Raw genomic sequence first — 81,204 nt, 5'->3', positions numbered from 1 at the left:
TTTCTTTATACTTAAAAACGTGCTGTCTGAAGTCGAGAGAATATGTCATGTGTAGTATTATGCCAGATTATAGATTTCTAGCTATAACAGGCGAACCTTTCTTTAATTCACGTATGTCAGAACTGGCAACAAATGTTTGAACTGGCAATGCTTCATATGACTGGATTGAAAAAGCATCAGCTAGAGTATCAGGATTAGCTAGAGCAGGATTAACTAATAACTATAGTTTTTCACAAAAAGATTGGAACAATTTATATCGAATCTTACCTTTCAGAATATGTTAGGTATACAACAATTTCTGCACAACTTGGACGCAGATTTACCAAAGTACTCGGAGGACCGCTATTAATTAATGGCACTATCATATAAAGATTATATTGCAAATGGGCAGGCAAAAGACTTTGCTGTCCCCTTTTCATTTATTCATGATGAAGATATTAAAGTCTTCGTTGATGGGAAAAGACAAGAACGAAAAATAAATAATAAAGTTGTTACTTTAAGTGCAGCCCCAGAAGCAAACTTAATTGTCCGCGTTAAACGGGAAACTCCCTTGCATGAGCGAACAGTTGATTTTTACGATGGCTCTATTTTATCAGAAGAAAATTTAGACCAAGCAAATGAACAGCTTTTCTTCGTGGCTCAGGAAGTTCTCGACTATTCAGAGGGTCTTCTGAAAATGAAAGAATGGTCACTTCAGTGCTTTAAATAGACGGCTACGAGAAGTCTCAGACCCAGTAGAGCCTAACGACGCTGTTAATTTAACTTACATGGAATCACAATATATTCCTGCTGCAAAAGCTGAAGCAGACTGGGCAAAAAGCGAAAGAGAAACGACAGAACAGATCAGAGCAACAACTAATCAACTAAAAGTTGACACAGAGCAAACATTAAGTGAAGCCAGAACTTTTACTACTTCAATTAAAGGTGATACTGAGGTAATAAGAGAGAAAGCTGAACAACATATGGTGAATGCCCATGCGCACAAAGAGAAAGCTATTGCAGAAGCAAATAAGACAGAGGCGGAGGCTAATCGCGCACATGGAGAAGCCGACAGAGCAAAAGGCTATGTTGAGAAATATAAGCCAGAAGTAAAAGGCGCGTGGACATTCGATAATTATGTTGAGTGGCCAACCCTTGGCTATGGGCAAGGGCGTGGCGCTATCTATAACGACGGAACAACCCATAAATGCCTGATGGTCCACGGCAATAATTCAGCAGGAACCGGTGAGTATCGTGTAGGTCTTTGGAACCACGTTACTGTATACGGTGATTTATTTATAAAAGAACACCCCGCTTATCACAGAGGCAATATTATTTCGGTGGCAAAATAATATCGAACCTTGTTATACCCGAAACAAACCAGCTATTAAAACTAATATGGAAGCACTCGCTCAAGATGTAAAGGATTACCCTGATGACTATCAGTGAGAAAGAGCTAAGCGTTTTGGAGTAACATCACCAGCCATTAGTAAAGCATTGAAACGCCTTGGCCTAAGCTATAAAAAAAACACAACAACACCCAAAAGCGAACAAAGCAAAGCGGTTGGGCCTTCCCTGTTACCTTAAAATCATCCAGATAGGCTTTTAATTCCTTATATACAGCTCTTCTATCAGCTAAATCAGAGAGCCCACGTATCTCGTAAAGTGCAACATCAAGCGCAGCTTGGATAACAGCAGACCTAGAGCGGGCAAGTTGCTTTGATTTTGTTTTTAAAGAGACACTAACTTCTCTTTTACAAAAAGCATCCCGTACATCTTCAGCTTCAGGAACAACTTTGCGGAAGTAATATGTATTACCTCTTAATAACAAGTTACCCATATGTCCCCTTATTTTTGTAGCAAAATCTAAATTACTGAAACTCAATGAGGACAAGTGCTTTCTACACATTTTTGTAGCAAAACAGCAAGACTTCAACGAAGTTAATCAACTGCTAAACTTATTAAGGCAGCCTTTTGCTGAACAACCAGATATGGAGCACTACGCCAAGCTCTCTCCAGAATGGGGAAAAAAGCTAACTGTCAGTTGCTCATCTTAAGGCCTGTTGAGGATTCAACTGCTCACCGGGTAGGTGGTTACAATGGCAGATACTCAATACCTATTAAAATCTGATAGCGGCAAGCTCGCCAAAGCTTATGACAGTATGTCGTATACAGTATTCTTTTTTGGCCCTATTCCAATGTTAATCAGGCAAGATTTGCAAGGTTGTATTTATTGGCTGATTAGTATTCTGGCGGCTATTGGTTTTAATACTTTAATGACAATCCTTAGAGGCTACACTCATACTCTGGATAGCTTTGTTATTTTTTGCGTAGTAATCGCCTGGACTGCTCAATACAATGACTGGCATCGGAAACGCTTGCTAAAACAAAACTATCAAGAAGTTGAAAAGCATGATGTCGCCAACCAAATTTTGTTTTTTGAAAGGACTGCTTTGTAACACTCACACTATAAGCAGGGAAGAGTATACTATGGAAAAGCCCTATAGTAGCTGTATCTCGCCCCTCTCTTGTTTAGCATTTTAAACCACCAAGCTCATCAGATAACCACAAGTTTCACGACCAGCGTTCGGTATGCTACAAACATCCTACACGTTTTACTAATTCCAAGGTAATGTGCCAATGAAACCACTTTTAAAAGCCAAACTATGTATTCCTACCATCCTTTTAGCTCAGCTGTTTAATTATAGCTATGCCACAGACGGTGGTCATTGGGGATATAAAGGTGAATATGGGCCCGCAAGCTGGGGCGAGCATCATATTATGTGTAAACAAGGAAAAAACCAGTCACCAGTTGACATTAAAGACAGTATAAATACCAATTTAAATCCTATTCAATTTAACTACAATACATTAGCCTCAACAATTAAAAATAATGGCCACACTATCCAAGTAGATTATCCAGCTGGAAATAGTATCAGTCTGAATGGTAACCATTATGAGCTAAAACAGTTCCATTTTCACTCACCAAGTGAAAATACTATAGATGGTCAACACTTCCCGTTGGAGGCTCATTTTGTTCATGCAGATAGCAAAGGCAATTTAGCCGTTGTAGGTGTTATGTTTAAAGCTGGAGATACAAATAAAAAACTTGCCAAACTTTGGCAAGCCATGCCTAATCAAGCAAATACTAAACAAAATTTAGCTACGCCGTTTAACGCTATGGATTTACTACCTAAATCCCATGACTATTATCGATTTAATGGTTCTCTAACCACACCTCCTTGTTCTGAAGGTGTATTATGGTTAGTACTAAAGCAACCTGCCACGATTTCACAAGAACAAGCTAGTCATCTTGTAAAAACACTAAAATACCCTAATAACCGCCCTGTTCAACCTTTAAATGCAAGACGCATTTTAGAATAACATTTAATAGTGTAGCGATGAATAACATAAAGGTATTCATCGCTACGTTGAAAACTAACTGCTGACTAAAAAATAATTTTTATTTTTACACCCAAATATTGTCATCAGCAGTTAACTGACCACTTAGCCTGAACTTCATCTTGCAACTAAGCTTATGAGGATCATCTCTGACAATTCACTTCAAAGTATAATTTGCAACTAGATAACCTTCTTACTTCACAAGCACACCTCAATATTACCACTTAACAGCCTGAATCAAATGAAATGATTAATAACTTCAAACCAGCCTATTTACTAAATACAAAGCTAACCAACAATAATCAAAACAAATTTAGGAATAAAGTATATTTTCATTATGCTAATATCGATATATTTATATAGAGGAAACAACCCATACTCAAAAAACACGTCAGTTAAACTCATCTCCCTATATATAAGTAAATAGAAACTGCAAAGCCAAGACAAACTTTAGTCGTATTCGCAACTTACTTTCGATACTTCTAAAGCAAACATCCACATATTATGGTATAACTGAAAGGTTTCTTCTGTAATACTATTAGTAAATAGAAGGTGTGCATGAATTCAAAATTTTCTACACAAAGCGCAATTTCGTTTCCAGAATTCGTATCTCTGGTTGCCATGATGTCTGCGTTAGTTGCTCTCGCTATTGATGCAATACTTCCTGCACTGCCAGATATTAGAACTTCGTTAGCTCTTACTAATGATAACGATGCACAACTGGTAATTGCTTTTTTATTTATAGGAATGGCTATTGGACCTATTATCTTTGGCCCTTTATCTGACAGCATAGGCCGAAAGCCTGCCATACTGTTAGGTTTACTCTGCTTTTTAGCAGGTAGTTTAACCTGTTGGCTTTCTCACTCTTTTGAACAAATGTTAGCTGGCCGCATTCTCCAGGGATTGGGAGCCGCTGGTCCACGCACAGTTTCAATGGCCATGGTTAGAGATTTATTTGAAGGTACAGATATGGCCAGAGTTATATCTTTTGTAACCGCCGTTTTTATTTTAGTGCCTGCACTAGCGCCTAGTGTTGGTCAAGCAATTCTACAATTCACTAGCTGGCATGGTATTTTCGTATTTTTCTTAGCTCTCGGGTTAATTGTATTAATCTGGTTTTCTACTCGTCAGAAAGAAACTTTACCTCAAGAAAAAAGAAGCCAGTTTCATATAGAAACCATCATTAAATCAGTTAAAACTGTAGTGGCCACTAAAACAACCCTATACTATACAGTGGCTATTGGCTGCTTATTTGGCGGGTTTCTTGGTTATCTTTTCTCTTCACAACAGATTTTTCAAGACATATACCTGACAGGTGAAAAGTTTCCATTATACTTTGCTCTCTTAGCCCTAGCTTTTGGCACTGCATCCTTTATCAATGCTCAATTGGTTTTAAAATACGGAATGAAAAAATTATCATTGGTTGCAGTTAAACTATTAGTACTTTGTTCTATCATTTTTTTTATTATTTGTATATTAAGCGATGGAGTACCACCCTTTGTTATTTTTATGGTATATGCAACGATTGGGTTTGTATCTATTGCGTTAGCGTTTGGAAACCTTAATGCATTAGCAATGGAACCGATGGGTGGGATAGCTGGCATAGCAGCTGCGATTATTTCAGCAATATCAACACTAATTTCTTTACCACTAGGGCTTATTGTAGGTCAAAGCTTTAATATGACTGTAATACCACTAGCTATAGGATTCACCTTATTTGGCAGCCTAGCTTGGTTTTTCATCGCTTTTTCCAAAAGAGGATCTAAACAAGACTTGTCAGTGCCTGAAACTTCTTAGTAAGCAATACAACTAGCCTGTACAAGATAGTAAGTTGTAGCAAACCAATAACAATACAGGCTAGCACTATACTTTAGCTATAGTTTCAAAGAATATATAAAGACTCAATGCACAATCAATACCTTGGTCTTCGTTGCTGGCGATTATCCGTTCTTGGCTTAGCTTGGTTAACTTTTATTTTGCGGCCAGTTACAGGCTTGTCATTTAGCTCACGAATTGCTGTTTCTGCTTCTGCATTATTTGACATTTCTATAAAACCAAACCCTTTGGACTTACCCGATATTTTATCCTTAATTAAAGTTGCACTAGAAACTTCACCAAACTCTTCAAATAACTTTCTCAAGTCATTTTCAGTAATACTATAAGCCAAATTGCCAACATATATATTCATTTGTCATTTCTCTGTAACATGTATTGCTTGAGCTAGTGCTACTCAATAACCAACACATAAATTATCCAGTAGCCTCTGGTTTAAAAGTAGCCAGAAACTGTAGTGTATATCATTTTTCATTATCTGAACCATATGATTCTCATAATAAAAAGTAATAGCAGCTATTGCGCTTATCTCTGAATAGGTTGTTCTAGCAATCCATTATTCGACTATAAAGTCATGCTATTTTGAGTCTACTGCTGGTTCAATCATTTGCCTATCTTCACTTGCCAGCCCAACTAATACTCGGTTACCACTATTATCAAACCGGTATACTCCATACTTTGCATCTTCAAAATACTTTGCATGCCCTTCCTGGAAAAAAAATGAATGGGGTACAATGCGAACTCGGTTATGATTGCGATGAAAGCGCAACAGCTTCTCTCCAGTAGCTAACGATTGACCTTCATAGAATCGAACAAACTGAGCAACATTGTTGTTATCACCTTTAATTACCATATAGCCACGTTGCTGATGAGCAGCTAGAGCATCAGCCGATATCTTCCTGGCAATAGCATAATCTAAAGCCATATAATCACCTTGAAGCAAAGACCGAGGGTCAACAGGTGCTAACTCCAATAGGAGTATTTCTCCATGGGCAATTATTTGTTCCTTTTGATATATTGCATAATTAAGTATTGATAATACCAAGAGTGAAAAAATGACTAGTAATTTTTTTGGCATTTGTCCCACCCTTGATAAGTTATACAAAAACGGCCAACTAATAATACTAAACCACTCATTACAAGTAATATTGATTTATGCAGCAATGTAATATCAAGATTGTAATAAAAGACAACCAAGCAATAGGGCAATAATAATGCTCCTATGATAGTCAATATATTCTCATATTTAGCATACCCTAATATAAGTAAAATAATAGATAAGATAATACCTGGTACAGACAATAACCCTAGAACAATAGAAACTAGCACAGCTAATACTAATGGTATTTTTTTTAGTTTAGAAAAACCACCTGCAACCCAACCAATGACAGCCACCAAACTGATGCTTAACATATAGCTAGGCAACATTGTGCTAACTACTTCTTGTTGATTTCCATAACCAAACTTAGATGTATCCATTAATATCAATACTGCCCATGCTATAGAAAAGACAAAGGAATAAGATAAAGGAATTAAATATCGCTTTACTTTACCATAACAAAGCAAAAACGCAGCAATCAGAAGCTTGACAAATAAGAAAGCATTAAATACAACCTCTCTTACTCCTGCCAAATCCCTATCCCACAGAATATTTACTATTATCGAGGCTAAGACAGCTAAACCAGATAAAAAGCGATCAATAGAAATCTGATAAATAGGATAAGTCAGCAGTGTGATTACTAATGTTGCGCATGTTACACCCCAAACAGATTTAGTTGCAATGCCAATCCCTGTTACAAACAATATTTTCCCCATCGCCATAGCCACAAATGAAGACTGGATAAAAAAACTCTGTTTAGCATTATGCTCTTCACCTGCCATTTTTAATAAACCAATGGCAAGGGCAGCAAATGCCAGCCCCCATATAATTAGCTCAGGCTCACTTTTAAACTGAATAATTTCAGCTATATATAAAAAAGCAATAAAGCAAAAAGAAACTATCAATGCCCCAACACCGATCAAACAACGTATATATAATGGCAACTCAGGCGCCTGCTGCTGAGCTATTACAAAATGCTTTAGTTTATCAGGACTTCCTATAATTAATGATTGGTCAGCTAGCTTTGCTAACAAGCTTTTGGCAGTATATGCTGTGTTTTGCTTAGTAGTTAAATCAGTCATGAGTACCTCCCTTTTTATGGGATACCGCTCGGAGATAAATCAAAGCTGCAGTAAATACCCCTAGAGACGCTAGCCCCATCAATAGAAAAGTAACTGACTCACCTTCACCTATAAATTCAAAGAGCAATTTAAAAGCAACTGTAGTAGCAATAATACAACAAGTTAGCACTATTATAGCTAATGCCCACATATCAAATAACTTGAAACGATAAACCCAAAAACCTGCAGCCAAAGTGATGCTTCCAAATAAAGCACTAATATAAGTAGATGTGCGAGCAGAATCTGGGTCAACTATGCAATGCTCTATAGGGATAATCAAGAATATGGACAATGCTATTACTAGAACTACTCTAAGCCACTGAACTGATAGCCAGTTATAGTTACGTTGAACAGCATATTCTCTCAAGACTAAGGCAAGTCCATTTATGCCAAGTAGTAAACTGTACAACAGGTCTTCCATTGAACGGGTAGGTAAAGCTGACTGTTCCCACCACAATAAGACAAAAATATTACAAATTATTAACCAGATTACCCATTGTACTGAAAAGTTAGCAATAATCGTCCAACCAAGGGTGAATAAACTCCACCCCATAAATAACTGGTAAGCATCAGCACCTGTCTGATAAACCTGGCCAAATACTGCTAGAAAGACTCCGACTAATACGGTTGCAGCCAATAAAAATATTTTTCCGACAAAACTTTGCAGTGAATAACTATAAGCAGCTATTAGGCAACCTACCAACCCAACTTGAATCGTTGTAAATTTAATTGTTGGTGTCAACCTGGCCCAGTTAAAAGCAAAAAAGTAAATAACGCCCGTAAGTATCAAAGCTGTAGCCAAGATGAGCAGTAGTCTTGATATCCACAACCCCCACTGGTTATGAGGATGTAGCAAGTTCAATGCATAAGCTTTACCTTCGGCAGTTAGATAACCATAAGCATAAAGCTCGTCTACCAAACGACGATTAGCTGGTATAGTTGCTAGGTCAGCCCTAGCGATTAACTTTTCTTTTTCCATCTGCTGCGCCTAGTTATACCCTTCGTGCATCATTTTTAGGTTTTGTTATGACCATCAAGGATGGTGGAAATGCCGTTTAACTGCCATCACTTCTCACTCCAATCACCTATTATTATAAGCTCATGAGGCTTCGTCGTTCGATGGCCTCACCTAAAAAACCTCCGCATTGAGTATATTTTCGAATAGCGTAATGCCTAAAGCATTAGATATTTTTTAAGGGCCATACCAATGTAACTATAACAGGATCAGCAAAGCTATACTTTCTTTACTATCAAAGTATCGAGTTTTAGTACTTGACTAAACATTTATTCAATACTTCTGATAATTTTTAGGACATCTGATATGTTTTGTCAGACAATTCTTGAATTTCCGGACGGTGGGTTGCCATAACTAAAGTTGTTCCCAGTTTTTTTAGTCTCTCAATTATTCGCTGACTTTGCTCTAAGCCAATATGACTAAATGCCTCATCAAAAACGATACAATCCTGTGAACGATATAAAGCCATCGCAAGCATTAACCGCTGAATTTCACCACGACTCAAATCATGCTTAGACAATATATAAGGATGGTTTTCATCCACATAAAAGCCTAGCCTTCTTTCTAATTCTACTAACTTAAGAATACTTAACACTTTATCTTTATTAGCTTTACCATAACTGGTAATAAAACTTGTGACTGAACCAGTAAGAAATTCATCATCAGCAAATACATAACCACATGGAACTCGGCCTGATACAGGAATACCTAAAAATTTCACTTGACCTGTAGTCACTATGCGCTGACCAGTGAGCACTTCCAAGCAGGTTGTTTTGCCACAACCACTATCACCCACTAAACTAAAAATCTCTCCCTGTTTAACCTCAAAGGAAACATCAGAAATAACAGGTTCTGATTGTTCAGAAAAACGATAAGTGACATTATCCATTGTTAATACACTTTGCTTATCACTTATTTTATATGCGCTATTACATATTATTTTTGAAACATTTTTACTAATTGTTGGCTTAGATATTGGCTGCTTAGTTTCAATCACTTCTGCTACACGGTAAGTAATAGCCTCCATTTCCAGATACTCTTTAAACTGTGCAACCATTTGCTCCAAAGCGGTTACTAAGATTCCTGACATTAAGCTCATAAAAGCCAATCCGCCAAAAGTTAGTTCATTAATAATTAATAAGTAAGCTCCTACAAAAATACTAAGCGGTGTAGTGATAAGACCTAATAAACCTGTTAACGTGTTGTACCAAATAAAAAAACGCTGTTGATCAACAGCCGCTGACTGCATTCGAAAGAACCCTGCAAGACAAGATGTAAAAACCTGACCAACCATCCCAGATGCATAGAATCGTTCAAAACTTTGCAAACGTTGTTGAACAACTGAATGATACCTACCTTTCTCTTGTTGTCCTCTTACCTGAAACTCTCGTACTCGATATTTTATTAGCCAAGTAAACCCAAGTGAAAAAATAAATGGAATTAAATTAATCAGACCAATTAATGGACTAATCAAAAATATTGTAAGAGCAGCAGCAATAGCAAATAACAGTGAGTCAAAAGCTTGATTAATCAAAGAAAACCAGAATTGTGTATAGCGTTCAAACTCGGCTGAGCGTTGATATATTTCGCCTGGAAAGTGATTGGCAAAAAAATCAGGCTCTTTACTATACAAGCGCTTAAAGAAAAATTGCTTTATTCTCATCGTGATATTAGTACTTACATCAAGCATTTGGCGACGAAAATATAATGAAACTGTCAAATTAAAAACTAAAAATATCAGCCCTCCTATTCCAATAAAAAAACCCCAGTTAATAAGCTCATACTGGACAACATAGTCATAAAAAACCCTAGTAAGCCCTGCAATAAAAAAATCGCCAAAAAACAAAATAATACCAGGCAAAATAAACAAATAAACCAAGTACCGTAGATTTTTTATATCAATTGGTAAAGTATTCCAGATAGATGGCTTATATTGGATTTTTTCAACCTTTTCTGTAGGTTTTATCTCAAGTACTATACCTGTATAATGATTAGATAGTTCTTCAAGGCTTATTCTACGTCTACCTATAGCAGGATCATTAATCCAGGCATTTTCTTTATTAATTCTTTCTAGTACTACAAAATGCTTAAAGTCCCAATGTAAAATAGCAGGCCCATTATCTGTTGTTAATTTAGCTAGCCCTTTTTTAAAAATATTACACTCAAAACCAAGCTCTTCTGCTGCATCAACTATATTCTTTATACTTGCTCCATCACGTGTTACTCCACACAGTCGTCGCATTGTCAAAGCAGGCAAACAAACATCATAAACTTCTAGAATAATGCTTAAACAGACAGCTCCACATTCTGCAGTATGTGCTTGGATTTTTGTTGGTGTTCTGGTTGATTCAAATTTCATATTAATATCAACGTACAGAGCTTAAGGTAGATGGACTTAAGACAATAGTATGATCAACCAATTCTTGTATATGTTCACGATGAGAAACAATAAAAATTATTTTAAACCGCTTACGGATAAACTCAAATATAGTTTTTTCATAGTCAACTGGCAACCCAGAAGTTGCCTCATCTAAAATTAATATTTCTGCTGACTTCAATAAAGTCTGTGCCAATATTATCCGCTGTTTTTCACCTGTAGAAAAAGTTGAGTTAACACCTGATATTGGTGTATTTAAACCAAGAGGTAATTCCTGTATTTTACGAGCTAATTGAACTTGCTCAAGACACTCCCAAATTGGTTGCGTTTTGCCATCACCAAATAGCACTAAGTTATCTTTTAATGTTCCAGGTATTAACTGAGTATGTTGTGAAACATAGCTAAATATACGTCTTCGCTCTGAAATAGAAAATTGAAATGGATCTGCACCAAATACTTGAATTTCACCTGCTTTAGGTTTTTCCAGCCCAATTAAACAACGAAGCAAAGTACTTTTCCCGCCTCCAGAAGGTCCAGTTACTTGTATCATCGAGCCTTTTTCAAAATGAAAGCAGCCATCTATAGGTGATTTTATTTGACAACCATGAGGTAATACTAGGCTTCTTGCACTTACTTCAGGAATATTACTACAAACAATATTGTCATTTTTTTCATGTTCCTGATCAATTCTCTCATGTAGTGACTTTGACGCACTTAAATCAACTTTTAGCTCAAAAACTGTTGCTATAATATTAGCCACTTTAGGGATAATCTGTGATATAGCACCAGTCAAATGAAATATTAAAAAGGCTATAGCAATAGTAATTGTGCTTGCTTGCTCTTTTGCTAAGCTATGCCATAACGCGAACGTAATAGCAATGATTGCTATCATTTGAATAATTTTCTCAGTAAGGCTTTGAGACTCTGCTGCTAAGAGCCCAATTTTATCAAGATGCCAACCTCTTTCGACTAAACTAATAGCTCTCGCTCTCCATTGCTTAAATATACTGTTCATATTTCCATAAAAAGCTAATCTTTTGATATTTGTGACTATATCAAAAACAAAGTTTGTAAGATCTGCATTGTCCAGATTTATCTCAACTGACTTCTTTCTTGTATAAATTCTGGTTATAGTTAATACGATTGATCCTACTAAAGAGATTCCCAGGATAATATAGATTAGCGTTGAAGGTAAACGCATGAATAATAAAATCATAGTAGGAATTAAACCTATTAAACCTATCAACTGGCCAAATACACCAAATAACTGTTGACATACTCCTACTAAAATACTTCCAAGATTTAATACCCTTTCAATGCTACTTGTCCTAAAATGAGATGGATGTAGGCCCAAAATAATAGAGAGCTTTAATAATTCAAGGCGCTCTTCTAATATATTTCCCATAAATAGATCCGCACGTGCTGAAACAAAAGACAGCAGTAGTGAACAAACTGATATACCAGTAATAAGCCATACAATCTGCTGTAAGCTATCCAGGGCAAGTTGCGGAACAACTCTGGATATAATCAGAAAATTAGTTAAAAATAATGCGAATCCTAACAAAGCTAACAGTAGCTGTATTATTGCAGACTGCCTAATCAAATGCAAAATAGGCTGATACACAAAACGTGTAATATTGATTAATGAAAATGAAGCATCAGATGGATAAAATTCATACAATATATAAAGTTTATCTATATCATGCCACTCTTCATCAGAAAACTCTCGCACTTTTTCTTTGTTAACTACTAATGCTTCAGCTTTATCTTTGCGAATTAAACTAGGCTTAAACTTGACTAGTAGAATTTCATTGCTAGACTTTTTATAAGCAAGACAAATTTGAAAGTTCTTTCTTGCTTTGTCTTGCTCTTTTGCTTCTACAGACAGGATATTTAATTGGACATCAAGAAAATCTTTAAACAAGTCAACATCATCAAACCTAAAATCTTCATCCATTTCAATATGTTGAGTTTGGTATGTAACATCTTTTAAAAAGTCACGGAGGATTACAGAATTCATTCAACAACTCTCTTGACCTAAGGGCACCTCTAAGGTAAACAATCATTAAAATTTCCCTTAAATAGCATTTGCTGTTTTTATTGGATATTTTTCTTTAGAAAACAACTCCAATGCAGGCCAAAACATCCAATCAATTGCAGGACAACTGAATATATTCTGTTGTTGAGATAAATGTAATACAAAATGATTGCTTTGGTAATGGTTTAATAGTGCATGACTTAGCTTAAGTCTATTAGCCAACTTGTCCGCAAATGAAAATGCTCTTACAAGGTAACTATCACTAGTTGCATCCGTTAACATTAAATATCTATCTGTATCTGCCAATTTACTCTTCTTTGGAAACAAAGCTGGACTCATATCACCAAAATAGACAACTATGGTATCATCTGTTATTTCTTCTATGAGATTACGATACCAGTTATCTTCAAATGCAATCAAGACAACTTCTACTTGATGTATTTCTCCAAGATAAGTGCGAATACACTCTAGACGATGTTCAACTTCGGTATGGCGTCTTAGCAATACTGCTTTTTTAATACCCAGCTGTTTTGCTACCATAGATATAAGCATAGGAATAAGGGAAAATATCCATCGATGATGAAATGTCTCTAATAATATAGGCGTTGATTTATCTATTAATTCCTGATCTATTTGAATATAAACATTTTTTTCTATAGAGCTTAAATAAGAGAACTGATGCTGCTTATTCAAGCCTTTCAAAAATATAGGCTCATAAAAATATTCTACAAGGTTTCTTATAGCTTGCATATCTATACAACAATCATTTTCTTGATGGTTTAAAAGGCGTAAAATAGACCAATTAGGCAGTCGTTCAAAATCTACACTATTATTTTGGAAGTATTGTCGCAACTCTGCTATTTGAAAATAATCGCTAGAACTTTTTAAGTACTCATATAAAAATATATCTAATCGTTGTTGGTACTTATCTTCTAATTGGTATATATCCAGCATACTATTTTATTCACAAACTGATTATTTTATTATTAAGCCATTAAACAAATGGTTCAACAAAAATAGGGAATAGTAGTTTAATCGGCGCAATTTCTTTGATAATAATTCTACTTGTAGTTGTTGTCCCTACTTTGAGTGGTTTTTTCGGTGGAATCCCATTCCAAATTGGTAATCCTGTCTTATCTCTATCAAGTTTAACTACTACTGCAACGCCTTTTACTTTATCTGCAACTAACTTTCCAAGCTCTAGATTACCTATCAGCCCTTCAAGCTCAATAGACGTACTATTATACTCACTAACTTGAGTAATTTTACCTTTCAATCTACCTGCCTGTAGTCCTTTGATAAAGTCAGGTCTGATAAAGGCTTTAGCCTCATTCTCAATTTTTTTTGCATCACCTGTAGATACAAAAGCAATATTGACGAGCTCACTTCTCTCCCATCCATCAGAAATTGGAATCAACATAGCATAAACAGGTAAACCTTCACTATCCTCTAGTTCTGCCTGATATATTCTTAATTGATTTATTTCCTTAGCAAGTCTATTTTGTATATCTATAACAAAACGATTTTCTTGCCCTGTTATTTCAACTTTATTTGCCTTAAATAAATTTTTTATTGCCTTTTTTAACTGACTTTCCAGGTAGCTCCTGCTATTTACTTCACTAGTTATTTTTATTAATCTTCGCACCCCATTAAATTCTAGTTTAATAACTCCTTGCTTTAGTTTTTCTGAGTGTACAAAAAGCAACCTACTATGCTGTGGAGTCAATCCAATCAAAGCAACCGGTGTTGCTGACTTTACATAACTGCCAGGACTTTTATTCATTGCTATAATATCACCATCATATGGGGATATAACATGCTCATTAAGCCATAAAGCTTGTTCCGCATTGACAAGTTCTAGTTTATGTTTTACCAGGGATTTTCTGATTTCTTTTACTTCACTCTGATACTTCTCTTTTTGCTTTTCAATTTGATTACGTATATTGATAATTTCATTCTTTTCCTTTTTTATATTGCTTGCTACTTCTAACTGCTCTAGATTTAGCCTCTGTTCTTCAACACCAATGTATTGTTTCTTTACTGATAGTTCATCAAGATTTTTTGAAAGGTTTCTTCGTGCTACACGTCGCTTAGTTACAGCATCTAATGAAGTTAAACCAGACTGTAATAATTTTTCTGAACCAGCTACTATACGCTTATGATCATTAATCAGTGATTTAACTTCCTTTTGCTCTTGCTTTAACGTTAAGTGCTGCTCAGATACATAAGATGCAATAATGTTCTTAAATTTTTTTTCTATCTCGATCATTTCAGCTATTCTAGATTCATGCAAGCTAATTTGATTATTAAGCTTATTTATTTGCCTTTCAAGTTGCTTTTTTAATATCGTTTTTCGATAGTTTTGTGCTTCTGCATAAACTCGATACTCAGAACGCTTTGCAATAAAATCTGCCGTAGCTTCTACATTTTCTAACTCCATTATGACATCGCCTGCTTTTACCTGGCGATTTTTTGTTAAGTAACGTTGCTTGACAAGCCCTGCACCAGAAGTCAAAACATCTCTCACACCACCCTGTGCTACTATAATTCCTTTTGCTTCAATTGAAATAGGTAATCGGGCAAAAAAACCCCAACTCAATGCAAAAAATACTATTAACAAACAAGTGATAGTAAATGGCCAAAAAAAAGGGGAATACCTTAACGGAATTCTCAGCTCTAAGGCATCCTTTTCCTTAGCATGCTGTAGTGATTTTTTTCGGAAAATACGTTTCATAGTCTAATAGCCAATTCGAATCGTTTTTAGGGGAGGCCGTCGAGCGATGAAGCCCTATGAGTTTATATTAATAAATGATTAGGGTGAAGCGCGACGACAACAAACCATAAAAATTATTCGCGAAGGGTATTTTCTATTATTCTGATTGGCATAGTTTCTTCTCCTTTTTGAATCGTTTCTGGCGTAATCACTAATCCCGTATTATTTTTAATTTTATCAATAACAATTTGTTGAGAGTATTTTAAGGATTCTGCACTATGCCTTTCTCCTGACTGTTTTGCTGAAGCCGTTGCCTGACCTGCCAGCCAGTCATCATCTGTCACAAAACCAAGTGACTTTGCTCTGGAAAATAAATATTCAGCTGTATTCCATTTCCAATCAGGGCAAGGTAAAGCATTATCATCTCCTGATCCGTAGTAGACATAGCGATGAGGACAAAACCCTCCACACATTGGCAAAATCGAGCAGTTACTACAGACAGGATTATCAAAAGGTGACCAATTTTCCCATAATTGAGAGTTAACTGTTACATTGGAGTTTGTGTGGTCAAATATTGTACCAATGCGTTTTGAAGGGTCATGTGCTGTCTCCCAACATTTATGTAAATCACCATTTGGGCTAATTACATAACCACCTTCATGCGCAGCCACACACATTCCTAATATCCCAGTAGGTGCAGTGACAACACTTGATAAACCGGCTTCTGTTGCTCGCGCTCTAAGTTTAATCAGTCGCTCATTAAATTCTTGTTTAGAAAGCGACTCATTAAATGCTGTGCCACTTTCTGCGGTAGATGCTTCTATTGGTGCAAAATAAACACTAAACTGACCGTATTGAGAATAGCCTTCTTCTGTTAGATAAGTCAGCAGCTTTTCTGCGCTAACTAAATTCTCCTGGCCAACATTGACTCGTACAGCAATAGCAAATGGTGTTTCTTCCATTACTGCACGAATATTTTGCATAATTTCTTTAAAGCTTCCACGTCCAGATAGTAGTGGCCTTTGTTTATCGTGAACTTCTTCCATACCATCAATGGTCACTTGAGCATAAGTACAACGCCGATCAAATAGCTTTTGTGCTACTTTAGGGGTTAGAAAAAATCCATTAGTTACGATTCCTGAATTATAGTTAATCGAACTTTCATCACATAGCTTGATTATTTTATCAGAGAGTTCAAATATAGTTTCACGCCCCATAAGAGGCTCACCACCATACCATGTAATAGATAAATTACTTAACTCTTGTTTTTTACTTTCTATAAATTGATAAATGGCATCTGGTACTTTTTCATCAATTTTACGCAAGTCTTTATTTAAGCCTTGAAAGCAATAACCACATGCAAAGTTACACGCCATTGTCGGAGCAACTGTTAGCATTAATGTAGATTTATCTTGGCGCTCTTTAAAATAGTTAGTTTTTACAGCTTCGATTTCATCAAACTCTGCATCAACCAAAAAACCAGAGGATGTTAATGTAGACTCTAATTGTCGGTTTAATTTAACTGAATAATCTTTTTCCACTAGCTTGAGCTTTTCGCAATAATGACTCCACTGCTGATGTTCATCAGAATCTAACAACACTAAGTGCCTGTTAACTGAGTTAAATAGGAGTGCTCTACCTTTTGCAATTGGTATTACAATATTATATCGAGATGGTTTAATTTCAATATCAATTAGTTCATTACCAGCAACCTGCTCAGTTTCTACTGGTTTAATACGAAATAAGCGTTCCCTGTTCTGCAAAGCTAGCTGTTTTATGGCTGCCTTCTTTTCCTGTTTCGATAGGTGGCTAAAACGACTCATATAGAAATTAGCTCCCCTTTTTCAGGACCTGTTTTTGTATTTTTTAATTCTTTATAAAATGTTTTTATCTTTCTCAAAGCCCCTCTCCAAAAAGGAGAGGGGCTTTGCCATTAGTTACATGTAGTTATCCTTAGCAAGAAGGTAAAAATGGAATGATGTTGACCGGACAGACATCGCCTGCACAAGGTAAAATACCCAAATCCACTCCACAGGCTTTACCAGCACAAGCCGTATTAGCGATCCCGACCCCTGATGCTTTACCACCACAGGCACTGGCGTTCGCCGCACACCCTGTTACTGCAGAAACATTACCAGCACAAGCACTGGCATTCACTGCACAGCCCGACACGACCGAACCATTACCAGCACAAACGCCTGCATTACCACCACAAGCACCGGCAACACCGACTTTTCCATAGCAGCCTGTGTAGTTTTGGCCACAGGCACCAACAACTGAAGCGTTATTGACACAACCACTGGCATTGGCTGCACAAGCGCTACCGACAGAGGCATTTGCTGCACAAGCACTTGCATTGGCCGCGCAACCTGTACCTGCACCAGCATTCGCGGCACAAGCACTAGCATTACCTACACATCCACTTCCTGCACTGGCATTTGCAGCACAAGCATGGGCACTGCTATTACCACCATAGATGCCATATTGCTCTACTTCATCAGGCGAAAGGAGTACTTCTTCATACTCATCATCCTCTTCTAATACCTGATCAGAAATTTCAAGCAGTAAGCCCCTGCAGTAAGCCAGGAAAATATCTGGTGCAATTTCAAAGCTAAGCACTTGCTCGCCCGTAAATCCTGTTTCAGGTAAACCATCAAATGTGGCAAGTCTTCCATTTATTGCAGTAAGACAGTAATCACCAATGCCTGTTATGCGTATCCCCACATAATCAAACTGGTGCATTTTTTTAATATCAAGGCATTTTGGTAATAGATCATGTATCACGACATTGAATACATCTTTAGTCGTATCAATCTGAAACCTCATTTCAGCTGCTTCTAAAATAACATCCTCAGAAAGATGTATACTAGAAGCAAAAGTTAAAAACGCATCTGAGTTTTTTAACTTGTCGCCACTTAGCTCAACCACCTCCTCAGCTGTTAGACATAGCATTCGATTTGAATCGACTACTAACATTCTAGCTCCTCCTAAATTATGGAACACTATAATTTGGAAAAGATGCTTAAGGGCATCTTTGGTTTATGCATTACCTGAATGCATTTTGTATAACTGGGCGATTTGTATTGGCAAATTTATTATTCATTGGCGGAAAAACAAATTTAAAATCATTTCAATTTACACTTACGGCAGTGTGTTTTTTGCAATTATTATTTACTATATAGATATTAGCCCCTCAATTACTAACAAATGCATAAGCCCAGCCTTAATTAAATACATTTAATATTCAGACATTATCTTCTGCATAAGCATATAAATACAGCATACAAAACTATCCATCATTAATTAGCATTATTTAAATTAGAGTTTGTTATTCTTTAATCGTTAACTTGTTTTTCAAAAATCCTATACGCTTTCACAGGACAAGTAAAGATAAGGGATTATCACAATATGATCTATTATTAAATAAAGCTATTACTTTTATTCTTGTAACAACTATATGAATATACAAATTAAAACACTTGTTTTGCTCTATCAATACTCGTTATATGCACTTTCAATAAAATATTTAAATAACCGACAACTTATACCTCAATACGAAATATTTTAGCTATTAACATAGGATGATGAAGCTTCATGATCCTATGTTAATAGCAGGTGATTGAATTGATGATAACAAAACCTAGAAGTCATTCATGAGCAGGTATATTTAATCTGTTTTTCATGATTCATTATAGTTATTTAAACACCTATATATTTTTTGGTTATAAAATTACTCATACATAAGCATATATACCATATAAAATTATTTAACTTACTGTTTTATATGAATTATATTGAACAAATAGATTTTAATTAATTACTTAATCAACCTAAAAATTTTGTTTCTGCTATCAAAGATGATAAAAATATTGCTCAAAATCAAAACAGCAAAAAACAAATCCAAATAAATTTAGGCTCTATCCAAGTTCAGTTGATAGAAAAAGGGGAGAGATAAAAAACTATTAATAATAATCTTTAAAAGCCATATTCGAATAGCAATTCAACTCAACTTCTCATATACGCTATTACTATTCATAACAGGGAGACTCTTATGTTAAACGACAAAAAATTAAATAAAGAGAATGAGCCAGAGGTAATTTGTCCTAACTGTTCAAGTCCAGTAAATAAAATTGATTTCGAAATTATTGGCTGCCCTGCTTGTCATTTTAAAAGCAATATTAGTAAAGATGCTCCCAGCTGGGAATTAGAACCAATGGAATCATCAGACTCCTTTGTTGAAGGTAAAGATACTTGGTTTAATAAATAGACTAACTAGAATATTATTTAAATAATGATAATTTTCTAAAAAATGACTGCCTATAGAATTAGAGACGAAATGTCATTAAAAAGTAGTCATAAGTATTTTATTAACAGATATAAAAGCTCTGACTATTATGATTTTATTTTCTAGCAAGCCTTGGTGTCTCTGATGGTTTGATTAAATTATTTTTATATCAACCAAAGCACCCGACTCATCATAGGTAAAGTCATATTGAGCCTGAGTAGTTACCAGAGAAGTGATTTTACCTTCCTCATCACGTGCTAACTTAAGTAAAGAAAAACTAATTTTTTCACTAGCAAAGTCAAATGCAATCGCTTTTGTCTTGCCTTCACTCAGCAGTTCAGCAACTCTAAACAACTGTTTTATAGCACCTGTCTGACCATTCTGCCAAGATTCTACAGCATTAGCTAATGTTTGATGAGTAGCAAACAGCCAACTACTGATAGAGCTTGCCAACTCTCCATCTACAACGACAGTTTGACCTAGTTTGGTTTTATTTTGAGCATTAGCAGCCTGTCTTTTCGCTAACTCTTTACCCAATTCTGCTAATAATAGCTGTAAAAAATGTTGCCTAGCAGCAACACTACTCATAGCCGGGCGCTTCACAACCAGGTCACTATTAACCGATGTCAGCTTAGGCAATCCGGCTGTATTGGTATCATATTTGGTAATACTCTCATGGCTACTCACAACATTGTTTTTGGTCAACAGAGAGTGCTGGCTTCGAATATGAATAAAACGAATATTGAGTAGCTGCTTTGGTAACTTCGCAACTAGTTGACTGATTTGCTTTACTTCATGGTCTAGTAGTTGGTTATTATCAAGAAGCAGCAGACCATAGTTTTCTAGTAGCTTTTGTCGCCTACCATCCCAATGGCCCAACAATTCATTAGGTACTTGGCCTTGGTTAGCATCTAGGTAATTAACAGCCAACTGCTGTTTTATATGTGGCCACCAGTGATAGTTATTGTCTCTTATTGGTGCATCAACTAAAGGCACTTGTTGCCATATGTATTGATAAACTCGCCGTAAATTAATAGCAATTGCCTCAGTTTGACTGTATTGATTCAAAAACGCCAATTGATTAAAAAACGACCTTGCCTCTTCAGGGTTCTGCTCAAACCATTCAGCTAACTGTTGGCCCTGCTCATCAAATGGTTTCAACAATTTGTTCGCCAAAACTTCTGCTAAGGCTGGATTAACCTTTTGGCGAATATCTTGGTATTTTTCAGAAAACGCAAAACCTAAATAGCCAAAATAAACCTTCAAGTGGTCAGTAAAAGCCTGGTGTTGAAAAAAATCTTTAAAAAATTTACTGTAATCTTCTCTTGCATAGCTGTTTTGCCGAAAAATTTTGAAAGCACTACTCGCATCGGCCTGACTCCAACCTTTTGAGAGTGTCTCAAGATTCTTTGTTAACGTGTTTTGGTCTGGCTCGGATAAGTCTGCATAACTTGGACCTCCATATAAGACAGTAGCCAAAACAGCCATGATGCTCCAGCGTAAAATGGGTTTCATCACTGCATACCTTGGTTCATACAAGTTTCTGCAGTATAGAATAAAAGCTCAGCTCAGTAGGTTCCGTGACTGTTATCCTATTTTACAGTTGAAAATATATTAGAAAGGAACTCTATGAATTATATTCAATACAAATATGAAAACAGATCGCATCCAAATCGCTAACAGCTTTTACTAATCGCGCATGACTAAATTTGATTATACGAAAGAAGTTGTGTGGCTGAACCATGTTTGAATAACTGTTTTAGTTTTATGTAGACAAATACTAAAATGGTCTTAAGCTTAAGTTCACTCAAAAGACCAGGATAATAGTTAATAAAAAATATCGAACATTCAAAAACTTTCTTATCGTTTTTTACTAAACGCATCCGTTTATAAAAAAGCCCTCCGTAGTCTCTTCTACTTTTGAGACTAATCAGGAGGGCTGTTAGCTTAATATTTTCTAGATGTTCCTAAAAACATCTGGTAACTGATAGGCAAGTTATTGATAGTTTTCAGGAAATAATTCGCGTTCTACTAACTCCATAAAAATATGGATGACTTTAATGTGCAACTCCTGCACCCGGTCAGCAAATTGCCCACCTGGTGTACAGATGTGGATGTCTGCTAGGTCACCTAACGTACAATTAGCTTTTCCTGTCATCCCAATTACCGTTACTCCCTTTTGTTTGGCTACTTCTGCTGCTGCAATAATATTCTTGCTGGTACCACTGGTACTAATCGCCAGTAAAGTGTCTCCTGCACGAGCATGGCTGTCTACATAACGAGCAAACACATGTTCATAACCAAAGTCATTTGATACACAACTTAGGTGACTAGGATCACTGATAGCAACGGCTGGTAAACCTCTACGGTTAAGTCGATAACGCCCTGACAACTCTTCTGCAAAGTGCATAGCATCACACATTGAGCCACCATTACCACAACTGTATACATGCCCACCCTGTTTAAAGGTGGCTGTTAATGCTGCTGCTGCTTTAGTGATTTGCTCGATCATCGCCTCATTAGACAACAAATTGTCCAGAGCCTGTTTTGCTTCAGTTAATGCCGCAAGAACGTGCGATTGCATAAACACTCCCATAGTATTGATTGCAACGTAGTGTAGCTGCATTGTAGGCCGTTTGATCAAGAATGTCTAAAGCCCAAGTTACAGAGATTCACACCCTCTCACTCCCACAAAAAGTAACAGCACACTTACTTATTTAAACTTATTTTCTGCACACAAAAAAATAAGGCCATGTTCCACTTATAATACATAAACCGTACAATAAGCCATTTCATTTCTAAGGTTTAACTTTAAAAGGAATTTGATAGTGAAGGAAAAAAATTTAACAGCGACCACTACTCTTTTTGTTACTGTTTTTTTATTTAACCCTGCATTAGCCAATAAGATAGATTTCACTAAAATCACGGCTAGCCAGGAAACCCGTACATTTTTCGATGATAAATGGGACAATGAGTCAGATGCTGATGATCCAACTGTGTGGGTTAACCCCCACGATAGTGCTAAAAGTTTAATTATTGGTACATTAAAACAAGGGGGGTTAGCCGTTTTTAATTTACAAGGAAAAATGATTCAACAAATCATTCCAGAGCAGAATCAAGTTACTGGTTTACAAGGCCGCTATAACAACGTCGATATTTTAACTGGTTATTTACTAGAAGATAGTCAAATGGATTTAGCCGTTGTTACTGACAGAGGGACGGATAAATTAAAAATATTTTCAATTAATTATCAAGGTGAAAGCAAACCTGTATTAACAGATATTACATCGAATAGCGCTCCTATGTTATTTAGTCGATCAGTGGATGATGTAAAAGCTAAGAAAACTGCATATGGGTTAGCCGTTCACTATAATCAGAAACAGCAACAAGGTATAGGCTTTGTTACCCAGGCAAATCATACTAAAATAGCCCAAATTAATTTTTATACCACACCAGCAGGTAAAATAAGCTACACAGTTAGTGCATACCATTTATTACCATCAAATTTTAATACAGAAAGCGATCCTCATTGGTCGCCATGCCAAGAAGAAGATGGAGACCAACCTCAACTGGAAGGGTTGGTTATAGACTCTCAACGACAGTTGCTTTATGCCAGTCAAGAACAAGTAGGCATTTGGCAAATTCCTTATCAAACACATTCACTTACTACAAAACCAAGTTTACCAGTCCTCATTGATACTGTTGCTAGTTTTGGGGTGCCCTATAAACGTATCTGGGATCCTATTGAAGAAGAATATCAATGCCACTGGCTTAACTCCCTCCCCCAAGACGCTCACTTAAAGGCTGATGTCGAAGGGCTTGCTTTATACCAACCACAGCAAGGACAGCAATATTTGATTGCATCAAGCCAGGGAGATGATCACTATGCTGTCTACCAGCTTAATCATCAGCCTATAAACCCTAAGTTCATTGGCCGCTTTCAAATTAACAAGGGATTAGTGGATGGCACGAGTCATACTGACGGTATAGCAATAACGACTCAAGCAATTGGTGATCAATACCCACATGGTCTAATGGTCGTGCAAGATGGTGATGATGAACCAATAAGCTTTAATTCAAAAGGTAAACAGCGGGATAAAACAAACTTTAAGTTTGTTTCATGGGAAAAAATAAAGCGTTATTTAGGACTTTAGTTGATTAGTTTTTTCTTTCTACGACTGCTTTTTACCAGCGATGAAGTTGACTATAACAGCAGCTATTATCAAGCCCAAAAAGCTGGCCAACAGATCTAACAATGAAAAAGTTCTGGTTGAGAAAAACTGCTGGGTGACTTCTTCCAGCGCTATTACCAACCCAAGAATAGCAGTAGTAATCACTATTTTTCGGGTTGGCCTACCCACTAAAGTACTAACAACGGCTAGGTTAACAAAAAAACTTAATGTCCCCATCAGCAGTATATGGCCTACTTTATCTCCTCCAGGGAAGTTATATAAGGCCTTTATTTCTGCTGGTAGTTGTCCTTTGCTTGCTAAAATTACAATCGTTGCAACTACTAATACTGCAATCAACCCCAACCATTTCATTACTAATTACTCTATAACACAAGTTCATAAAAACAAGTATTATAGCATTAAATTAAACCATACAAGTCACGATTTATTTTTAGGTATTATAAACTTTTACTATGTTCTCCATGAGAGTAAATCAACAGGTATAATAGTTTTTATATTCACTCCTAAGCCGATTTTTGTTGTTTATGCTGTGAAGCCACTTGACGATGAACGGCCAAATAAGAAGGTGCAGTAGATACTGGTAGTTTATAGACAAACTGCTTTCTTGCTTGATGAAAGGTGCTTTCTGGAAACATAAAACATTGCCACATTTTTGCTTCTTCTTCCTCTCGGTACTGCTTTAGTGGCTTTAATTGTTGATTTAAACGAAGCAACTGTTGTTTACGTAAAAGAAGCTGTTTCACAGTTTTCTTATGACTGTACCACTCACAAACCTTATGTAGACTACGTAAAAAATTTTTTGGCTGAGAAGGCAATTCTTCATCAGCTAGGCCTATACTCACCGCTTCTGTAGCCAGCAATGGAAGACAGTTTGCCATTAACTTACTAGCCTGCTGCTCACCCACTCGCAAAGGCAGGCTAAAGCTCCAATATTCAGAGCCATATAGGCCCATATGCTGATAATAAGGTGATACTATTACACCCTCTCGCATTAATACTTTGTCACAGGCAAGTGCTAACATCACACCACCCGCAGCTGCATTTTCTTTTAAAGCTGCTATTGTTAGTTTGTTTTCTGTTGTTAGAATAGCTTCTACTAAATCATTTATTTGCTTTAAGTTTTCCCAAGCTTCCAAACCAGGTTTAGGACTGCTTTCAATCGTATTAAGGTTAATACCGTTTGACCAAAAATCACTCCCTCCCATTAAAACAAGGACTTGAGTTGGTCTTTCCAAAGCTGCCCGATAGGCTTTTAATAAACGGTAACATTGCTCTGTACTCATTGCTCCATTATAAAAATTAAAATGCAAATAACCTACTTGGGCATATTCCTCATAATAAATTTCCTGCCATGTAGCAGGGTCAAGATCTGGTAATACCTGATCAAATAACTCTGGCGTCTGTTGTAACTGATTCGCTAAATATTCTGCTGCAGGTAGTTTAATCTTGGGTTCAACTGAGTCAGCTTGCTTTAAATGGGTTATCCAAATAGCACCATCTCGGGTAGCCCGACAAATTGCCTGATTTTTTTGCGCAATGATTTCTCCAGGCTGAGCAGTTCTGATGTTATTCAGCGCTTGCTCTTGATAAGCATTAAATAAGTAGTAAGCTTTTCCATTAATCAAATCTTTTACACCAGGAAAGCTTTCTGCCGCATGAAGTTTAGCTAATATTTCAGTGGTACTATCTCGCTGCCAATCAATACTCCGCTGGCTTTGTTTCATTAATGGCTGCCAACCCCCTTTTACATCAGGTTTGGTATAGTCCAAAGGCTCTGGGTTATGTGTTTTTGCTTCTAACTGCTCAAGAGCCGTTAAAATTAACTCGACAGCCGCTTCAGTGACTTGGTGGCGATAAGTTGTTGATTTGTTAGCTGCTGGCAGCTTGAGTGACTTGCTTCCCCATATATTGCCTGCGTCATACTCCTCTGCAGCCTCAATTAATGTTACTCCCCAATAGCTCTTTTGTTGGTAAATTGCCCAATCGAGTGCTGATGGCCCTCGATCACCTTTAATTCCGGGATGAACAATCCAACAAAGGTAGTGCTGCCAAATTGAGCTAGGTATTGCCTGTTTTAAAAAAGGGCAAATAACCAGTTCAGGCTCAAACAAAGCCACAGCTTCTTCCATTTGCTGTTCAGTGCTAGCATATTCTACTGATACCCAATAGTTTCTTAGCCGAAGTTCAGCGTAAACACGCTGACTTAAGCCGTTAAATGCAGACACTAATAGCAGTATTTTCATTACCTCGTCCTTGATGTTATACCTGGCTAAGTCCTTATTAAAGCTAACCTGGATATCTCATCGGTTATCCGGGCTTAAAGCTATTAAAAACTAAAGAATAAATGCGGTTGTTCGGTAAACCTAAACTTAACCTTATATAATTAAGTAATTTTTGATATACATCAATTAATAACAAACATAAGGCAGGATGCTCAATGAAAAAAACACAAGACGTATATTACAGTGACTACTTGCAACTCAATAAATTGCTTGATAGTCAGCACTTGCTAAGCAGTGATTTCAATGATACTGCTCATGATGAAATGCTGTTTATTATTACTCATCAAGCTTATGAACTCTGGTTCAAACAAATACTACACGAACTACGCACAATCCAAACCGTGTTCGAACAAAAACCTGTAGATGACAAACAACTAGGAGTAGCTACACATCGGCTGGAGCGTATCTTAGCCATACAGACCTTAATGATTGAACAAGTAAATGTACTTGAAACTATGACTCCTTTAGACTTTCTTGATTTTAGAGACTACTTAGTACCAGCATCTGGATTTCAAAGTGTACAGTTTAAAGAAATAGAAATTCGTTTTGGCCTAAAAAGCCGTTATCGCATTGCTTTTGACCAACAGAATTTTTATCGTCGACTCAAAACAGAGCATCAGGAATATTTAAAAAATCTTGAACTACAACCCAGCTTACTGGAGCAAATAGATCAATGGTTAGCTAGATTACCTTTTTTAAAATTTGGTGAGTTTAATTTTTGGCAAAGCTATCAACAAGCAGTTAATGACATGCTAAATCAAGATGAGCAAATCATTATCAACAATCCTCATTTAGGCGCAGATGAAAAAGACCAACAATTAAATAATCTTGCTGATACTCGTAATCAATTCAAGCAACTACTCGAACCCAAAGCCTATCAGTTGCAGTTTGATACTGGGTTTTATCGAATTAGTCAGGATGCTTTCTTAGCCGCCCTGTTTATTAGTCTATATAGAGATGAGCCGATGCTACAACAACCTTATAAGCTATTGACCTGCTTAATGGATATTGATGAACGCTTCTCCGCTTGGCGAACTCGTCATGCTCAAATGGCTTTACGTATGCTTGGTCGAAAAGTAGGCACTGGCGGCTCTTCTGGTCATGACTACCTTGCCAAAGCCGCTAGTGGCAATAAAGTGTTCACCGATTTATTTACGCTTTCTACTTTCTTGATACCAAGCTCAAGTAGGCCTGAATTACCAGACGCCATCAAGCAATCGCTTGGTTTTTACTTGTCTGGAGCAGAGTAGCCCTGATTCAAGGCTATCGAGTATATCCATTCCAAATTCTCACGTGAGCTGCTACTGTAAACCTTGATGTAGCAGCCTATCTTATTAGATATTAGTCATTTCCTACCTATTCATCTTTTCTTTGCTATTCTATTGCCAAATACCAAGTTGCAATTGAATTTAGTAACCAACTATTAAATAAATTGTCGTTGCGAAGTATTAGATGTATAAACATTGGTACCAACAATTTAACCAGTATCAATCTGATACCCTTTGGTTTACAGCCCATAGTCATCATTTTTGGCCAGATGTAACGCTACAGGCAATGATGCGCTACTGGCATGATTCTGCCAGGTTGGTTGATGATAAGTGGCAATATATTTTCTCTAGCATTATCCCCAAAGCACAACGACATATCAGTCGACTACTCAACTACCCCTATCCAGAGCAAATTACTTTTGCCCCGAATACTCACGAGCTATTAGTCAGATTAATTTCCTGCTTTCCTGCTAGAAAGAAACTAACAGTATTAACGACTGATAGTGAGTTTTATAGTTTTAGCCGACAACTAAAACGTTTGAATGAAGAAAAGTGGACTGATACTACGGTTGTTAGTACAGAGCCATTCAATGATTTTATTGAGCGATTCTGTCAAACTGCTAATACAAAAAAATATGACATCATTTTTTTCAGCCATACCTTTTTCAACTCTGGCTATGTTGTTCAGAATTTAAATGAAGTGATTGAAAAGCTATCTTCTCAATGCAGTTTACTCATTGTCGATGGCTATCATAGTTTTGCTGCCATACCTGTAGATTTATCTGAAATTGCAAATAGTGTGTTTTTTGTAGCTGGCGGCTATAAGTATGCACAGTCTGGAGAAGGCTGCTGCTTTTTACTCTCACCACCTAAATCTAACCAGTTGCGTCCATGGAATACAGGCTGGTTTGCAAACTTTTCACAACTGGAGGAAAGTGATTCATCAATGACGGGCTATGATACTCACGGCCAACGATTTGCTGGCGCTACTTTCGACCCCACCGGTATTTATAGGCTAAATGCAGTATTTGATTTATGGCAAGAGAGCAAACTCACCGTTGAAACGGTCCACCAGCATATATTTTCCCTACAACAAGCTTTTCTACAAGCAATCAGCACATCAAAACACCCTTTATTAAACTATCGTAACTTACTGTATATTCCTGAGTATGTTCATGGACATTTTTTAACATTCAAATTACCAGACCGGGAAGTATGCAAAAATCTATCAACAGCACTGACTAGCTTAAAAATCAAAGTAGACTGTAGGGATAACCGACTTCGATTTGGGTTTGGTTTACAACATGACTTAGAAGATATTAATCAGCTCCTTGCTAGATTAAAACGACTACCTATCGCTTAACAGGACTAGAGGGAAACGGAACAACTTCATCCATTTTCCCTCATTTTAAAATCCAGTAGAAAATAATGATTAGCGGTTTAGCCTGAACTTGTGGTACCCAATAAAATATTTGAGTTAAACAGCAGTTACAAACTAAGTGGTTTTTCGCTTACTTTCCAAAACTGCAAACAAACTGGAAGTATCCCAGCGGGAGCCACCCATCGCTTGCACTTCTGAATAAAACTGATCAACCAAAGCGGTCACAGGTAAGTGAGACTGGTTTCGACGAGCCTCATCTAAAACAATCCCAAGGTCTTTACGCATCCAATCTACAGCAAAACCATGATTATACTCACCAGCTAACATAGTTTGATACCGGTTTTCCATTTGCCAGGACTGAGCGGCTCCCTTAGAAATTACTTCGATAACTTCAGCAACATCTAACTCTGCACTTCTAGCAAAGTGCATACCCTCAGCTAAACCTTGCACTACGCCAGCAATACAAATTTGGTTAACCATTTTTGTTAGCTGTCCACAACCAATCCCCCCCATTAATTTCACAAACCTGGCATAACAATTGAGTAAAGGTAATATATCTGTAAACTGCTGTTTAACGCCTCCAACCATTATCGTTAACTGACCATTTTCAGCCCCTGCCTGCCCACCAGACACAGGCGCATCAAAGAAAACTACTTGTTTATGTTCTGCTTGTTGAGCTAACTCGCGCGCCACTTGAGCGGATGTCGTAGTATGATCAATAAAGATAGCGCCAGGTTTCATACCCGCAAAAGCCCCTTCCGCAGTTAAAGTCACCTGTCGTAAATCATCATCATTACCTACACAGCAACATACAATGTCAGCCTGCTTTACTGCTTCAGCAGGTGTTGCTGCATAGCTCCCCTGATACTCTTCACACCATGCTTTTGCTTTGCTTATGGTTCGATTGTATACCGTTACTTGATAACCGGCCTTAGCCAAGTGGCCTGCCATTGGAAAGCCCATCACGCCCAAACCAATAAATGCAATTTTCTGAGTCATATATCCCCCTAAAGTAGGTAACGCCTAGAATACTATTAGCTTCTATATTGTCTTAATAGATACAGTTTTTTGCTTTAGCTAGTGTACAGATGACTCATATGGATATTGTCAAGCCTGCATTTCATAGCTGTTCAATACTAAGAGCATTATGGTTAGCTCTTATTCACATCCCTTTTGTAATGGCCTCTAGTCATGCCACCGAAAAAGAAACCATTACCTGGTTTGCTGCTCATTGGCCACCCTTAATGATGTTAAAGGGAGAAGATAAGGGAACAGGCAGAGTTGATATGCGCCTACAACTCTATCAAGCTAACTTGCCCCTTTATAACCATAAAATACTTGAAATGAGTTGGGGGAGGTTTTGGCATGATATAAAAGCAGGCAAAAAAATCTGTAGCCCCATGCACTTAAAAAAACCCGATCGACTTAAAATTGCTTATTTTTCAACACCCGTCGATGTTGCTGTATCTCATCGGATTATAATGAAGAAAACTAATGCAGCTTTATTAAATAACTCTGCATCATACTCAATAATAAAGCTTATAACTGATAGAAGATTCAAAGGTATTGTTGAGAGCCAACGCTCCTACACCAAAGAACTTGATGAAATATTAGCTGAGCACGAAAAGAATAGTTACTTCCAAAAAATTACAATTGCAGCAGATAGTTTGTTTAAAATGCTTGATCATAACCGTATTAGCTACATTATAGAATATCCCTTTATTGCTGCTTATCATGGCAAGCAATACTTTAAAGATGTAAATGACTATGCCAGCATTCAAATTGATGAAATTACACCCTATTTCTTAGTCTATGCGGTTTGTCCTAGAAATGATTGGGGTAAACAAGTAATTTCAGATATTAATAATATGCTGAAAACTCTAATTCATCAGGCTGAATATCAGAAAATAATTTTTGAAAGCTGGCTAGATAAGAATGACTTAATTCAGATAAAAAAAGTTTACAGAAATCAAATTCTTAACCAAACTTAACTATTATGCTAAACCACCTGCAAAATAATAAGTCAACTATCTATTTTATAGGCATGTTTTTTATCCTCTTTTATTGTAAAACTGCCTACCCTAATCAATCTATTAAAGTTGTCGGCACCCCAGAAAAGCCCTTTCGTTACAGTGCGGCTAATGGTGAAATTATCGGCATTGATGCTGAAATTCTCAAGATTGTTTTCAATAAACTAGCTATAGCGAGTGAGTTTAGACTTATCAATGTTGGTTCCAGAATTATCAAATTTGCTCAAGAAGGAAAAGTAGACGTTGTCATGAGCTTTTCTCGAAAAGAGTCCAGAGAATCCTACCTCGTTTACCCCCAAATTGCCTATAAAGAATTTACTTGGAATTTTTTTATTCGTAAAGAAGACGAAAATAAAATAATATACAACAGTCTTCAAGATTTGTCAGGTTTGACCGTGGGTGCCACCCAAGACTGGGCTTATACACCAGAGTTCTGGCAAGCAGAGCTTAAGTTAGATATCGTTTCTAATAATGATTTACATATACCAAAACTATTCAAAAAACGAATCGATATTGTACCACTTAATACTTTTCCAACTCTTCTTATACTACAAGAGCAAGGGCTCATGAACCGCATTAGCTTCTTACCCAAACCACTAAAAGCAAAGCCCTACTACAATGCTTTCAGTCGAGCTTCTAAAAACCCTAATCTTAAAAAAGTGATTGATAATTATGACCCCATTGTTAAAAAGCTAATTGATAGTGGGGAAGTTAAAAAACTATATAAAAAACACTTAGGAATTGATCAGCTTTAGTTATTTAATACAATAATCTGGAATTAACTTTTAACTCCAGATTATTACACTATTTTTCAGACACTTCTTAAAAAAAGATTTTTTGTAAGTCCTTTATAAATCATCTTCTTTTTGATAACTCTTGTGCTGAAAATGCACCACTGTTCTTGGAGGAATAGTTGCTTCGATACGCACATCAGCTACTTTATAATTATCCAACTCAACTGCATAAGCTTTACGTAAGGATTTTAGAATCTGACTAATTACCAGTTCATCTTTAACTTCTTCCAGTAATTGTTGCCATTCTTTTTCAGTTAACTCCCTCACCTGAGCAAACTTTCCTGTCACCACTGGCACCAAGCTCATTTGCAAATACAAGTCGGTTAATTTAAACCCAGCTTTTTCTATTACCTGCATATTCTGATCAAGCGTTGCCAGTAACTGCTCTAACTGTTGATCTTTACTAGTATTTACCTGTTTAAGTTTTTCCTTCGCAACAGACAACTGCTCAGTTGTTTTTTGATGTACATCAGTGACAAAGTCATCAGCTGTTTTTTGTAGTGACTCCCATAACCCTTCTGATGCAGGCTGACCTACTTCACTGGCAAAAGCTGGTGTCAGTAAAAAACTGAAAACAGCAGACAAACAAAATCGGCGCACTAGCATTTTTAGAGGTGTCCTTGATGATAAGGTTGGGATAACTCATGTACTGCCTCTACAAATGCACCAGCATGTTCAGGCTTCACAAACTGATGAATTCCATGGCCTAAGTTAAATACATGCCCAGAGCCTGCTCCATAGGCCTTCAAAATAGTTGCTACTTCCTCTCTTATACGTTGAGGAGAAGCATATAAAACACAAGGATCCATGTTACCTTGCAACGCCACTTTATCGCCAATTCGTGCACGGGCACTACCTATTTCAGTCGTCCAATCCAAACCTACAGCCGTACAACCTGTCTCTGCTATTTGTTCAAGCCACTGGCCACCATTTTTAGTAAATAGAATAACTGGTATTGGCTGGCCATCTTGATTTTTAATTAAGCCATCGACAATTTGTTTCATATAGTTCAATGAAAACGTTTGGTAAGCAGCATGGCTGAGCACACCACCCCAGGTATCAAAAATTTGCACAGCCTGAGCACCTGCTTCAATTTGAGCATTTAAATAGGCAGTCACTGCTTGGGCCAGCTTTCCTAACAGCTGATGCATCACTTGAGGTTGATCATACAGCATCGCTTTAACAATCCGAAAATCCTTGGTACTACCACCTTCAACCATGTAGGTAGCCAACGTCCAGGGACTACCTGCAAAGCCAATCAAAGGTACCCGTCCATTCAGCTCTTGTCGGATAACCTTTACTGCATCCATAACATAGCCAAGATCAGCTAAAGGGTCAGGAACAGGCAAGGCATTTACATCTGCTTCCGTACGAACAGGCTTTTTAAAGCGAGGACCTTCCCCTTGCTCAAAATAAAGCCCCAAGCCCATAGCATCAGGCACTGTTAGTATATCGGAAAACAAAATAGCCGCATCAAGAGGAAAACGGTCTAATGGCTGCAAGGTAACTTCACAAGCCAACTGTGGATTTTGACATAAGGCCATAAAGTCCCCTGCGCTGCTTCTTGTCGCCTTATATTCCGGCAAATAGCGACCTGCTTGGCGCATCATCCAAACTGGGGTTACATCTACGGGTTGTTTAAGTAAAGCACGCAAGAAGCGATCATTTTTTAAAGCAGCCATCTGGAACCTGTCGTCTGTGTATCTTGCTAATTTGATAATAAAGCTATTACATTTACACCCTTCACAAAGGACGCATCAGAAACGATTTTAACAAAACTATAACAGATTCCTTATAGCCTCGCTTAACTTATCTTCAGGTAGCTTTTAAAAACTAATCGAACAATTTTCAACCAAAAATAGTTACCTGTACTCTGTAAAATGAACACAACTACATTCAGATCTATTTGATATATTCATCATTAGATGTTTAATTAATTTACAGTAGTCATCTTTTATCATTTTTCACAATCACACCATTTTATATGCTTTTATTAGACTAAAAACTGTATTTCTATTTTAATAAGATATTAAAAGCCTTCTCAGCTAACCTCAAGAGCCAAAGTTCAGTTAATATTTAAAAGCAATAAATACCACACAAGTCTTTTAATATTTATTTCTTTATGTTGAAATAAATTACAACTCTCATTTATTATGATCTGATAACTAATTGATTTATATGGATAAAAAATAGTGGCTCAGATATTGCTCCGCGATTAATGAACTAATTTCAAATGGTGGAGCACATGAAATCCATAAAAACTATTGCCTTGGTCACAGCCCTACTACCATTTACCCTAACAAATACGGCGCAAGCCGTGCCGGTTGATAAAGAGCTGGCTCTCGTAATTGATGTATCAAGCAGTATTGACGACACTGAATTTGCACTACAAATGAATGGTTATGCAGCAGCATTTAAAGACCCTGATGTTATCAATGCTATTCTAGCATTACCTAATGGTAATGGTATTGCAGCAGCAGCCTTTCCATTCGCTGCATTTGGTGCAGATGATCCAATGGCTCCTGCTAGCTATGAGTTAAATTCTACCCCTTGGTTTCATATAACAGATGCGATGAGCGCAATGGATTTTGCAAATGCAATTAGCGCAATCCCTAATGGAGATGCACAAGGTACTAATATTGCTGGTGGTGTCGATTCTGCAGTCAACTCTATGTTAAATAACGACTTTGAAGGCGATATGCTAATTGTTGATGTATCAACAGACGGCGTACAAAACCTGTTTAGAGATGGAGGGTTATGTATTGATATATTTAACCTTCCACCATCAGAAGAGGAGTTATTAGCCTGTTTAGCCGCATTTGACAGTGCAATTAATGGAGCAAGAGATGATGCTGATGGACAAGGAGTTATGATTAATGGTTTAGCTATTACTGACCTTCAAATGGCGCAAGACTATTTATCAGACCTGATCGATATTTTAGGCCAAGAAACAGTTGATATGCTAGGTTTACCTGAAAACTTGCAAGAATATTTAGAACTGCACTTAATTACTGAGGATGGATTTGTTCTTACAACTGAATTCGATGAAACACAATTCGCCGCAGCAGTTAAACAAAAGATATTAAATGAATTATCAACACCCAATGAACCAACTCCAATGCCAGAGCCTGGTACAGTAGGAATACTAGCAGTTTGTTTGTTAGGCTTATTTTTACAAAGAAGAAGACTGCAAGTTCAGGCACTATAAAAAAATAGCACTCTTCCTGAGTCAATTTAAATAAAAAAACTGTAGTTATTTACTGCAGTTTTTTTTAATTTCTAAACGGTTAACACCACCTTCCCTGCATGTTTACCATCTTCCATCAATTGATGGGCTTGTTTAGCTTCAGCCAATGGAAAAGTTGAGTAAATAACTGGCTTTACTGTACCTGAATTTAGCAATGGCCATACTTCTTGTTTTAATGCAGCTGTGATTTTTGCTTTATCCTTAACACTTCTTACCCTTAAGGTAGAGCCAGTAATAGTCAATCTTTTTGACATTATTTGCCATAGTGAAATTTCGCTAGTTGCACCATGTTGCATACCGATTTGTACCAACCGGCCTTCTACAGTTAAACAAGATAAGTTTCGTGAAAAATAATCACCACCCACCATATCTACAATTAAGTTAACGCCTTTATTTTCTGTAAGGTTTTTAATTTTTTCAACAAAGTCTTCTTCACGATAATTAATTGCAGCACTGGTACCCAGCTTTAAACATAAATCGCACTTTTCTTTAGTACCAGCAGTAACAAATACAGTAGCACCCTTTGCAATCGCTAGCTGAATAGCTGTGGTACCAATACCACTTGAGCCACCATGAATTAATAATGTTTCACCCGCTGTCAGTTGGCCTCGCTCAAATACATTATGCCAAACAGTAAAAAAAGTTTCGGGCAAAGCTGCAGCTTCTACCATGGAAAAATTTTTTGGAATCGGTAAGCATAAATCTGCTGCAGCTACTGCAAATTCTGCATAGCCACCTCCCGATAATAATGCACACACATTATCACCCACGTTCAGCTGGGTTACATGCTCGCCCACCTTAACTACTTCACCAGCCACTTCTAAACCAGGAATATCAGAAGCATCTGGTGGTGGTGGATATTTACCTTTTCTCTGTAATAAATCCGGGGCATTAATACCTGCGGCAGCTACTTTTATTAATACCTCTCCTGTTTTAGGTTCAGGAGTTGTTCTCTCAGCTATTGAGAGAACTTCAGGGCCTCCTGGGCTGGTGATTTCTACAGCTTTCATATTTCCAAATAATCCATTATTCCTTCTGCCGCTTGGCGCCCTTCCCAAATAGCAGTTACCACTAAATCAGATCCTCTAACCATATCACCACCAGCAAATATTTTAGGATTAGAAGTTTGGAATTTAAATTCAGTTTCTTCTTTAGCTATTACTTTACCAGATGAGTCTGTTTCAATTGTTATATCTTCAAACCAGTCTGCAGGGCTGGGCCTAAATCCAAAAGCAATTAATACTGCATCTGCCGGTAAAATTTCTTCACTACCTGGAATGGGCTCAGGGCTACGACGACCATTTTCATCCGGCTTTCCAAGACGAGTAGTAATCACTTTAACCCCTTTCACCTGGCTATCACCAACAATAGCAACAGGTTGACGGTTAAATAAAAACTCTACGCCTTCTTCTTTTGAGTTTGCTACTTCACGACGAGAGCCGGGCATATTTTCTTCATCACGCCGATAGGCACAAATCACAGAACGAGCCCCCTGGCGAATAGCCGTGCGGTTACAGTCCATTGCTGTATCACCACCGCCTAATACCACGACTTGCTTGCCACGCATATCAACAAACTCATCTGATGCTTTTTCTAACCCTAAACAACGATTCACGTTAGATATTAAATAGGGTAATGCTTCGTATACACCAGGTAACTCTTCGCCGGGAAAACCACCTTTCATATAGGTGTAAGTGCCCATACCCATAAAAATAGCATCATAATCATCCAACAGTTGTTGGATAGTGATATCTTTACCTACTTCAGTATTTAATTTAAATTCCATGCCCATTTTAGTAAAAACATCACGGCGTTTTTTAATAATATCTTTTTCCAATTTAAACTCTGGAATACCAAAAGTGAGTAACCCACCAATTTCCGGGTGGCGATCAAATATAACCGGTTTAACCCCATTACGTACTAACACATCTGCACAAGCTAAACCGGCGGGGCCTGCACCAATGACTGCCACTTTTTTATCAGTTTTAGCCACCTGAGATAAATCCGGCCGCCACCCCATAGCAAATGCAGTATCAGTAATATAACGTTCTACAGCACCAATAGTGACTGCACCAAAGCCATCATTTAAGGTGCAAGAGCCTTCACATAAACGATCTTGTGGGCACACCCGGCCACAAACTTCTGGCAAAGAATTGGTTTGATGGGAAAGTTCAGCTGCTTCAATAATATTCCCCTCAGCCACTAGTTTAAGCCAATTAGGAATATAATTATGAACCGGGCATTTCCATTCACAATAGGGATTACCACAAGCTAAGCAACGGTGGCTTTGTCCAGCCGCTTCACGGGGAGTATAACTATCGTAAATTTCTACAAATTGTTTTTTTCTAACTAAAATATCTTTTTTATCTGGGTCTGTCCGCCCCACATCAACAAACTGGAAGTTGTTATTTAATCGATCGCTCATTACCTGAAACCTCTTAAATTACTCGCTACACTCACATTATTTTTTGGTGTCTTAATTCACTTGGGAAGCAACAAGTACAGTTGTTAACTCCATTTGAGGCTGTCGCGAAAGTGCTTCAAATCAAGTCCCTTCTCCCCTGCGGGGAGAAGGTTAGGATGAGGGGTCCGCGTAGCGGTGGCTTTAAAGTAACTTCACCCTCACCCCAGCCCTCTCCCAGAGGGAGAGGGAGCTAAATACAACTTTTGTATCCCCCATGGGGAGGTAAAGGGACCTAGCTCCGAGCCTTTTCGCAACTTCCTCTCTTTTAATTAGTCCTCAGTTGGACACCTATTTATTACTCGGGACGGGTACGAATACTTGATAGCAACTGGTCTAAGTTCGCGGCTTTTGGTTTAACTAACCAGAACTTACCAACAAAGTCGTACATATCATCAAGTATGGTTTTACCCCATTCACTACCCGTCTCCGCTACATATTCCTCAATAATCGTGTAGAGATAGCTTTTGTATTGCTCCATCGCCTCCGTATCAATGCGATGAATTTCCACTAACTCATAGTTGTAGCGATCAAAAAAATGTCGATCTAAATCCAGCACATAAGCAAAGCCGCCGGTCATCCCTGCACCAAAGTTATGCCCAGCTTGCCCCAATACAGTTACAACACCCCCAGTCATATATTCACAACAGTGGTCGCCTGCTCCCTCCACTACGACATGAGCACCAGAGTTTCTTACCGCCAGCCGCTCACCCGCTCGACCAGCAGCAAATAATTTTCCTCCTGTAGCGCCGTATAAACAGGTATTCCCTATAATTGCGGTATCTTGAGATTTAAACTCACTTTGTTTTGGTGGCACAATCACCAACTTACCACCCGTCATTCCTTTGCCTACATAGTCATTGGCATCCCCTTCCAGGTACATATCAAGCCCACCAGCATTCCACACACCAAATGACTGGCCCGCTGTTCCTGTCAGCGTCAAGGTTACAGGGTTGTCAGCCATGCCCTGATTGCCATAGCGTTTGGCAATTTCCCCAGAAAGCCTAGCACCTATCGAGCGATCACAGTTACTTACTTGATATTGATATTCACCACCAGCCAGGTTTTCGATAGCAGGCAGAATATCCTGAACCATTCGTTCAGCCAGCTCACCGCGATCAAACGGATTATTATGTTCAACCAGGCAACGATGGGGCTTATCTTCAGGGATATGGCTATGATCCAAAATTGGCGATAAATCCAAGTGTTGCTGTTTAGGGGTAGTACCATCAGCGCTTATTAATAAATCTGTACGACCAATGACTTCATCTAGGCTGCGATAGCCCAGCTCAGCTAATAACTCCCTCACTTCCTGCGCCATATAAGTGAAAAAGTTAATCACCATATCCACTGTGCCAATAAAGTGATGATCACGCAGGTGCTTATCCTGAGTAGCCACCCCTGTGGCACAGTTATTCAAATGACAGATTCGCAAATATTTACAGCCCATTGCTACCATCGGAGTTGTTCCAAAGCCAAAGCTTTCAGCCCCTAGCATGGCTGCTTTAAGCACATCCAAACCCGTTTTCAAGCCACCATCAGTTTGGACTCTGACTTTGCCACGAAGGTCATTCGCTCTCAATGCTTGATGGGTTTCACTTAAACCAAGCTCCCAAGGTGAGCCTGCATAACGAATCGAGCTAAGCGGACTCGCCGCCGTACCACCGTCATAGCCAGAAATAGTGATTAAATCAGCGTAGGCTTTTGCTACCCCCGCAGCGATAGTACCCACTCCCGGCTCTGATACTAGCTTGACTGACACCAATGCTTCAGGATTGATCTGTTTTAAGTCAAAAATAAGCTGAGCTAAATCCTCAATCGAATAAATATCATGGTGGGGTGGCGGTGATATCAATGTCACCCCCGGTACGGAATAACGTAACCGAGCAATCAACTGGTTAGCCTTACTACCAGGCAGCTGGCCACCTTCGCCTGGCTTAGCACCCTGAGCTACTTTAATTTGCAGGACTTCCGCATTCACCAAATAATGGGGCGTCACTCCAAACCGGCCAGATGCAATCTGTTTAATCTTGGATACTTTGTTGGTACCAAACCGAGCGGGGTCTTCCCCTCCCTCACCTGAGTTAGAGCGAGCACCCAGTCGATTCATTGCCTCCGCCAACGCCTCGTGGGCTTCTGGGGATAACGCCCCTAGCGACATGGCGGCACTGTCAAAGCGGCGAACAATTTGTTCAATAGGCTCAACTTCATCAATGGCAATGGGCTCGCGATCAGGCTCCAGCTTGAACAAGTCACGGATAGTTGCGACTGGCCTTTCATTGACTAGTTGAGAGTATGCTTTAAATGCTTGGTAATCACTGTTTTTAACCGCATTCTGCAAGGTTTGCACAACATCAGGATTAAACGCGTGATATTCCATACCATGAATATATTTGAGTAGTCCACCAGGTTGAATGGACTTACGAGGCTTCCAGGCTTCTTTAGCCAACAATTGTTGCTCATATGCAAAGTGTGCAAAATTAGCCCCTTCAATGCGGTTGGCCACCCCTTTAAAGCATAGCTCCACTACTTCACTGCTAATCCCAATAGCTTCAAATAACTGAGCACCTCGATAGGAAACAATGGTGGAAATCCCCATTTTTGACAGGATTTTCATCAATCCTTTATTAATACCCTTTCGATAGAATTTAAAAGCAGGGATTGGGTCAGCCAGTAATTCTCCTGATCTGATTAAGTCATAAATCACTTCATAACTTAAATAGGGATATACAGCAGTTGCACCAAAGCCGATTAATACAGCAAAGTGGTGAGGGTCTCTGGCAGTAGCCGTTTCCACAACAATATTGGTATTGCAACGCAAGCCCTTTTCAATTAGATGATGGTGAACAGCACCTGTTGCCATTGCTGCATGAATAGGCTGATAACCTAGCTGAATATCTCTATCAGTAAAATGTAAAATCACTTTACCATCACGAGCAGCCTGTTCTGCTTGCCTGCAAACATGGTTAATCGCATTTTCCAGGCTTTCTTTTTCAGGGTAATTAAGTGAAATAGTAGTGGCTTCAAAACCAGGTTTTTCAATATCAAACAGTTTTAAAAACTTAATTGGAGATAAAACCGGTGAGCCCAAAATGACTCGTGCAGCATGTTGTGGCGTTTCTTCAAACGGGTTTTTCTCCGCACCAATACAGGTTTCCAATGACATCACGATGGCTTCTCGCAATGGATCAATGGGTGGGTTGGTAACCTGGGCAAATTGCTGGCGAAAATAATCATAAACTGGACGAACACGCTGAGATAATACAGCCATTGGCGTATCATCCCCCATTGATCCCACTGCTTCCTGACCACCTTCTGCTAATGGGCGCAGCACTTGATCACGCTCTTCAAAAGTAACCTGAAACATTTTCATGTGGGTTTTCAGCTCTTCACGATCGAAATGCTGATCAAGCCGGTGGGGCTCTTCAAAATATTTTGATTGAATGCGATAAGCGTGCTCTTTTAGCCACTTTTTATAAGGCTGCTTGGTTTTCAGGTAGTTATCGATGGCTTTGGCTTCATGAATCTGGCCGGTTTCCGTATCAATAGCCAGCATTTCACCCGGCCCTACCCGGCCTTTAGCAACTACATCTTCCGGCTGATAGCCATAAACCCCAATCTCAGAAGAAACCGTAATATAACCTTGTTTTGTCATTACCCAGCGAGAAGGCCGCAAGCCATTTCGATCCAGCATACAGATTGCTTTTAAGCCATCGGTTATCACTAAGCCTGCCGGGCCATCCCAAGGCTCCATATGCATGGAGTTATATTCATAGAATGCCCGCAGATCAGAGTCCATGGTATTCACATTCTGCCAGGCGGGTGGAATCAGCATTCTCAAGGCTCGATAGATGTCAACTCCCCCATTAACCAACACTTCCAGCATATTATCCAGGCTAGAGGAGTCTGACCCTGTGGTGTTGACCACTGGTTTAACCGTATCCATCTCAGGCAAACGTTCTGAGCGAAACTTACTGCTTCGAGCCACAGACCAGTTGCGGTTACCACTAATGGTATTGATCTCACCATTATGAGCTAGCATCCGAAATGGCTGAGCCAAATGCCACTCAGGCATAGTGTTAGTGGAAAAGCGTTGGTGAAATACGCAAATTGCCGTCTCAAACCGAGAGTCACCCAGATCTGGATAAAACTTGGGCAAATCCACTGGCATCATCAGTCCTTTATAGGAAATAACTCGCTGAGCCAAGCTACAAACATAAAAGTGCTTGTTATCTCTTATCGCCAAACCAGCTCGCCGCCTGGCCATAAACAGACCAACCTCAAACTGCTCCTCAGACATACCATAAGGACAATTAACAAATACCTGCTCTATTTTAGGTTGAATATCTTTAGCTATGGGGCCTAAATAGTCAGGGTTAGTGGGCACTGCTCGCCAGCCTACAACCTCTAAGCCTTGATCAGCTAAATGGTAATTCAGTGCCTCACGACCTTTATCTGCAATGGCATCTTCAGCAGTTAAAAACACCATTCCCACAGCATAATGCTGATTTAAGGCTTGCTGAAAAGTCTCTTTGGCTACAGCGCGAAAAAAACTGTCTGGCTTTTGAATTAAAAGCCCACAGCCATCACCGGTTTTACCATCAGCAGCAATTCCACCACGATGGGTCATGCAGGTTAGGGCTTCAATAGCCGTTTGCAGTAAGTGGTGGCTTTTTTGCCCATCACGATGCGCAATCAAACCAAACCCACAGTTATCCCTATACTGCTCAGGGTGATACAAAACTTTCATATGGCACACTCTCACCAGGAATTTCTTGTTTTTTCAGTTACTTAGCTATCCTTGGTGTTGTTATTATGTGGTAGCAATTTTGGTGCAAGGGGCAAACATTCTACACATGATGTCCATTTGAGACAAATAAGTGTCCCATAGTCATAATTTTTTAAGGCAACTCATATTGCAATTGTTAATGAGATCGCTTCAAGCTAGCAGGCAGAAGTCGTTAGTCACCCACAATTAGTCAGAGCATACCAAGTCTTTAAGAAATGCTTTTAGTTAAAATCAACTTGTTCTTATCTACTTACTGCGGTTTTAAAAGCGAATTGCTCAATAAATATACGAGAATTGAGTAATTAGAAATATAGTGCAACCCAGCCTCCCCCTTTGAAAAAGGGGGATTGAGGGGGATTTTCATAAGCAAATAAAGCAGAGATGGCTCAAAAACTACGGCCACTTTAAATCCCCCCTAGCCCCCCTTTATCAAAGGGGGGAACAGCTTTCGCGAAAACCTCTTTGAAAAAAGGGGGGAAGCAGCTTCTGCAATATATGGCTGAAAGATAAAAATAGCCTTGAATGACAGCTTATTGGTTTTTGCGAATATCCGCCTGAACACTCGCAATGCTTCTAGCCCAAGGCTTTTGCTGTCTGAGTTTTGGGGGTAATTGGCGAGAGGCTGTTTGTGCACTATCTCGGTTTGGATATAGACCAATGGTTACTACATACCATGGCTTGCCTTTATAGCGCGTACGAAAATACTTTAAATTACCAGCAGTCCTGTGTTGGCTGATAAATGCTTTAGCCCCTCGGCTTGAGCTAACACCCAGCACTTGGAGTACATAACTTGATTTGGGTCGCTTTAAATACCAGCTTTCATCAGCAAAAAAAGTGGGCGGCTTTTTCTTAGCCACTTTTGCTGGAGCCTTAACCACAGGCTTGCTTTCCTTTACTTTTGGTTGTGGTTTTTCAACTTCAAGTTTTACTGTGGGTTTATTTACTGCTGGTTTTTGAGTAGGTGTTGTACTGACAACAACAGTATCAGACTGCTTTTGCTGACTGACTGGCTCAGCTTTTTTAGTTATTTCTGGCTTATCAATAAGTGGTTTTTCAGGCTTTTCTACTAAGGCAACAGGCTGCTTCTCACTTGAGTCAGCTATAGGACTTTCTATGGTAATGACTGTGCTGCCAGCTTCATTATTCGCTGATTGACTAGGTAATGATTCTGTAGAGTTAACACCTAAATCTGGCTCAACCACTGGCAACACTGGCTTTTCAACTGCAACTTCTTCGTCCCACAACAGCACTTCAATAGTTGTAGTTTTATTACTGGATTCTACTTTAGGTTGAGTTTGCTCCGGTATTTCAGGAAAAAACAGCGAGTTTACTAACAATAATATTAATAAAGTGCTTGCCACAATACCTATGGCATAGAGGTGCCCTTTTGGTAACCCCAGCTTTGTTGGCTCACTCGTATCCATCTTGCGTGCTAATACCTCATCAACAAGCATATTTAGCTTGCTAAAGTTACCTTCCGCCTGCTTATGGATTTTGTCTAAGTCAGTTGTCGTAAGTTCCCTTGTCTCTCCAGTTGTTGTTGCTTTTAAGTAGTGGTGCAAATAATCGGTAGTTTCTTCAAGAGTCAGCTGATGTAAGTGTATGGTATATAGCAAGTCAGCATGGGATAACTGACTACTTTGCTGTAATTTTTTTTCTAGGGCTTCATTACCAGAAATAATAAAGTGCACAGGCAAACTTTGGTCATGAGACTTAAATGACAGTGCGACTAACAAGCGAAGAGCATCTACATCCAGCAATAAAGCATCATCAATAAATACAACTGCCGGCTGCTCAACCAATAAAACATCACGAACCGCAAAAAGCAGGGCTTCAGGGGTTTTAACACTAACTGGCTGGGTTTGGTCGACCAGTGTTTTCCACAGCTGGGAAAATAACTGGCTCGCATTCATCATGGGAGTTACTGTGATAAAGCAGCAGCGACATTGTTTCTGTAAGTTTTGGTGAGCCTGCTGCAAAATAGTAGTTTTACCACTTCCTGTGGGGCCAGTGACTAACAGTAGCAGTTGACTAAAATTAACCAGGTGACTTATCTGCTCAACAGCACGCCCTCGCTCAGCACCACTCCAAAAAAATGGGCTGTTGTATTTTGCTAGCAGATTTTTTGCTTGTTGTAGGTGCTGTTGAAAATCATCTATCACAAAATAACGTAGACCTAATTATCTGTACACAATTAGCCAAGAGTATCAAGCAACAACTGTCGATCAAAATCAGCTGTCACAATAGCTTTGCCTATCGACTCTAACAATACTAACCGAAGCTGACCATCAATTACTTTTTTATCTACAGCCATTAGCTCTAAATAATCATTACAAGACATTTCTTCTGGTGGCTCAATCGGCAAGCTAGCCTGTTTTAACAGTGACTTAACTCCTGATACTTCTGATTCAGTTATCCAGCCAATCCGGCACGACAAGTCTGCCGCTTGTACCATACCAGCAGCTACGGCTTCACCATGTAGCCACCTACCATAGCCCATAAAATTCTCAATAGCATGACCAAAGGTATGGCCTAGATTTAAAATAGCGCGAATACCACCTTCTTTTTCATCTTGAGCAACAACCCATGCCTTATTTTCACAAGAGCGTAAAACGGCATAGCCTAAACTATCAGAGCATCTGCTAACCAGTGAGCTAACATGCTCTTCCAGCCACTCAAAAAAAGGTTTATCGGAAATCAAACCATACTTAATTACTTCAGCAATACCTGCTGACAACTCTCGATCTGGCAGAGTATTTAAGGTGGTTGTATCGGCAATGACACATTTGGGCTGATAAAAAGCACCAATCATGTTTTTACCCAGTGGGTGATTTACTCCTGTTTTGCCACCAACAGATGAGTCTACTTGAGCAAGAAGGGTAGTTGGCACTTGAATAAAGTTAACCCCTCGCTGATAGGTAGCAGCTGCAAAACCGGTAATATCCCCTATAACACCACCACCTAAGGCAACTAGTGTCACGGTACGGTTGAATTTATTGGTTAGTAATACATCGTAGATTTTTTCAACAGTTGCTAAGGTTTTATATTGCTCACCATCAGACAACACCACTTCAGCCACTTGGTAATGACCAGTCAGAGTTTGTTTAACTCGTTCAAGATATAAAGGCGCTACTGTGTCATTCGTGACAATTAAGACTTGCTTGCCATCAATATGAGGCTGATAGTATTCAAACTGGTCAATTAATTGTTGGCCAATATATATGGGATAACTTCTTTCAGCTAAATCGACAATTAACTTTTCCATCTTGATTTACTGCATTTTAAAGGTTGATAAATTACTGGGGTCTATTCAGATTCAGCTGGTCTAGCGCTTCGGTAATCTCACTTACCACACCACGGGGGGACTTACCATCGGTATGAATAGTGATATCAGCCAGTGATTCATAGATTGGCCCCCTAACAGATAACAACTCAGTTAATACTGTTCTTGGATCAGCCTGTTGTAGTAATGGCCGACGTTTGTCTCGAGCAGTACGCTCTAGCTGTTGCTCAACACTGGTCTCCAGATATACCACTGTACCATAGGTGGTCAGCAACTGACGATTTTCCTGACGCAACACCGCACCCCCACCAGTGGCTAGCACTACCCGTTCATCTAGTACCAAATCCTGCAGCATACCGGTTTCCCGCAGCCGAAAGCCCTCTTCACCTTCAACATCAAAGATCCAGGGGATATCAGCACCCGACCGAGCTTCGATCTCTCGGTCAGAGTCTTTAAACGGCAAGTTCAGCTCTTTAGAAAGCAAACGCCCGATGGTGCTTTTACCAGCACCCATCGGGCCAATTAAAAATATATTGTACTTCGACATCTATTACATAACTGGTTATCGCGACGTCAGAACATTATCAACGATTTTGGGTGTAATGAAAATGAGGAGCTCTTCCTTATTATCTCGTTTTTCATCTTTTCTAAATAACCGGCCTATAATGGGAACGTCTCCAAGAAAAGGGACTTTAGATTCATTTTCATTTGTCTGCTGCTCAAACACACCTCCAATAACCACTGTTACACCATTAGGAACCAGTACTTGAGTTTGTACCTCTTTGGTATTAATTCCTGGCACTGTTCCTCCAATGTCCTGAGCTACAGAGTCTTTATTCACAATCACATCCAAAAATATTTGGTTATCAGGTGTAATATGAGGTGTTACTTTTAATGAAAGTACCGCTTCTTTAAATGAGGTTGAGGTTGCCCCACTTGAACTTGCTTCTTGATAGGCAATCTCTTGGCCAGTTTTAATCAAAGCCTCTTTTTTATTTGTGGTAAATACTTTAGGTTGAGATAGAGTCTCTGACTGACCTTCACTTTCTAAAGCATATAATTGAGCAGCTAAAAGCGTATTTTTTGAGGTAAAGCCTAATAAAATATTAGAAGATGGTGTAAACTGCCCAGTAGGAATTAAGTCAGTAAATAATAAATCCTCATCCTCACCTGACTTCAATTGTAAACCATTTTCTGTCTTATCATTACCCTGAACTGACCATTTTTTGGTGAGGCCTGAATGCCCCCCCCACTGTACACCTAAAGCTTCTGTTGCAGTGTCAGTTGCTTCTACAATTCTAGCTTCTATAAGTACTTGCTGGACAGGTATATCTATTTTCTTAATTAACTCAATGATTTCATCCAGTTTTTTGCGGGTATCCTGAACTAATAAACTATTAGTTCTTTCAACTACCTGAACAGTACCACGATCACTTAATAAGCCTACATCACCTTCCGCACCACCTTGTAGTACTCCAGCAACCTCAGCCGCATCGGCATAATTAATTTGTATCAAGTCAGTAAAAGTTGGAGCCAACTCTTCAATTTGCTTATCATTTTCCAGCTCTTGCTTTTCTCTGGCAGCAATTTCATCAGCAGGCGCCACCATTAATACATTACCTACTTTACGTTTATCCAGTCCTTTAGCCTTTAATACTAAATCTAAAGCCTGATCCCAAGGCACATTTTGTAGCCTTAGGGTGATATCACCTGTGACTGTATCACTAGCAACCAGGTTAAGATCAGTAAAATCAGCAATTAACTGCAGCACACTTCTGACATCAATGTTTTGGAAATTAAGCGATAATTTTTCCCCGGTATAAACAAACCGGTCCCGCTTTCTTCTTTCTACTTCTTGTTCTTTTAACGGTTTAACACTAATGGTCAAAGTATTATCTGTTTGATAGGCAAGATAGTCATAAAATCCTTCTGGCTCTACTACAATAACCGCGCCACTGCGCTCTTTAGTTGCATCAATAAAATGCACAGGAGTAGCAAAGTCAACTACATCCAGGCGGTTACGTAACTCGGTAGGTAGCTCAGCACCAGCAAATTCTAAGCGAATTCGGCCCGCTTCTTCTGACATATCAAGCGGCACATTCGGATTAGATAAAGTAATTACCACATTACCTTCACCACCTTCACCACGCTCAAAGTCAATATTAGTGATAGCCTTTCTACTGTAGTCCTGTTTAGGTTTACTTCTCGTAGTGGTGGCTTGCGCCAAAGAGCGGGTAGTTGCCTTTGACCTTGAGCCTGCGGATTCACTAGGCTGTTGATTAGCCGCTGTTGTTACTGTTCCTGCCACATCAGAGCCAATTAAAATATAAAGGTGATTACCTTCAATACGAGTGGCGTATTTAGAAGGTTTTGCCAAATTAACAATAAGACGAGTTCTATCTTTTGCTTCCAGAATTGTTAAACTTTTAGCACTGCCAAAACCAATTTCATTGTATTTATTTGGCAAGGCACTATTAGTGCCAGGCAAATCAATTGAAATCCGGGCAGGCTTTTCAATTGTGTAACCTCGGGGCTTTGGTACACCACCATCAAACTCCAGTTTTAGTTCCACCTTTTCGCCAGGCAGAGAAGCTACTTCCAGATCCTTAATGGTTGCGGCAAGCGCTTGCAGCGAGTCAACACTAAACACTGCAGCCAACAGCGAAATTCCCACACTTTTTATCAGTTTGGTGCTCATACCTACCCACCAGTTGTTGTTTTTGTCAGATTCATTGAGTCTTAAATGCTCTTAATCAGGAAATACCAGCAATTTTCCTAGAGCCCGGATAAATAGTTATGCTACAGCCAAAACACCTAAACAACGGCCACAGCTGGTTTGCTAGTTAAAACCGAAACAATTACTGTCAATTTATAGATAAATCGAAAGGTATTTATTTACTTACTAGCAAGAAGTTTTATTATTTTACAGTTTCTTTTTTATCGCTTTAGGTTGCCAATACAGAGTTACCTTGTTCGCCCCTATAAACGATATAGTTAATTTTGCGCCGATTAGCCACCTTCTTTTAATTCTATTTCTCTTGGCCTTTCGACCCACCGGTCTTTTCCGGTAGGGACAATTTCAATTACACTGATTTTAGTTTCACTAATATCAGTGATTTTGCCATGGTTACGACCAAGGTAATTACCCACTTCTACCTTATGAATACCATCGCCTCCTTTAACCAGCCCTAAAAACCGGGCACCATTACTCATAGTGCCAACCATCTCAAATGACTCAATACCAAAGTTTTCCAAATACTCCTTCTGGCGATTTGGGTCTGGTTTAACTGTTGAGTCTTCCTGCTCATCTTTAGCAATTTCTATTTTAACCGGAGGCAGGAAAGGACTACGTAGGCCAGAGGCGCTATAGGCAAAGGCCTCATACGTTCTAAATTTAGGAAGTGGTGGAATCTGCCCTTTAGGTTCATCTTGCACCTTTTCAATGTACTGCTCTAAATCGGCAAACTGACCACTGGGAGAGCAGCCAGCCAGAACACATAGGGCGCTCAAGGCAATCAACTTCACATGCATTGGTTTGCTCATTTCGTGCCTCGTCTCCTATTGGCTCGCATCCTCAGACTTATCATGATAGCGATAAGTCTTGGCCACTATTTCCATATTCAAAATTTCAGCGTTATCAGCAGAAGGCTTAATACTGAAATCATGTAAGGTGACAATCCTTGGTAAACTGGCCACGGAGCTAACAAAATTACCTAAATCGTGGTAGTTGCCGCGCACACTAATATTGATCGGTAGTTCAATATAAAACTCTTGCGCTTTTTCAGGCTGCAACTGTATTGCATTAAAATATAGCCCACTACCCAAACCTGCACGACTTATGTCTTCCAATAAACCCGGCACTTCTGTATCACTGGGCAACTGTTTCACCAATGCACCGAAGGTTTTTTCCATTTCAACCATTTGCGCTTTGTATGCATCAAGGTTAGCAGCTTGAAATGCTTTATGACGAAATTGTTCTTTTAAGGTACTCTCCTCTCCTTGAACCCTGTCATAACGTTTTTTTAAATCACTTAAATGAAAATAATAGCCCGCCCCTACTGCAGCTACAAAAAGAATCACCACAACAAACGCTTTTGCAAAAGCCGGCCATGACCCTATATTTTCAGGATCCAGCTCATTCAGCTGTTTTAGGGAGTCAGCAAAGCTCATTGTTCCTGCTCCTTCTTCTGTTGTTCCTGAAGGGCTTTAGGGGTCGTCTGGTTAACTGTCAATACAAACTGATTAGCCAGGTCACTTTTATCTGCAGCTTTTACCGAAGTAAGGTTTGGACTAGTAAACCACTCAGAGTTATCAAAATCCCGCATCAGATTGGAAACTCGGTTGTTAGACTCAGCAAAGCCATTAACCAGCAACTGATTTTTCTTCATTTCCAGAGAAGTAAAATAAACACCATCGGGAACAGACTTAACCAGCTCATCAAAAACCCTGACAATAATTGGCCGATTACCCTGAAGATCCTGGATAACTTTCATCCGCTCCAGCAGCTCTTCTCGTTTTTTCTTTAATTCTTTTATTTCCACAATTCTTTTATCAAGAGCAGCAATTTCTTTTTTCAAAAATTCATTTCTACTCTGCTGATAATTGATAGCTCCATTAATTTGCATATCACCTAAAAAAATCGTGATGCCTGCTACTACTGCTGTTCCCAGCAAAACCATCAAAAATTGCTTTTTGCGCTCCTCGCGCAGCTCTTCCCGCCATGGAAGGAGGTTTATCCGAGCCATTAGTCGAAACTCCTCATTGCCAGACCGCAAGAAATCATTAGTGAAGGGGCATCATTCATCAATGCCGCCGAGTTAACTGACCTTGCCAGAGACATGTCAGCAAAGGGGTTGGCAACTATTGTTTTAGTGCCGATTCGCTCCTGCACCATAGCAGCCAAACCTGGAATACAAGCTGTACCCCCTGCTAAAATAATATAGTCCACATCATTAAACTGGCTGGAAGAAAAGAAGAATTGAAGCGACCGAGACACCTGTTGCACTACAGCATCCATAAAAGGCTTCAGCACTTCAGGCTCATAGTCATCGGGTAAACCACCCTGTTTTTTCGATAACCCAGCATCTTGAAACGACAACCCATAACGACGCTGAATTTCTTCCGTCAGCTGTTTGCCACCAAATAGCTGCTCCCGTGTGTAGATAGTTTTGCCATTATTTAGCACACTTAAAGTGGTCATGGTGGCACCAATATCAACAACAGCGACTGTTGGCTCATCCACTTCTTTCAGTTGCGGCTCAAGCAACTCAAAGGCGCGTTCCATGGCATAGGCTTCCACATCAACCACTTTAGCCGCTAGTCCTGCATGAGATAGTACCGCTTCACGCATATCGACATTTTCTTTTCGGCAGGCAGCTAACAACACCTCAACCATTTCAGGGTTACGTTCAGCAGGGCCGACAACCTCAAAGTCAATGGACACCTCATCCAACGGGTAAGGAATATACTGATCAGCCTCTACCGTTATTTGGGTTTCCATCTCGTCTTCACTGAGGTTACCATCCATCTCTATCACTTTGGTGATAACTGCCGAACCAGCAACAGCCACTGCAACATCTTTGCAGCCGCTTCGAGATTTTTTAAACGCTTTAGCAATGACATCCCCTACCGTCTCAACTTCATTGATATTTTTCTCAACGACAGCATTATCGGGCAGTGGCTCCACTGCATACGCTTCAACTTTGTATCGGCTGCCAGACCTGCTCAACTGAATTAGCTTGACCGAGGTTGAACTTATGTCGATACCAAGGACTGTTGGAGTTTTCTTTTTTAGCATTCCAATCACAGCCAATTTCCTATCAGCACCGGGTACTTACAAATGAAAGTTACTTTTCTACATTAAATAACAGTAGCAGTGATTCCGCAATTCTGTGAAATGCTAAAAAAGTCCTTATAATGATCAGTAAATCGCGGCACAATCACCCATGTTTACGCATAGCCATTCAATTTCGTAGGATCTAGAGGAAAGTTGTGACATTTATCAGATTTTTACTATGGGCTACTTTTCTTTCAATATGTGGCACATTCCTCATTTTAGCGAGCGCTTTCTTATACCTTAGCCCTGGTCTGCCGGATGTGGAAGCTTTAAGAGAGGTTAAATTACAAACACCTCTGCGAGTTTATTCTGCAGACCAGAAACTCATTGCTGAGTTTGGTGAAAAGCGTCGAACCCCTATCAAGTATAGCGAGCTGCCAGAACTTATGATTAAAGCTTTTGTTGCAGCAGAAGATAATCGCTTTTATTCACATCACGGGGTCGACCCAAAGGGTCTCGCCAGGGCTGCAGTTCAGCTATTACAAAGCGGCTCTATCAGAACGGGAGGAAGCACCATCACCATGCAGGTCGCCAGGAACTTCTTCCTTAGCCGAGAGCGGGTCTTTTCTCGAAAGTTCAATGAGATTTTATTAGCGCTCCAAATTGAGCGAGAACTGCCTAAAGAAGAAATTTTGGAGCTTTACCTAAACAAAATTTATTTAGGTAATCGTGCCTATGGTGTAGCAGCAGCAGCTCAGGTCTATTATGGAAAAAGCCTGGATGAGCTGAACCTTGCAGAAATTGCTATGATTGCAGGGTTACCTAAAGCACCTTCCAAATATAACCCTATTGTTAATCCAGACCGCGCTTTAGAAAGACGTAACTGGATATTACACCGCATGAATGAACTGGGCTTTATTGATGAGCAGCAGTACAACCAAGCAAAAGAAGCATCTGCCGTTGCCAAATATCATGGTCTGACTATTGAACTTAATTCGCCTTACCTTGCTGAAATGGTTAGGAAGGCTATGGTCGACCGTTATGGCCCCAACGCTTACACAGATGGTTATTCGGTGTATACGACTATTAACAGCAGTAACCAAGAAATGGCAACTCAGTCGCTACAGGATGGCCTTGTGGAGTATGAATGGCGCCACGGTTATCGTGGCCCAGAAAAACAAATGCCTCCTGAGGCAGGCTTTGACCAGGAAAAGTGGCAACAAGCGCTCAAGAAGGTGTCTACCATTGGCCGTCTAGTACCTGCCATTGTCACTAGTCTTGATAAAAAAACAGCCACCATCCTCACTAAAAAAGGAGAGCAAACCTTAAGTTGGGATGGATTAAAGTGGGCTCGGCTTCATAAAACGGTTAACAGCTTAGGTCCTGCGCCCAAAAAAGCAGCTGATATTCTTGCCGTAGGTGATTTAATACGAACTATTCAGGTTGGTGAAACCCTCTATTTAGCTCAAATTCCCAAAGTTCAGGGCGCATTAGTATCACTGCGGCCATCAGATGCAGCAGTAACAGCCATAGTCGGTGGCTTCGATTTTAATCGAAGCAAATTTAACCGTGCTACTCAAGCCTCACGGCAGCCAGGTTCCAATTTTAAGCCATTCCTGTATAGCGCAGCTCTAGAAAATGGTTACACAGCAGCCAGTACTGTTAACGATGCGCCAATTATCTACAACGACACAAGTACCAATAAAGCCTGGCGCCCCAAAAACTCCAGTGGTAAGTTTCTTGGCCCAACCCGCTTGCGTAAAGCCCTTTACCAATCCCGTAATCTTGTCTCAATTCGACTACTACAGGCACTGGGCATTAATAAAATGCTTTCCTATGTTGATAAGTTTGGCTTTGACCCAGAAGCTCTTCCTAGAGACCTATCTCTATCACTAGGCAGTGGCGCAATGACCCCAATTGACTTAGCTAAAGGTTACGCCAGCTTAGCCAATGGAGGTTACCGAGTTGAACCTTACTTTATTGATCATATTGAGCACCTAGGCAACACCGTTTATCAAGCTCAGCCTTATTTGGCAGGCTCAGTGGAAGAAGGTGAAGCATTTAAGCCCGCTCCTCGCATCATGGATGAACGCGCTAATTACATTCTCTACACCATGCTGCAAGATGTAATTAAGCGGGGTACCGGACGTCGTGCATTAGTCCTAAAACGCTCTGATATTGCAGGTAAAACGGGCACCACCAACGATCAAGTTGACGCCTGGTTTTCTGGCTTTAATAGTGACCTGACTACAACTGTCTGGGTGGGTTATGACCAGCCTTCTACTTTAGGTCGCCGCGAGTTTGGAGGCACAGCCGCATTACCGATCTGGATTAAATACATGGGGCTAGCACTAGCAGGTAAGCCTGAACACCCGCTGAAACAGCCTGACGGATTAGTCAAAGTCAAAATTAATGCAAATACAGGCAAGCCAACCCAGGCCAGTGCTCATGATACGATTTTTGAAATATTTAGAACGGAGCTTGCTCCTAAGTACGACCCTTCCAGTGAACTACCTGGGCTGGATGATGAAGGAGCACTGAAAACCGAAGATATCTTTTAAGGGCACCTCTAAAAATGCACTTTTTACATGATAGCTGCGTTAGCTCCGTACTCAGGTCCTCATGTATTTCTTTATACACTGCGGCCTTCCGTGCGGTGCTGCCTTGCTCTCCTAAAAAAATTACTATTTTTAGAGATACCCAAAATATGTAAGAAGAGAAAATGTTACACACAAAAAAGCCTCCTAACATGGAGGCTTTTTTATTTCTAAGCAAAAAACTGATTATTTAACATCAGCAATGCTCTTTAGCGGATAGTGCTCAGGGTAAGGCGCTTTGGCAACACCAGAGTCGACCGCTGCTTTTGCTACTGCACCAGCCACTTCACCTAATAATCGAGAGTCCATTGGTTTAGGAATAATATACTCTCGACCATAAGTCATTTTCTCGCCGCCATAAGCCTTAATGACTTCCTCTGGAATAGGCTGCTTGGCTAAATCTTTAATGGCATGAACCGCAGCTACTTTCATTTCCTCATTAATCACCATAGCACGCACATCTAGTGCACCCCGGAAGATAAATGGAAAGCCAAGTACGTTATTTACCTGATTAGGATAGTCAGAACGACCCGTTGCCATAATGACATCTGAGCGAGTTTGTTTAGCCAACTCTGGTTTGATTTCTGGGTCAGGGTTAGAACACGCAAATACAACCGGGTTGTCAGCCATTTTCGCTAGCTGCTCTGGTTTTAGTAGATCAGGTCCAGATAATCCAAGAAATACATCAGCGCCCTCAATGGCATCATCCAATGTCCGTTTATCAGTATCATTAGCAAAAGCAGCTTTATACTGATTTAGGTCATCACGATCACTGTGGATTACACCCTTACGATCCAGCATCAAAATATTTTCTGGTTTCATACCACAGCTGATTAATAATTTAGAGCAGGCAATTGCAGCAGCACCAGCTCCCAGGCAAACCATTTTGGCTTCTTCAATAGTTTTACCTGCAATTTCCAAAGCATTCAGCATACCTGCTGCTGTAACAATAGCGGTACCATGCTGATCGTCATGGAAAATAGGCACATTACAGGTTTCAATCAGTGCCTTTTCAATCTCGAAGCATTCTGGTGCTTTAATGTCTTCTAAGTTAATTCCACCAAAGGTGTCGGCAATCCGTTTAACAGTATCGATAAATGCCTGAGGACTTTCAGAATCCACCTCGATATCAATTGAATTTACACCCGCAAATTTTTTAAATAAAAGGCTCTTGCCTTCCATTACAGGCTTACTGGCCAAAGCACCTAAATTACCCAAGCCCAGAATTGCTGAACCATTACTAATAACAGCAACCAAGTTACCTTTTGCTGTATATTTGTAGGCATTTTCTGGATCTTTGGCAATTTCACGCACAGGCTCAGCCACACCTGGACTATAAGCCAAGGACAGGTCACGAGAAGTTTCTGCTGCAGTGGTTAATTCAACACTGATTTTTCCTGGTTTAGGGTAGGCATGGTAATCAAGAGCGGCTTTTTTCATATCCTCAGACATGGCGATGATTCCGGTTGTTTATTTTGTGGGAAGAAGCATATAAAAAAGGGGGGGGCCTAACAAGCTGGTAACTTCCGCAATTAGGCTGCTGCAAAACGACTGCGCTTGCAAATACTGCGTTAAAAGCCAGGCTCAAAATGCTCATTTATTGACTATAAACTCCGCTTTATCACTAACTTTCGCCTTGTCTTTGCTTCGCTCGTTGCCTTTTGCAGCAGCCTAAATAAGCTGATCACAGAGTAACACTATTGTACTATTTTTAACCATTCACCTGCTTTTGGCTCTCCACTAGGATAGTAGTGATTTAGCAACCGCAGCTGTTCAACAGCATATTCTTTTAAGGCACTACGTTTAGCCAACCTTGCAAAGGTTTCACCACGCCGGGCACGAGTTAGTCTTACTCTCAAACCCTCTGCTTTTTTATAATCCCTTCTCGGCAGCACTTGAAAACTATGTATAGTTTCCAGCATATGTGGATCATAGGTTGAAAAATAGCGGCTTTGTTTGGTGGCACCTACCAACAAAAAAACTTTACCTTGGTAATAAATGATTGCCACGCGTTTAAGCTGCCCCTGATAGCCCGATCTGGCAATTGCAGAATAGCCTCTTATTCGGGCTTTTTGGATATCGTGCCCCCCTAGCATTTGGTCACTGCCAATAAGGTCTCGCACATACTCCGCTGGTTGTACTTGGTTTTTGATTGGGAGTAATTTCATTGCCAATATGGCTTGTTCATTAGGCGACAAAGCAACGACACTATCTGGGTTATTTTGAATCTTCCAGCCTTTGGGGAAGGTTATTTTCAAGCCCATTGGTTTATGCAAAAAATCTCGCCCTACCCGGACCCCTGCTTCTGTACTATCACCAAATGCCATGCCATTAATTGCTCGCAAATAGCGATCACGACCATTATCACCCGACACTTGAGGCACACTGTTAATTACTTGTTGTAAACGTTCGTCATGTCTGGGGTGAGTTGCAAAAACACCGTGATATGACACAGGCTCACGACCTTCAGCCCGCGCTTTACTGGCTGAGAATGTAGACTGATCTTTTAATACCCCAATCACATTAATCATTGCCTGGGGATTATAGTTTGCATTAGCCAGGTATTCTGCCCCTAGCCGATCAGCTTCCAGCTCATGCTCCCGACCATAGCCTCTCACCACTGCGGTACCTAATAAGCTGGTGAGATCACCTGCCACTCCCACACCCGTATAAGCAGCCACAACCTGTCCAAGGATGCCTGTGGCCATGCTTGCACTATGTTGGCGAACACTATGCCTTGCAGTCACATGACCCACCTCGTGGGCAAGAACAGCAGCCAGGTCAGCTTCAGAGTTTAGATAAGCCATCAGGCCACGATGGATGTATATATACCCACCAGGCAAGGCAAACGCGTTAATGTCTGGTGTATCAATAACTGTAAATTGATAGGCTAAATTTGGTCGGTGGCTTCTTGCCACTATTCGTTGACCCACTCTTTGTACATAGGCTTGTAATTTTTTATCTGGATAAATCGGTAGCTGCTTGCTGATTTGATTTGCATGACGACGCCCTGTAGACACTTCTTCACTTTCAGACATCAGTACAAAGTCACGGCTACCGGTGGCAGGATTAACAGCACAACCAGTAAGCAAGGCTGCCAATAAAACAAAAGAAATCGCCAATAAACGAGACATTACAGAGATTCCTATCATAGTGATCTTTATCTAAAATCACCTATTTAAATATGATCGCCGCTGGGTGAGAAACTTTCATCATCCAACGCTTCCTTCCCTTTTTTAGTTTACGCCCTCCAGCACTGCGATCAATTAACCAACCTCTCACTTCTACCTGTCGACCTTTAATCTGATCAAATGAGCTTCTACTGAAGTACTTCAGATTGTTTCTAGGAATAAACAATGTCAGCTTTCCAACCAAATCAATCCATACACCATTTGCAGCCTGACTGACTTTTTCCACTTTGCCAGCAACCAAGCTAAATCCAGCCTGTTTGATATTTTGAACTGTAATCGGCTGATAGTGTTCCCACAAACCTGTTTGCTGTCGCCTGGCTTGTCTCTCTGCTTTCATTAAGCAAGGAAGTAGCTGCAGGTTAGGGGGAATAGCCAAGTAAAATGCCAGCCCATAACTAACGAGATACTCACTAAGCAGCATTCCGTCAGATCGAGCGACGTAAGCCAGGGTTCGACCATAGTGATCCTTTGGTTCTCGGCCTCGCTGTAATTTAATCGTGTGTTGATTATTGAAAAACACCTTTACAGCCCGAGTTGCCTGCTTGGCAAATGGTTCAGCTCGACGTTTTTCGGTGGCATGCTCTGGCGTATTTATACCAATAAGTCTGACCTTTTCTCCAGTTTCCAGTAGCAACGTGTCGCCATCTAGCACTTTAGCCAATGCTGCTGATTGCCAGGGGCCTGGTAGCTGGCAGTTATCCGCTGCCCAACCAGTAGATGGGAAAAGGAAGGTTTTTAGGGCAATAAAAAAGGCGCTAATCAGTAGCGCCTTTTTTAAGCCGAAGTGCACAGTTTTATTTTTTAAGACCACGCACAGAGAAACGCTTGTTGAAACGCTCAATACGACCACCAGAGTCCAATACTTTCTGCTTACCAGTATAGAAAGGGTGGCACGCAGAGCAAACGTCTAGGTGAATATCTTTGCACAGAGTAGAGCGAGTTTTGATTTGATTACCACAACTGCAAGTTGCAGTAATTTCTTCATAAGTTGGATGAATATCAGCTTTCATGGACTATTCCTCAAGGGATTGTACCGCTACTTGATCAGCTGCCATTGATTATTTGACTAGCCGTCAAGCACCGCACGAAAATTCTGCCGTATAGGGCTTTTAAATCAGACCGCGCATCTTACCAGAGTGCACTAAATAAGCAAGCAATGTGCTTAAAGGCACCTATAACATTTAGGCAACGGTATCCAAGCATTGGCTCACGTAGCAACTTCTGTCAAGATATGCCCACCAAGAATCACTTTTCGATGTAAAGATATTTACTTTCCAGCCTTAAGCCATCTACTCAATGAGCCAACCAGACTCTCAGGCCCCAACCACCTATTTACAAGTTGCTTTGCCCGTTCCCTTTCGGCGTTTATTCGACTATTACCCCCCTCGCCGCTGGAAAGGTGAGCCTCTAAAGCCAGGCATTCGGGTAAAGGTCAGTTTTGGAAATCGACAGCTGATTGGAGTATTGATTAACACCAGCCATCACTCAGACTGGCCAGCTGACAAACTCAAACCAGTATTAGAGTTAATTGATGAGCAACCATTGATACCACCTGAGCTACTCAAATTGTGCCAGTGGACCGCAAAGTACTACCACCACAGTTTAGGAGAAACCTTACAAGTTGCTCTTCCCGCCGTGCTAAGGCAAGGGAAAACCGCTGGCTACGGCACTGCTACAAAATATAGAGCAGCTACAGCTGATCAAGATCAGACCATTGCCCTGTCACGAGCCCCGAAACAGCTGGCAGCCTATAAGACTTTATTAGAGCACCCATCAGGCCTGACTCTGGCAGGGCTCAAAGGGCTTGGTATCGCCAGTCACATAGTCCAAGGCCTCAGACAAAAGCAGCTAATTACAGAAGTTCAGTCTCGCGAGCCAGCGACTGCCAAACCATGGCCAAGCAATCTATTGCGGCAACCAGCTCTCACGCTTAATCCAGCGCAACAACAGGCGGTTACTACAGTGAGTCAGCAGTTAGGGCAGTTTTGCTGTTTCTTGTTACAAGGAGTGACTGGCAGTGGGAAAACAGAGGTTTATTTACAGATAATTGAGGCTTGCTTAAAGCAAAAACGACAGGCTTTAGTGCTCATTCCTGAAATAGGTTTAACCCCGCAAACCCTACAACGGTTTCAAGCCAGGTTCAGCGTTCCTATTGCTACCCTACACTCCAACTTAACAGATTTAGAGCGCTGGCAAGCCTGGCAGGCAGCAGCTTCAGGTCAGGCAGGTATTATCATCGGTACTCGCTCCGCTATTTTCACGCCACTAGCCAACCCTGGGGTCATTATTATTGATGAAGAGCACGACGGCTCATTTAAGCAGCAAGATAACCTCCGCTACTCTGCTCGTGATGTGGCAGTCTATCGGGCAAACCAATTACTAGCACCTATAGTACTGGGCTCTGCTACCCCTGCACTAGAGTCACTCTATAATGCTGCAATGGGTCGCTACCAAAAGCTGGAACTACCTGATCGAGCAGGAGATGCCAAACCACCAGCAATCAATATGCTGGACCTGAAAGGCAAGCCGTTATCTGATGGGTTAGCCCTTGACCTGCAGCCATTGATGGCTAGTCATTTAGCCACAGGCAATCAGGTTTTAGTCTTTATTAACCGGCGCGGTTTCGCCCCAACCCTTATTTGTCACGAGTGTGGCTGGCTATCAGATTGTAGCCATTGCGATGCCCACTTAACCCTACACCGCTACCCACCTTTATTACGCTGCCACCACTGTGGTGTAGAAGAAAATATTCCAACGCTCTGTCCTCAATGCCAGCAAAACAGCCTTCACCCAGTTGGTACAGGAACCGAGCGATGCGAGGCAACGCTTAGCCAGTGGTTTCCAGAAACTGAGCTGATCCGTATTGATCGCGATACCACTCAGCGCAAAAACGCTATGCAGGAGTTACTGGAAAAAATCCACCAAGAAAAGCCGGCGATTTTGCTGGGAACCCAAATGCTCGCTAAAGGCCACCACTTTCCTAAAGTCAGTTTAGTAGTGGTAGTTGATGCAGATAGCGGCTTATTCAGTGCTGACTTTCGTGGAGTAGAAAAACTGGCTCAACTACTAACTCAAGTGGCAGGGCGCGCAGGCAGAGCGGCAGCTCAGGGTGAAGTCATTATTCAAACCCACCAGCCAGATCACAGGATGCTGCAGCTTCTTCAGGCTGGGCTTTATGATGAACTGACCCAGTCACTGCTCAAGGAGAGGCAAGGACTTTCCCTGCCTCCTTTTGGTTATATGGTTTTGCTAAGAGCCGAATCTCCCCACCAGCAAAAAGCTGAGGCCCTATTAAATGAAGCTTGCCAAACCATCCAGCAAACTGATCTAGCAGCCTCCTTATTTAACAGTGTTGATATTCTTGGACCACTACCCGCCCCGATGGAGAAACGACAAGGGCGGTTTCGTTATCAGCTGGCTCTACATGCCCGTCAACGCCAGCCACTCCACCAGCTAACTCAACTGCTTATCCAGTGTCTGGAGAACAGCAAGCTCAGTCGACAAGTGCGCTGGTCAGTAGATGTTGATCCTCAAGATATGGGGTAGTTGCACACTGCTATAAGCAAGCAAATCCACCAAAGTGTGACTTGCATTCAAAACAAACCACCCCTTACGCAAACCAGCTCACAGTTTAGACTAACTTACCTGGCAACCAATATAAACACCACTAATGTTAAAACATAACAACTATACATAAGCCCGCCCAGCACAAGCCGAATTAAGGACGGCTTAAGTAAAATCATGGAGGATTTAACAATGGGTATGCTAAATACAATTGCCAGTAACATTGCTCGTTACTCAACTCAGATTCTTCAGCAAAATACTGATGACGCTAGCCTGCAGGCACTCACTCAAAACAACGAGACACTTACCACTTCTGTACCAGATTTTTCTCTGCCCCATACTAGCCTCAAAACTACTGCAGACAGCATGACTCAAGAGGCTGGCAGCAGCAGCTTTACCCCTAATTTTGTAGCTTTGCTGCCGACTACCAGCACAACCTCTTACCTAGACATCCAGCAGCTTATTAGTGCAGGTGCCGACCCGAGCCAAATACTGCCTTCTACCCAGGCCATTGGTTATCACCCAATCCGCCAAGTAGCCTTATCTGAAGGCACTAAAGAACTGGCTTTAATATTTCGTGATGGCAACCATACTATTGCTAGCAATGGCTTTAAAACAGCTCCTCTTGCCTACGAATTTAAAGTGCCAGAGCAGGCTGAAGAGGCTGGTATTAAATTAACCTCACCGAACCTGAGTGTTGCCACACCAACTACACTGACTCCTCCTGTAGTCCTAGAACCACAAGTGACTCAGCCTGACCCTATCCCAGAGCAACCAGTTGCTGAAAAACCTAAGCCACAACCAGAGCCCGAAGAACCTGAGCCAGAATTACCTGTAGTTATCACTCCAGAAGTCACTCATATTTCAATGGACACAGGCTTTAGTGATTCTGATGGCATAACGTCAGACAATACACTTTATTTCTTTGGTAATTCAGCCGCGAATTGCGTTATTGAAGTATTTATTGATGGGGTTAGTGTTGGCTTTACTATTTCCAATAACAAAGGCGAGTGGGTGTTTAACCATACTGATACTGTTTTACCTGATGGTAATTACATCATTACCGCACAAAGCACTAATGAATATGGTATTAAAAGCCCTGAATCTAAAGACTTCCCCATCTTGATTGATACTTCTGACCCAGAACTAGAGCCTGAGCTTTGGGATATTCAGGGCTCAAATGGTAATGGTGCATCTGATGGCTTTATTGATGATGGCAAGCTGATTTTTAGCGGCAAGGCAGAGCCAGATACAACAGTTGAATTATTTATAGATGGCATCAGTATTGGTACAACCACTACCAATACTCAAGGCGACTGGAATTTTGATAACACTCATACCAACTTAGCAGATGGTAGCTACACCCTAACATTAGTCAGCTTTGATAAAGCGGGTAATAGCACGGCGATGCCTTATGAGGTACCTTTTGAGATTGTAACGGCGTGGAATGACTTCTCTAGTTTCTTGATTGAAGAAGACAGCCTACTAGCATCTTCCAGTGACCTAAATGCAACTAATAGCGATGAGTTCAGCCTATTATCAAACCTTCAGCCTGAATATGAGGCTATGGTTGTCAATCTTAACCAACCAGAGTCACTCGACTTGCAAGATGTGTTAATTGATCATGAGTCAGCCAGTACTGCTCAGCTAATACCAGCAGCTGATCAGCAGACTGAGTTACCCTCATCAACGGCGAGTAATGACGAACATCATAGTAGTGAGTTACAGCTTGGAGCTTACAATAATATTTTGCTGGACAGCCTCTTAGAAAATCATGAACAAACTGTTGTACATGGCTAGCTGTATATTTCAATTATAATAAAACAATACTGTAGACAGTTTTTGAATTATAAAACATTGCTCTACAGGCCATGTACCATAGGAAGGAGGAGTTTATTGCATGTTAAGCCTCAGGCTATCTTGCAATAAAGTATATGAGAGTAGAGCACTTCCCCCGTAAACACTAACATACAACACCTATAAAACTGTCCGCAGTATTGATAAAAAGGGTATCTTGTTAACCAAAGTGCCCTTTCACTCATTAACCTCATAGCATTATCGCAAGATAGTATAAGTAAGTACTTCTATCATTCGAGCAACCAAAATACAATCTGCTTATAAAGCTCAATAAGTGTTAAAAATAATAACACCCACGAAGTACTTGCGATGTTAGGCACTAATTCGGAGTGATGAAATAGCTAGTCCTAGCAAGGTGTGGTCATTACAAAGGAATAACAATGGCCGCTCAAAACCAGCCGACCGACTTCGCTAAAAGTCTTTCAGATGAGGCTACCGCTACTGCTTTACTGCTAGCGGGTAGCCAATTAATGCAAAGCAGCCAAGTTTATTCTAAGGGTAATATTGAAGAAAAGTTTGGCCAGCCAAAAGTAGTTGATCAACCCTTTCAGCACACAGGGGAAAATCTAAAGCTTGGTAGTCTATTTGAGCTTAATCAAACTACCTCTTCAGAGGTTCATGATTACTCCCAGAATGTTACAGCTGAAAGCAGTAAAGCTCAGCTTACAGTAGTTAGTCAGCCAGCAATCTTTTCAAGCGCTTTTCTCAATAAGCTTTCAGCAACAGGCTTTGCTCCAGTAGTTAATGTAGAGGAAAGAACAGCAGAAGAAATAGCAAACCCAGTGATCTACCGAGATGACTCAGAAACCATTTCTCGGGGTGGTTATGCTAGTAGTTATGCTACAGCCTCTCCTGTTTTAGAAACTATTAGCCACATAAATCAGCCCTTACCACATCAAGCTGAAACTCAAGCAAGCCCCAGCCAGACAGAATTAGTAGAAAGCAACTCATTAGCACTAGCAGCAAATAGCCATGTTGCTGATAACAAAACATCAATAAATGATGTCAATTCTGACAAATCTCAAATCACACGCCTCCAAGCGCCAGTGTTAGATAGCAACTCGGAAATTAACAATACTGAAGAAGTAGCATCCCATAACCAAGCAGATGCCAGCCCACCAACTACACCCGCTATGACTATGAGTAGCATCAGCAATAATGGTGGGGTTACCTCAAGCAATACCTTAGTATTCAGCGGCACCGCCGAGGCGAACAGCTCCGTCGAGGTGTTTATTGATGGGGTCTCCATTGGCACCACCACTACTGATGGTGCCGGTAACTGGAGCGTTGATCATACCGGCACCACCTTAGCCGATGGCAATTACACCGTTACCGCTCAGGCCACCGATGCCGCCGGTAATGTCAGCGCCCTTTCTGCCGGCTTACCGATTACCATTGATACCAGTGGCCCTGCGGCCCCAGCCATTACCAACATCAGCAATGACACGGGCGCGAGCAATGCCGATGAGATCACCTCGGATAACACCTTAGTCTTCAGCGGCACTGCGGAAGCCAATAGCTCCGTCGAAGTCTTTATTGATGGCGTCTCCATTGGCACTACCACCGCCGATGGCTCGGGTAACTGGAGTGTTGATCATACCGGCACTACCCTGGCCGATGGTAATTACACGATCACTGCCCGCGCCACCGATGCCGCCGGTAATGTCAGTGCCCTGTCTGCTGGCTTGCCCATTACCGTGGATACCAGCGGTCCCGCCGCCCCAGCCATTACTGGTATCAGCAATGACACGGGCGCGAGCAATGCCGATGAAATCACCTCGGATAACACCTTAGTCTTCAGTGGCACCGCCGAGGCGAACAGCTCCGTCGAGGTGTTTATTGATGGGGTGTCGATCGGCACCACCACCGCCGATGGCTCGGGTAACTGGAACGTCGATCATACCGGCACCACCTTGGCCGATGGCAATTACACCCTGACCGCGCAAGCCACCGATGCCGCCAGTAATGTCAGTGGCTTATCGGCTGGCTTACCGATGACCATTGATACCAGTGGCCCCGCCGCCCCGACAGTGACGGGCATCAGCAATGACACCGGGGCGAGCAATGCCGATGAAGTCACGTCGGATAACACCCTAGTCTTTAGCGGCACCGCTGAGGCCAATAGTTCAGTCGAGGTGTTTATTGATGGGGTCTCCATTGGCACGACGACTGCTGATGGTGCTGGTAATTGGAGCGTCGATCACACCAGCACTACCCTGGCCGATGGTAATTACACCCTGACCGCTCGGGCGACCGATGCTGCCGGTAATGTCAGCGCCCTGTCTACCGGCTTACTGGTTACCGTGGATACTAGTGGTCCCGCGGCACCCACCATCACCGGTATCAGCAATGATACGGGCGCGAGCAATGCCGATGAGATCACCTCGGATAACACCTTAGTCTTCAGCGGCACCGCCGAAGCGAACAGCTCGGTGGAAGTGTTTATTGGTGGCGTCTCCATAGGCACCACCACCGCGGATGGCTCAGGGAGTTGGAGTGTTGATCATACTGGTACTGCCTTGGCCGATGGCAATTACACCCTGACCGCGCGAGCGACCGATGTCGCCGGCAATGTCAGTGCGTTATCGGCTGGCTTACCGATCACGATCGATACCAGTGGCCCTGCCGCCCCCGCCGTGACGGGCATCAGCGCTGATACCGGATCGAGCAACTCTGATGAGATCACTTCAGACAATACCTTAGTCTTCAGCGGCACCGCGGAAGCCAATAGCTCGGTGGAAGTGTTTATTGATGGGGTGTCGATTGGCACCACCACCGCCGATGGCGCCGGTAACTGGAGTGTTGATCATACCGGTGCCACCTTGGCGGACGGCAATTACACCCTGACCGCGCGAGCGACCGATGCCGCCGGCAATGTCAGTGCCCTGTCTGCTGGTTTGCCAATGACCATTGATACCAGTGGCCCGGCAGCCCCTTCAATCACCGGCATCAGTAATGACACCGGGGCGAGCAATGCCGATGAAGTCACGTCGGATAACACCCTAGTCTTTAGCGGCACCGCTGAGGCCAATAGTTCAGTCGAGGTGTTTATTGATGGGGTCTCCATTGGCACGACGACTGCTGATGGTGCTGGTAATTGGAGCGTCGATCACACCAGCACTACCCTGGCCGATGGTAATTACACCCTGACCGCTCGGGCGACCGATGCTGCCGGTAATGTCAGCGCCCTGTCTACCGGCTTACTGGTTACCGTGGATACTAGTGGTCCCGCGGCACCCACCATCACCGGTATCAGCAATGATACGGGCGCGAGCAATGCCGATGAGATCACCTCGGATAACACCTTAGTCTTCAGCGGCACCGCCGAAGCGAACAGCTCGGTGGAAGTGTTTATTGGTGGCGTCTCCATAGGCACCACCACCGCGGATGGCTCAGGGAGTTGGAGTGTTGATCATACTGGTACTGCCTTGGCCGATGGCAATTACACCCTGACCGCGCGAGCGACCGATGTCGCCGGCAATGTCAGTGCGTTATCGGCTGGCTTACCGATCACGATCGATACCAGTGGCCCTGCCGCCCCCGCCGTGACGGGCATCAGCGCTGATACCGGATCGAGCAACTCTGATGAGATCACTTCAGACAATACCTTAGTCTTCAGCGGCACCGCCGAGGCGAACAGCTCCGTCGAAGTGTTTATTGATGGGGTCTCGATTGGCACGACGACTGCCGGTGGCGCCGGTAACTGGAGCGTTGACCATACCGACACCACCCTGACCGATGGCAATTACATCGTCACCGCTCGGGCGACCGATGCCGCCGGTAATGTCAGTCCCTTATCGGCTGGCTTACCGATGACCATTGATACCAGTGGCCCGGCAGCCCCTTCAATCACCGGCATCAGTAATGACACGGGCGCCAGTAATGCCGATGAAATCACCTCGGATAACACCCTAGTGTTCAGCGGCACCGCCGAGGCTAACAGCTCCGTCGAGGTGTTTATTGATGGGGTCTCGATTGGCACCACCACCACGGATGGTTCAGGGAACTGGAGTGTCGATCACACCAGCACCACCTTGGCGGACGGCAATCACACCCTGACCGCTCGAGCGACCGATGCCGCCGGTAATGTCAGTGCGTTATCCTCAGGCTTGCCAGTAACTATTGATACGACAAATCCAACCTTTAATAATTCGGTATTTAGCCTTGCAGAAAACAGTGCTTCAAGTACAACTGTTGGTACAGCCAGTGGTACCGATACAACCACCTTAAGTTATAGTTTTTCCAATGACACTCAAACCAGTAGTGACGGATATTTTCAAATTGACGCAAATACTGGTGCAATTACCTTAACCGCAGCTGGCGCCACAGCAGATTTATTAAATTACGAAGCAGGTGCTAATAGTGTTCAGCATAATGTTAAAACAACCGATTTAGCCGGCAATCAAACAACAGCTCAGGTGACAATTAATATTACCGATGTAAATGAGGCCCCTACCATAGCAAATAATACAGTTACGGCAGTTGAAAATACGACTTACACATTTTCAGCCAGTAATTTTAAATTTACCGATGTTGATGCAGGTAGTGCGTTAGCTTCTGTAAAAATTACGAGTTTACCAGTTTCAGGACAATTATTATTAAACGGCTCTGCCGTATCAATAAATGATGAAATTTCAATTAGTGATATAAATAATAATTTATTAGCTTACCAGCCTGCTAACGGGGTTTCTGGAAGTCAGGCTGCAACTTTTAATTATCAAGTCAGTGATGGCACTAATTGGAGTAGTAACAGTGCGCAAATGGATATGGATATTTTAAATACTATTACAGGCACTGCCCCAGCCTCGCAAAGCAGTAATATAACAATTGATGTAAATAACTACACAACTACTAACCAAGGCTTCCAGGCAAGTGCCCAAAAAGTAAATTTATTTACTGGTGCTTTACAAGCTGGCAATATTGATGCTTACGGTAGCGAAGGTTTTGGTATAGATGCACTGACTTTATTTAATGAGTGGAATACAAAATTAGATGAGATTAGTTACAGCACTATATGGAATAAATCTGAAGTTATGACCATAGATTTTGACCAAGATATGACTGATTCGACTGTAAACTTTGCTCGACTATATTCCAGCGATAATGAAGTAGGCCACTGGGAAGCCTACAAAGATGGAGCTTTAGTTGGCCAAGGTGATTTTAATGGTACTAGTGATGGCCAAGGCAGTTTTAATATTGTAGTTGGCGGAGGTTTTGACCAAGTTAAATTTACTGCACTTATGGAAAATGGTGAATCACAAGGCTCTAGTTATTTAGTTAATTCAATTACTGGAAATACAGTTATTCATCAAACAGGTGGCGAAGACACTCTTACTGGTACATCTGCTGGAGACTATATGGCAGGCTTAGGCGGCAACGATATTCTTTCTGGTGGTGGCGGTGATGATTTAATTATTGGTGGTTCTGGTGCAGATACCTTAACAGGCGGCACAGGAGCCGACACTTTTGATTGGAATTTAAATGACCAAGGCACACTTGCTTCACCTACCACTGACACTATTATGGATTTTAATATTGCTGAAAACGATGTACTACATTTACAGGATTTATTAGTAGGGGAAACTCAAGGTACTTTAGATCAATTCCTCACTGTTAGTGCATCTGGTGGCGATACAACAATAGATGTCGCGCATAACGGCGACGGGCAAGTTACGCAAAAAATAGTGTTAGATAATGTAGATTTAACCAGCCACTATGGCACCAGCAATAGCAGTACAATTATTTCTAACTTAGTTAGCGATGGAAGTTTATTAACAGATTAATATCTTTTGTGAATGAACTTTATACCCTAAGGGCACAGGTGGGCAGGTTCACTCATAAGTTAGGGATATGGGGTAATAGGGTATTCTGTAGCTAAGACAGGGATGTCTTTTTAGCTCTTGATGGGCTAAGGATGGCCCTTCAAGAGCGGAGGAAGAATAGCCTGTTATTCCATATCGGACACTAAAGCCTCTCTCCTCCAATGCTACTAAAAGCTACATTTGATCTACTGTTTCAATTCCAAGTACATCCAATCCAATTTTCAGGGTTTTAGCTACCAAAGCACACAACAGTAGTCGACTATTTTTAACCTCTTCTGCAACTCCTTCTTTATTTACTGGGCATTTTTCATAAAAACTCATAAACGCACCAGATAATTCATAAAGGTAACTACATAACAAGTGAGGAGTACCGTCTAAAGCAACTGTCTCAATTGTTTCATGGAGACGTAATAACTGAATAGCCAGTTGCCGCTCAGTTGGCTCTGCTACCTGAATGCTACCTTCCAATGCTTGAGGATTAACATTCGCCTTACGGAAAATACTTTGAATACGCGTGTAAGCGTACAACAAGTAAGGTGCAGTATTGCCATCAAGGGCCAGCATATTATTCCAGCTAAACACATAATCGCTGGTGCGATTTTTTGACAGATCTGCGTATTTAACTGCACCCATTGCTACAGCACGAATTACCTTGACTTTTTGCTCTTCATCCAAGTTAGTGCCTTTATCTGCCAATACTACAGCAGCACGCTCTTCAGCCTCGTCAAGTAATTCAGCTAACTTAACTACTCCGCCTTCTCTGGTTTTGAATGGGCGACCATCCTCACCTAACATCATGCCAAATGGATGATGCTCAAAAGAGCAATTTTCGCTCACAAAACCGGCTAACCGGCTAATGGTAAAAACCTGCTGAAAGTGCTGTGATTGGCGGGCGTCAACATAATACAGTACCCGATCCGCATGAAGGGTACGACTTCTGTGGCGAGTCGCAGCTAAATCAGTGGTAGCATAAAGATAGCCTCCATCTTTTTTCTGGATAATCACCCCCATCGGGTCACCATCTTTGGTTTTAAATTGATCCAGAAATACGACTTTTGCGCCCTGGTCCTCTTTTAACAGACCTTTATCAGACAAGATATTAACAATATTAGGCAGGTCATCGTTATAAGCACTTTCTGCCATTACATCATTACGTGTTAATGACACATTCAACCGCTCATACACTTCTTCACTATGGGAAAGTGAAATATCAATAAAGCGCTGCCATAAGTTTTTGCAATGCTCATCACCTGTTTGCAGTTTAACTACATATTCACGAGATTGATCAGCGAACTCAGGGCTTTCATCAAACAGTTTTTTAGCTTCACGGTAAAAGTTTTCCAGATCAGAAAGCTCCATAGACAACGCATCTGGATTTTCTGAAGTCAGCTTTTCCATGTACGCGATCAGCATTCCAAACTGAGTACCCCAATCGCCCACATGGTTTTGCCTAATCACTTTATGGCCGAGAAACTCCAAAGTTCTGGCTACAGCATCCCCAATAATGGTGCTACGTAAATGGCCTACATGCATTTCTTTCGCCAGGTTAGGCGCAGACAGGTCAACAACGACTGTTTGTGGTTTGCTCACTGGTTGGATGTTAGCTCGCTCATCCTGCTGAGCAGTAATCAGTTGATCAGCCATCCACTCTGGCTTAAGGAACATATTGATAAAGCCAGGGCCAGCAATTTCGAGCTTATCTACCACTTCATCTAAATCAAGCTTGGCTAGTACCAGCTCTGCAAACTCACGAGGGTTCATACCCAACTTTTTAGCAATAGGCATAACCCCGTTTGCTTGATAGTCACCAAAGTTGGCTCGGGAACTCGGCCTTACCACTCCAGGTGATCCTGCAGGTGCTCCTGCCACTACGAGCGCTTCACTCACTTTCGCTTCAAGATACTGGCGAATATTCATTACAATTCCTTACTAACACTGGGGGCTAAGGTCAACAATAAGGTTTGGCTAAAGGCATTCTAGCATGCCCGGTTAACAACTAAGGACAGCAAGCAAGTGCCTGGAGTTGCATCAATGTAGGGATGATTATCGTCGTCGCTGTGCAAACGGGGCCTGCCAGGCTAGGACAGCTGTCTGCAAACATTGAGATAATGAGGGTGATAGTTTGTTCATGGAAAAATGGTACCTAAATCCTTTTTCTAACTCAACATGAACTGGCCCCAGGTTGTTTGTTAATCATTCAAAAATCCCATAACCCTTGCAAAAAACACTCATGCTACACGAGCCCCAAAAAAATACACATGTGTTAACTTTATATTTTTGGTAGTTAATATACTCAAAGATGCAGGATAGCTGAAAAACAAAGCCTGTTAAGTTTGTGTCAGTTACTATTATGAATGTTACAATAGGGTCTGTTGACATTTGCTCGAAGCGTCTGCTGAAGGCTATTATTTTATATAAGGCGAAAGACGCAATGTGTAGCAACTGACAATACAAGACAGTGAAATAATAGCCCTAGCCCTTTGGGTTGTGGTTTAAAAAACCTCTCTCGGCGTTGCTTGTCGTTTATTTGGAATAATCAAACTGCACTCCTCGCGTCTTAACCGAGGCTTTTTAAGTCACATCAAACAAACGTTAATAAACCCTTGAGATTACTGATAACATCTTATCTGTCACTTATGGCTCAAGCTAATCGCAAAACAAAAAACAGCTCACCTAAACGTGGGGCAAGCAAAAAAAAACCAGCAGCCAGTAAATCGGCAATGCCACCTTGGATGTGGTTATTTACCGGGGTAGTTGTTGGGTTATTCATTGCACTGCTGTTTAAGCTGGCACCTAATGCTATCGATTTAAAGCAAGCCGTGGCCAATAACAGTCCGTCACGCCAGCCTGCTCAAGAGAAATCAGCTAACTCACAGCAGCCGACAAAAGCAGTGTTTGATTTTTACACTATTTTGACTGAAAACGAGACCATTGTTTCAGACCCTGCGCCAGCAAAACCAAAGCCCGCACCAAAGCCTACGGTTAACCAGGAAAACAACAAACCAGAAAAACCTGTACAACCTAAGCCGTCAGCTAATGAAAGCTATGTTTTACAAGCAGGATCATTCCGAAATAAAACAGATGCTGATCGGCGCAGAGCACAGCTAATTTTAATGGGACTATCCGCTCAAACCCAAAAAGTTAATATTAAAAATGGCGAAACCTGGTTTCGGGTGCAAGTTGGCCCATTTAAAACTAAAGATAAGCTTGGTAAAGCGAAAACCTTACTAGCCAGTAACAAAATAGATTCATTGGCTGTGCGGATCAGATGATAGTCACTGCTTGAATTCCGCCAGCTCCCCCCCATATACCTCTAAAATAGTGGTGCATATGCTCTTGTTAACTAAACTGTAAGAAGTTGTTTTAGCGACTGCTTTATTACGAGCCTAAGAGCAGGCAGCCCTCATCAATAGAGAGGAATCAAGTTTGGAACAATATCGTGGTACGACGATTTTATCTGTTCGTCGTCAAGGTAAAGTAGTTATTGGTGGTGATGGTCAGGTTTCTTTAGGCAATACCGTCATGAAGGGTAATGCCCGGAAAGTCCGCCGCCTATTCAATGGCAAAGTCATTGCCGGTTTTGCTGGTGGTACTGCGGACGCATTTACCTTATTTGAGCGCTTCGAAGCCCAGCTTGAGAAGCACCAAGGTCATTTAGTGAGATCAGCGGTCGAACTGGCCAAAGACTGGCGGACTGATAGAGCCCTCAGAAGACTAGAAGCACTGCTAGCTGTTGCTGATGAAAAAGCTTCATTGATTATTACCGGTAATGGCGATGTGATCGAGCCAGAAGATAGCTTAATTGCCATTGGCTCTGGCGGCCCATTTGCTCAGTCTGCAGCAAGAGCACTACTGGAAAACACCGAACTAAGCGCACGCGATATCGTAGAAAAAGGGTTGGAAATAGCAGCAGATATTTGTATTTATACCAACCACAACCGCACGATTGAAGAACTAGACTGCGAATAATCACTGATCAGTAGCAAACAGGTTTACTATGGCCAACATGACCCCTCGTGAAATCGTCCATGAATTAGACAAGCATATTATCGGCCAAAATGAAGCCAAGCGTGCCGTAGCGATTGCTTTACGGAACCGCTGGCGCCGAATGCAGTTGGACGAAGAACTTCGCAACGAAATCACCCCTAAAAATATTTTAATGATCGGCCCAACTGGTGTCGGTAAAACTGAGATTGCTCGCCGCTTAGCTAAGCTTGCCAAGGCACCTTTTATAAAAGTAGAGGCCACCAAGTTTACTGAAGTTGGTTATGTAGGCCGCGATGTTGAGTCCATTATGCGTGACTTAGCTGATGCAGCCATCAAAATGATGCGTGAAGAAGAAATGGAAAAAGTTAAGCATCGTGCTTTAGATGCTGCTGAAGAGCGCATTTTAGATGCACTGCTTCCTCCCGCACGCAGTTTTGAAGAAAACTCTCAAGAAAAAGACAACTCCACTACTCGCCAGGTATTCCGTAAAAAGCTACGCGAAGGTGAGCTAGATGAGAGGGAAATTGACATCGAAGTGAAAGATAGCCCAATCGGTGTTGAGATTATGGCGCCTCCTGGCATGGAAGAAATGACCAGCCAGCTGCAAAGCATGTTCTCAAATATGTCTGGCAGCCGTAAAAAAACTCGCAAAATGAAAATTAAAGACGCCTTGAAACAGGTGCAAGATGAAGAGGCAGCTAAATTAGTCAATGAAGATGAATTAAAAGCAAGAGCATTAAATGCTGTTGAGCAAAATGGTATTGTCTTTATTGATGAAATAGATAAAGTGGCTAAACGCTCATCTGGCAGTAATGCTGATGTTTCTCGCGAAGGGGTCCAACGGGACTTACTGCCTTTAATCGAAGGCTGCACCGTCAACACCAAGTTTGGCATGATAAAAACAGACCATATTTTATTTATTGCTTCAGGTGCATTCCACCTGTCTAAGCCATCTGACTTAATTCCAGAGTTACAAGGTCGTCTGCCTATTCGTGTTGAGTTAAATGCACTTTCAGTAGAAGACTTTAAACGTATTCTTACTGAGCCAGACGCCTCTTTAACAGAGCAGTATCAAGCGTTAATTAGCACTGAAGGCTTAACCATAGAATTTACCGATGATGGTATTACTCGTGTTGCTGAAGTGGCCTGGCAAGTTAACGAAACTACCGAAAATATCGGTGCTCGCCGTTTACATACGGTAGTAGAACGACTACTTGAAGAAATATCTTATAGTGCTGCTGACTTAGGCAGTGAGCAAAATGGCGAACCACTAAAAATTGATGCCAGCTATGTAGATAAACATTTAGGCAATTTAGCACAGGATGAAGATTTAAGTCGTTATATTCTGTAAATAAGGCTATAGTCGTAATAGTACATTTCATGGAAGAATTTTAGGGCAAGCTCACAGTTTGCCCTTATAAAAATTTAGCAAATCCTAATAAAAACTGTTTTTCTTCTGTATACCTATTTAATCCACGTCATGTCGTAATCACAAATTTATCCATTCAATAGTCAACATACTATACCCATCACAAATCGTATCAAAAATAATAAGAAGTGAACATGCTCAGTTACCTTGCTACCTTCTCACTATTAGCGGCTCAGTGGGTGCCCATGCAATGGCTTTTTATGAAAATACTGAAGGGCTCTCGATATTCTTTGACCCTAACGAAAGAGCAACCGTTTATGGTGAAAAACACGATTTGAGCAAGGCCATTGCTTTTGAATTACAAAAATACGATTTTTTACAGCCGCATACTGTTTCTATTACTAATGTAGAGCCACTTTAACAACAATTAAATATTGCTCTACAGAATTAAGTATTATCTTGTAGAGCAATTTTACATTACTTAATCCAGCCTTCAGATTCAAATATTTTTAGTGCGTCTTTCGATTTTAAAAATTCAGCAAATGCTGTTGCTTCTTTATCCGCTTTTGACGAAATAGCAATATTCATATCTCGATAAATTCTTCGTTCTGGTTCGATTTCCACATAATCTGTTTTATCAGTGTGGTTTAAAGCCCAGTGAGCCCAGGTAATCCAAGCATCAGCATTCTTACCTTTAAAGGCTCTAAAACTTGCACCACTACCTTTTTCATAAGAAATAATATTAGCTCTAAGCATTTTTACATCATTTAACTTACCTAAGCGACCTGCAATATCTTCCCACACAACTGTACCTGAAGTGTTATAAACACCTTTACCTTCTGTGACAACTACCTTCATACCAGGTTTAAGCAAATCCTTAAAACCAGTTATTTTTTTAGGATTGCCTTCTTTAACAATAATCACCGCAGGTCGAATATAAATAGGCTCAACATCTTTTTCATCAAAAAACTTATAATTTTCAGTAAAAGCCGTCATTGATTGCTCAGATGAACCAAAAATGATATCTGCTGACTTCTGAGCTCTCTCTGTCCACTTATATTCAGGCCCAAAAACAACTTCAACTTTAGTCCCCGTTTTCTTTTGAAAGGCCTTGCCTGCTCTAATTAAAGCCGTGTGCGGTCCGCCTGGCCCAAACACGGTCACAACCCCATCTTTAGGCTGATGTTCAACTTTTGGGTTATGTAGAGAAGCTCCATTCACAAAGGTAGATGATAAAACAACAGATAAACCCAGTGTAAGCTTTTTAATAGAAAACATAACAGCACCTTTTAATATATAAGACTTTTAATTATTAACCTTAGGAGTAGTTACTTCATAGAGAACGCAGCTTTTTTGATATATTTCAATAATGATTACATCATTGCGGGCTTTGAGATGAACTATTCAGCTTTAAAAAATAATAAAAGATGAGGGAATAAACGATAGCAAAAGACTGTAACCAAATCCTATCATGGAAGACATACATGTATTAAAGATTCAAAAAAAGCCGCTTATTAGCGGCTTTTAGCAACAAGCTAAACTTTAACAAATTGGCCAAGGCTTCTTAACTCTGCGTGTACATCATCTTTTGCTCGTAAACTGTTATAAAAAACTGCTGCATCCTTTGCTGACTTCTCCAAAATGCTTGGCTCTTGAAACAGGTTTTGGGCAATATTTTTAAACTCTTCTCTACCATCAAATGCCTCATGCAGCTTACCTGTCACTCTATCATCTGCAAGTGCATACTGAATTTCATTCATTGAATGGCCACCATCAAAATACACAAACATTAATCCTTGTAACTCTAAATGATCTTCCAAACCTCTTGGGTCGGCATTTTTATGTAGCTCTTTGCAAGCTCTTATAGCACCATGCTCAATTAAAATAGTGCCTGAAGGACCGTTTATATAGGTGCCTACCCCTTTATCAAAAAGTTGTTTTGTATAGGAGCCTTCAATATTATTATCTCTATGGTCAGGATCAGATATTTCTAGCCTATCTGGGCAACGGGTATGTTTACCTGACTCCATACTACCTTTGTAGTCATCTTTATACTTAATAGAAAACTGTTGATTAAGACGAAGATCTGCTGGAGAAGCATCAAAATTTCGTAATAGTCCAACAGACTGGCTATCAGCTTGCCTGAACATATCTCCTTCTGCTATTTTGATTTCAACCCTACCTTTACCTGGGGCCTTAAACAGGTCAAAAATACCGTCCCAATGCTCTTTTGGCAACTTAGCACTTGCTTCTTCATTGTTTCTCAAATATAGGTTCAAATATCTGTTTTGATAAACTTTAAGCAGTTTAGTTTTAGCATCCGGTGTCAAACCACTCAACGTTTCTATGGTTTCCTTCACCCTTGGCAGAAAAGCACGAAATTGGGCATCAAAGTCACTTTTCTCGCCTGCACAAGCCTTATCAAAACTTTTAACAATGTCTTCAGGTAAAAAGTTATTTCTAATATAATTGGCTTGTTTCTCTGAAAACTCAAAATATTTGTTATATTTTGCAGGATCTGAAAATATGCTCTCCATTGCATTCTTGGCATAATAGCTTTCAAATACCCTTCTAACTGGGTCATTCACTGCTTTAAGCTTATCTTCTCGACTTAAATTACTCCCATCAAAACCAGTTATTAGATCTTTCAAATCCTTAGCGCTATGTTTATTTTTAATGACTTTGCTCAAAATTTCTTGTGTTTTTGTTTCCCCGCCTTCAGAAATTCTAAACCGATTGATACCCGAGCTTAATGCACCATCTTTAACTGACCATCTCGTATCAGTAGGTGGTATCTCATCTTTTGAGTATTTCTCTATAAAAGGAGTCTCAAACTGACCATTGTATATTACTGAATTTCTGACCGGTTGATCAAAACCCGTTGTATTAAAAAATAAAGTTCTTGTTTTTTCTGCGCTTCCATCTATTAACAGGGTTACTTTTGGCTTATCTAATCTCCCATCAAGCGAGCTCGCTTGTTTATTTTCACTTTTGTCTTGATCAGTCGCATTATTATATAACGCACTAGAATTCTGACTTGCTGAGTTATAGGAAACTTCTCTACCATTTAATTGTCCTTGGTTAGTTGAAGATATTTCCTGTGCCGGATAATTCTGTACAGGTGAATTGGAATTAATTGAATTTGAGTACATTGCTTTTCCTCAACAAGTAATAGAATACTGCTGTCGATACCAAATTTATATCTACAAAAAACTTAGTATATGAAATACATTTAAATTACTTATAGAGAACCCGCTCCAAATACTGTACTGGAACACCTTGAAGCAAACTATTCAGACTGAGCAATATAAATATGCAACAATAAATATAATGCTCAATAATATTCCGACAATATCAGCAGATACACAGCTGCTTGGTAATATGCATAATCTGAGCTTCCACCTTCCTTAGAAAACAACTAATAACAACACATCCTTTCCAAAACTATAAAAACACATGCGCCACAAAAAACATGTGCAATGCTGAATCAGAGCAGGGTTTTCTTAAAACAATTAAAGAACACCTAAAGTTATATTAAAGTAACAAACATGTATTCTTGTTTTTGTGGTCGATGATTTTTATACAACTGACAACTTCAAATGCATTTAATCTCATTATTAGGTATTTATCACACAATCCAAACAAAGAAGACAACAGCTGTTTAATTAAACGATTAATTAATTACCCTAGAAGATTCAACGAACATAATTAATTTCAAATATAATAATATACTTATAAACTTACTCCTTTATTAATTACTTATTTTCGATAGAAACTATTTCTCTAGTCCGAATACATCATCAGATACCAATGACTCTAGTAGGCCATATGGAATTTTTATGTGGTTTGGTGAAATATTCAGGCTAGTACTTATTTTGGTAGACTTGAAAATCTCACTTTAACTTTTTACAACAGCCTAGGCGTACAAATCGCTGTTGCGGAGACACCTGGTCTAAAGAATGAACCCGACAAAACAAACTTACCATTCTTTACTGTAATTCTTGCCCAGTCGTAAAAAGCATCAAATTTCCCTTTAACACTATGCAAAAAGCACATGGAATCATTAGCATTAGTCATGACCACTTCAGGACTACCATGATGCCAGATAAAAGTTTGTGTCCAAAAAATAGATAATGGGTTTTTAACACAACCAGCCCAAGCTTCCAGTTCATCACTATTTACATTACCACCCAAAACCCAGGAGTTACTCATTCGATTAATGCCCACTTGATCCTGGCTGCTATTAAATGACCCAGCTAAACCCGTTAAAAAGCAACGATGGGTATTATTTGGCACCATTTGTGTGCCACCACCTTGGCTACTTAACCAGTTGAAAGCCGTAAATGAGGAGCTACCATAAAATGAACCCACACACATTGCCCATCCCCCTACTCCCTGTTGGCGTGAAGTACCTCCTAAATAATATTTACCATTATTTTGATAAACTCTGACAATTTCATTTCTGCTTTCAAAAGCCCCTTTGACCCCTGTTAAATAACAAACATTAAAAGCGGTTAGTCCCATATCTTGCTCATAACGCCCCTGTGTCCATTGATATTCTTTAGGGGGGTCAGCGAAGCTGGTGATAGAAAATAAAATGATAAATGTTATTAATATTATCCTTAACATGAGCGTATTATCCTTTTACTAATTAAGCTTTTCTTTTAATAGGTATTTTTATGGTTTTATAAGCTCATTAGATTAGAACATCACCACAGCATTACCACTTAAAATTAAACGGGTACACTTATTGCTGGATAGCTACTAACTATCAATAAACGGCAAACAATTACCGGCTAACTATGAACGTAACAACTAATACTCACCCCATAATCGACCATGCCAGACACGAAGGGAGCCAGCAGGCAAAGGTTAATTCTCAAACGGGCCACCAACAAGGTGAAAGCAATAACAAAGCTGCAAGCCCTGAGTCTATTCATCTCTCAGGGCAGATCAATTCGCCCAGCCTTAAGTTACATAGGGATTTCAAGTTAGCTAGCTACCAGACCGAGCTTCGCCAAACCATTGACTCGTTAAAAGCTCAACTGCAACATACTTTGAAAGACATGGGATTGTTAGAGTCAACTTATCTGAAGGTTTCATTAAATGATGCTAATGAAGTTAAAGTGGACTCTTATCTAACTCCCGATATGGCAAACGCAATTGCTTCCAAGCTCAATAGTGATGAGCTTTTTACCCAACGCTTTAAGCAACTTGCACAGAACCAACCCACTGTTAGCTATCTGCAAAATATCACTCAAATCAATAAGGCTTACAATAGCCCAAATAATGTGTTTCAACAGCTGATGCAACGGTTTCAGCCAGGTATGTCATTAGGCGAAGTTTCTCGCCACTTGCAGTCTATTGTCCCTGCCAGTAAGACGGCAGCAACATCATTTAGTTTTGAGTTTAATGGTTATTAAAGGCCAGCTCTCATTGCTCAATAAAAACACTAAACAGCGAATAGCTATCTCTCTTTGCTTTATTTCGGTGTAAACTGGGTTAAATTGTTATTAAAACTGATTTACCCATGACAACCACAGCACCGATTCCACAAGATATCAAACTGCATAAACGCTCTAAAACATTGGAGTTGGTTTATGCCGACCAACGCTATACCTTAACTTGCGAGTTTCTTCGTGTTCACTCTCCATCTGCGGAAGTGCGTGGCCACGGCAAGCCTATTTTACAAACGGGTAAAGCCAATGTGGCAATTACGGGTGTTGAAGTCGTTGGCAACTATGCACTCAAACTGGTTTTTGATGATGGTCATGACAGTGGGCTGTATACCTGGGAATACTTACAGCAACTGAGCCTTAACCAAGATAAACTTTGGCAACAGTATTTAACAGCGCTTCACGAGGCAGGTGCCAGTCGAGACCCAGACACCAGTGTGGTAAAGTTAGTCGATCTTTAACGAGGGCATGTGATGACAAAACAGCAAGAGCAAGCAGAAGATACTACTCACTTCGGCTATCAAACCGTTGCGAAAAAAGACAAAGCTGAAAAAGTTGCTGAGGTTTTCCACTCCGTTGCCCAAAAATACGACATTATGAATGATTTGATGTCGCTAGGTGTCCATCGTTTATGGAAGCGGTTTACCATCGAACTCAGCGCTGTCAGGCAAGGCCACCAGGTGTTGGATATTGCCGGTGGCACAGGTGATTTAGCATTTCAGTTTGCTAAATTGGTAGGCCCTACCGGTCGGGTAGTTTTGGCAGATATCAATAATTCCATGTTAACCGTAGGCCGTGACAAATTAATCGACCGTGGCATTGTTGATAACACTGAATTTGTCCAAGCCAATGCCGAATGTTTACCCTTTGCTGATAATACGTTTAATTGCATTACCATTGCCTTTGGCTTACGAAACGTAACAGATAAAAATGCCGCATTGCGCTCGATGTTACGGGTATTAAAGCCTGGTGGCCGGCTGCTGGTATTAGAGTTTTCAAAAACTGACAACCCATTATTAAGCAAGGCGTACGATTTATATTCTTTCTCTGTATTACCGGCTTTGGGCAAACTCGTCACTAATGATTCAGAGAGCTATCGTTATTTGGCCGAGTCGATTAGGATGCATCCAGATCAAGAAACCCTGAAAGAAATGATGGTTGATGCCGGCTTTGTTAGAGCGACCTACCATAACTTAACGGGTGGGATTGTGGCTGTGCATAAAGGAATAAAGCCTTAGAGGCACCCTTAATAAAATCATATGGAGTAATAGGGTATTCTTCCGCCGCTCTACAAGACCATCCATGGTCTTTAGAGCTAAAGTGGTATCCCGACCACAGCTACAAAATACCCTATCACTCCATATAAAATACCAAGCCTTCAAGGAATTATGAGGTAAGAGGATAGTATTTTTATAATGGCCAGCTCAATTATTACAACCGCAGCTTTTGCTTCTATAGAAACAGCCATTAACCGGATTTTACGGCTTGACCCTATTGCTTTAGAACAACTGGCTAAACTATCCGGCAAAACCCTGTGCATTCAATGCACCATGCCTCAACTGGTCATTTATCTTGAACCAACAGCAGAAGGTGTCAGACTGAAAAGCCACCACGAAGCAGAAATTACCTGTTGTATTTCAGGCACAGGCCCTTCCTTATTACAACTGCTAGTCAGCCAAGATAAAAATAACCAGTTATTTGGTGGTGCAGTGCAGATTATTGGCAGTAGCGATTTTGCCATGCAAATCCAGCAAATACTACAAAACAGCCAATTGGACTGGGAGGGCTGGCTGGCAAAATACACTGGGCCAGTATTTGCCCACACCCTTGGCCAAGGGGTGCGTAGCGGACTAGCCTTTGCCCAAAAAACTGCCAACACTTTTCAGCAAAACTTATCTGAGTATCTACAAGAAGAATTACGCCAGCTTCCTTCACGCAACGAAGTAGAATGCTTTTTTGACGACATAGATGAATTAAAACTGGCTACGGATCGAC

Annotated in this window: 61 protein-coding genes and 1 pseudogene (1 of these 62 running past the window's edge); 25 read left to right on the top strand and 37 right to left on the bottom strand. The window is 40.6% G+C overall.

Translation table 11 applies throughout. The features are described from left to right. Positions 1 to 352 precede the first annotated feature (352 nt). The 3 genes from ORQ98_RS07470 to ORQ98_RS29570 all read left to right on the top strand — a co-directional run bounded on the left by ORQ98_RS07470 (position 353) and on the right by ORQ98_RS29570 (position 1,566). Complete coding sequence (locus ORQ98_RS07470) at positions 353 to 709, top strand: phage tail fiber domain-containing protein (RefSeq protein ID WP_274688163.1); 357 nt, start codon at positions 353 to 355, stop codon at positions 707 to 709. A 58-nt stretch (positions 710 to 767) separates the two neighbouring features. Next, positions 768 to 1,331 (top strand): hypothetical protein, encoded by a 564-nt coding sequence (locus ORQ98_RS07465; RefSeq protein WP_274688162.1) that lies wholly within the window; start codon positions 768 to 770, stop codon positions 1,329 to 1,331. 145 nt (positions 1,332 to 1,476) lie between these two features. Beyond that, the gene (locus ORQ98_RS29570) at positions 1,477 to 1,566 is read left to right on the top strand and encodes a hypothetical protein (protein WP_425347676.1); all 90 of its coding nucleotides are present in this window, start codon (positions 1,477 to 1,479) and stop codon (positions 1,564 to 1,566) included. 76 nt (positions 1,567 to 1,642) lie between these two features. Here ORQ98_RS29570 and ORQ98_RS29565 read toward each other — a convergent pair. Continuing rightward, a pseudogene (locus tag ORQ98_RS29565) lies at positions 1,643 to 1,819 on the bottom strand (DUF6538 domain-containing protein); the annotation flags it as partial. A gap of 259 nt (positions 1,820 to 2,078) precedes the next feature. On the opposite strand from ORQ98_RS29565, the gene ORQ98_RS07455 reads away from it, so the two are divergent. The 3 genes from ORQ98_RS07455 to ORQ98_RS07445 all read left to right on the top strand — a co-directional run bounded on the left by ORQ98_RS07455 (position 2,079) and on the right by ORQ98_RS07445 (position 5,178). Next, entirely contained in the window at positions 2,079 to 2,438 is a 360-nt protein-coding gene (locus tag ORQ98_RS07455) for a hypothetical protein (protein WP_274688160.1), read from the top strand. 181 nt (positions 2,439 to 2,619) lie between these two features. Then, the gene (locus ORQ98_RS07450; protein WP_274688159.1) at positions 2,620 to 3,363 is read left to right on the top strand and encodes a carbonic anhydrase; all 744 of its coding nucleotides are present in this window, start codon (positions 2,620 to 2,622) and stop codon (positions 3,361 to 3,363) included. 576 nt (positions 3,364 to 3,939) lie between these two features. Beyond that, the gene (locus ORQ98_RS07445) at positions 3,940 to 5,178 is read left to right on the top strand and encodes a multidrug effflux MFS transporter (RefSeq protein WP_274688158.1); all 1,239 of its coding nucleotides are present in this window, start codon (positions 3,940 to 3,942) and stop codon (positions 5,176 to 5,178) included. A 115-nt stretch (positions 5,179 to 5,293) separates the two neighbouring features. Here ORQ98_RS07445 and ORQ98_RS07440 read toward each other — a convergent pair whose 3' ends face one another. From ORQ98_RS07440 to ORQ98_RS07395, 10 genes are all read right to left on the bottom strand, one after another. Next, entirely contained in the window at positions 5,294 to 5,569 is a 276-nt protein-coding gene (locus tag ORQ98_RS07440) for an RNA recognition motif domain-containing protein (RefSeq protein ID WP_274688157.1), read from the bottom strand. A 222-nt stretch (positions 5,570 to 5,791) separates the two neighbouring features. Further along, positions 5,792 to 6,292 (bottom strand): GDYXXLXY domain-containing protein, encoded by a 501-nt coding sequence (locus ORQ98_RS07435; RefSeq protein ID WP_274688156.1) that lies wholly within the window; start codon positions 6,290 to 6,292, stop codon positions 5,792 to 5,794. Further along, positions 6,274 to 7,347, bottom strand: a complete 1,074-nt coding sequence (locus tag ORQ98_RS07430; protein WP_274688155.1) for a DUF4401 domain-containing protein — start codon at positions 7,345 to 7,347, stop codon at positions 6,274 to 6,276. Before ORQ98_RS07430 ends, ORQ98_RS07435 begins: the two co-directional genes overlap by 19 nt. A 40-nt stretch (positions 7,348 to 7,387) precedes the next feature. Continuing rightward, positions 7,388 to 8,413, bottom strand: a complete 1,026-nt coding sequence (locus ORQ98_RS07425; protein ID WP_274688154.1) for a DUF2157 domain-containing protein — start codon at positions 8,411 to 8,413, stop codon at positions 7,388 to 7,390. Positions 8,414 to 8,741: 328 nt separating this feature from the next. After that, positions 8,742 to 10,808: a peptidase domain-containing ABC transporter gene (locus ORQ98_RS07420; protein ID WP_274688153.1), complete on the bottom strand. Its 2,067-nt coding sequence runs from the start codon at positions 10,806 to 10,808 to the stop codon at positions 8,742 to 8,744. A gap of 7 nt (positions 10,809 to 10,815) precedes the next feature. After that, entirely contained in the window at positions 10,816 to 12,846 is a 2,031-nt protein-coding gene (locus ORQ98_RS07415) for an ATP-binding cassette domain-containing protein (RefSeq protein ID WP_274688152.1), read from the bottom strand. Between the two features lie 57 nt (positions 12,847 to 12,903). After that, positions 12,904 to 13,818, bottom strand: a complete 915-nt coding sequence (locus ORQ98_RS07410; RefSeq protein ID WP_274688151.1) for a hypothetical protein — start codon at positions 13,816 to 13,818, stop codon at positions 12,904 to 12,906. Between the two features lie 40 nt (positions 13,819 to 13,858). Next, entirely contained in the window at positions 13,859 to 15,598 is a 1,740-nt protein-coding gene (locus tag ORQ98_RS07405; protein ID WP_274688150.1) for a hypothetical protein, read from the bottom strand. Positions 15,599 to 15,711: 113 nt separating this feature from the next. Next, on the bottom strand, positions 15,712 to 17,400 hold the full coding sequence (locus tag ORQ98_RS07400; RefSeq protein ID WP_274688149.1) for a radical SAM/SPASM domain-containing protein: 1,689 nt from the start codon (positions 17,398 to 17,400) through the stop codon (positions 15,712 to 15,714). A gap of 130 nt (positions 17,401 to 17,530) precedes the next feature. Next, positions 17,531 to 18,553, bottom strand: coding sequence for a hypothetical protein (locus ORQ98_RS07395; RefSeq protein ID WP_274688148.1), 1,023 nt, complete (start codon positions 18,551 to 18,553; stop codon positions 17,531 to 17,533). Positions 18,554 to 19,628: 1,075 nt separating this feature from the next. Here ORQ98_RS07395 and ORQ98_RS07390 point away from each other — a divergent pair. Next, positions 19,629 to 19,844 (top strand): hypothetical protein, encoded by a 216-nt coding sequence (locus tag ORQ98_RS07390; RefSeq protein WP_274688147.1) that lies wholly within the window; start codon positions 19,629 to 19,631, stop codon positions 19,842 to 19,844. A 171-nt stretch (positions 19,845 to 20,015) separates the two neighbouring features. On the opposite strand, the gene ORQ98_RS07385 is transcribed toward ORQ98_RS07390, so the two are convergent. After that, positions 20,016 to 21,377 (bottom strand): hypothetical protein, encoded by a 1,362-nt coding sequence (locus tag ORQ98_RS07385; RefSeq protein ID WP_274688146.1) that lies wholly within the window; start codon positions 21,375 to 21,377, stop codon positions 20,016 to 20,018. A 481-nt stretch (positions 21,378 to 21,858) separates the two neighbouring features. Next, positions 21,859 to 22,446 (bottom strand): SIS domain-containing protein, encoded by a 588-nt coding sequence (locus ORQ98_RS07380; RefSeq protein ID WP_274688145.1) that lies wholly within the window; start codon positions 22,444 to 22,446, stop codon positions 21,859 to 21,861. Positions 22,447 to 22,690: 244 nt separating this feature from the next. Here ORQ98_RS07380 and ORQ98_RS07375 point away from each other — a divergent pair, with 244 nt between their 5' ends. After that, positions 22,691 to 24,016 carry a phytase gene (locus tag ORQ98_RS07375; protein WP_274688144.1) on the top strand — a complete coding sequence of 442 codons (1,326 nt, stop codon included), beginning with the start codon at positions 22,691 to 22,693 and terminating at the stop codon, positions 24,014 to 24,016. 18 nt (positions 24,017 to 24,034) lie between these two features. Here ORQ98_RS07375 and ORQ98_RS07370 read toward each other — a convergent pair whose 3' ends face one another. Both ORQ98_RS07370 and ORQ98_RS07365 read right to left on the bottom strand, forming a co-directional pair. Further along, positions 24,035 to 24,406, bottom strand: coding sequence for a VanZ family protein (locus tag ORQ98_RS07370; protein ID WP_274688143.1), 372 nt, complete (start codon positions 24,404 to 24,406; stop codon positions 24,035 to 24,037). Positions 24,407 to 24,558: 152 nt separating this feature from the next. Beyond that, a complete protein-coding gene (locus ORQ98_RS07365; RefSeq protein ID WP_274688142.1) occupies positions 24,559 to 26,298 on the bottom strand; it encodes a hydrogenase maturation protein in 1,740 nt (579 codons plus the stop codon). 194 nt (positions 26,299 to 26,492) lie between these two features. Between ORQ98_RS07365 and ORQ98_RS07360 the strand changes: the two genes are divergently transcribed. Next, on the top strand, positions 26,493 to 27,587 hold the full coding sequence (locus tag ORQ98_RS07360; protein ID WP_274688141.1) for a tryptophan 2,3-dioxygenase family protein: 1,095 nt from the start codon (positions 26,493 to 26,495) through the stop codon (positions 27,585 to 27,587). 202 nt (positions 27,588 to 27,789) lie between these two features. Further along, positions 27,790 to 28,968, top strand: a complete 1,179-nt coding sequence (locus tag ORQ98_RS07355) for an aminotransferase class V-fold PLP-dependent enzyme (protein WP_274688140.1) — start codon at positions 27,790 to 27,792, stop codon at positions 28,966 to 28,968. 132 nt (positions 28,969 to 29,100) lie between these two features. On the opposite strand, the gene ORQ98_RS07350 is transcribed toward ORQ98_RS07355, so the two are convergent. After that, on the bottom strand, positions 29,101 to 29,985 hold the full coding sequence (locus tag ORQ98_RS07350) for an NAD(P)-dependent oxidoreductase (protein WP_274688139.1): 885 nt from the start codon (positions 29,983 to 29,985) through the stop codon (positions 29,101 to 29,103). Between the two features lie 89 nt (positions 29,986 to 30,074). On the opposite strand from ORQ98_RS07350, the gene ORQ98_RS07345 reads away from it, so the two are divergent. Both ORQ98_RS07345 and ORQ98_RS07340 read left to right on the top strand, forming a co-directional pair. Further along, the gene (locus tag ORQ98_RS07345; RefSeq protein WP_342455186.1) at positions 30,075 to 30,977 is read left to right on the top strand and encodes a TIGR02285 family protein; all 903 of its coding nucleotides are present in this window, start codon (positions 30,075 to 30,077) and stop codon (positions 30,975 to 30,977) included. Positions 30,978 to 30,982: 5 nt separating this feature from the next. Further along, positions 30,983 to 31,771, top strand: a complete 789-nt coding sequence (locus tag ORQ98_RS07340; RefSeq protein WP_274688137.1) for a substrate-binding periplasmic protein — start codon at positions 30,983 to 30,985, stop codon at positions 31,769 to 31,771. Between the two features lie 93 nt (positions 31,772 to 31,864). On the opposite strand, the gene ORQ98_RS07335 is transcribed toward ORQ98_RS07340, so the two are convergent. Both ORQ98_RS07335 and hemE read right to left on the bottom strand, forming a co-directional pair. Beyond that, on the bottom strand, positions 31,865 to 32,416 hold the full coding sequence (locus tag ORQ98_RS07335) for a hypothetical protein (RefSeq protein ID WP_274688136.1): 552 nt from the start codon (positions 32,414 to 32,416) through the stop codon (positions 31,865 to 31,867). A gap of 2 nt (positions 32,417 to 32,418) precedes the next feature. Beyond that, positions 32,419 to 33,492 carry a uroporphyrinogen decarboxylase gene (gene hemE / locus ORQ98_RS07330; protein WP_274688135.1) on the bottom strand — a complete coding sequence of 358 codons (1,074 nt, stop codon included), beginning with the start codon at positions 33,490 to 33,492 and terminating at the stop codon, positions 32,419 to 32,421. A 563-nt stretch (positions 33,493 to 34,055) separates the two neighbouring features. Between hemE and ORQ98_RS07325 the strand changes: the two genes are divergently transcribed. Next, positions 34,056 to 35,018, top strand: a complete 963-nt coding sequence (locus ORQ98_RS07325) for a DUF1194 domain-containing protein (RefSeq protein WP_274688134.1) — start codon at positions 34,056 to 34,058, stop codon at positions 35,016 to 35,018. A 71-nt stretch (positions 35,019 to 35,089) separates the two neighbouring features. Here ORQ98_RS07325 and ORQ98_RS07320 read toward each other — a convergent pair whose 3' ends face one another. From ORQ98_RS07320 to ORQ98_RS07270, 11 genes are all read right to left on the bottom strand, one after another. After that, positions 35,090 to 36,067 carry an NAD(P)H-quinone oxidoreductase gene (locus tag ORQ98_RS07320; RefSeq protein ID WP_274688133.1) on the bottom strand — a complete coding sequence of 326 codons (978 nt, stop codon included), beginning with the start codon at positions 36,065 to 36,067 and terminating at the stop codon, positions 35,090 to 35,092. After that, on the bottom strand, positions 36,064 to 37,482 hold the full coding sequence (locus tag ORQ98_RS07315; RefSeq protein ID WP_274688132.1) for an FAD-dependent oxidoreductase: 1,419 nt from the start codon (positions 37,480 to 37,482) through the stop codon (positions 36,064 to 36,066). Before ORQ98_RS07315 ends, ORQ98_RS07320 begins: the two co-directional genes overlap by 4 nt. 334 nt (positions 37,483 to 37,816) lie before the next feature. Continuing rightward, positions 37,817 to 42,268, bottom strand: coding sequence for a glutamate synthase large subunit (gene gltB / locus ORQ98_RS07310; RefSeq protein WP_274688131.1), 4,452 nt, complete (start codon positions 42,266 to 42,268; stop codon positions 37,817 to 37,819). A 569-nt stretch (positions 42,269 to 42,837) separates the two neighbouring features. Further along, positions 42,838 to 44,469 carry an ATPase, T2SS/T4P/T4SS family gene (locus ORQ98_RS07305; RefSeq protein WP_274688130.1) on the bottom strand — a complete coding sequence of 544 codons (1,632 nt, stop codon included), beginning with the start codon at positions 44,467 to 44,469 and terminating at the stop codon, positions 42,838 to 42,840. A 32-nt stretch (positions 44,470 to 44,501) separates the two neighbouring features. Next, positions 44,502 to 45,572: a 3-dehydroquinate synthase gene (aroB, locus tag ORQ98_RS07300; RefSeq protein ID WP_274688129.1), complete on the bottom strand. Its 1,071-nt coding sequence runs from the start codon at positions 45,570 to 45,572 to the stop codon at positions 44,502 to 44,504. 31 nt (positions 45,573 to 45,603) lie between these two features. Continuing rightward, positions 45,604 to 46,137, bottom strand: coding sequence for a shikimate kinase AroK (gene aroK / locus ORQ98_RS07295; RefSeq protein WP_274688128.1), 534 nt, complete (start codon positions 46,135 to 46,137; stop codon positions 45,604 to 45,606). A gap of 15 nt (positions 46,138 to 46,152) precedes the next feature. Then, the gene (locus ORQ98_RS07290; protein WP_274688127.1) at positions 46,153 to 48,288 is read right to left on the bottom strand and encodes a type IV pilus secretin PilQ; all 2,136 of its coding nucleotides are present in this window, start codon (positions 48,286 to 48,288) and stop codon (positions 46,153 to 46,155) included. A gap of 311 nt (positions 48,289 to 48,599) precedes the next feature. Next, positions 48,600 to 49,133 (bottom strand): pilus assembly protein PilP, encoded by a 534-nt coding sequence (locus ORQ98_RS07285; protein ID WP_274688126.1) that lies wholly within the window; start codon positions 49,131 to 49,133, stop codon positions 48,600 to 48,602. 15 nt (positions 49,134 to 49,148) lie between these two features. After that, entirely contained in the window at positions 49,149 to 49,760 is a 612-nt protein-coding gene (locus ORQ98_RS07280) for a type IV pilus inner membrane component PilO (RefSeq protein ID WP_274688125.1), read from the bottom strand. Then, a complete protein-coding gene (locus tag ORQ98_RS07275) occupies positions 49,757 to 50,335 on the bottom strand; it encodes a PilN domain-containing protein (RefSeq protein ID WP_274688124.1) in 579 nt (192 codons plus the stop codon). Before ORQ98_RS07275 ends, ORQ98_RS07280 begins: the two co-directional genes overlap by 4 nt. Further along, entirely contained in the window at positions 50,335 to 51,396 is a 1,062-nt protein-coding gene (locus ORQ98_RS07270; RefSeq protein WP_425347673.1) for a pilus assembly protein PilM, read from the bottom strand. Before ORQ98_RS07270 ends, ORQ98_RS07275 begins: the two co-directional genes overlap by 1 nt. A gap of 185 nt (positions 51,397 to 51,581) precedes the next feature. Here ORQ98_RS07270 and ORQ98_RS07265 point away from each other — a divergent pair, with 185 nt between their 5' ends. Next, a complete protein-coding gene (locus ORQ98_RS07265) occupies positions 51,582 to 53,927 on the top strand; it encodes a penicillin-binding protein 1A (RefSeq protein WP_274688123.1) in 2,346 nt (781 codons plus the stop codon). Positions 53,928 to 54,149: 222 nt separating this feature from the next. Here ORQ98_RS07265 and ORQ98_RS07260 read toward each other — a convergent pair whose 3' ends face one another. The 4 genes from ORQ98_RS07260 to rpmE all read right to left on the bottom strand — a co-directional run bounded on the left by ORQ98_RS07260 (position 54,150) and on the right by rpmE (position 58,164). After that, positions 54,150 to 55,415, bottom strand: coding sequence for a malic enzyme-like NAD(P)-binding protein (locus ORQ98_RS07260; RefSeq protein ID WP_274688122.1), 1,266 nt, complete (start codon positions 55,413 to 55,415; stop codon positions 54,150 to 54,152). 245 nt (positions 55,416 to 55,660) lie between these two features. Beyond that, positions 55,661 to 57,097 carry a M48 family metalloprotease gene (locus ORQ98_RS07255; protein WP_274688121.1) on the bottom strand — a complete coding sequence of 479 codons (1,437 nt, stop codon included), beginning with the start codon at positions 57,095 to 57,097 and terminating at the stop codon, positions 55,661 to 55,663. 40 nt (positions 57,098 to 57,137) lie between these two features. Further along, a complete protein-coding gene (locus ORQ98_RS07250; protein ID WP_274688120.1) occupies positions 57,138 to 57,965 on the bottom strand; it encodes a thermonuclease family protein in 828 nt (275 codons plus the stop codon). Then, positions 57,949 to 58,164 (bottom strand): 50S ribosomal protein L31, encoded by a 216-nt coding sequence (gene rpmE, locus ORQ98_RS07245; RefSeq protein WP_274688119.1) that lies wholly within the window; start codon positions 58,162 to 58,164, stop codon positions 57,949 to 57,951. The genes ORQ98_RS07250 and rpmE overlap by 17 nt, the downstream gene beginning before the upstream one ends. A gap of 286 nt (positions 58,165 to 58,450) precedes the next feature. Here rpmE and ORQ98_RS07240 point away from each other — a divergent pair, with 286 nt between their 5' ends. The 3 genes from ORQ98_RS07240 to ORQ98_RS07230 all read left to right on the top strand — a co-directional run bounded on the left by ORQ98_RS07240 (position 58,451) and on the right by ORQ98_RS07230 (position 68,358). Then, positions 58,451 to 60,700 carry a primosomal protein N' gene (locus ORQ98_RS07240; protein ID WP_274688118.1) on the top strand — a complete coding sequence of 750 codons (2,250 nt, stop codon included), beginning with the start codon at positions 58,451 to 58,453 and terminating at the stop codon, positions 60,698 to 60,700. Positions 60,701 to 60,895: 195 nt separating this feature from the next. Beyond that, positions 60,896 to 62,518 carry an Ig-like domain-containing protein gene (locus ORQ98_RS07235; RefSeq protein ID WP_274688117.1) on the top strand — a complete coding sequence of 541 codons (1,623 nt, stop codon included), beginning with the start codon at positions 60,896 to 60,898 and terminating at the stop codon, positions 62,516 to 62,518. A gap of 437 nt (positions 62,519 to 62,955) precedes the next feature. Beyond that, the gene (locus ORQ98_RS07230; RefSeq protein WP_274688116.1) at positions 62,956 to 68,358 is read left to right on the top strand and encodes a beta strand repeat-containing protein; all 5,403 of its coding nucleotides are present in this window, start codon (positions 62,956 to 62,958) and stop codon (positions 68,356 to 68,358) included. A gap of 213 nt (positions 68,359 to 68,571) precedes the next feature. Here ORQ98_RS07230 and argS read toward each other — a convergent pair whose 3' ends face one another. After that, the gene (gene argS / locus ORQ98_RS07225; RefSeq protein WP_274688115.1) at positions 68,572 to 70,314 is read right to left on the bottom strand and encodes an arginine--tRNA ligase; all 1,743 of its coding nucleotides are present in this window, start codon (positions 70,312 to 70,314) and stop codon (positions 68,572 to 68,574) included. Between the two features lie 719 nt (positions 70,315 to 71,033). Here argS and ORQ98_RS07220 point away from each other — a divergent pair. The 4 genes from ORQ98_RS07220 to ORQ98_RS07205 all read left to right on the top strand — a co-directional run bounded on the left by ORQ98_RS07220 (position 71,034) and on the right by ORQ98_RS07205 (position 74,174). Then, positions 71,034 to 71,669: an SPOR domain-containing protein gene (locus tag ORQ98_RS07220; RefSeq protein WP_274688114.1), complete on the top strand. Its 636-nt coding sequence runs from the start codon at positions 71,034 to 71,036 to the stop codon at positions 71,667 to 71,669. Positions 71,670 to 71,823: 154 nt separating this feature from the next. After that, positions 71,824 to 72,366, top strand: coding sequence for an ATP-dependent protease subunit HslV (gene hslV, locus ORQ98_RS07215; RefSeq protein WP_163835957.1), 543 nt, complete (start codon positions 71,824 to 71,826; stop codon positions 72,364 to 72,366). 28 nt (positions 72,367 to 72,394) lie between these two features. Continuing rightward, on the top strand, positions 72,395 to 73,735 hold the full coding sequence (gene hslU, locus ORQ98_RS07210) for an ATP-dependent protease ATPase subunit HslU (RefSeq protein WP_274688113.1): 1,341 nt from the start codon (positions 72,395 to 72,397) through the stop codon (positions 73,733 to 73,735). A 148-nt stretch (positions 73,736 to 73,883) separates the two neighbouring features. Beyond that, complete coding sequence (locus ORQ98_RS07205; RefSeq protein WP_342455188.1) at positions 73,884 to 74,174, top strand: YopT-type cysteine protease domain-containing protein; 291 nt, start codon at positions 73,884 to 73,886, stop codon at positions 74,172 to 74,174. A gap of 56 nt (positions 74,175 to 74,230) precedes the next feature. On the opposite strand, the gene ORQ98_RS07200 is transcribed toward ORQ98_RS07205, so the two are convergent. From ORQ98_RS07200 to ORQ98_RS07190, 3 genes are all read right to left on the bottom strand, one after another. After that, positions 74,231 to 75,031, bottom strand: coding sequence for an extracellular solute-binding protein (locus ORQ98_RS07200; protein ID WP_274688112.1), 801 nt, complete (start codon positions 75,029 to 75,031; stop codon positions 74,231 to 74,233). Between the two features lie 257 nt (positions 75,032 to 75,288). Then, the gene (locus ORQ98_RS07195; protein ID WP_274688111.1) at positions 75,289 to 76,905 is read right to left on the bottom strand and encodes a hypothetical protein; all 1,617 of its coding nucleotides are present in this window, start codon (positions 76,903 to 76,905) and stop codon (positions 75,289 to 75,291) included. A gap of 754 nt (positions 76,906 to 77,659) precedes the next feature. Continuing rightward, positions 77,660 to 78,382, bottom strand: a complete 723-nt coding sequence (locus tag ORQ98_RS07190) for a hypothetical protein (protein ID WP_274688110.1) — start codon at positions 78,380 to 78,382, stop codon at positions 77,660 to 77,662. 173 nt (positions 78,383 to 78,555) lie between these two features. Here ORQ98_RS07190 and ORQ98_RS07185 point away from each other — a divergent pair, with 173 nt between their 5' ends. The 4 genes from ORQ98_RS07185 to ORQ98_RS07170 all read left to right on the top strand — a co-directional run. After that, positions 78,556 to 79,176 (top strand): hypothetical protein, encoded by a 621-nt coding sequence (locus tag ORQ98_RS07185; protein WP_274688109.1) that lies wholly within the window; start codon positions 78,556 to 78,558, stop codon positions 79,174 to 79,176. A gap of 107 nt (positions 79,177 to 79,283) precedes the next feature. Beyond that, complete coding sequence (locus ORQ98_RS07180; protein WP_274688108.1) at positions 79,284 to 79,670, top strand: gamma-butyrobetaine hydroxylase family protein; 387 nt, start codon at positions 79,284 to 79,286, stop codon at positions 79,668 to 79,670. A gap of 12 nt (positions 79,671 to 79,682) precedes the next feature. Then, positions 79,683 to 80,447, top strand: a complete 765-nt coding sequence (gene ubiE, locus ORQ98_RS07175; protein WP_180568888.1) for a bifunctional demethylmenaquinone methyltransferase/2-methoxy-6-polyprenyl-1,4-benzoquinol methylase UbiE — start codon at positions 79,683 to 79,685, stop codon at positions 80,445 to 80,447. Positions 80,448 to 80,624: 177 nt separating this feature from the next. Then, on the top strand, positions 80,625 to 81,204 hold the 5' portion of the coding sequence (locus tag ORQ98_RS07170) for a ubiquinone biosynthesis accessory factor UbiJ (RefSeq protein WP_274688107.1). 65 nt of this gene lie beyond the right edge of the window; 580 of the gene's 645 nt are visible here — the first part of the coding sequence; it begins with the start codon at positions 80,625 to 80,627; the stop codon falls past the right edge of the window.

Source organism: Spartinivicinus poritis (assembly GCF_028858535.1).
In the GTDB taxonomy this organism is placed as follows: domain Bacteria; phylum Pseudomonadota; class Gammaproteobacteria; order Pseudomonadales; family Zooshikellaceae; genus Spartinivicinus; species Spartinivicinus poritis.
Note: the sequence above shows the minus strand (reverse complement) of the source record. Positions and strands in the feature narration are given on the sequence as shown.

Coding starts and splice junctions, on each gene's coding strand:
- aroB (WP_274688129.1), bottom strand. CDS start 45,572: ATGGAAAAGTTAATTGTCGATTTAGCTGAAAGAAGTTATCCCATATAT.
- ORQ98_RS07450 (WP_274688159.1), top strand. CDS start 2,620: ATGAAACCACTTTTAAAAGCCAAACTATGTATTCCTACCATCCTTTTA.
- ORQ98_RS07385 (WP_274688146.1), bottom strand. CDS start 21,377: ATGAAACCCATTTTACGCTGGAGCATCATGGCTGTTTTGGCTACTGTC.
- gltB (WP_274688131.1), bottom strand. CDS start 42,268: ATGAAAGTTTTGTATCACCCTGAGCAGTATAGGGATAACTGTGGGTTT.
- ORQ98_RS07190 (WP_274688110.1), bottom strand. CDS start 78,382: ATGTTAAGGATAATATTAATAACATTTATCATTTTATTTTCTATCACC.
- argS (WP_274688115.1), bottom strand. CDS start 70,314: ATGAATATTCGCCAGTATCTTGAAGCGAAAGTGAGTGAAGCGCTCGTA.
- ORQ98_RS07355 (WP_274688140.1), top strand. CDS start 27,790: ATGTATAAACATTGGTACCAACAATTTAACCAGTATCAATCTGATACC.
- ubiE (WP_180568888.1), top strand. CDS start 79,683: ATGACAAAACAGCAAGAGCAAGCAGAAGATACTACTCACTTCGGCTAT.
- aroK (WP_274688128.1), bottom strand. CDS start 46,137: ATGTCGAAGTACAATATATTTTTAATTGGCCCGATGGGTGCTGGTAAA.
- ORQ98_RS07390 (WP_274688147.1), top strand. CDS start 19,629: ATGTTAAACGACAAAAAATTAAATAAAGAGAATGAGCCAGAGGTAATT.
- ORQ98_RS07195 (WP_274688111.1), bottom strand. CDS start 76,905: ATGTACTCAAATTCAATTAATTCCAATTCACCTGTACAGAATTATCCG.
- ORQ98_RS07435 (WP_274688156.1), bottom strand. CDS start 6,292: ATGCCAAAAAAATTACTAGTCATTTTTTCACTCTTGGTATTATCAATA.
- ORQ98_RS07420 (WP_274688153.1), bottom strand. CDS start 10,808: ATGAAATTTGAATCAACCAGAACACCAACAAAAATCCAAGCACATACT.
- rpmE (WP_274688119.1), bottom strand. CDS start 58,164: ATGAAAGCTGATATTCATCCAACTTATGAAGAAATTACTGCAACTTGC.
- ORQ98_RS07395 (WP_274688148.1), bottom strand. CDS start 18,553: ATGTTAGTAGTCGATTCAAATCGAATGCTATGTCTAACAGCTGAGGAG.
- ORQ98_RS07290 (WP_274688127.1), bottom strand. CDS start 48,288: ATGAGCACCAAACTGATAAAAAGTGTGGGAATTTCGCTGTTGGCTGCA.
- ORQ98_RS07335 (WP_274688136.1), bottom strand. CDS start 32,416: ATGCTAGTGCGCCGATTTTGTTTGTCTGCTGTTTTCAGTTTTTTACTG.
- ORQ98_RS07360 (WP_274688141.1), top strand. CDS start 26,493: ATGAAAAAAACACAAGACGTATATTACAGTGACTACTTGCAACTCAAT.
- ORQ98_RS07400 (WP_274688149.1), bottom strand. CDS start 17,400: ATGAGTCGTTTTAGCCACCTATCGAAACAGGAAAAGAAGGCAGCCATA.
- ORQ98_RS07405 (WP_274688150.1), bottom strand. CDS start 15,598: ATGAAACGTATTTTCCGAAAAAAATCACTACAGCATGCTAAGGAAAAG.
- ORQ98_RS07365 (WP_274688142.1), bottom strand. CDS start 26,298: ATGAAAATACTGCTATTAGTGTCTGCATTTAACGGCTTAAGTCAGCGT.
- ORQ98_RS07220 (WP_274688114.1), top strand. CDS start 71,034: ATGGCTCAAGCTAATCGCAAAACAAAAAACAGCTCACCTAAACGTGGG.
- ORQ98_RS07345 (WP_342455186.1), top strand. CDS start 30,075: ATGACTCATATGGATATTGTCAAGCCTGCATTTCATAGCTGTTCAATA.
- ORQ98_RS07350 (WP_274688139.1), bottom strand. CDS start 29,985: ATGACTCAGAAAATTGCATTTATTGGTTTGGGCGTGATGGGCTTTCCA.
- ORQ98_RS07275 (WP_274688124.1), bottom strand. CDS start 50,335: ATGGCTCGGATAAACCTCCTTCCATGGCGGGAAGAGCTGCGCGAGGAG.
- ORQ98_RS07370 (WP_274688143.1), bottom strand. CDS start 24,406: ATGAAATGGTTGGGGTTGATTGCAGTATTAGTAGTTGCAACGATTGTA.
- ORQ98_RS07380 (WP_274688145.1), bottom strand. CDS start 22,446: ATGCAATCGCACGTTCTTGCGGCATTAACTGAAGCAAAACAGGCTCTG.
- ORQ98_RS07280 (WP_274688125.1), bottom strand. CDS start 49,760: ATGAGCTTTGCTGACTCCCTAAAACAGCTGAATGAGCTGGATCCTGAA.
- ORQ98_RS07445 (WP_274688158.1), top strand. CDS start 3,940: ATGAATTCAAAATTTTCTACACAAAGCGCAATTTCGTTTCCAGAATTC.
- ORQ98_RS07260 (WP_274688122.1), bottom strand. CDS start 55,415: ATGTCTGAGGATATGAAAAAAGCCGCTCTTGATTACCATGCCTACCCT.
- ORQ98_RS07320 (WP_274688133.1), bottom strand. CDS start 36,067: ATGAAAGCTGTAGAAATCACCAGCCCAGGAGGCCCTGAAGTTCTCTCA.
- ORQ98_RS07240 (WP_274688118.1), top strand. CDS start 58,451: ATGAGCCAACCAGACTCTCAGGCCCCAACCACCTATTTACAAGTTGCT.
- ORQ98_RS07200 (WP_274688112.1), bottom strand. CDS start 75,031: ATGTTTTCTATTAAAAAGCTTACACTGGGTTTATCTGTTGTTTTATCA.
- ORQ98_RS07285 (WP_274688126.1), bottom strand. CDS start 49,133: ATGAGCAAACCAATGCATGTGAAGTTGATTGCCTTGAGCGCCCTATGT.
- hemE (WP_274688135.1), bottom strand. CDS start 33,492: ATGGCTGCTTTAAAAAATGATCGCTTCTTGCGTGCTTTACTTAAACAA.
- ORQ98_RS07465 (WP_274688162.1), top strand. CDS start 768: ATGGAATCACAATATATTCCTGCTGCAAAAGCTGAAGCAGACTGGGCA.
- ORQ98_RS07340 (WP_274688137.1), top strand. CDS start 30,983: ATGCTAAACCACCTGCAAAATAATAAGTCAACTATCTATTTTATAGGC.
- ORQ98_RS07455 (WP_274688160.1), top strand. CDS start 2,079: ATGGCAGATACTCAATACCTATTAAAATCTGATAGCGGCAAGCTCGCC.
- ORQ98_RS07315 (WP_274688132.1), bottom strand. CDS start 37,482: ATGAGCGATCGATTAAATAACAACTTCCAGTTTGTTGATGTGGGGCGG.
- ORQ98_RS07425 (WP_274688154.1), bottom strand. CDS start 8,413: ATGGAAAAAGAAAAGTTAATCGCTAGGGCTGACCTAGCAACTATACCA.
- ORQ98_RS07185 (WP_274688109.1), top strand. CDS start 78,556: ATGAACGTAACAACTAATACTCACCCCATAATCGACCATGCCAGACAC.
- ORQ98_RS07415 (WP_274688152.1), bottom strand. CDS start 12,846: ATGAATTCTGTAATCCTCCGTGACTTTTTAAAAGATGTTACATACCAA.
- ORQ98_RS07440 (WP_274688157.1), bottom strand. CDS start 5,569: ATGAATATATATGTTGGCAATTTGGCTTATAGTATTACTGAAAATGAC.
- ORQ98_RS07235 (WP_274688117.1), top strand. CDS start 60,896: ATGGAGGATTTAACAATGGGTATGCTAAATACAATTGCCAGTAACATT.
- ORQ98_RS07255 (WP_274688121.1), bottom strand. CDS start 57,097: ATGTCTCGTTTATTGGCGATTTCTTTTGTTTTATTGGCAGCCTTGCTT.
- ORQ98_RS07230 (WP_274688116.1), top strand. CDS start 62,956: ATGGCCGCTCAAAACCAGCCGACCGACTTCGCTAAAAGTCTTTCAGAT.
- ORQ98_RS07325 (WP_274688134.1), top strand. CDS start 34,056: ATGAAATCCATAAAAACTATTGCCTTGGTCACAGCCCTACTACCATTT.
- ORQ98_RS07410 (WP_274688151.1), bottom strand. CDS start 13,818: ATGCTGGATATATACCAATTAGAAGATAAGTACCAACAACGATTAGAT.
- ORQ98_RS07180 (WP_274688108.1), top strand. CDS start 79,284: ATGACAACCACAGCACCGATTCCACAAGATATCAAACTGCATAAACGC.
- hslU (WP_274688113.1), top strand. CDS start 72,395: ATGGCCAACATGACCCCTCGTGAAATCGTCCATGAATTAGACAAGCAT.
- ORQ98_RS07470 (WP_274688163.1), top strand. CDS start 353: ATGGCACTATCATATAAAGATTATATTGCAAATGGGCAGGCAAAAGAC.